Below are 115343 nucleotides of genomic sequence, written 5' to 3' on the forward strand. Positions count from 1 at the left end.
GGCCCCGGAGCCTTCGTTCTGGCCGTGCAGGAACCGGAGGATTTCGCGATCGCCATCCGCCGCAAGCTGATCATAGAGGTCAGCGGGCGCGATGCTCCCGCCCGGCTGCTTCGGGCCTCGGACCGGACGGACTGCCTGATCGGGGAAAAACTCCGCCCCGGCTTCTCGGAGCGCTACTATCCCGAACTCGATAAGTAACCTGATTCCCCCTGTTCCGCGCGAAACAGCGGTGCCTCTCCTTTCATGGGACATTCGGCACATGGGATGGACGTCTCCATCCTCGAAACGCCCCAGAGGAGAACACCGTGCGCAAGATCATCCTGTCCGCCGTCGTCGCCATCGCCGCAGCCACATCCTTTGCCGCTCCCTCGCAGGCGGCCCGCATCTACATCGGCTACGGCGGCGGCGGTCATCATCATCATCATCACCACCCTCGTCACCATCACCACGGCGGATACATCCAGATCTACGACAGCTACAGCAGCTGCCTCTGGAAGAAGGTCCGCCGCTACGACGCCTGGGGCAACCTCGTGATCAAGCGCGTGCGCATCTGCGCCTAGTTTCCTGCCAACGCACCATGGAGCCTCTCGGACCCGGTCGCCCTGCGGCCGGGTTTTTCTTTGCGTTCGCGGCATCCGTACGCGCTGCTTCAATTGCCCGTCTCAAGCGTCCGTATCCGTTGGGGAATTTGCCGAATTCCCTTCCCTGCAACTCTTTGCCGGCAGGAAGGCAGAACGCCTCTTAGACGCAACCTATTCCTTTTTAATGGAAAATGTGCTTTAATTGAATGAACGTTCAGCAAAATATGGGGTTACCTATGAACGAAATGGCCCGCGATATCAGCATCCCGAACGACTGGGATCGCAGCGGACTGCCAGGCTGGTGCTATCACAGCGCAGCCCTGCTCGATCTCGAGAAGCAGCACCTGTTCCGCGAACACTGGCAGATTGCATGCCATGTCTCCGACGTGCCCGAACCCGGAAACTACATCACGATGGATTTCGTCGGCGATCGCGCGCTGATCCTGCGCGGACAGGACGGCGAGGTGCGCGCATTCCACAACATCTGCCGGCACCGCGGATCACGTCTCGTCGCCGACGCCAGCGGGAAGTGCCGGAACGCCCTCGTCTGTCCGTTCCATGGCTGGGTCTACAATCTCGACGGCACCCTTCGCGGCGCCGCCCGGCCGCGCTCCTTCCCGCCGCTCGACAAGAACGAATTCGCGCTGAAGCCCATCGAGTGCGAGGTCTGGCAGGGCCTCGTGTTCATCCGGCTGGCGCCCGGCCCGCAGCCGTCCGTTGCCGAACTGATGAAACCGTTCGAGGAGGAACTGTCGTTCTACAGCCCGACCGAGATGGTGCCCACCGCCGACATCTGGACTCACGAGACGCCGGTCAACTGGAAGTCCGTGCGCGACGTCGACAACGAGGGCTACCATGTTGCGATGGCTCATCCGGCGCTGCAGGACCTCTATGGCTCGACCTACTACGACGAACCCTTCGTCAACGGCCTCTGCCGTTCCTTCGCCACCTACAATCCTCATGCCGGGCGGCGGTGGAGCGTGCGCCAGTACGTAAAGATAGCGCCCGAGAACAAGGCCCTTCCCGAACATCTGAGGAAGGCGTGGATCTACTACGGGATATTCCCCAACGCGGTCATCGCCGTAACCCCGGAGACGATGCAGTTCTATCAGGAGTTCCCCCTCTCCGTCGGACGGACGATGCTGCGCGGGGCGATCTACCGTCACCGTGACGAGAGCCGGGAGCAGCGCGCGGCACGCTACCTCGCCTTCCGCATCGACCGCGATACGCAGGCAGAAGACGTGCAGCTGACCGTCTGGTCGAACGAGGCCATGACGTCGAATGCCTTCGCCGGATTCTACCTGTCGGACCTCGAATATGGCGTGCGCACCCATCACGACCACCTTCGCGACGTTCTGCCCGTCGTGAACGAGGAGAAGGCACCCGAAGAGAAGGACATGGCCGCGCGCAACGATCAGATGCGCCGGGAAAGACAACCAGAAGCCTGAGCCGTCGACAAGGGTGCGGAGCCGCTTACGAAGTTGCTTCGCCCCCAGGCCGGCCCTGGTCACCGGATCGGGAGAATCCCAAGAGCCCCGACCACTCCCCCAGAACGAAAAGCACCACAAAGACAGACGAGGCCGGAACATCATGACAATGTTCCGGCCTCTCAACGTACAAGGGCGGCCGTCCCGTACCGAACGACCGCCCGGAATTCGCCCTGCCCTCGTCGGCTCACCCCTTCCAGAGCCCCTCGCGGGTAAGATCGTCCATGGTGAGCTCTATGCCCTTGCGCAGGATGCGCGCCATGTCGTCGATCTGCTCGGCGGAAATCGTCAGAGGCGGAGACATCACGCACATGTTGATAAGGGGACGGACGAGCAGTCCCAGTTCCTGGCAATGCTTGTCGATCCGCTTGCCCACTTCCAGATCCAGCGTCAGTGGATTGTTGCTGACACGGTCCGCAACGCATTCGATGCAGGCCATCAGGCCGAGGCCCCTGACTTCTCCGACCAACGGGAGATCCTCCAGCGCCTTGAGGCTGGCCTGGAAATGATCCGAGACAGAACGGGCGCGATCGAGGAGCCCGTCCTCGAGAATTTCGAGGTTCTTCAGGGCGACAGCGCATCCGATCGGATGGCTGGAATAGGTCAGGCCATGGGCGAACATCGCGTCGCTGTGGTTCGACCGGCGCAGTTCCTCGAACAGCCGGCCCGCGATCATCACGCCGCCGAGGGGGAAATAGCCTGACGTGACGCCCTTTGCGAAGGTGATCATGTCCGGCTCGATGCCGAACACATCCTTCGAGGCAAAGACATGGCCGAGCCGGCCGAAAGCGGTGACGACTTCATCCGAGATGTAGAGAATGTCGTTCTGCCGGCAAAGCTCGTGCATCCGCTGGAGATAGCCCTCGGGCGGAACGATCACGCCGCCGGACGCCATGATCGGTTCGGCGACGAATGCACCGATGGTCTCCGCCCCCTTCTCGGCGATCACCCGCCTGAATTCGTCGACGAGAAAATCCGTGAAGGCCGCAACGCTCATTCCCTCGGGCCTGCGAAACGGGTTCGGGCAGGTCAGCTTGATCACCAGCTCCCCGGCGCCATCCATCCAGTCCTGATCGCGGGGCCGACCGTTGAGCGACGCTGAAAGATAGGTGGAGCCATGGTAGGCGCCCTGACGCGACACGATCAGCTTCTTCTCCGGCCTGCCCTTAACATTGTTGGCAAACTGCATGAACCGCAGAGCCGTCTCGACGGCCGACGAGCCGCCGGTGGTATAGAACACGTGGTCGACGCCTTCGGGAGCGTAGGCGGCAAGCCGTGCCGAAAGGTGCGCGGACGGAGCGTTGGTGGTGTACCAGGGCGAATTGTAGGAAAGCTCCATCGCCTGCTGCGTCATCACCTCGGCAAGTGCCTTGTTGCGATGACCGGCATTGACGCACCACATGCCGGCAGGACCGTCGATGAGCTTCCGGCCGCTCCCGTCGGTCACATAGATACCGTCTCCGGCCTCAAGTCGTCCGCGCGCCTCCGCGCCGATCGAACCGGATACAGGCCAGGGCTGGACGAGATGCCGTTCCGCAAGCAGCGTCACTTCATCGACCGCCGCCGGTTCGTTCACCAACACATCGCCCGCGGGCTTCGGAATCGCAGCCATAACCACCCTCTCCTCTGACGATTAAACTAGAATATCACTCTGAATCCCTATCAACACCATGAAAAAACATCATTTTTTCATGCATATTGAATGTTCGTTCAATCAATATTGCAGAAATAGTGCTTGATTTCAATGGTGGTTTGCGCTCATTCTTGCTGCAGGGAACACCAACAGCCGAAAAGGCGGACCGCATGAAACGGGAAACACGAGAATTGCGTCACTGTCGGCGAACCGAAGGCCTCCGGCGATGACGAGCCTGGCGGTCAGCGCTGCGGCCAACGCGCCGTCCCCGCCCGCTCGAAGCCGGTGGCTGAGGAGCGAAGAGGCCAGAGGCCTCGCCATGATCTCGCCGACCTTCCTCTATGCACTGGCCCTGCTGCTCCTGCCGATCCTGATCGTGATCACCTACAGTTTCTGGAGCCAGCACTACCTTGATATCGACCACACCTTCACGCTCGAGAACTACCGGCAGGCACTGACGGAACCGATCTACCGCGACCTGTTCGTCCGCTCGCTGTGGATCTCCCTGACGGTGAGTATCGCGACCGTCGTCTTCTCCTATCCCGTCGCCTGGTTCATCTCGTTCCACGGTGGCGTGCACAAGAACCTCTGGCTCTTTCTCGTCACTGTTCCGTGCTGGACGAGCTACCTTCTGCGCGTCATGTCCTGGAAGGTGATCCTCGGCTATGGCGGCGTCCTCAACACCGGCCTGATGGGGCTCGGCATTATCGATCAGCCGATGACGTCCCTGCTCTACAACGCCAATGCGGTGGTGATCACGCTGGTCCACAGCTGGGCGGCCTTCGCCATCCTGCCGATCTACGTCTCGCTCCAGAAGATCGACCGCACGCTGATCGAGGCTGCCCGCGATCTCGGCGACAGCCGGATGCGGGCGTTTCTGCGGGTGACCCTGCCACTGTCGTTACCGGGCGTCGTCTCAGCCTTCCTGATCGTGATGATCCCGACCGTCGGAGACTACGTTACGCCGCGGCTCGTCGGCGGCAAGGACGGCGTGATGATCGCGACGGCCATCCAGGCGCAGTTCGGAAAGGGTGCGAACTGGCCCCTTGGCGCCGCCCTTTCCGTAACGACTATGGTGCTCGTCTCGCTCGTCGCCGCAGTCGTCGTGCTGGCGCTCAGGTTCTGCATCAGGAGGATCCGCTGATGCTTCTGCAAAGATTGCGTTTCCTGCCCTGGCTGCCGGCCTACGTCGTGATCTATTTCCTGTTCCTCTATCTGCCGATCCTGCTGCTGCCGATCTTTTCGTTCAACAATGCGGCGACCACCACCTTCCCGCTCGCCGGTTTCACGACGAAGTGGTACGGCTCGCTCGTCGGCAACAAGGTCATGCTGCAGGCGGCATGGAACAGCCTAATCGTCGGCGTCTCCGTGTCGCTGCTTTCGACGACGCTCGGCATCTGCGCTGCCCGTGCGATCACCCGCTACCGCTTCCGGGGAGAGAAGGCCGCCGCCGGCCTGATCATGGCGCCCCTTTTCCTGCCCGAGATCATCGTTGCGGTTTCCCTGCTGATGATCGTACTGCAGCTCGGCACCGAACTCTCTCTGATCACGGTCATACTTGGACAGACCGTCTTCTGCGTACCCTATGCCATGTCGGTGCTGGTCTCCGGTTTCGAGGGCTTCGATCGCAGCCTGGAAGAGGCATCCTACGACCTTGGCGAAACCGCGCTCGGGACATTCCGGCGCGTGACCCTTCCCGTCGTGGCTCCGGCGATCGTTTCAAGCCTGCTGGTGACCTTCACCATTTCGCTCGACGAATTCATCCTTGCCTTCTTCCTGTCCGGCACGGAGCCGACCCTGCCCGTCTACATCTGGGGGCAGCTGCGCTTCGCGGCAAAGCTCCCGGGCGTGCTGGCTCTCGGGACAATCATGATCGTCGCATCCGTGGTCCTGCTGACCACTGCCGAGATGCTCCGCCGGCGCGCCGAGAAGCGTGCCCAGGCGACCCTGACGTAGGAGATGAAATGTCCGACCGCCCGATGATTTCGATTGAACACGTTTCCAAGTTCTACGGCGCCTACAAAGCCCTCGACGACGTTTCGCTGGAGATTGGCGAAGGAGAATTCTTCTCGCTCCTCGGACCGTCCGGCTGCGGAAAGACGACTTTGCTGCGCTCGATTGCCGGCTTCGACGTGCCGTCGAATGGCGAAATCCGGATAGACGGAGTCCCCTCAGTTCTTGTGCCCGCCAACAGGCGCCCGACCAACATGGTCTTCCAGAACTATGCGATCTTTCCGCATCTCGACGTCGGCGAGAACGTCGCGTACGGGCTGAAGCGGATGAACCTCGGCGCGCAGGAGGAACGCAGACGCGTGAGCGATGCACTGGACCAGGTCCGCCTCTCCGGTCTCGACAAGCGCAAGGCGCACGAACTGTCGGGCGGCCAGCGCCAGCGCGTGGCACTGGCGCGCGCCCTCGTCATGCGGCCGAAAGTGCTGCTCCTGGACGAACCGCTCTCCGCACTCGACAAGAAGCTGCGCGAACAGATGCAGGTGGAGCTTCGCACCTTGCAGAAGGCCGTCGGTATCACCTTCATTCTCGTCACCCACGATCAGTACGAGGCACTGGCGCTATCGGACCGGATCGCGGTCATGTTCGGCGGCAGGATCGCACAGGTCGCCACGCCCAAGGAGATCTACCAGCGTCCGCGCACCCGCAAGGTCGCAGATTTCCTCGGCGGGATGAACTTCCTGCACGGCAGAGTCCTCGACGAGCAGTCCGCCTCGGTCTCCGTGGATGCGGCACGTTTCGGCCGGATAGACCTCGCAAAACCGCAGGGGTTCGTTGCAAATGGTGGCGATGTCACCCTCGGCATCCGCCCCGAGCGCCTGAGACTTCTTTGGGACAACGACCGCGCGCCCAACGAACTCTCCGGACGCGTAGAGAACCGCGCCTATTTCGGTGAGGTGACCCATCTGACGATCGGCGTCGACGGGCTGGAGCAGCCGCTCTCTATGATCGAGACGAACGACTACGGCGCGGACGATCTGCCGGTCGGAGCGGAAATCCGCCTTGCCTACGATCCGGAAGCGTTCGTGCTGCTGGCGGAAGACCCACCCGTTGCGAGGATGTAAGAGAGACCCGCGGCCGGTGCCCTGATGATCGGCAGGCATCGTCAATGCCTGCTTACGCGTCCTCCAAAACACGCCGCGCCGCTTCGCGGCCTGCGATGATGGCGCCTTCGACATAACCCGGAAAGGACGGAGATATCTCGGAGCAGGCGAATGCCAGCCTGGGCGCGCCGCGGCGTATGACTTCCTCGGCATCGACCGCCGCCATGTCGACGATGGAATCGCTGTATCCGCCTCCGCTCCACGGATCATGCGCCCAATTGCGGATGGTGATCTCGACAGGATCGCCTGCGTCGTCGCCGAGCGCGGCAGCAAGCTTCTCCCGGATCCGCTTGCGCACAGTATCCAAGCCTGCAGTCTGCCCCACCTCGGCGAGCTCTCCGACGGCGAAGACCACGAGAGCTGCCGGTAACCCCTCGTGGCTGACGTCGCAGGCAAAAAGCCCGGGCGGGTCGCGCCACATCACGCCGCTGATGCCGCCGTCCCGCCAGAACGGCCGGCGGTATCGCACCAGGGCCTTGATCACCCTGCCGCTCTTCCAGACCGAAAGCGCACGCGCCAGTGCGGGCGGCAGTGCCGGAGCGTAGGCAAGCCTTGACGCCGTGACTGGCGGCAGCGCAACGACCACCTGCTCAGCCGACCTGCTGTTGTCGTCGAGTTCCACCTGCAGGGTCTCTCCGACGCGCGCGACGCGGCGCACCGCGCTGTTGAGGACCAGGCGATCACCGAGGTCGCGAGCCATGTCCTCGGCGAGCGAATGCATGGTTTCTCCAAGAAAGTACTGGAGTTCCGTCCGCGTGTTGGTGATCCGCCGGTCGTTCGAAACGAGATACCACAGGGGCATTTCGGCGATGGGCAGGCACCAGAGCCCCTCCATCGCCGACCGGAAGGCCCGCTTGCCCTCAACGCTTGCCTCTTCGCGCACGAGCCAGTCGGCCACCGTCATGCCGGCGATGTCGGGGGATGCCGGATCGATTTCGTTCATGCGGTCGCGCAGGCGCACGGATTCGGCGTAGATCGCGACACCCGGCGCCTCCCCCACCGGCGGCTGCAACAGGAACCTCCCGTTGATTGGAGGCTCCACCAGCGTCTTGCCATGGCGGCGCGCAAGCGCCATGACTTCCGGCATGTCCTCGCAGAGGAACTGCCCGCCCGTATCGATACGGGCTCCGCCCTCGAGTACTCGAGATTCGACACGGCCGCCGACATGGCTCTGTGCTTCCAGGACGAGGACGCGGGCGCCACGCTCGATCAGATGCCGGGCGGCTGAGAGGCCGGAGAACCCGGCCCCGATGACGATGACGTCATACATGTGCGCCATCAATAGCCGGATTTGATCTTCTCGAACTCGGCGATCATCTTCTGGCGCAGTTCCGTCGGCATGGGCGCCTGGAACAGCGTGTTGTGCGTGAATTTGTCGACGTCCGCGTAGCCCTTTTCCTCCAGAATCTTCGGGTCCACGGAAGCCATGCCCTTGGCGTTCGAATGGCCATAGCCCCAGGATTCCACCATGTAGGAGGCGACCGCCGGATCGGTGATGGCGTTCAGGTAGTCATAGGTCTTGTCTTCGCTCCCCTCGCCGCCCTTGAGACGAACATAGCCGCAGACCCACGTCGAAAGGCCTTCCGTTGTATCCCGCTTCATGTCGACGGGAACGTTGTCCGCCTGCAGCGTCACGGCAGTCTCGTTCCAGGCCCAGGCGAGGTCGACCTCGCCGCTCGCCATCGCCTGGCTGAGATCGGTATTGTCCGTCCAGTAGAGCCGGACGTTCTTGTGGACGTCGCGCAGGAACGCCGAGGCTTCCTGGAACTGGGCATCGGTCATGGTCGTCCAGTCCTTGACGCCGATCGCGAGGCTGGCCAGCGCATAGGCGTCGTCGACATTGTCGCCAATCGACACCCTGTCCTTGAACTTGGGATCCGCAAAGGCCTTGAGGGACGCCACCTCCTCCGGCTTCACCTTGTCCGTGCGGTAGGTCAGCACCGTATTGCCCCAGTCGAACGGGATCATCCATGCCGTCCCGTCCGCGGACGTCATCAGGTCCTTCATGGACTTGAAGCCGGGCAGGATGTCGTTCCAGTTCGTAAGCCTCGAGGTGTCGAGCGGCTCGAGCAGGCCGGCCTCCCGCCACTTCACCACGCTCTGGGAACAGGGATGGCCGACATCCGCCTTGAAACCGGAGCGCAGCTTCTGGAAGGCCTCCTCTTCGTCTCCGAAGAAGCTGAAATCCGGTGAACTGCCGTACTTCTCCACATAGGCGGGATGGAACGCCGGATCCTCGTAACCGGACCAGTCGAAGACGGTGAGCGTGTCGTCGGCTCGCGCCGGGAGGGTCGTGGTCAGGGCAAGCAGGGCCGTAAATGCCGCGGTGATGAAAGGTCGTGTGGTGTATGAAACTGCCATTGCCTGTCCTTCCCTGTCTTGGAGCGATTGACGCTCACGTTCCCTGTTTTGGTCCTTGAAGAGTCATGTGGGCCGGAAAGACCGATGAGAGATAGGAAATCGCGGCCTCGTGCGCCGTTTCCCGCGCAAGCCCGTCCCCCATCATCAGCCGCAACCACAGCCCTTCCATCATTGCGCACAGACCGAGTGCGGTCGATTCCGGCTCGTAGACATATCCACCCTCGTCCTTGAGCGCGGCGCAGAGCGAAACGAAGATTTCCTGGTACTTGACGTCGCGTGCGCCGCAGAGCGCCTGGTAGGTCGGCCGCGATTTCGCCTCGCCCCAGAAGGCACACCAGGCGGCAAGCTTCCGCTTGGTGCAGATGCGACGATCGAAATCCGCCGCGACCAGCGCCCACAACTGGTCGGATGCACGAGGCCCGGCCTTTTCCAGCGCCGCCCCCCAATGGTTGGCATATTCGTCGGCCATGTACTGCAGCGTGGCGACGAGCAGGTTTTCCTTGCTCTCGAAGTGAAAGTTGACGATGCCGCGCGAAAGCCCCGCGCCGTCGGCGACATCCGCCATCGTCGTCTCCGAGTAGCCGCGCTTGGCGAGCGAATCGATCGTTGCCTCGATCAGCTGCTGCCGCCTCGTTTCCTTGGAGGCCTTGCGGCCCTTCCTGTCGCCGTCCGTCACAATCTGCTCAGCCGCGTTTGCCCGCATCTTCACCGTCACCTTGTCCTTGGGATCGCGCAGCGGCACGGTCACGGGCGCTCCCCGGCCGGCCGACTGCCGCGCAGATGAGTGGGACAATGCTCTCCACTGTCAAGAACCTTCTGCATCGCGGTCCATGTGCGGATGTTCTTGCGCACATATTCCTCGCCCACCGCGGCAACCGCTTCGGCGTAGAGCGGCCCGTTCAGACGCTCGAGTTCGCTGCGCGCGACCTCGCAGTACCACGCGTTGCGGCTCTCCGCCGTCGTATCCTCGAAGCCGGCGGCCCGCATCGCATCGAGATAGCGCCGCGGCGAAGCCATGCCGAAGCTGAGCCCCTCGGCCGCGATGTAGTCCTTCATCTCGTCGCTGAGCTCGCCGTCGTGAGAGACCAGCCAGTCGGAAGCGGCAAGCACTCCTCCCGGCTTCAGCACCCGGAAGAGCTCGGAAAAGAGCCACTCCTTGTCCGGGACATGGACCATCGCATCCTTGGAGAAGACGACGTCGAACTCCTCATCGTCGAACGGAAGACGACCCGGCGGGCTTGCGATGAAGCGCACTTTCGACGAGAGCCCCGCGACCGCCGCCGCCATCCGCGCCTTGTCGATCACCGGCTGCTCCACGTCATAGCCGACAACTTCCACCGGATCGTAAGTTCTGGCGATGTGCAGGGAGATGCCGCCAGCGCCGCAGCCGAAATCCAGCACGGTTCGGCCGGTAAGCTCGACGCCCGCGAGCACCCGATCGACCTCCGCGGACCCGCCAGGTGAAAGAAACCCCTCGCCCCAGAGGATGCCGAGAAAACGGACCGCCGCGTCGTCATATTCCGGCTCGTGAGCCGGCCCACCCTCGTCCGCCATAACCATGGCTCTCCTTGCGAAAACGGTCTTTCCCTGCCGCCTTATGGATCGAAATTGTAGCGCATTATCAGATGATTGCAATATACTTGCTGAATATTCATTCAAAATCTCTGGACAGAATTCCCCTTTTGATGCAGCCTTTTTGCCAGAGGGAGTACAAACATGCCCAAATACGATGTGTTGATCGTCGGCGGTGGACACAACGGTCTCGTGACCGCGTGTTACCTCCAGCGTGCCGGCCTCAACGTGGCCGTCCTGGAAAAGAACGGCTGGGTCGGAGGAGCGGCGACGAGCCGAGAGCTTTCGCCGGGCTATCTCTATTCCAACTGTTCCTATGTCTGTTCGCTGTTCCGGCCCGAAATCATGCGCGATCTCGAGCTGCCGAAGCACGGGCTTCAGGTAATCTCCTACGAAGGCGGGGCTGTGTTCACCCGCGACGGCGACTACCTCGCCTCCTATCGCGACCACGATTCCCACCGTCGCGAATTCGCGCGCTATTCGAAGCGTGACGCGGAAGCCTACGATCGCTACGCACGGGATGTCACACGCCAGTGCCGCTTCATCCAGCCGCTCCTGATGCGCACGGCCCCGGACCCTTTCGGATTTCGCCCGCGCGACATATCCGAACTGCTCTACCTGGCCAGAAAGTTTGGCGAGTTCAGCCCTCATGAGATGGCATCGACGCTGCGCTTCTGGACCATGTCCATCTCCGACTTCCTGGACGAGTATTTCGAGACGGACGTGATCAAGTCCTATCTGGCACTGTCGGGCATCATCGGCACCGCGCTCGGCCCCATGTCGCCCGGCACCGCCTATGTCCTCCTCCACCACTACATGGGCGAGGTCGACGGTTCCGTCGGCGCCTGGGGCTATGCCCGCGGCGGGATGGGCGCGATCACGCAGGCACTGGCCCGCTCGTTCGAGGCGAGCGGCGGCACGATCCGCACCGATGCCGAGGTCGAGAAGATCCTGACGCGGGGCGGACGCACGAGCGGTGTGGTTCTGGTCAACGGCGACGAAATCCGGGCCAATCTCGTCGTCTCCAACGCCGACGTAAAGCGCACCTTCCTGAAGCTCGTGGACGAGGACGCGCTGCCGCAGGACTTCGTTCACCGGGTCAAGCATTTCAAGATGCGCGGGTCGTCCGGCAAGGTGAACATCGCCCTCGACAGCCTTCCCGAGTTCCCTGCCCTTCCGGCGGGGTCGACCTGCATCCGCGGAGACATGCACTTCACGGATTCGATCGAGCGAATGGAACGCGCCTATGACGACTGGAAGGACGGACGCTGGTCGGCCGATCCGTTCCTCGACATGATGATCCCGACACTGCTCGATCCGACGATGACCTCGCCCGGCAAGCATTTCATGAGCTGTTTCGTGCAGTATTGCCCGCCCAAGGTCGAAGGCCGCGACTGGACCAATGCCGACCGTGACGCCTTCGCCGAGACCGTCGTCAACCAGATCGCCCAGTACTCGCCCGGGTTCCGCGACCGCATCGTCCACATGGAAGTGCGCACGCCCCGGGAGATCGAAAACGAAGTCGGCCTTACTGAGGGCAACATCTTCCAGGGCGAACTGACGTTCGACCAGTTGCTCTTCAACCGGCCGGTGCCCGGCTATGCGCAGTATCGCAGTCCAATTGCCGGGCTCTACATGTGCGGCTCGTCCACTCATCCGGGCGGAGGCGTGATGGGAGCGCCCGGGCGCAACGCCGCCGCCGAGATCCTGCGCGACCTCAAGCGCCCCTCCGAACAGATGAGCAAAGCCCATGACGTCATATGATGCGCAAAGATCCTACGATGCCATCGTGATCGGCGCCGGACACAACGGACTTGCCGCCGCCGCCAAGCTCGGCGCCACCGGCCGCAAGGTCCTTGTCCTGGAAGCCGCCAACGCACCCGGCGGCGCGGTCCGTGGACGAGAGTTCGCGCCGGGTTTCCGTTCCGCGGGCCTCGCCCACCTCGTCAACCGGCTCGATCCGGAGGTGGTCCGAGACCTGGGCCTCGAGCTGAAGCCAAGAACGGAAGGGACCATGCCCACGGCCGTGCTGGACGGGACGAACGAGCCAGTCATCCTGCGCGGCGCCTACGGCCAGACGATCGACGGCGTCACCAGCGCCGAGGCAGAGGCTTTCGGGAGGCTGCGCGACAAGCTGGTCTTCCAGGCCGGCATCCTCAAGCGCTTCCTGCGCCGTCCGCCGCCGCAGCTCGGCGCGATCAGCATGACGGATCTTTCGACTCTCCTTTCGGCGGGCTTCAACGTCATCCGGAAGGGACGCAGCGAGGGACGCGATTTCCTGCGCATGCTGTTGATGAATGTCGCCGACATCGCCGACGAGTATCTCGACGACGACCGGCTGAAGGCGCTCCTCGCGTTCGACGCGACACTCGGCGTCCACCTCGGCCCGCGCTCTCCGACCTCCCTCCTCGGCCTTTACTACCGCCTGACCGGAGAAGTCGAGGGCAAGGCCGGCGGACAGTTTATCCCAGAAGGAGGGATGGCCGCGGTTGCCCCCGCTTTCGTGCGCGCGGCCGAGAAGGCCGGTGTCACCATCCGTTGCGGCACCTCCGTCGGACGGATCCTCGCGGATCGGGGAAGAGCAAGCGGCGTCCAGCTTCACGATGGAGCGGAGATCTCCGCGCCGGTGATCGTAGCCGCGATCCACCCCCAGACGACCTTCCTGCGCCTGGTCGATCCGGCAGAGAGCGACACGGGCTTCATCCGGTCGGTGAAGAACGTGCGCAGCGCGGGCAATGTCGCCAAGCTCGACCTTGCGCTTGAGCGGATGCCCAACTTCGAGGGACTTACCGGCCGCGACCACGCCGGGCGCATCGTACTCGCCCGATCCATGACGCATGTGGAAAGAGCCTTCAACCCCGCGAAATATGGCGAGTTCTCGCCGGATCCGGTCATGGAGATCGTGCTGCCGAGCCTCGGCGACGGATCGCTCGCTCCGTCCGGTGCGTGCACGCTCTCCGCATTGATCCAGTATGCGCCCTACAATCTGAAGGGCGGATGGGAAGCGGGAAAACCAGCCTTCCAGAAGCTTGTTCTGGATGCTCTCGAACGCCATGCACCCGGGATCGGAAGGCTCGTCGTTGCGGCGGAATTGAGCACGCCCGCCGACATCGAGGCCGAGTACCACATCCCCGGAGGACACTGGCATCACGGCGAACTACAGGCAGACCAGCTGCTTATCAACCGTCCGGTTGGTGCAGCCTCGGGCTATAGATGCCCCATCGAGGGCCTGTATCTGGCAAGCGCCGGTGCCCACCCCGGCGGCGGCATTTCGGGCCTGCCCGGCTGGAACGCCGCGCGCCACATCATTTCCGGAGGCAAGCGATGAACGCGCTGACCAAGCCCATCAATCCGGCTTATGTGCGCCGCGCCGCACGCGACCACATCCTCACGCCAAGGCTCGAAACGCCGTTCCATCCGAGGCTTGCCGCCCTCAGCACCCAGAACGACTGGTACAGCTGGGCGGGCTACAAGGCGCCGCATTCGCTTTATGACGAGGAACTCGAGTATTTCGCGATACGATCGACCGCGGCCCTCTTCGACATCTCGCCAATGGTGAAGTATCGCATCGCGGGCCCGGACGCGGAGCGCTACCTCAATCGGCTGACGCTGCGCGACGTGCGCAAGCTCGGCGTCAATCGTGTCCACTACACGGCCTGGTGCGACGACCACGGCCACGTGCTCGACGATGGCACGTTGTTCCGGCTGGGTGAGCAGGAGTTCCGCCTGTGCTGCCAGGAGCGCCACCTGCCCTGGCTGATCGACAGCGCGTTCGGCTTCTCAGTCGAGATCCGCGAGGAGACGGAGGAAGTTGCCGGCGTCGCCCTCCAGGGACCCACGAGCTATGCCGTGCTGGCGGCTGCAGGCTTTGACGGCGTCGAACGACTGAAGCCCTTCGATATCGCGACATTTGCGCATGACGGGGGCACCGCCACGATCTCTCGCACCGGCTTTACCGGGGACCTAGGCTACGAACTCTTCGTGCCCCGTGCCGCAGCCCTCTCGCTATGGGACCGCCTCTGGGCGGCCGGGCAGTTGCATGGCATCCAGGCGATAGGTTATGGCGCGCTCAACAACACGCGGATCGAGGCCGGCTTCATCGTGGCGAACACGGACTTCGTGACGGCTGAGGGCGCGCTTCGCGCCGACCGCGTCCGCATGCCAGACGAAATCGGTCTCGACTGGCTTGTCGATCCGGACAAACCCCACTTCAACGGGCGCAGCGCTATCCTTGCTGCCCGGCGGAATCAATCTCTCAAGCACATCCTTGTAGGCCTTGAAATCGAAGGAAATATTCCGGCCGAGCACGCTCTCGTCTATCACCGGGGAAAACGCGAAGCGGGCCTCGTCACCGCGGCGATCTGGTCGCCGACTGCCAAGCGCAACATCGCGATCGCCAGCCTTGACCGCCCCTACGGATCAAGGATCGTCGACGACCTATGGGTCGAGATCTACGCCCTGCGGGAGCTTCGCTACCAGAAAATGATGAAGCGGGCGAAGATCGTGCCCAGGCCATTCGTCAAGCTTGCAAGGCGAACCGCGACACCGCCGGGGCTGAAATGACAGGCCATCCCCTCTCATGAGCGGCTTGGGTGCTGCGACCGGCATAAAGACGATACGCACAACACGAAGAGATCGAGGGGCGGAGCAACGAGACGCTATGGATGACGAGACCCGCCATCACTGGTCCCTGATAACCACGCCGACGGGCATCGAATGGTCGGGGCGCACGCGCTATGCGGCCGCCATGTACTTCTTTCAGCAGGGCGAGATGAGCGCCGAGGTGCTGGAGGTCTATCGCATCAGCTCTCGCCTCGATGCCGAAGATCCGCTGGACGTGCTCAGACGATGGAAGATGGGCAGCGAATGGATTGCGCGTGTGGAAGCCTGGCGGGCCCACGACGGGAATGCCGGGGACGGCAGCGCATAGCAAGGAGCGGCAATGACGGTCGCCGCCCGCCCTCAAGAACTTCAGGCTGGCGGCGCAAAGGCACTCATCGCACCCGTGTAGACCTTTGCAAGCGGCGCTGCGTAGGAGCCGCGCTTGCTGGTCGTCAGGCCTTGCGCCACCAGCGCCTCTGCCTGCTTCACTGCCGCGGACACGCCGTCCACGACGGGCACGCCGTAATGGTCCTGCAGCGCGCGGGCGAGGTCCGCCATGCCGGCGCAGCCAAGCACGATCGCCTCGGCGCCGTCATCCTCGAGCGCGCGCTCGATCTGGTGGCGGAGTTTGCCGAGGGCACCGGTTCCCTTTTCTTCGAGCTCGAGCACAGGAATGTCGGCTGCCCGGACCTTCGCCCGGTGCGCCATGCCGTAGCGAGTGGCGAGATCCTCGATCAGGACGCGTGACCGTTCCAGCGTGGTGACGACCGTGAAGCGTTGGGCGAGAAAACCTGCGGTCGCGAGCGCGCTTTCGCAAAGCCCGACCACCGGGATTGAGGCCAGCGCCCGCGCCGCATCGAGCCCGGTGTCGTCGAAGCAGGAGATTACCGCGGCCCTGGCTCCCGCCGCCTCCCCTTTTCGTATTTCGTCGAGCAACCCCGGCAGGGCCAGGGCACCATCGTAGTGCCCTTCGATGGAAGCCGGCCCCATGAGGGACGTCGCTGCCATGATCTCCGTCGTGGGACCGGCGACCGCACGCGCTGCGGCGGCGGCTTTTTCGGTCATGGAGCGGGTCGTATTCGGATTGACGAGAAGAATGCGCATGGAGTCTCTAGAGGGCTCGAGCCTGTCGCCGGCGCAGGTAGAAGATCGCGCCGAGCGTGCCGAGAATGATGGTGAAGGAGAAGAGCGTAGTAACGGTACCGAGCGCATAGAGCACGGGCGTCGTGACGTTGGTGGTCATGCCATAGATTTCGAGCGGCAGCGTGTTGTAGGTGCCTGAGGTCATCAGGGTTCTTGCGAACTCGTCGTAGGAAAGCGTGAAGCCGAACAGGCCCACGCCGATGAGGCTTGGCGCGATCATCGGCAAGAGCACGTGACGGAAAGTCTGCCAGGAGGAGGCCCCGAGATCGCGCGCGGCTTCTTCGTAGGAGGGCGAGAAGCGGTTGAAGACGGCGAACATGATCAGCACGCCGAACGGCAGCGTCCAGGTCAGGTGCGCGCCGAAGGCGGACGAATACCAGGCCGGCTTCAGGCCGAACTGCTGGAAAACCACGCCGATGCCCAGCGAGATGATGATCGACGGCACCACGAGGCTGGCGACAGCCAGATAGAAGAGCGCGGTGGCACCCTTGAAACGCCTGCGGAAGGCGAGGCCCGCGAGCAGCGAGACCAGCACCGTCACGACCATCACCATGAAGCCCAGCGTGAACGAGCGCTTGAACGAGGCACCGAAATCGCCGACCGCCTGCTTCTCGAAGAGATTGCCGAACCAGTGCAGCGAAACACCGTTCAGCGGAAAGGTCAGCCCGCCGTCCGGTCCCTGGAAGGACAGGATCAAAATGGCCGAAAGTGGTCCGTAGAGGAACAGCACGAAGAGCGTGAAGAAGGCGGCGAGCACGTAAAAGCCGAGGGTGCGTTTCTCGTGACCCATGTCAAAGCTCCTTGCGGATGTCGACGACGCGGAGAATTCCCGCGACCATCAGGAGAACGAGGACCAGCAGCACGACGGCGTTGGCGGCGGCCGCGGGATACTGCAGCAGCGACATCTGGTTCTTCATCATCAGCGCCACCGAAGCACTCTGACCGCCGGACATCACCTGCACGGTGGAGAAATCGGCCATCACGAGCGTCACGACGAAGATCGATCCGATCGCCATGCCGGGCTTTGCGAGCGGTATGATGACATTCCAGAGGATCTGCCAGTCCGATGCCCCGGCATCCCGGGCCGCCTCGACGAGAGACCTGTCGATGCGCATCAGCGTATTGAAGATCGGCGTCACCATGAACAGCGTGTAGAGATGCACCATGGCGAGAACGACCGCGAAATCGGAATAGAGCAACCATTCGATCGGTTGCGGGACGATGCCCAGTTCGACCAGCGTCGTATTGACCAGCCCGTTGCGGCCAAGCACCGGAATCCACGATATCATGCGGATGATGTTGGAGGTCAGGAACGGGACAGTGCAGACGAGGAACAGCACCATCTGCATGGTCGTCGTGCGGATGTGGAACGCCAGGAAATAGGCTGCCCAGAAGCCGATCAACAGGGTCAGCACCCAGACGATGCCGGTGAACTTCAGCGTGTTGAGATAGGTCTTCCACGTGACCCAGGAACCGAGCGTCTCGGTGTAGTTCATCGTCAGGAAGTCGGGATAGAGGCCGGCGAAGTCGTAGTCCCAGAAGCTGACGACGACGATCGTCAGGATCGGCAGGACGAAGAAGAAGCCGAGAATGAGAAGGAGCGGCAGCGCCTGGAGATAGGAGGCGGCGCGGGACGCGAGGCGCCCGAGGCGTTCCATGCCGGCCGGTTTTTCCGCCATGCCCATTGCGGCTTTTTCCTCAGCGATGGCTGCGTTCATGCCTTGGCCTCCAGTTCGACTTGCAGTGTCGGCTACCTACTCTTGCCAGCACTACGCTGGCGGCCCACACCGTCCCTTGCGGGACGGCGGGCGCGAAGGACCGGGAGGCCGTGGATGGGAATGGCCTCCCGAAGCTCCCCGCGAAGGAGAGCGGTTCGCCGCTTATGCCGCGATGAACTCGTTCCAGCGACGGACCATGTAGCGGTCTTCGTCCATGACGGAGTTCCAGCATGCGACTGCGCCCATGCGCGCTTCGAAGGATCCGCCATCGCGCACGGCGCCGGCCTTCTCCATGACCTTGCCTTCGGGAGACAGAATGTCGCCCTTGGCGGGCTTACCTTCGACCCAATAGCCCCACTCGTCTTCGGACATGAAGCCCTTGGCGGTTTCCATGGCCGCGGAATAGTAACCCTGGCGGTTGAGGTAGGCGCCGACCCAGCCGGAGAGATACCAGTTGATGTACTCGTAGGCTGCGTCGAGCTGGGCACCCTGCAGGTGGGATGCGAGGCCGAGACCACCGCCCCATGCGCGGTAGCCTTCCTTGAGCGGCTGGTACTTGCAGGCGATGCCCTTGGAGCGGACGGCGGCGACGGCCGGAGACCACATGGACTGGATCACGACTTCGCCCGAGGCCATCAGGTTGACGCTCTCGTCGAAGGACTTCCAGAAGGCACGGAACTGGCCGTCCTGCTTGGCCTTGATGAGGAAGTCGATCGTCTTGTCGATCTCTTCGGTGGTCATGTTGCCCTTGTCGGCATACTTGATGTTGCCCATGGCTTCCATGATCATCGCGGCATCCATGATGCCGATCGAGGGGATGTTGAGGATCGAGGTCTTGCCCTTGAAGGCCGGATCCATGATGTCGGCCCAGGTGGTGATGTCGCGGCCGACGAGGTCGGGACGAATGCCGAGCGTATCAGCATTGTAGATCGTCGGGATCAGCGTCATCCACTGGGTCGGTTCCTTGGCGAAGGTCTTGGAATCCTGCGCGTCGACGAAGCCGACGGTGTGGGGCGCCGTACCCTGCGCGATGACGCTCTCCGGCTTCAGTTTGCCGTCGATGAAGAGGGGCACGATCTTGTCGTAAAACTTGATCTTCTTGACATCCATCGGCTGCATGACGCCCGTCGGAAAGACCTTCTTGGCGATCCAGTATTCGATGTCGGCTATGTCGTAGCTGTCGGGCTGGGTAACGGCGCGCTGTGCAGCCGCATCGGAGTCCGTGGCGGTCATCTCGAGCGTGATGCCGAGGTCTTCCTTGCACTTTTCGGCGATCGCATTGATGTTCGACACGCCCGTGCCGAATTGGCGCAGCGTGATCGGGTTCTGCGCCCAGATCGTCGGGAAGCCGGTAATCGCTCCCGATCCGACGACGGCGCCCGCGGCGGCGGCACCCGTCTTCAAAAGCGAGCGGCGGGTAATACCCGTCTTCTTCGTCTTGGTTTCATTCGTCATAGAAGTTCCCCTTTTTTGGTGGTTGGATTTGATGAATGATCGATCAGGAGGCCACGCGGCCGAGGAGGACTGCGTCCTCGATCGCCCAGCTGAGTGCCACCGCATCCCCGACTGCGACGGGTTTGTCGAAATAGTCGGCATCGGAAAGAATGACCGTGAAGTCGTCGCTGCCGGCGCCCATGACGGTGAGCTTGACCGAGGAGCCGCGGTATTCGAGATTCGAGACGACGCCGTTGAATCCCAGGCTGCGCTCGACCGGCTCCTCGATGCGGACCTTGTCCGTGCGCACGCCGATGTCCACCGACGAGCCGATTTCCGGGCCTTTTCCGGCCACCGAGAACACCTGCCCCTCGACCGCTTCAAACACGACCCGCCCCCCCTCGTTCGAGACCACCCGTCCCGAAAGCACGTTGTGATCGCCCATGAACCGGGCGACGAAGGCGGTCGCCGGACGCTCGAAGACCTCGCGGGGCGAAGCTGCCTGCTCGATACGACCGTCGTTCATCACGACGATGATGTCGGCGAGCGCCATCGCCTCTTCCTGGCTGTGCGTCACATGAATGAAGGAGATGCCGAGGCTTTTCTGGAGCTTCTTGAGCTCCGCCCGCATGCGTATCTTGAGGAACGGGTCGAGCGCCGAAAGCGGCTCGTCCAGCAACAGGGCATCCGGCCCGGTGATCAGGGCTCGGGCCAGCGCCACGCGCTGCTGCTGGCCGCCCGAAAGCTGCTGTGGACGGCGCGCCGCATAGGCTTCCATCTGCATCAGTTTCAGCATGTCGAGCGCCTTTGCCCGGCGCTCCTCCTTCTCGACCCCCTTCATCTTCAGGCTGAAGGCGACGTTGTCGACGAGATCGAGGTGGGGAAATAGCGCATAGGACTGGAACATCATCGAGGTTCCGCGCTTGGCCGGCGGAAGGTCGGTGATCACGGCATTGCCGAGACGGATATCTCCTGACGAAATGCTCTCGTGCCCGGCAATCATCCTGAGCGTGGACGACTTGCCGCAACCGGAAGGCCCGAGCAAGCAGCAATAACTCCCTCCGGGGATCTTCAGGCTGATGGCGTGAACAGCCGTGGTGTTGCCGTAGATTTTGGAGACGGAGACGATATCGATCTCGGATGCTTTGGACATTCGGCGCTCCCTATTGCTGCAATAGGATCATGCAGGTGCCGTGCCAACTAGTCCGGCAGGAAGCAAGAAATTGGATTCGTTCAGAAAAATTGAAAGCGCGCGTTTGAGGCAGGATTTTGCACTGCACACAATTTGTGCTTTCGTCACCAATTTCGTGCAATTATTGTATACGATCGTACATATAAATTGCAGACAAAAAAGCGTTTCTCTTTCGCTCCGAACCACTGTAACGTGTCCCGGAACATGGATTGCGAACGAATGGATACGAACGTTTCCGCCGACAACGGAGAGGTGGCCGAGCCCGCCACCCAGCAGATTCGCGACTCGCTGCGCGAAGCGATCGTCGAGCGGCGCCTGGCGCCGGGAACGAAGCTGTCCGAGGCCGACGTCGGTAAGCTCTTCAAGGTCAGCCGCACGCTCGTGAGGGGCGCATTGCAGGCCCTCGCCTATGAAGGGCTCGTCAGGGTCGAGCGCAATCGCGGCGCTTTCGTTGCCTATCCTTCGCCCGAGGAGGCGCGCGAAATCTTCCAGGCCCGCCGCCAGATCGAGCCGGGCATTGTCACCGCGGCCGCCCGTCGCATCACCAAGGCCGATCTGAAAAGGTTGCGTGAGCTTCTCGCCGAGGAACAGCGCCTTACCGGACAGCGCGGAAGAGACGCGCGCCGTGCCGAAATCAAGGCGTCGGGCGATTTCCACCTCACGCTCGCCGGAATGGCCGGCAACAGCATCATGGAACGGTTCATGGACGAACTCGTCGCCCGTTCGTCTCTGGTCATCGCGCTCTACGGTCAGTCAACCGTTTCGAGCTGCGGCCACAGGGAGCATGAGGAAATTGCCGATGCGCTGGAACGGGGCGACGTGGACACCGCCTGCAGGCTGATGATCCATCACATCGACCATATAGAGGCCGATCTGGACCTCAGGCTCAACAAGGGCATCGACCTCAAGGAAGCGCTCTCGATCTGACGTGCAGGACGCGAGAGCGGGAGATCCGGTCATGGCGCCTGGAAGCTCAGGAAGAGGCGCCGGAGACTTTCCTTGCCCTGCTCTGCCAGGTCGAAGCGCCTGCCGAAGAGCAGCCACTCCGTGCATACCCCCTTGATCATCCACCGAAGCGCCGCGGTCGCGGAATTCGGCGTCCAGTGCGCGGAAAGACGTCCAGTCGCGTCGGCATGTGCGAAGGCGCGCTCGAGGAACAGCAAGTACTTGCCGTCGACTTCCCTCTGCTTTTCCAGCGCGGCGGCCAGATCGCCGCTGTAGTCGCAGCGCAAGATGATCGCGAACATTCTCTGCCGCCGCGCATCCGTGGAGATCAGATCGAGCCATTCCCCGACGGTCTTTTCAAGAAGCGCCAGGATGTCCGCGTTTTCGGCGCGCATCCAGTTTTCGAGGAGATCCTCCTCCGGAAGCGGAGCGGAATTGTAGAGTTCCATGAAGAGGTCGGTCTTGTTGGCGAAATGCCAGTATATCGCGCCCCGCGTGACGCCGGCGGCATGGGCCACGTCTTCCATCGTCGCGTTGGAGACGCCCTTCTCGAAGAATACGCGCTCCGCCGCGCAAATGATCTGCTGACGGGTTTCTTCAGCTTCGGCCTTGGTCCTGCGCATCGATCCACCTGTTACGGCGGGGGCCGCCAAAGGGCGCCCCCCGGAACATTCAAACCAGAGCAACACTCCGCCAGCGGGCATGCGCCCGATGGCGGGGTTTCACCCGTTGCTCACTCGGCTGGCTGGGCCTGGGTCTCCCCTGCAGCCTTCTCTTTTTTGCCGCCGAAGATCTTCATGATGAACACGAAGAAGACCGGGACGAAGAAGATCGCAAGGACCGTCGCCGAGATCATGCCGCCCATCACACCGGTGCCGATCGCGTTCTGGCTCGCAGCACTTGCGCCCTTGGCAATTGCCATCGGGAGAACGCCGAGCGTGAAGGCCAGAGACGTCATCAGGATCGGACGGAAGCGCAGGCGCGCGGCCTCGACGGTGGCCTCGAGCAACGGCTTGCCTTCTGCGCGAAGATCCTTGGCGAACTCGATGATTAGAATCGCATTTTTCGCCGAAAGACCGATGATGGTGATCAGGCCGACGAGGAAGTAGACGTCATTGGGCATATCGCGCCACATGACGGCCAGCACCGAGCCGATGACACCGAGTGGCACGACCAGCATGACCGACAACGGGATCGACCAGCTCTCGTAGAGCGCCGACAGGAGCAGGAAGACGAACAGGATCGAGAGCGCGATCAGTGCCGGCGCCTGCGAGCCCGACTGGATCTCCTGCAGCGACTGGCCGGTCCATTCGTAGCCGAAGCCGGTTGGAAGTTCGCCGGCAAGGCGCTCCATCTCGGCGATCGCATCACCCGAGGAATAGCCGGGTGCGGCCTGGCCGCTGATGCGTACGGACGGGTAGCCGTTGTAGCCGACGATCTGCTGCGGCCCGCGGAGCCATTCGACGGTGGCAAAGGAAGACAGCGGAACCATGCCGCCGCTGGCGTTGCGAACGTTCAGGTTCAGGAGGTCCGCCGTCTGCATGCGCTTCTCCGCATCCGCCTGCACCGTCACGCGCTGCATCCGGCCGGAATTGGGGAAGTCGTTGATGTAGGACGAGCCGAGGTTGGCCGAGATCGTCGAGTTGATGTCCGCGAAGGTCACCCCGAAGGTGTTCGCCTTCTCGCGGTCGATCACGAGGTTGACCTGGGCCGCATCCGGCATGCCTTCGATGCGCAGTCCGGTGACGACCGAGCTTTGCTGGGCTGCGGCCATCAGCTGGTCGCGTGCGGCCGACAGCGCCGCCTGCCCCAGACCGCCGCGATCCTGCAGGCGGAAGGTGAAGCCGGTGGAATTGCCGAGGCCCTGGATCGGCGGCGGCGACAGCGAGAACGTCATCGCATCCTTGATGCCGAACAGCTGCATGTTGGCCCGGCCCGCGATCGCGTCCGCCGAGTTCTCTGGTCCGCGCTCGGACCAGTCCTTCAGCGGAACGAAGGCGAGGCCGGCGTTCTGGCCGGTACCGGAGAAGCTGTAACCGGAGATTGCAACGATGTCGGCGACGGCTTCTTCGCCTAGGAAGATCTTCTCGACCTGTTGGATGACATCGGCAGTGCGCGTTCCGCTGGCCTCGGACGGAGCCTGCATGTCGACGATCAGGTAGCCCTGGTCCTCGTTCGGCAGGAACGACGTCGGAAGCTGCATGTAGGCGTAGCCGAGACCCGCCAGCAGCGCCAGATAGACGACCATCAGCCGGCCGGACCGCTTCACGATACCGCCCACCACGCCGGAATAGCTGTGCGCCGTCTTGTCGAAGCCGCGGTTGAACCAGCCGAAGAAGCCGCGCTTCTCATGGTGGCCGCGCGTGATCGGCTTCAGGAAGGTGGCGCAAAGAGCCGGCGTCAGCGACAGTGCCAGGAAGCCTGAGAACAGGATCGACACCACCATGGTCAGGCTGAACTGCTGATAGATGATGCCGACGGCGCCTGGGAAGAAGGCCATCGGGATGAACACCGCCGACAACACGAGCGTGATGCCGATGATGGCGCCCGTGATCTGGCCCATCGCCTTCTTCGTCGCCTCCTTCGGCGACAGCCCCTCTTCGGCCATGATGCGCTCGACGTTCTCCACAACCACGATGGCGTCGTCGACGAGAATGCCGATCGCCAACACCATGGCGAACATGGTGAGCACGTTGATCGAGAACCCGGAGACAAACATGGCCGCGCAGGTTCCAAGCAGCGCCACCGGCACCACCAGCGTCGGGATGATCGTGTAGCGGATGTTCTGCAGGAACAGGAACATCACGATGAAGACGAGGCCGATCGCCTCGATCAGCGTGTGGATCACCTTCTCGATCGACACTTCGACGAAGGGCGTCGTGTCGTAGGGGATGCTGTACTCGAGCCCGGCCGGGAAGAACCGGGACAGCTCGTCCATCTTCGCGCGAACGCCCGCCGCAGTCGACATGGCGTTGCCCGTCGGAGACAGCTGCACGCCGATGGCGGCCGTCGGGTTTCCGCTGAGGCGCGTGGAGAAGTTGTAGCTCTCGCCGCCGATCTCGATGCGGGCGACGTCACGCAGCCGCACCGACGAACCGTCCGGGTTGGCGCGCAGCACGATCGAGCCGAACTCCTCCGGCGAGGCAAGCTGGCCCCGCACAAGCACAGTTGCCGAGATCTGTTGGCCGATGGGGTTCGGCTGCGCGCCGATCTGGCCGGCCGAGACCTGCGCGTTCTGTGCCGAGATCGCGTTGTTGATGTCGTCGACCGTGAGGTTGAGGCCGACCATCTTGTCCGGGTCCACCCAGATGCGCATGGAGCGCTGGGTGGAGAACAGCGTTGCGCTGCCGACGCCGGGCACGCGCCGGATCTCGCCCAGCACGTTGCGGCTCAGATAATCGCCGAGCCCGATCGCGTCGGTGTTTCCGTCGGTCGAAGACAACGCCACCACCATGAGGAACGAGGTGCTCGCCTGCTCGACGCGCATGCCCTGCTGGGTCACGGCCTGAGGCAGGCGCGGCTCGACGCGGGCAATGCGGTTCTGCACCTCGACCTGCGCCTCGCCGATATCCGTGCCCGGCGCGAACGTCACGTCGATGGAAATGCTGCCAGACGATTCAGAGGTGGATTCGAAGTAGAGCAGTCCGGGAACGCCGTTCAGCTCTTCCTCGATCGGCCGCGTTACCGACTGGTAGATGTCCTCCGGCGACGCGCCGGGGTAGTTGGTCGAGATCGAGATCTGCGGCGGCGCCACGTTCGGGTACTGAGCGACCGGCAGCATCGGGATCGCGATGACGCCTGCGAGCATGATGAAGATCGCGACGACCCACGCAAAGATGGGCCTGTCGATGAAAAATCTCGGCATCGTTCAGATCCTCACTTCGTCTCTGCAGACGCTTCGGTCTGTGCGGCGGCCTGCTTCTGGGCCTCGGGGGCAGCACTCTCGGGCTTCCATTCGCTCGGGACGACTTCGGCACCCGGACGAACCTTCTGGAAGCCTTCGACGACAACCTGCTCGCCGGGCTTCAAGCCCTCGGTGATGACCCAGCGCGTGCCGTTGGCACGGCCGACGGTCACCTGACGCAGGTCAACCTTCTTCTCGGCATTGACCACGTAGAGCTGCGCCTTGCCGGACGTGTCGCGCTGGACCGCCTGTTGCGGCACCAGGATCGCGTTCTTCTCGACGCCCTGTTCGATCTGCACGCGCACGTACATGCCGGGCAGGAGATCGTTGTTAGGATTGGGAAACTCGCCGCGAAGCGTGATCTGCCCCGTCGTCTCGTCGACGGCAGCCTCGGAGAACAGGAGCTTGCCCGATTGCGGATAGATCGTTCCGTCGTCGAGCATGAGCTTCACGTCGGCAGAGTTCTGCTCGCTCATCAAGGCACCATCCTTGAGAGCATTGCGCAGACGGATCAGATCCGTGGCGGACTGGGTGAAGTCGGCGTAGACGGGATCGAGCTGCTGGATCGTTGCAAGGTTCTCGGTGCCGTTGGCGCTGACCAGCGCACCCTCGGTGATCAGGGCGCGGCCGATGCGGCCGCTGATCGGGGCCTTGACCTCGGCATATTCGAAATTGAGCTGCGCGGAGGCAAGGCCCGCCTGGGCGACGGCAACGTCCGCGTTCGCCTGCGCGAGCTGCGCAACGGCATCGTCCAGCTGCTGGGCCGAGCCGACGTTGGACTTGCGAAGCTGTTCCTGGCGGTCGGCAGCCTGCCGCGCCTGCATCTGCACGGCTTCGGCGCGCCGGAGCGTCGCCTCGGCGCTGTCGACCTGGACCTTGAAGGGCGCGGGATCGATCCGGTAGAGGACGTCGCCCTCCTTGACGATCGAGCCCTGCTCGAAGACGCGTTCGACGACGATGCCCGATACGCGCGGGCGAACCTCGGCAATGCGGGTCGCCGCGATACGGCCCGGCAGTTCGTTGGTGATAGGAACCTGCTCGACGGCGGTCGTGATCACGCCGACCTGCGAGGGCGGCATTCCGCCCCCTGCAGCCTGCTGTTCCTCTTTCTGGCAGCCCGCTAGAACAAGCAGGCTTCCCATCGTTGCAATGGCAATCGGTCTGATCAGACGCATCGTATCTTCCACGAGAATAGCGACAGGCATTGCCATCGGGAACAGGCAGCCCACCTTAAAGCCTTGAAATGATTCGAAGCGAAAGCCCTCAGGACCTCCGCTTCGCACTTTTACAAACATTCATGTATGTTAAATGGGATCGATGTTCAACGCACTACTGCGCCGCACAAATCACAAATCCGGCACTATCACGTTTTTGTGATGAGGGCCCTCACCGGATCGCCCGCCCCTCTGCATCAAATCGGTGCAGTTGCCCGCTGTTCGGGCTTGCATAGACAATATCGTCCGGAGCGTAGTGATGCTCGCCGAAAAGACGGACGGTCAGAAGGCCGGTTTTCTCGATGTCGAGGTAGAGGATCGTGTCGGCGCCGAGATGCTCGACATGGACAACCTTTCCCTTCCACTCGCCGCTCTCCCGCGAGAGGGAGATGTGCTCGGGGCGGATGCCGATGGTCTTGGCGTCTCCGTGGCCTAGCCTGGCCGCCTCGATGAAGTTCATGGCGGGCGACCCGATGAAGCCAGCAACGAAGAGGTTGGCCGGCCGATTGTAGAGTTCCATCGGGGAGCCGACCTGCTGGATGACGCCGGCATCGAGCACGACGATCTTGTCGGCGAGCGTCATTGCCTCCACCTGATCGTGCGTCACGTAGATCATGGTCGCCTTCAGTTCGCGATGCAGTCTCGCGATCTCGAGGCGCGTGTTGACGCGCAGCGCCGCGTCGAGGTTCGAAAGTGGCTCGTCGAACAGGAAGAGCTTGGGCTGGCGCACGATCGCACGGCCGATCGCTACGCGCTGGCGCTGTCCGCCGGAAAGCTCGGCGGGGCGACGGGCGAGGAAGCGGTCGAGCGAAAGCATTGCGGAGGCCTTGCCTACGCGTTCGTCGATTTCCGCCTTGGGGGCACCTGCCTGCTTGAGGCCAAGCCCCATGTTGTCCTTGACGCTCAGATGCGGATAGAGCGCGTAGGACTGGAACACCATCGCGATGCCGCGCTTGGCCGGAGGAACAGTGCTCACCTCGGCACCGTCGATGAGGATATTGCCGGAGGTCGAATCCTCCAGGCCCGCAATGATCCTCAAAAGCGTCGACTTTCCGCATCCGGAAGGACCGACGAAGATGACGAACTCGCCGTCCTTCACATCGAGGTCGATGCCCTTCAGGACGTCGACCGGACCGAAGGACTTGCGTACGGATTTCAGTAGAAGAGAGCCCACCAATCGTCCCCTTTATAGCTTGACCGGCTGGCCGGTTCTCACACTTTCGTCGGCGGCAAGGCAGATGCGCAGCGACTGCACCGCATCGTCCATATGGCGCGACAGATCGATGTCCTCGCGGATGGCCTTGAGGACATAGGCCTGCTCCAGGTCGCAGAGCTCCTGGTGGCCGGGTTCCCCCGCCATTCTCAGATCCTCATCCGGCTTCAGGAAGCGGCCGTTCGGCCCCGTCTCGGCATTGTGCAGCCGGATGACGGCGGTCTTCGTGTGCGTATCGATGTCGTCGGACTTCGCGTTCGGGTCCATGACGATCGATACGGACCCCTTCGGCGACATCACGTCCTTCACGAAGAAGGCGGTCTCGGAAATCATCGGGCCCCAGCCGGCCTCGTACCAGCCGAGCGAACCATCCTCGAACAGCACCTGCAGGTGGCCGTAGTTGTACATTTCCGGAGCAATTTCGTCGGAAAGGCGCAGTCCCATGCCGCGCACCTCGACCGGCCTGGCATCGGTGATCTGGCACATGACGTCGACATAGTGCACGCCGCAATCGACGATCGGCGGCGTTGTCTGCATGAGGGACTTGTGGGTCTCCCACGTCGGACCGCTCGACTGCTGGTTCAGGTTCATGCGGAACACGTATGGCCCGCCGAGCTTGCGCGCTTCTGCGATCAGCCGCATCCACGAGGGATGGTGGCGCAGGATATATCCGACCACCAGCTTGCGGCCGTTGGCGCGCGCGCAGGCAACCACGCGCTCCGCATCCGCCACCGTCGTTGCGAGCGGCTTTTCCACGAACACATGCGCACCCGCCTCCATGGCCATCACCGCATAGTCGGCATGGCTGTCGGAATAGGTGTTGATCGAGCAGAGCTCCGGCTTGAGCTCCTTCAGCGCCTCCGGGAAGGACGGCAGGATGCCGTAGCCTCTCAGGCCCTCAGGCAAATCCACCTTCGACCGGTTGACGAGGCCGACGATCTCGAAGCCCGGGTGTTCGTGGTAGGCGAGCGCATGACTGCGCCCCATGTTGCCGAGACCCGCGGAAAGCACGCGGACCGGCGCGGAAACGGACGTCATTTCACTGCTCCTGAAGTAATGCCGCGGATCAGTTGCCGCGAGAAAGCGAGGTAGAGGACCAGCACCGGCAGGATCGCGAGCGACAGCGCCGCAAGAACCGCGTTCCAGTTGGTGACGAACTGGCCGATGAAGATCTGCGAGCCGAGCGTCACGGTCTTCGTCTCCTCGCTGGGCGCCAGGATCAGCGGGAACCACAGGTCGTTCCAGATCGGGATCATCGTGAAGACGGCAACCGTCGCCATGGCAGGACGCACCAGCGGCAGCACGAGACGGAAGAAGATCGAATACTCCGAAAGCCCGTCGATCCGGCCTGCATTCTTCAGGTCGTCGGAGACGGTGCGCATGAACTCGGAGAGAATGAAGACGGCAAGTGGCAGGCCCTGCGCGGTATAGACGAGGACCAGGGCCGTCAGCGTGTTGACCAGACCCGTGGCAACCATACCCTGCAGGATGGCGACCGTCCCAAGGCGGATGGGGATCATGATGCCGAGGGCAAGATAGAGCCCCATCATGGTGTTGCCGCGGAACCGGTACTCGGACAGCGCGAAGGCCGACATCGCACCGAAGAGAAGCACGAAGAAGATCGATGCGACGGTGACTATAAGGCTGTTCTGGAAATAGAGCGTGAAATCGCCCTGCCCCAGCACTGTCTGGTAGCCCACGAGATCGAAGGTTTCGGCCGTCGGCACGCGCAACGGATTGCGGAAGATCGCATTGCGGTTCTTGAACGAGTTGATGATCGTCAGGAAGACCGGAAAGACCGCGATAACCGTGTAGGAAATCAGGGCGATGTGAACGATCGCGCTCCGGCTGAGTGATGTTCTTGCCTTTGACATGATCGGCCTCCGCTCAGAACTGGTAGCGGCGGATGCGCCGCTGGATGACGAAGAGGTAGAGCGAGACGCCCGCGAGGATGATCAGGAACATCACGGTCGCAATCGTTGCGCCCATCGAACGGTCTCCAAGCTGCAGCTGGAAGCCGAAGAAGGTACGGTAGAGCAAGGTTCCGAGGATGTCCGTGGAGCCGTCAGGCCCGGCGAGCGCGCCCTGCACCGTATAGACAAGGTCGAAGGCGTTGAAATTGCCGACGAAGGTCAGGATGGAGATGATCCCGATCGCCGGCAGAACCAGCGGCAGCTTGATCTTGAAGAACTGGCTCCAGCCGGTGATGCCGTCACATTCGGCAGCCTCGATAACTTCTTCGGGAATGTTGAGCAGCGCTGCGTAGATCAGCATCATCGGAATGCCGACATATTGCCAGACGGAGATGAGCGACACGGCGATCAGCGCGGAGTTCGGCCTGCCGAGCCAGGGCGCAAAGAGGGACTTCAACCCCACCAGGTCCATCAGATAGGGCGATACACCCCAGATCGGCGAAAGGATCAGCTTCCAGATGAAGCCCACGATGACGAAGGAGAGCAGTGTCGGCAGGAAGATCGCGGTGCGGTAGAAGGCTGCAAAACGCAGCTTCGGCAGCGAAAGAAGCGCTGCAAGCGCGACGCCGATCGGATTTTGGACCAGCATGTGGATGACGAAGAAGATGAAGTTGTTCTTCAGCGCATTCCAGAAATCCGCCGCCCAGCGTGCCTCCCCGAAGAGCTTCTTGAAGTTGGCCAATCCGACGAAGGTCGATTGCCCGTCGACCGTATTGAAGAACGACAGCCTCAGGGTTTCGAAGAGAGGCAGGATCATCACCGCCGTGTAGACGATCAGGGCCGGCAACAGGAATACCGCGATATGCCAGCGTCTCGGCCGCTTGGCGATCTCGAACTCGTCTTGCGAAGAAATGGCGTCGCTCATGGCCCCTGCCCGCTTGTCCGACCGTTCGTCCCATGGGGTTCCGCAATGGCGGACAGAGCACCGCACGGCCGGTCTCGCCGCGTGCCCCCACACCAGCCGCGCCACTCGCGCTGGTTTATGAATTTCAGCTTACACGAATTCAGAGGATGGCGCGGATCTCGGACCGCAATCAAGAGACTGCGGCAACGCCGCGCTCATCCGCCTGCCGAACCTTCCCCAAGAGGGGAAGGTCGCGCAAAACCGGGGCGAAAGGAAGCTTCTGAGATCGGTTGCCTCGCTTCACCCGGCCCGTTGAACTGGCCCTCCCCCGAAAGGGAGGGCAAGCTTCTTACTTCGCAGGCTTGTACCAGCTGTCGAGACCCTTCTGCAGCTTTTCGGCAGCCACTTCCGGGGTATCCGTGCCGTTGATCACGTTTGCCGATTCCGTCCACGTCTCGTTTTCCAGGCTCGGCGTGCCGCGTGCCAGGATCTGGTAGGTCGAGCGGATGGTCGGCTTGCACTTCTCGCGCCAGGAGACGAATTCCTGGGCCAGCGGGTCGGTCATCTTAACCGCGGTCGAGTTCAGGCTGAAGAAGCCCGGCAGCGAATTGGCGTAGATGTCGGCGAACTCCGGCGAAGCGACGAAGGACAGGAAGGCCTTTGCCGCGTCGGCGTTTGCGCTCTTGGCGTTCAGGCCGATGCCGATGTCGTTGTGGTCGGAGATGTAGCAGGTGTCACCCGCGGTCTTCACCGGCGGCGGGAAGGCGCCCATCTTGAACTGGGCCTGCGTGTTGAACAGGCCGATTTCCCAGGAGCCCGCCGGATAGATGGCGGCGCGGCCGAGCGTGAAGAGGTTCTGGCTGTCCGGGTAGGTCTGCGCCTCGAAACCGTCGCCGAGATAGTCCTTCCACTTGGCGAGCGTCTTGAAAGGCTCGACCCACTGCGGATCGGTCAGCTTCTGCTCGCCCTTGATCAGCGCCAGGCGACCTTCCTCGCCCTTCCAGTAGTTCGGGCCGATGTTCTGGTAGCCCATCGTCGCGGCTTCCCAGAGGTCCTTCGTGCCCATCGCCATCGGAATGTAGTTGCCGTCGGCCTTGATCTTGTCGAGGGCGGCGAAGAATTCGGCTTCGGTCGCCGGAACGGCAATGCCGAGCTGGTCGAAGGCATCCTTGTTGTAGATGAAGCCGTGGATGACCGAGGCCATCGGTACGCAGAAGGTTGCCGAACCGTCATCCGTGGTCCAGGCGGACTTCGCCACGTCGGAGAAGTTCTCCATCCCGGCCAGCTTGGTCAGGTCGGAAAGATGACCCTTGTTGTAGAGCTCGAGCGAGACGTCGAACGGACGGCAGGTGATGAGGTCGCCGGCAGAACCCGCATCGAGCTTGGCATTGAGCGCCGCGTTGTATTCCGTCGGCGCGGTCGGAGAGAACACGACCTTGATGCCCGGGTTCTTTGCCTCGAAAGCGGGAATGATCTTTTCCTGCCAGATCGGAAGGTCGTCGTTGCGCCAGCTCTCGATGGTCAGCGTCACGTCCGCTGCGTGAGCAATCCCGGCGGTGCCGAGAATGCTCGAGGCAAGGAGCAGCCCCTTGAGTGTGTTGCGAGTCATGTCATTCTCCCCTTTTATGCGCCGTTGCGGCGCGGTTTTAGAACTCGTTGTCAGCGAAGGCTTTTCAGCGCGCGGCGAAGGCTCTGCCCCGATCGTTCGAGAACAGCCTCGGCCGCCGCAGCGTCAGGCGCGCCGGCAGCCAGAAGAACCGCGGCCTTGACCGAACCGGAAGATTTCGCGAGCAGCCGCTCGGCCTCGCCCGGCTCCACGCCCGAGATTTCGGCGACCATGCGGCAGGCTCTTCCCCTGAGCTTGATGTTGTCGGCCTTGAGATTGACCATGTAGCCGTCATGGACATGGCCGAGCTTGATTCCGACCAATGTGGAAAACATGTTGAAAGCGATCTTCTGCGCCGTCCCCGCGCCCATGCGCGTCGACCCGGCGACGACCTCGGGAGGCGTCTGCAGGAGTATGGAGACGTCGGCGTTTTCGAAGAGCCTTGCGCCGGCATTGTTGGCGACGGCCACGACCTTCGCCCCGGCGGCCCTGGCATAAGTGGCGATCGCCAGCGCATAGGGCGTCGAACCGCTGGCGGAAACGCAGATGACGCAATCCGAGGGCTCGATCCCGGCACCGCGCGCATCGCTTTCGGCAAGACCCGTGTCGTCCTCGTACCCGCCCGCCAGATCCTCCAGGCTCGCGGCACCGCCCGCAAGCAGTACGACGATGCGGTCGCGGGAAATACCATAGGTTCCGGGAAGTTCGAGCGCGTCGGACATGGCCATCAGGCCGGAACTGCCGGCGCCCACATAGACGAGGCGACCACCGGCCGACAGCGCATCGGCGGCGAAACCTGCGGCCACGGCAATATCTTCAATTGCCTGGTCGACAACGGCGGCGGCAGCCTGCTGGGCGCGCGCAAGCACGGTCAGGGCGTCAAATGGCCGGAGTTCATCCAGCCCTTGCGCCTGTTCATGCCTGGCTTCGGTTTTTCCTGTGGCCATTGCCGTTTCTCCCTCTTCCGGAATTAATGCCAAAAAAATACCAATTGTCCATAGCAAATTAACTTTTGGAACCAGAAAAACCCGGCCCAATAATTTATCTATTTATTTTCAATTATTTATTTTGACATCACTGACCGCACCACGTTTTCCTCTTGGTTAATGGTATTTTTTTGGTATTGTTTTCGTGGAGGTTTCCATGACTGATCTTATCATCGGCATAGACGGTGGCGGCACTAGCTGCCGCGCGGCGGTCGCAGACCCCGAGGGGAACATCCTCGGGCGCGGCAAGAGCGGCGCCGCCAATATCCTGACCGACCCGAACAGCGCGATCGCCAGCATCACCGACGCAGCCAAGGCGGCGTTGCGCGATGCCGGATTGGACGAGACGGCCGTAGCCACGGCATCGGCCTTTCTCGGCCTTGCGGGAACCAATGTCGGCGACCTGGCCCGCTACGTGCACGACCGGCTGCCGTTTCGGCATACGGATATTGACTCAGACGGCCTGATCGCGCTTCAGGGCGCGCTTGGCGACGGCGACGGCGCAGTGGCGATCCTCGGCACGGGCACCATCTACATGGCGCGGCAGGCAGGCGAGATTCGCTACATCGGCGGCTGGGGCTTCACGATCGGCGATCTCGGCGGCGGCGCGCGCATCGGCCATGCGCTGCTGCAGGAGGCACTGCTCTCCTATGACGGCATCCACGCCAGCACGCCGGTGACCGAAGCCGTTCTTGCCGAGTTCAAGAACGACCCGCGTGGCATCGTGGAGTTCGCGCGTCTTTCCAAGCCCGGCGATTTCGGACGCTTCGCACCGCTGGTCTTCGAACACGCGGCAAAGGGCGACACGTGCGCGCTTGCGCTGATCGAGGCCGCGGCGACCACCGTCAACGAAGCACTCGACGCCATCGTTCGCATCAGCGGCAAGGACAGGCTTTGCCTGCTCGGCGGCCTCGCTCCCCTCTATCCGCAATGGCTTTCGAAGAAGCACAAGGATATTCTCGTGGAACCGCAGGCCGACGCCCTCACCGGCGCCGTGTCGCTCGCGGCCAAGCGCTTCCGGGCGCGCAAGGGAGAGCCGGCATGACCGAGAGCCTTGCGGCCATCCTGTCACCCGAGAGCCTGCAGTCGGGCGGGTCCGGCCCGCTCTACCTCAAGCTCCGCCAGTCCCTCGAAGAGGCAATCAATTCCGGCAAGCTGAACCATGGGGATGCACTGCCGCCCGAGCGCGATCTTGCCGACTATGCCAACATCAGCCGCGTGACCGTCAGGAAGGCGGTGGATGATCTCGTGAAGGACGGGCTGCTGGTGCGCCGCCACGGCTCCGGTACTTTCGTGGTCAAGCCCGTGTCGAAAGTACAGCAGTCCCTGTCTCGCCTGACCTCCTTCACCGAGGACATGGCACGGCGCGGCCTCACGACCCGGGCACAATGGCTCGACCGCGGCCTCGTCCACCCCTCCCCGGACGAAATGATGATCCTGGGCCTGCCCGCGGATGCGCTGGTGGCCCGCCTCGGACGCCTGCGCATCGCCGACGACATGCCGCTTGCGATCGAACGGGCGTCGATTTCCTCCGAGTTCCTGCCGGATCCCGCGAGCGTGACCGGCTCGCTCTACGCGGAGCTCGAAAAACAGGGCCTGCGGCCCGTCCGTGCCGTGCAGCGCATATCCGCCTGCAACATCAAGGACCCCGAGGCGGCGATGCTCGGCGTGGGTACCGGGGCTGCCGGCCTTTCGATCGAACGAATTTCCTACCTGCGTTCCGGCAGGGTCATAGAATTCACCCGCTCGCTCTATCGCGGTGATGCCTACGATTTCGTGGCGGAACTGACGCTCTCCGATCAGTGAGCGCACGAACAAGAAGAAAGACAGACCTATGCAAACCAATATGCGTCGCGAAATAAACGAAATACCCGAAGCCGCCGCCCGCTTTCTCGACCAGTCTGCGGACGCGGTTCGCGATGCTGGCCAGGCGCTTCGTGCGCGCGATCCGCAGTTTTTCGTCACCGTCGCGCGCGGCTCCTCCGATCACGCCGCCCTGTTCCTGAAATACGCAATCGAACTCACTGCAGGACGCCCGGTCGCTTCGCTCGGGCCTTCCCTTGCCTCGATCTACGGAGCAAAGCTGCAACTGCGCGGCGGAGCGGCGATCGCAATCTCGCAGTCGGGCAAGAGCCCCGACATCGTCGCCATGGCGGATTCCGCGACCAGGGCCGGCGCGATCTCGCTCGCGCTCACCAACACGCCTGCCTCCCCCCTCGCCGATGCCTGCAACCACGCTATCGATATAGGCGCAGGCCCGGAGATCAGCGTCGCGGCGACCAAATCCTACGTGAACTCCATCGTCGCGGGGCTCGCGGTGCTTGCCGAATGGACAGGTGATGCCGCGCTCGGGAAAGCCGTGCGGGATCTTCCGCAACAGCTTTCAAAGGCCGTTGGGCTCGACTGGAGCAACCTTGCAGCCGACCTCGCCGAAGCGCAGTCGGTCTATGTCCTCGGACGGGGTCCTGCCCTGGCAATCGCAAGCGAGGCGGCACTGAAGTTCAAGGAGACATCGGGCATGCATGCGGAGGCCTACTCGTCGGCGGAAGTGCTGCACGGCCCCGTGGCACTCGTCGGCCCGGCCTTTCCCGTTATCGCCCTTGCAGCCCGCGATGCGGCGGAGACATCCGTTGCGGGCATGGCCGACGGGCTTGCCGACAAGGGTGCCTATGCCTGCATAACCTCCGCCACGGCCAGGAGCGCGAAGCAACTTCCCTTCATTGCCACCGGCCACCCGATCACCGATGCGCTGGCGCTGATCGTCCCCTTCTATGGGTTCGTCGAAGCTTGGTCGCGCGGACTGGGCCTCGATCCCGACAAACCGGTCAACCTCAAGAAAGTCACGGAGACGAGATGAGCGGCGCAACGGCAATCACAGGTGCGCAGATCTTCGACGGCGACCTCTGGCACGACGAGGCGTCACTTCTCATGGAAGACGGCAAGATTGTCGGGATCGTTCACGAACGAGACATTCCCCTGTCGGCCACCATGATCAGCATGGATGGCGCCCGGATCGTCCCCGGCTTTGTCGACCTTCAGGTCAACGGCGGCGGCGGGGTGCTGCTCAACGAAAAGCCGGATGTCGATGGCATCCGAACGATCTGCGCGGCACATGCGCGCTACGGCACCACCGCGCTGCTGCCAACCCTGATTACCGACACGCCCGAAATGACGCGCCGTACGATCGACGCCGGTATCGCCGCGCACAGGGCAGCGGTCCCGGGCTTCCTCGGTCTCCACCTTGAAGGTCCACATCTGTCGATCGCCCGCAAGGGTGCGCACGACCCGGCCCTCATCCGCCCCATGGAACCCGCCGATCTCGAACAGACCGTCGCGGCACGGGCGGATCTCGATGCGCTGATGATGACGGTTGCCCCCGAGAACGTGACGAATGAGCAGATCTCGGCGCTTGCGGGTGCCGGCGTAACGGTGAGCCTCGGCCACTCGGACAGCGGCTATGCAACGGTCGCCGGTGCGGTTGCAGCCGGCGCGCGCCTGGTCACGCATCTCTACAATGCCATGAGCCCGCTGGGACATCGCGAGCCGGGAATGGTTGGAGCAGCACTGGATATCGGCATGCTGCACCCCGGTCTCATCGCGGACGGGTTTCACGTCAACCCGGTCTCCATCCGCGTGGCGCTGCGGGCGAAGAAGGGCCCGGGCAGGATCTTCCTCGTCACCGATGCCATGTCGCCGCTCGGAACGCAGATGACCCACTTCCACCTGAACGGCCGCACGATCTATCGCAGGGACGGGAAGCTCACGCTTGCCGACGGCACCTTGGCGGGAGCCGATATCGACATGCTGTCCTGCGTGCGCGTGATGCACGAAAAGGTCGGCGTCGATCTGGAAGAGGCCTTGCGCATGGCATCGCTCTACCCGGCCGAAGCGATCGGGATGACCGGCCGCAAGGGCAGGCTCACCCATGGCCACGACGCAGACTTCGTCATTCTCGACAACGACCTCTCGATCATCCAGACCTGGATCGCCGGCAACGAGGCCTACCGCGCGGGAACCGACGATTGAATGCCGTCGCGTCGGCCGCGTCCCTTGCAGCATGACGGGAATCAGCACTACAACCGTGCTGCCCCGCCACCCGGCCGGGAATTCACAAGAGAAAGCGCGGTTGATGCAGACGATCTTCGACGGTCACAACGATGTCTTGCTTCGCCTCTGGGAACAGGCGGCAAGCGGCGCCGATCCGGTGGCCGAATTCGTGAACGGTACGGATGCGGGGCACATAGACGGCCCGCGCGCCAGGGCAGGCGGTCTCGCAGGTGGGTTCTGCGCGGTCTACATCCCCTCGCCCGGCCAGTTTCCGCCCAGGGTGCTCGACGAGAACGGCCACTACAGCATTCCGCTGACAGACCCCCTGGATCATCCACGCGCGCTCAATATCGCGCTGGAACTCTTGGCGATCGCCTTCCGCCTCGACCGGGCCAGGGCGTGGACGATCTGCCGCTCGACAGCGGAGATCCGCAGCGCCATGGCGGCGGGAAGCTTCGCGGCCGTCCTCCACATGGAAGGCTGCGAACCGATCGGCGCCGATCTTGCCGCGCTCGAGACCTTCTACGCCGCCGGCCTGCGCTCCCTCGGCCCGGTATGGAGCCGGCACAACATCTTCGGGCACGGCGTGCCCTTCGCCTTCCCGACGAGCCCCGATACCGGCCCCGGTCTCACCGAGGCGGGCTTCGAGCTCGTGAAGACCTGCGACCGCCTCGGCATCATGATCGACCTGTCGCACATCACCGAACAGGGCTTCTGGGACGTGGCGCGCACCAGCACCCAGCCGTTGGTCGCAACGCATTCGAACGCACATGCGCTGACGCCGATTTCGCGAAACCTTACCGACCGCCAGCTCGACGCCATTCGCGAACGCAAGGGCATTGCCGGCCTCAACTACGCGACGACGATGCTGCGGGCGAACGGACAGGAAGACGCGGATACGTCGCTTTCCGACATGGTCCGCCATATCGACCACATGGTCGAACGCATGGGGATAGACTGTGTCGCCATCGGATCGGATTTCGACGGGGCGACCATACCACGCGCGATCGGCGACGCCTCCGGAAACCAGAACCTCGTGGAGGCACTGCGTCTGGCGGGCTACAGCGAGGAAGAACTCGCACTGATCTGCCGCGAAAACTGGCTTCGCGTCCTGCAACAGGCGTGGCACGAAACCGCCACTTGAAAACTGTTCGATGCGCGGGCGCATCGACACACAGACAGAGGGTACGATGGGCGCTCCGTTGATCGAAATTTGCGTTGAAGGCATAGACGGTTTCCTGGCGGCCCAGGAAGCAGGTGCCGACCGCGTGGAGCTGTGCGCCAGCCTGATGGAGGGCGGCCTCACCCCGAGCTTGGCGACGATCCGGGCAGCCGTTGCGGCGGCAAGGATCCCCGTCCATGTGATCATCCGGCCCCGGGGCGGCGACTTTCTCTATTCGGACGCCGAATTCGACACGATGCTTGCGGACGTTGCGGCATTGCGCGACGAGGGCGTGGCCGGTGTGGTCATCGGCTGCCTGACACCGGACGGACGCATTGACGAGGCCCGTACGGGCGCTCTCGCTCAAGCCGCACGGCCGATGTCGGTGACCTGCCACCGTGCCTTCGACATGACGGACGATCCGCGCGAAGCGCTCGAGGCATTGATCCGTTGCGGCATAGACAGGGTCCTGACTTCGGGCCAGCGCGACACCGCGATCGAAGGACTCGCCATCCTCAAGCAGGCCAATGACCAGGCCGGCGGACGCATCGTCGTGATGGGATGCGGCGCGCTTGACCGGCACAACATACGCGAGGTCCGCGATGGCACGGGCCTGCAGGAACTGCACTTCGCAGCCCTGGCCACGGTTCCGAGTGCCATGGCCTTCCGCAATCCGCACGTCGGCATGGGCGGGACGGAGAAAGATCGCGAATACCAGCTGACCGTGACCGATCCCGACGCGGTAAGGGCAACGATCGAGGCTGCGAAAAGCTGATCCCGCCCACCTTGCGGAACCTCGTCGGCGCATTACGTGAATGCCGTAGGGATGCAAACAAAACCGGAGACCGCGAAGATGCATAAACGGACAATCGCTGCGCTGATCGCGACCGCGACGCTGGCACTATCGATCCTTCCACTTCGCGCAGAGACGGTTGGGGAGGTCGGAGTGGACTGGATGGGCAACGATATCCTAATCGACGCCGTCCGTGACCCGAAGATCAAGGGCATCACCTGCCACGTCACCTATTTCGACCGCGGCGTGCTCGACCGTCTTCAAAAGGGCAACTGGTTCGAGGATCCGTCGAACAATGCCATCGCCTGCCGCCAGACCGGCCCTCTCTCCATCGGCGATATCGACCTTTCCGAGGAAGGCGAGGAAGTGTTCAAGTCCGGGCTTTCGCTCGTCTGGAAGAAGCTGGTGGTCACGCGGATCTACGACAAGAAGAACGATACGCTGATCTACCTCGCCCACTCGCGCGAACTGACGGAGGGTTCCGCCAAGATGTCGATCTCGACCGTACCGCTCTATGGTGAAGAGGTGACCTGGGAAAAGGGAAAGCCGCAATAACCTGAGCGGCAGGGCCGATGACGAGAAAGACGACGGGATCCACGGGCGTTTTGCCGATGCCTCAGCGGCCCACCTCTTCCAGCAGTTCCGCTGTCCGTACGATTTCGACGCCGGCTGCCTTCATCGCCGCCTCTGCGGCAGCAACGGTCTCGGGGGCAATGCCTCGGCTCGCGTCCTCGATGTACCGGACGGTCACGCCCGGCAGCATGTTCACCGCATCGATCGCCGACGCGCTGACGCAGTAGTCGGTCGCAAGTCCGCAGACGTCGAGCGTGGTGACGCCCCTGGCCTGCAGGAAGTCCGCAAGCCCCGTGGTTGCCCTGTGGTCGTTGTCCCGGAAGGCGGAGTAGCTGTCGACGTTGCGGTCCATACCCTTGCGCTGCACGTAGTCGATCCGGCTGGTGTCCAGGACCGGATGAAAGGCCGCGTCCTCGCTTTCCTCGACGCAATGATCCGGCCACAGAACCTGCGGCTTGCCGGCAAGCTCTCCCATCTCGAACGGCTGGCGGCCGGGATGGCTGGAAGCGAAGCTGCCGTGCCCCTCGGGATGCCAGTCCTGGGAGGCGACGACCAGGTCATATCCGCCGTCCTTCGTCAGGCGGTTTGCCACGTCGATCACTTCATCGCCCCCAGGCACCGGCAGGTTTCCACCCGGGCAGAAGCCGTTCTGCAGGTCGACAAGGAGCAGGCATTTCATCGCAGTTCGCCTCCGGAACATTCTCACGCTGGAACAATCGGTTCGGCAGCTATTCTACTAGCCCGCATGAAGCCTTGCCACCGAAAACGCAAAAAGCTCCGGCCAGTTCGCCGGAGCTTTTGCTGATTGGCGCTAGCGCCAAGATCTGATCAGGCGGCCTGCGCCAGTTCGTCGGCGATGACCGTATCCAGGTTGAGGAAGCAGACCATGTTCTTCTCCAGTGCGACGATGCCGCGGCAGAAGGCACGCTGGGCTTCCGGGATGATTTCCGGTGCAGCCTGCAGGTCTTCGCTCTTGATCGTCATCATGTCGGAAACCTGCTCCACGAGCAGGCCGACGAGCTTGCCGGCGATGTCGGTCACGATGATCGCGGAACGCTCGGAGGGCTCGGTCATCTTCATTCCGAGACGGCAGGCCATGTCGATAACCGGAATGACGGCGCCGCGCAGGTTGATGAGGCCAAGTACATAGGGAGGCGTATGCGGCATCGGCGTCACGGGTGCCCAGCCGCGGATTTCACGGATGGCCATGATATCGATACAGAATTCCTGGTCCCCCAGATGGAAGGACACGATCTCGAGATAGGCGCCGGACTGCTTGATGGCGTTGGACATTAGAGTGTTTCCCAATTCTCGGCAGCAAGACCACGTGTCCAGGGGACCGCTCTGCTGCCTGCTCGTGCCATCGCAAACCGGTGGCCGTCGTTTCCGGAAGGTGTTCTCAATGCGTTGGCGGGGGAGTTGGAACTGGCCGGCGGACATCATGCCCGGCAGGCCGAATCCGGCCTTTGTACGCAAATCGAGCCTTGCAAAGAGACATTAAGCAAACCCTAAGAAACCGCTCCGCAAACTTGCATTTTAACCAAATAAGATTGATCGGCGCGCATTCGGAAGGTGCAGCGGACCAGTCCATCCCTGTTTGCGCCGGAGCGCTTTGCCGCTATCATGGAGGCATGAACCACAGCAACGCCCCATGGCGCACCATGCTCCTGACCGCCCTCGTCGCAGGTGGGGTGACCGCCCTTACCGCGATCGCCTTTGCCGGTTGGCTCGGCCACGGGGCTGCGATTTTCCTGAGCATGGCCGAATCGGGCCTCGCCTGGTGCTTCTGAGCCCTGCCCTCGGTAACGGCCGACACGACTTCGATCACTTTCACGAGAGAATGCCCCGGCAGCCGGTCTGAGACAATTGGCGCGTTTGCTACCCGCGGCACGAGCAGCTAGATCAATGGATGCTCAAGGAAGCAATCATCAACTGCCCCAACCCTTCCGGATCGCCCGCATGAAAACACTACGCATCGTCATATGGATCGCTATCGCACTTTTTGCGGGACTTCTGGGCTGGCTGACGCTGGAAATGAACCGCTCGCGCGAGCAGGCGACTGAAGGCCCATTCGGCGTCCCCTTCCGTCTCGTTTCGCAGGATGGCGCAGAAATTACCGAGAAGGCATTCGTCGGCAAGCCGACAGCCTTGTTCTTCGGCTTCACCCATTGCCCCGAAGTCTGCCCGACGACCCTCTTTGAACTCGACGGCTGGATGGCAAAGGTGGATCCGGATGGCTCGAAGCTGCAGGCCTATTTCGTGACCGTCGATCCGGAACGCGATACGCCGGAGTTGGTAAAAGGCTATGTTTCCAACGTTTCCAAGCGCATCACCGGGATCTCCGGCCCACCTGATGCGGTCATGGAAATGGTGAAGGGCTTCCGGGTCTACGCCAAAAAGGTGCCGGTCGACGAGAAGAAGCCGGACGGTGACTACACCATGGACCACACCGCGTCTGTGTTCCTGCTCGACAAGGCCGGCAGCTTCACCGGTACGATCGCCTATGGCGAAAACCCCGAGGTTGCCGTAAAGAAATTGGAGAACCTGACCACGCGCTAGGATGTCCGAAAATGGTTTCACGCGCTGACGATTCAATTCTGATTGCCGGCGCGGGGCCGGCGGGTCTGACTCTGGCGCTGGAACTGGCGCGCCGTGGCATCAAGGTGCGGATCGTCGAACGCGACGAAGGCGTGGTGCCGATCTCCGAGAGCCGGGCACTCGGCGTCAATGCGCGCACGCTTGCCCTTCTCGAACCTTCGGGCGTAACCGAGCCGCTGCTGGCCGAAGCAATTCCGCTCGAGGAATTTCGCGTGCAGTCCGCGGACAAGCAGCTTCTAAAGATACGCCCCGCGGATCTGGGCGGCCGGTTTCCTGCGCTCTGCATCCTGCCGCAGGGCCTGACCGAGCGTCTGTTGCTCGAGCGCCTTCGCAGCTACGATATCGAGCCGGAATGGCAAACCAGCATCACGACCATCGAAGGCGGCGTGGAAGCCCCGCTCGCGACGCTGCTCAGCGGCGACGGCAGCGGCGAAATGGTCAGGCCGAACATGCTCGTCGGCGCGGACGGCGCCCATTCGCTCGTCAGGAAATCCTGCGGATTCGACTTCCCCGGAGAGGCGCTCGAGAGCCGGTTCTTCCTTGCCGACTTTCGCTACGCGGAAACGGTGGATACCGGTTTTGCCGAGATCAACCTGCAGAATCCCGGTGTGCTTGGACGGCTGCCGGTGCGCCCCGACGTTCTCCGATATATTTCGACGCTGCCCGACTTCGAGCGACGGATCATCCATCCCTCCCATCCGCTGGAGGAGACGTGGCGATCCGACTTCCGCGTGAGCTTCCGCCATGTCGAGCCGATGTCCCGGGGAAAGGTCTACCTGCTCGGCGATGCGGCCCACGTCCATTCTCCGATCGGAGCGCGCGGGATGAACCTTGGCATCGAGGACGCCTGCTGGCTGGCCTGGCTGATCTCGCAGGGCCGCGAGGCGGAGTTCTCCCAGCTGCGGCTGCCATCCGTCAGGAAGGTGCTCGCGCAGACGCGACGCCTGACAGGGCTCATCACGATCGAGAACCCGCTGGCGCTGGCCCTTCGCAACAACCTGTTCGCGCTCGTCGGCACCATGCCGCCGATCGCACGGCTGGCCCTGCGCAACATCTCCGGCCTGGACACACCGGCCCCCACCTGGATCGACAGTGCGACCTGAGGGTCCGTTAGGCTTTGCCGTCAGCCGACGGACGTGATAGGCGGAGCGAAACTTTCAGGGACCGCATATCGTGAGCGAACTCCGCCTTTTCATCACCACAACCGAAAAAGAATCCGAAACCGTTCTCGCCGCCATGACCGATGCCTTCGAGGAAGAAGGCTACGCGATCGCGACGATGGAGATGGATGAGAAGCGGGACATCTGGGAAGCATCCATCTACCTCGATTTCGATCAGGAAGAAGAGATGACCCCTCGTTTTACCGCACTGGTGGAAGAGGTCCTGCCCGGCAGGACCGTGCAGCGTGAGGTCATTCCCGACGTCGACTGGATCGCGAAGTCTCTCGAAGGCCTCCAGCCCGTGCGGGCGGGACGTTTCATCGTACACGGCTCGCACGACCGCGGAACTGCGCGTGCGGGCGAAATCGCGATCGAAATCGATGCCGGCCAGGCCTTCGGCACGGGTCATCACGGCACGACAGCGGGCTGCCTCGAAATAATCGAGCGGGCGTTCCAGTCGCGTCCACCGAGGACTGTGCTCGATCTCGGGACAGGAAGCGGCGTGCTTGCCATCGCCGCGCGAAAACTCGTACCCGCTCGCGTTCTGGCAACGGACATCGATCCGGTGGCGATCAGGGTTGCGCGCGAAAACGTCCGTAAGAACGGCATCGCCTCGGGTATCGCGCTGGAAACGGCGCCGGGCTTCCACTCGACGGCCTTCCGGCGACACGGTCCGTTCGACGTGATCATCGCGAACATCCTCGCCCGCCCGCTGATGCGGATGGCGCCGCAGCTCGTCGCTCACCTCAATCCCGGCGGCCAGGTGATCCTGTCTGGCATATTGGCGAACCAGCGCTGGAAGGTGCTTGCCGCCTACAACGGCGCCGGCATGCGCCACCTGCGAACGATCTGGCGCAACGGCTGGGTCACCCTGCACCTCGACCGGCCTTGAGCCGGTCGTCTTCAACGCGAAACAGTACCCCAGAAACGATAAAGGCGGTGCCAGTGGCACCGCCTATCGACCGGCGAACCGGCCTGTCCGCGAGCGTGAGGAGGAGGAGAGCTCGAGCGGACCTATGCATCCCGAACGCCTGCCCGGAGGAGGGAGGAGGAGTGACCGGACAAACGTCTGATCGGAATGCGTAGCTATGATGCCTTTCGGCGAATTCTTTGCAAAGCCGGAATATTCGATTTCCGATTTCGCTTTCTTTCGAATTGAGCGCGCTTTGCGTTCGCTTCGATGCGCGCTTTATACAGGAACAAAAATAATCAGGCAGAGGGCTTGGCACATGGGAGCCATGCGCAAACTGCATATGTCAGGAGCGACCTCGAGGCGAGCCCAGGGCGTTTGCATGAGGCGAACGCCCGACGATGCCCATGTGTTGTCGATGCGATCAGGACGGCCATGTCCAGCCAACAGAACGGTTTCATTTGAGCATCCGTCGATCTAGATTGCGTGCCAGACGAATCCGCCCGCGCTTGCGGGCAAGCCAGCAGGAAGCCCGCCATGTTCCAGAGTTTCGATGTCACCTCTACGCCGCAGTTCGGTCGTGAGCGCGTATCTTCGCTGCGCGCAGCCTTCGACGGCCTGGAAATCGATGGCTTCCTCGTACCCCGCGCAGACGAATATCAGGGCGAATATGTTCCGGCCTCTGCGGAACGGCTGTCGTGGCTGACTGGATTCACCGGTTCGGCGGGCATCGCCCTCGTCACGCGTGACAAGGCCATCGTTTTCGTCGACGGGCGCTATGTGACCCAGGTCGGCGAACAGGTCGACCGTTCGGTGTTCGAACCCGGCGACCTCGTGGGCGAGCCCCCGCATCTCTGGCTGCCGAAACAGGCTGCGAAGGGATTTCGTCTCGGCATAGATCCCTGGCTGCACACCGGGGCGGAAGTGCGCAAGCTGGAAAAGGCGCTCGAGGCGCTAGGCGGAAAACTGGTTCTCCTTGACCACAATCCCCTTGACCGCATCTGGACCGACCGCCCGCCCGCGCCGCTCGGAAGGGTGAAGATCCAGTCTCTCGAGAATGCCGGTCAGCTCGCGAAGGAAAAGCTCGCCCAGATGGCGGAACAGGTCCAGAAGGCCGGTGCTGACGCCGTAGCGATCACCGACCCTTCATCCATCGCCTGGGTGTTCAATATTCGCGGCAGCGACGTCCCGCACACACCGCATCCGCTGGCCCGCGCCATTCTTTCGGCCAACGGAAAGGCCGAGCTCTTCATCGACAAGCGCAAGACCGGCATCGAGGAGGAGGCCTACCTGACACAGCTGGCGGATTTCCTCCCGCCGACGCAGTTCGCCGAGCGCATCGCTGCCCTTTCATCTGAGGGCGCGACCATCCTCATCGATCCGGACCAGGCCCCGTTCGCACTTGCCAAACTCATCCGCGACAAGGGCGGCAAGGTTGCCGAGGCGGCAGACCCCGCGCGCATTCCCCGCGCGACCAAGAACAAGGTGGAACTCGATGGCTCGGCCCGTGCCCATCTGCAGGATGGCGCGGCAATGGTCGAGTTCCTTGCCGGGCTGGACGCGAAGGCACCCGGCACGGTCACCGAGATCGACGTTACGAAGATGCTTGAAGAGGCCCGCCGAAGGGTCGGCGACCGCATGCAGAATCCGTTGAAGGATATATCCTTCGATACGATCGCCGGTGCTGGCGCCCATGCCGCGATCATGCACTACCGAGTGACGACGGCGACAGACGCGAAGATCGAGGACGGGACGATGTTTCTGATCGACTCCGGCGCGCAATACATCAACGGCACCACGGACATCACCCGAACCGTCGCGATCGGCGCCGTGCCGGAGGAGCAGAAGCGCTTCTTCACCCTCGTCCTGAAGGGCATGATCGCGATCAGCGTCGCACGCTTCCCAAAGGGTTCGCGGGGTTGCGATCTCGACCCCCTCGCCCGCATCGCGCTGTGGAAGGCCGGCGCCGATTTCGCCCACGGCACCGGTCATGGCGTCGGATCCTACCTTTCGGTGCACGAAGGGCCGCAGCGCATTTCCCGCCTGTCGACGCAAGAGCTGCTGCCCGGAATGATCCTCTCCAACGAGCCCGGCTACTATCGTCCGGGGTCCTTCGGCATCCGGATCGAGAACCTCATCCATGTCACGCCCGCGGCAGCGGTCAAGGGCGGCGATATCGAGATGCTGGGCTTCGAGACCCTCACCTTCTGCCCGATCGATCGCAGGCTGATCGTCGCTGAACTCCTGACGGAGGAAGAGCTTTCCTGGCTCGACTCATACCACGCATCGACCCGCGAAAAGCTGCTTCCGCTCATCGAGGGTGACAGTGTGCGGGATTGGCTGATTGCCGCGACAGCCCCTATAGGCCGATGAGATAGCGCAGTCCCATCACGACGATCCATCCGCCCGCCAGCATGGGCATGACCGAGAACCGCATGCCGATGGCGAGCGCAGCAAGGACTGCGAGCGCCACTTCCACGCCGCCAGTGACGGCCGCGGGTGCCACCAGGGTCGTGAGCACTGCCGCGGGAACGGCGTTCAGCGCCGCCTCGAGGCGCGGCGGGATACGCTTCAGCCGCGTTACGAGGACGTAGCCGCCGACGCGCGTGAGATAGGTCGCGATGGCGCCGAACAGGATGATGACGAGCGTCTGGGTGTGAAAGAACTGTTCCACTGTCACGCCTCCGCTACGGCGTTACTGGCAACAGCATCTTCCTCACGGTCGTCGTCCACCGGCATCAGCGCCGCGACCACGATCCCGGCGAGCGCTCCGAGGCTGACATGCCAGGGCGAACCGACGAAGTGGACTGCAAGCACCGATCCGACAGCGGATGCCGCCACGACCGGCAGCCAGTTGGCCCGGTTGCGGAAACCGAGGACGAGCCCCATGAAGTAGATCGGCAGAAGCACGTCGATGCCGATATCCCTCGGATTGCCGATCAGATTGCCGAGAAAGCCGCCGACAACGGTGAGAAGCACCCAGGGGATGTAGACCGCAAGACCGAGGACAAGGAACCAGACATAGCTTACGCGGATCCCTGCGTCGCCACGCCTTTCACTCTCCGCGAATTGTGGGTCTGTCAGCAGGAAGAGCCCCGTTGCCTTTTCCCATAGCGAGAAATGGTTGATGTGGCGGGCGACAGCTGCTGAATAGAGGATGTGGCGAAAGTTCACCGCAAGTATAGACAGGATCACCAGCCAAGGCGCGACGTTGTGGCTGAACAGTTCCACGCCCACCAGTTGGCTCGCACCCGCATAGAGCGTCGCGCTCATCAGGGCTGCCTCGCTGATCGTCAACCCGTTGTCGACAGCCACCGCACCGAAGAGAATGCCGAAAGGCGCCGCGGAGATGACGATGGCCAGGCCGCGCCGGGCAGCGCTGCGGATTTCGGCAATAGTTTCGGATTTCATCGGTTTGCTCGCTGTTTCGGCAACCGACCCATAGAATTGGAGGGGCGGAACTGCAAACCAATATAGCTGATGATCCGATCAGCGGGATTGAACGTTCGTGCTCCCTGCCCCAATGGAATCCGTATTTCGCTCTCGCAAAGGCACGGAAACTCAGGAAGAAGGCGCACGACGTCCGGGCAGAGTTCCCCGTACCCCGGGAAACCCTCAGCCCCCTACGCCGTCTTGTTCTTGACCTGGAACGTGTGTTCGGCGCTCGGGAACGTGCGCGCCTTCACCTCGGCCGCATAGTTGGCGAAGGCTTCGGACATCAAGGGCGCAAGGTTCGCAAAATGCTTGACGAAGCGCGGCTTGAAATCATTGAAGGTACCGATGATGTCGTCAGTCACGAGGATCTGTCCATCGCAGGCGGGCGACGCGCCGATGCCGATGGTCGGAGCACGCAATCCGGTGCTGATCTCTCGGGCGACCGGCTCGACCGTTCCCTCGATGACGATCGCAAAGGCGCCTGCGTCATCGATCGCTTTGGCGTCCCGACGGATCTTGTTGGCTTCCTTGTCATTGCGCCCGAGCGAGCGATAGCCGCCCGTCGTATTGACGAGCTGCGGCATCAGGCCGACGTGACCGAGCACCGGGATGCCGCGTTGCGTCAGGAAGTCGACTGTCTCGGCCATTTCCGCCCCGCCCTCGAGCTTGACGGCACTGCAGCCGGTCTCCTTGAGGATACGTGCGGCACTTCGGAAGGCCTGCTCCTTCGACTCCTGGTAGGAGCCGAACGGCAGATCGACGACGACGCATGCATCACGCGAGCCGCGCATGACCGCCTGACCGTGCGCAATCATCATGTCCATCGTGACGCCCACGGTCGAATCGAGCCCGTAGAGCACCATGCCGAGGGAATCTCCGACAAGCATGAAATCGACGTGCGGATCGAGCAGCTTGGCAATCGGCGTCGTATAGGCCGTAAGACTGACGATCGGGCGAACGCCCTTGAATGCCGCGATGTCCGAAGGGGCCAGGCGACGCTTCACTGACTGCACACTCATAGTTACGCTACCTTTGCCATTTCGAGTTTTCTGCTGTCTATCACGCGGTTGTCGAGTAGTTTCGTGCTCCCAAAGCGGACGAAAAGCAACAGCAGAACCGGCGTGTCGCCGATCGTGGCGATGTCCTGGAGAGTGTCGGGATCACGAAGCGCGACGATTTCCGGCCGTGCAAGCGGTTCGCTTTGGAGAAACTCGACGATCGCGCTTTCGAGCTTGCGGGGATCGGTTTCGCCGGCGGAGATAAGCCTCTCGGCCTCTTCGAGCGCCCGCGGCACGATTCTGGCGGCCTCGCGCTCTTCCTTCGAGAGATAGACGTTGCGTGACGAACAGGCGAGGCCGTCGTCCTCGCGCACGGTCGCCACACCGACGACTTCCACGGGTTGCGCCAGATCCTCGACCATCCTGCGGATGATCGCGAGCTGTTGGAAATCCTTCTCGCCGAAATAGGCGCGGTCAGGGCCGGCAATATTGAAGAGCTTGGTGACGACGGTGCACACGCCCGCAAAATGCCCGGGGCGGGCCGCTCCCTCGAGCTCGTCTCCGAGCGTGGGAACGTCGACGACGGCTTCCATCGCTCTCGGATACATGTCGGAGACACCTGGGGCGAACACTAAGTGCGCTCCGCATTCTTCAAGAATTTTCTGGTCGCGCGCGAGATCCCGCGGATATTTCGCGAGGTCCTCGTTTGCGCCGAACTGAAGCGGGTTGACGAAGATGGACACCACGACGATGTCATTCTCGGCGCGCGCGCGGCGCACCAGCTCCATGTGACCCGTATGAAGGTAGCCCATGGTAGGAACAAGGCCGATCGAGCGGCCTTCCCGCCGATGGGGCAAGAGTGCCGCGCGCAGGTCCGCGATACTGGTGAACGTCTGCATTGGTTACCTCCAGTCCTTGGGGTCGCCCTCTCCCGTGAGCGATTGCTACCGATGCGGCGTCTGGGGCCAGCTTTCGGCGGCGCCGTCTTCTATCTTGTGCGGCGCAAAATGACAATGCAGTAACGGGGCTTTGCCTTTGCAGGCCGCACGTCAGATATCTGCAATGCGCTCTGTACATTTCGGCACTGCCGAAGTAGGAGAGGCGCAATAGATAGCCCGCGCAGTGCAGGCTGCGGCGACCCGTGCATCCCGTTTGTCGAGGATGCAAAGATATCCGAATTCCGAAAGAAACCCTATGGCACAGTTCGAAGGCCTCGTTCCGGCGATGGCAAACGCGTTGGCAAACCGCGGTTACACGACCCTCACTCCTGTTCAGCAGGCGGTCGTCGATCCCGCGCTCAGCGGAGCCGATGCTCTCGTTTCCGCGCAGACAGGCTCTGGCAAGACCGTGGCCTTCGGGCTTGCGATCGCCCCCACCCTCCTCGACGGCTCCGATCGTCTCGACGTGGCCGAGGCGCCTCTTGCGCTTGCGATTGCCCCGACCCGCGAGCTTGCCATGCAGGTCAAGCGCGAGCTGGAATGGCTCTATGAACTGACAGGAGCTTCGATTGCCTCCTGCGTCGGCGGCATGGACATGCGCAATGAACGCCGGGCTCTCGACCGCGGCGCGCACATCGTCGTCGGAACGCCCGGGCGACTGCGCGACCACATCGCGCGCGGCTCGCTCGACCTTTCGGCGATCCGGGCAGTCGTTCTCGACGAGGCCGACGAGATGCTCGACCTCGGTTTCCGCGAAGATCTCGAGTTCATCCTCGAGGCAGCGCCGGAGGACCGCCGTACGCTGATGTTCTCCGCGACCGTCCCTCGCGAAATCGCGACGCTTGCGAAGAACTACCAGCGTGACGCCGTGCGAATCTCCACGGCCGGCGAGCAGCGCCAGCATGCGGACATCGAATATCGTTCGCTCGTCGTCGTCCCCTCTGACCGCGAGAATGCGATCATTAACGTCCTGCGTTTCTACGATGCGCAGAACGCTATCGTCTTCTGTTCGACCCGTGCGGCCGTGAACCACCTGACATCGCGGTTCAACAACCGCGGCTTCTCGGTCGTCGCACTTTCCGGTGAACTGAGCCAGAACGAGCGCACCCATGCGCTCCAGGCCATGCGCGACGGTCGCGCCCGCGTCTGCATTGCCACCGATGTCGCCGCGCGCGGCATCGACCTGCCGAACCTTGAACTGGTCATCCATGCGGATTTGCCGACAAATCCGGAGACGCTGCTCCACCGCAGCGGCCGTACCGGTCGTGCCGGACGCAAGGGCGTCAGCGCACTGATCGTGCCGGTGCCGGCGCGGCGTCGCGCAGAGCGGCTGCTCCAGAACGCCAACCTGAAGGCGACCTGGGCATCGGCTCCGTCCGCTGAAGAGATCATCCAGCGCGACGACGAGCGCCTGCTCGCGGATACCACGCTTTCCGACAGCATTTCCGATGACGAAAGCGCAATCGTCGACCGGCTCCTGGAGACGCATGGCGCGCGTCAGATCGCGGCCGCCTTTGCTCGCCTCTACCGCGGAAACCGTTCTGCGCCCGAGGACCTCATCGAGGTCACGGTCCAGGACTCCCGCAAGGGCCGCGAGCGCCAGGGCGACTTCCCGGTCACGCCGAAGCGTCCGCGCGACGAGTTCGGCCCGAGCCGCTGGTTCTCGCTGTCTGTCGGACGCAAGCAGAATGCCGAACCGCGTTGGCTCATCCCGATGCTGTGTCGTGCCGGCGATTTCACGAAGAACGAGATCGGCGCCATCAAGATGCAGCAGGAGGAAACCTACGTAGAGATTTCCGCCGACAGCGCTGACGCCTTCCTGGCGAAGATCGGACCGAACAAGACGCTGGAGAAGGGCATTCGCGTCGTTCCTCTCAATGGACAGCCGGACCTTTCGGGTGGCGGCGGGCGCAAGGCCGGCCCGGCTCGCGGGTTCGGAAAGGACCGCCGGGATGGCGGCGACCAGCGCCCTGCCCGCTCGGAAGAGCGCACATGGGAGAAGAAGCCCGGCGGAAAGAAGCCGAAAGGGGACGGCGGGCCGAAGCAGACATGGGAAGGCAAGCCGAAGCGCGCCAAGGCTGCAGCCGGGGATTCCCCCTATGCTCAGAAGGACGGCGGTGCGCCCGGAAAGAAGAAATTCAAGAAATCGAAGGGGTGAGACCATGGGCGGCTGCGCGGTTCCGCGCCCGCCCCTGCCCTCCGGTTCGCCAAGTTCTTGGTGAAAATACTTGCCGGAATTTTACCAATATTCGTGAAACCGCCGAAGGCCCGCTTCACAACTAGTTGTCCGTACGTATAATTGTGGAAATTCGACCATTTGAGCCGGTATCCGGCAGGCGGCATCCATGGATATTTTCGAGGGACGTGGGAATTCGCGGGACGAGGAAAGCCCGACGAATGCAACGGAACGACTGACCGCGACCTTCTGGAAGCGCTACAACCAGCTTCGCGAGGCCGTCCGGTCGACCGACGACCTCCTGGTGGGCCGCCTGGATCGGGAAGTCACGACGGCACTCTCGGCATTGCTCAACCACAGGGCCGCCACCAGCAAGGAACGCCAGGTACAGTTTGGCGCGTTGCTGCGGCTGCTTCGCGAGGAAGCCGACGACAGTTCCTGCGTCATGAACAATGCCACCCGCATCGAGAACCTGCTTCGGCGCTACCTGCCGCAGGACGAGAAGGCGGACAGCTTCCCACCGCTCCCGTCGCTCGCCTCCACGGTCAATGACGGCCTGCTCGACGTTCCGATGATGGATAACCTGCCGGAACGCGTATCGATCGTCACGACCGACTATCGCTACCTTTACACCAATGCCGTCGACGCCAGCCGACTCGGCCGCAAGCCGCATGAACTGGTCGGCCGGCATGTCAGCGAGGTGCTGGGCGCGGACCAATTCGAGGCGAGCGTGAAGTCCGATCTCGACCGCTGCTTCGGCGGCGAAACCGTGGAAGAGACCACGGTTCGACAGGGAGACGGCGGCACGATCGTGGTGCGCCGGCGCCTGACGCCCTGCTATGCCGACAAGAACATCCTGCTGGGAGCGCTCGTTGTCACCCAGGAAGGCCCCGACCGGCGCAAGCGCACCAACGCTTGACGGCTATTTGATCCGTTCGAACCACTGGTCCTCGTCGATGACCTCGACGCCGAATTCCCGTGCCTTGTCGAGCTTCGATCCGGCACCCGGCCCGGCGACGACGAGGTCGGTCTTCTTGGACACGGATCCCGCCACCTTCGCACCCAGCCTTTCGGCCATCGCCTTCGCCTCATCGCGGGTCATCTTCTCGAGTGAACCCGTGAAAACCACGGTCTTGCCCGCCACGGGGCTGTCCGTGGCCACCGGTGCCTCGGCCGCCTCAGGCGTCACCTGCTCGAGCAGGCGCGACACCACTTCGAGGTTCCGCGGTTCCTTGTAGAACTCGACGATCGCCCGCGCGACCACCTCTCCGATGCCGTCGATGCTGTTGAGCTCGTTCCAGGCCTCACCCGAAAGCGGCGCGGCCGACGCCATTGCCTCTCCGAACGCCTCATAGGTTGCGTAAGCGCGCGCAAGCAGTTTCGCGGTCGTCTCGCCGACATGGCGGATGCCGAGCGCGTAGATGAAGCGGTGAAGCGCGATCGTACGGCGGGCATTGATCGCGTCATAGAGCTTGCGGACACTTACCCGCCCGAAACCCTCGATGTTCTCCAGCTTGGTCAGCGAGGCGGACTGGCGCTGCTCCAGCGTGAAGATATCGGGGGCGGTGCGGATCGAAAGCGAAGGATCCTCCGCCTCGAAGAAGAAATCGATCTGCTTGGCTCCGAGCCCTTCTATGTCGAAGGCATTGCGGGAAACGAAGTGCTTCAGATGCTCGACCGCCTGCGCGCGACAAACGAAGCCACCCGTGCATCGGCGCACGGCGTCGATCTTGCCGGACTTCTCATTGATATCGCGCACGGCATGGCTGCCGCAGACCGGGCAGGTCTTCGGGAACTCGTACTCAACGGAGCCGGCGGGGCGCTTCTCCATGACCACGTCGACGATCTGGGGAATCACATCCCCTGCCCGCTGGACGATCACAGTATCGCCTTCGCGGATGTCACGGCCCTCCCGGATCGCCTCGCCCGAATTGCCGAGGCCACGGATGTAGTCCTCGTTGTGCAGTGTCGCATTGGTGACGACGACGCCGCCGACGGTAACCGGCTCGAGGCGGGCGACGGGCGTGAGCGCACCGGTGCGTCCCACCTGGATGTCGATGCGCTCCAGCTTCGTGAAGGCCTGTTCGGCCGGAAACTTGTGGGCGGTCGCCCAGCGCGGGGAGCGCGACCGGAAACCGAGCCGGGCCTGCAGGTCGAGCCGGTCCACCTTGTAGACGACCCCGTCGATGTCGTAGTCGAGATCGGGACGCGCAAGCCCGATCTCACGGTAGTGACCGATGATATCCTCCAGCCCGAAGAGCCTTTCAGTCAGCGGATTGACCGGGAACCCCCAGGACTTGAAGGTCTGTACCATACCGAACTGGGTGTCCGCCGGCATTTCCGACATCTCGCCCCATGCATAGGCGAAGAAACGCAGGTTCCGGCTGGCCGTGACGCTGGCGTCAAGCTGGCGAAGCGACCCGGCTGCCGTGTTGCGGGGATTGACGTAGGTCTGCTTGCCTTCGGCGGCCATCTTCTCGTTGAGCGCCAGGAAATCGCTCTTGGCCATGTAGACTTCGCCGCGAACCTCGACCACACCAGGCACACCCGCGGGCAACCGGCTTGGGATTTCGCTGATCGTCAGGATATTGGCAGTGACGTTCTCCCCCGTCGTGCCGTCGCCGCGCGTCGCCGCATTGACGAGACGACCGTTCTCATAACGGATCGACATCGAAAGCCCGTCGATCTTGGGCTCGGCAGTGAACGCGATGGAATTGTCCGGCAGCTGGCCGAGGAAGCGATAGACCGAACTTACGAAATCGCGCACGTCCTCATCGGAAAACGTGTTGTCGAGCGACAGCATTGGCCGTGCATGGGTGACAGGCGCGAACGTGGGCAGCGGCGCTGCTCCGACCGTCTTCGACGGGCTGTCGTCTCTCACGAGCGACGGAAACCGTGTTTCGACGGCTTCGTTGCGCCTCTTCAGGGCATCGTATTCGGCGTCGGAGATCTCCGGCTGGTCCTTGCCGTGATAGAGCTCGTCGTGATGTGCGATCTCGGCCGCGAGAAAGGCGAGCTCGGCTGCAGCCTGCTCCTCGGTTAGCGCTTCGACGGGGATTTTCTCAAGTGCCATGGCCAACTCCACGATTCCGCGTGATGTTTTAGAGCAACTGGCATGAAAGGAAAGATTGAATCCGGGCCAATCGAAGCGTGATCACCGGTTCTGACTGCGGCCACCTGAAGTGCCTCGCGATCCTTCAGGTTCGAATGTTGGCCTTCAGGGGACCTTAGCCCCCGCCCGAGAGCAACCGTGCTGCCGCGGCCCTCGCCTCGTCGGTCACGGAGGCACCGGCAAGCATGCGCGCTATTTCTTCCGTCCGCGCGCCTTCGTCCATCTGGGCGACCCGGGTAGCAACAGATTCGCTGCCCTCTATGGGCCCCTTGGAGATCAGCAGATGCGTCGCCGCACGCGCCGCGACCTGCGGTGCGTGCGTGACGGAGAGGACCTGTACGGTCGAGGACAGCCTTTTCAGCCGCTGGCCGATGGCATCCGCGACGGCGCCACCGACGCCGGTGTCGATTTCGTCGAAGACGAGCGTCGGCGCCGATCCGCGATCAGCGAGCGCCACCTTCAGCGCGAGCAGGAAGCGCGAGAGCTCGCCGCCGGACGCGACCTTCATGATGGAACCAGGCCGCGTCCCCGGGTTGGTCTGCACATGGAATTCGACGGTGTCGATCCCCTGCTCGCCACCGCCTTCTGGATCGCTGTCGATCTGCACCATGAAGCGGGCACGTTCGAGCCTGAGCGCCGGGAGCTCCGCCATGACCGCGGCTGCGAGCGCCTCTCCGGCGTGATGACGCTTTTCCGAAAGGGAACGGGAAGCAGCGGCATAGGCGCCGCGCGCTTCCCCGAGCTGTTTTTCGAGTTTGACCAGACGCTCCTCGCCCGCATCGAGGTCCGCGAGATCGGCGATCATGCGGGCGGCAAGGGCCGGAAGCCCGGTGACGGGAACGGAGTACTTGCGCGATGCGGCTCTCAGAGCGAACAATCGCTCCTCCGTGCGCTCAAGCTCCTTCGGGTCGTACTCGGTCTTGCGCAGCGCGGCTTCCACGGCCATCTGGGCGTCGGAAAGCTGGTTCAAAGCCTGATCCAGAAGCTCTACGGTCTCTTCGAGAAGACCCGGTGCCTCATGGCTCTTGCGCTCCAGCCGGCGCATCATCGAGGCGATGAGCGGCACAGGCGATGCGTTGCCGTTGAGAAAGTCGTTTGCCTCTCCGATATCGACCGCAATTCGCTCGGCCTTCATCATCCGCGCGCGCTTTTCGGCGAGCTCTTCCTCCTCGCCCTCCTGGGGGGCAAGCACCTCAAGCTCCTCGACCGAGGATCTCAGATAATCCGCCTCGCGGGCCGATGCCTCGACCTTCTCACGATGCTTCTTGAGGGCACGCTCGGCATCCTTCCAGTGCTGATACAGTCCGGTCACTTCGGAAGCAGCCTCAGACAGGCCGCCGAAGGCGTCGAGAAGAATGCGGTGCGCGTCGGTATCGACCAGCGCACGGTCATCATGCTGGCCGTGGATTTCAACGAGAAGCTGGCCCGCCTGGCGCATCAGCTGGACGGAAACGGGCTGGTCGTTCACATAGGCCTTGGTGCGGCCGTCGCCGGACTGCTGACGCCGAAAGATCAGGTCGCCGTCGTCATCTATGCCGTTTTCGCGCAGAAGCAGGCGGGCGGCATGGCTCGACGGAACGTCGAAGACCGCAGTCACCTGCCCCCGATCGGTGCCATGGCGGACGAGCGAGCCGTCTCCACGTCCGCCAAGCGCAAGCGAAAGACTGTCGAGCAGGATGGATTTTCCGGCGCCGGTTTCGCCGGTCAAGACGGACAGGCCAGCCTCGAAGGCCAGATCAAGCCGTTCGATCAGGACGATATCGCGGATCGAAAGCTGCGCCAGCATCGCGTTTCATATCTCTTCGATCAGGCGCCGATAAGCTTCTTGCCCGCACGCGATATCCAGGAACCATTGTTCTCGCGCGGCTCGAGCCCCTTCGACTGAAGCAGCTTGTAGGAGTCGGAGTACCACTGGCTGTCCGGATAGTTGTGGCCGAGAACGGCCGCAGCCGTCTGTGCTTCAGCCACGATACCCATGGCATAATAGGATTCGACCAGACGCGCCAGCGCCTCTTCGACCTGGTTCGTGTTCGAGAACTGTTCGACGACCGTACGGAAACGCGTCACCGCAGCCAGATACTCCTTGCGTTCCAGGTAGTAGCGGCCGATCTGCATTTCCTTGCCCGCGAGCTGGTCACGGGCGAAGCGGATCTTGATCTGCGCATCCTCGACGTATTCCGAGTCCGGATACTTGTCGATCACGGCCTGCATGGCCTCGATGGTCTTCTGCGAAGCGCGCTGGTCCTGCGTCACGCTCGGGATCTGCTTGGAATATGCAAGGCCGACGATGTACTGGGCGTAAGCGGCGTCTTCCGACTGCGGATAGAGCGCGAGATAACGGGAGCCCGCCGCGATCGCTTCATCGTTGCGGCCCTGGCGGTAGTTGACGAAGGCGTTCATCACCAGCGCCTTACGGGCATATTCGGAGAAGGGATGCTGGCGATCGATCGCCTCGAACTTGCGCGAGGCCTCGGTCACCTTACCGGCGTTGAGGTTGGCCAATCCTTGATTGTAGAGCACATCCGGCGGGTCGGTCTCTGCGCTCAGCTTCGTGATGTCGATGTCGGGATCGCTTTGGCAAGCCGTCAACAGCGAGGCGGAGGCCACGCCAACAAGCGTTACGCACACGATGCGCGCCGCCTTACCTACTCTAGCAGACCCTGCAAGTATCATCTGACAATCCCAAAACTGCGCTCCGCCCATCAAGACGGAGCTCACGAACGGCGTTTCTAGCCTCAAAAGCGTAATGACCGCAACGCCATGGAGCCGCATTAACGCATTTTTGTGGCAACAGACGGACCCGACTTGCGATGATCACAGGAAATCACCAAACGGTGGCCGGTTTCGCACGCTCGTCAGAGCGAAACTCCGGCCCGCATCATCATGCGGACCAGGGAGCGAACTCCGGAGCGGTGACCGCAATCAGCTCACGCTGGCCGGGGCGTGCCCGCGGCGAAGACGTTTCGACGACCTCATAGGCCGAACGATCGCTGAGAAGCGCCTTGAGGGCGTTGGCGTTCATCTTGTGTCCGCCGCGATAGGAACGGTAGCAGCCAATGAACGGCGCACCGGCAAGCGACAGGTCGCCGACGGCATCGAGTGTCTTGTGGCGAACGAATTCGTCCTTAAACCGCAGGCCCTCGACGTTGATCACGGTATTGTCGTCGGAGATGACGACCGAGTTCTCGAGAGACGAGCCGAGCGCGTAACCGGCGGCCCAGAGGCGCTCGACGTCGCGCATGAAGCCGAACGTCCTGGCGCGGGCGAGCTCCGTCCGGAAGGTCGCTGGCGTCAGGTCGCCCTTCCAGGCCTGGCGGCCGATGAGCGGGCAATCGAAATCGATCTCCACTTCGAAGCGGGTTCCGTCATAGGGAGAGAACTCGGCCCAGGAGGCCCCCGATTCGACGCGCACGCGCTTGGTGACGCGGATGTAGCGGCGCTTGACGGCAAGCGGCGTCAGGCCGACCTGATCGATCGCATCAATGAAAACGGACGAGCTGCCGTCCATGATCGGCATCTCGGCGCCGTGAACCTCGATCAGAACATTGTCCAGTCCGAGCGCATAGAGCGCCGCCATGACATGCTCGATGGTCGCGATCGAAGTCGCTGCGGAAAAGCCGAGGACCGTGCAGAGGTCCGTATTGCCGACCTGGGAGGAAACGGCGCGATATTCGCTGATTACCCTGCGATCATGCACGCGCTGGAAGACGATGCCACTGTCGGCCTCTGCAGGGTGGAAGGTGATGGAAACGGCTGCCCCGGAATGAACCCCCGTCCCCGCGATGGTGATCGCGTCGGAGATCGTCGTTTGATAGCCAAGCAGTCCGATAGTCATTCTCAATTGCCTTGTCTCGCACCGGCGCAAGTCGCCGGCTTTATCTCTTTATGCGGCGCGAAACCCCACCCGCCCGATATGCGGCATTTCATTGCCACAGATCCGGTTGACAAATTTCCACGGGCGCTTGCACGCCGCCGTTTAGAATCCCCTGACCCCATGGCGAATGTAGTAGGTCCCTCAGCGCCATACAAATCACTGTTTCTTTCCGTTTGTTACGAGTGACACAATCCAATAAGACCTTGAAATCACTCCCGAAACTCAAATGCCCGGACCAATGGCCCGGGCATTTAATCACACTATTCGACGCGCCTCAGTTCGACTGCCGGCGGAGAAAAGCCGGAATCTCCAGCTGATCGTCCTCGCTCAGAGCCCGCGGCTGGGGGCTTGCCCGGCCATGGTCATCGAGCTGGCCGCGGCGGGGAGCGTAGAGGCTCGCTTCCGGGGACAGCGGACGGCGCTGCTGCGATGCAGCCGAGGGTGCTCCGGCCGTCATGTCGGAAGCGGCGGAATGATCCTCCTCTTCCCTTCTGCCGAGTGAAGACGTGATTCGCTTGAGCAAGCCCATCGGACCGCGCTCCTCGGCGTGAGTCTGGACCGGTGCCTGGGCGCGGTGGTCGATTTCCGCCTTAACGACCTGGGGGAAGTCCTCGATCTTCGGCATGCGGGTAGCCTGGGCTTCCTGGCGGATGATCGGAGCGGAAGGCTCCATCCGCGGAGCGGCCGGGGCAGCGTGCATCGGCTGCATGGCCTGCGGAGCCTGCTGAACGGGCTGCTGCATGTGGACCGGGCGCTGTGCTACCGGCATTTCTGCAGCAGGCGAACCTGCAAAGAGACGGCTCTGCGGACGGAACTCTTCCTGCTGGGCCATGACCGGAGCAGCTGCGACCGGCTTGGAAAGCGGGATCGAGAGCTCACGCTCCAGGCCTTCCTCGGCTGCCCGGATCGTCTCAGCGACCGGATCAGCCATCCGTGCAGGCTGCTGGGCGACCGGCTGGGGAGCCGGTGCTGCCTGGACCTGCGGCTGGACCGGAACTGCGGCGGACGGACGAACTATAGGCTTCGCAGACCCGCGAAAGTCAACAGAACGACCAGCCACCTCCGAGGCCGTGCGATCGATACCGGTTGCAACGACGGAGACGCGGATGATGCCTTCGAGTTCCTCGTCGAACGTCGCGCCGAGTATAATGTTGGCATCCGGATCGACTTCCTCGCGAATACGCGTAGCGGCCTCGTCGACTTCGAAGAGCGTCATGTCGCGGCCACCCGTGATCGAGATCAGCAGGCCCTGCGCACCCTTCATCGAGGTTTCGTCGAGCAGCGGGTTCGCGATCGCTGCCTCGGCAGCAGCCATTGCGCGGCCGTCGCCCGAAGCTTCGCCGGTGCCCATCATCGCGCGGCCCATTTCGCGCATCACCGAGCGGACGTCGGCGAAGTCGAGGTTGATGAGGCCTTCCTTGACCATCAGGTCGGTGATGCAGGCAACGCCGGAGTAGAGGACCTGGTCAGCCATTGCGAACGCATCGGCGAAGGTCGTCTTGTCGTTGGCGATGCGGAACAGGTTCTGGTTCGGAATGACGATCAGGGTATCGACCGACTTCTGAAGCTCCTGGATCCCCTGCTCGGCGAGCCGCATGCGGCGTCCGCCTTCGAAGTGGAACGGCTTGGTAACGACGCCGACGGTCAGTATACCCTTGTTACGGGCCGCCTGTGCGACGATCGGGGCTGCGCCCGTGCCTGTGCCACCGCCCATGCCGGCGGTAACGAAGCACATGTGCGTGCCGTTGAGGTGATCGATGATCTCATCGATGCACTCCTCGGCGGCAGCCCGTCCGACTTCCGGCTGCGAGCCGGCGCCCAGACCCTCGGTCACCTGGACACCCATCTGGATGATCCGGTCCGCCTTGGTCATGGTCAGCGCCTGGGCGTCCGTGTTGGCGACGACGAAATCGACGCCATCAAGGCCCGCGGTGATCATGTTGTTGACGGCATTGCCGCCGCCGCCGCCGACACCGAACACGGTGATGCGGGGTTTGAGCTCGGTAATGTCCGGCTTCTGCAGCTTGATAGTCATGATGTCCGTTCCTTTCGTTGCCGGCCCGCATCGCCACGCCGGCCAATTCCTAAACCCGTTGTCGGTCTTCCCCGAAGCACGCCGTACCTTCGCCCGGGGAACCCGTCAGAAACTTTCCTTCAGCCACTGCCCTACCCGGGCAATGCGGCCATTCCCTCCCGCAAGCTGCGAGAGCACTCCGCCCTGCGCCGCATGCGCCTCCAGTTCCGCAACCTGCGGATAGATCATCAATCCGACTGCGGTCGAAAAGGCTGGTCCCTTCGCCGCCGCCGGCAGGCCCGAGACGCCCAGCGGGCGCCCGATCCGAACGTTCCTTGCGAGAATCCGTCGCGCCACTTCAGGCAATCCCGTCAGCTGACTCGCGCCGCCCGTCAAGACGATTCGCTTGCCGACGATCGGCGAGAAGCCCGATCGCTGGATACGATCGCGAATGAGTTCAAGCGTCTCCTCGATGCGCGCCCGCACGATGCGCGACAGCAGCGCCCGCGGCACATGCGTCGGCTGATCCCGGTCGTCCTCGCCGATCGGCGGAACGGAAACGATGTCGCGTTCGTCGGAGGCATTCGGCAGCGCAGAGCCATGCACCACCTTCAGCCGCTCGGCATCTTCGATCCGCGTCGAGAGCCCGCGGGCGAGATCGGTGGTGACGTGGTGGCCGCCAAGCGACACCGCGTCGGCATGCACGAGCTTGCCTTCGGCAAAGACGGAGATGGTGGTGGTCCCGCCACCCATGTCGATGCAGGCGCAGCCGAGCTCGACTTCGTCGTCCACCAGGGCCGAGAGACCGCTGGCATAGGGGGTCGCAACGATCCCCTCGACCGAAAGATGGGCGCGGTTCACGCAGAGCTCCAGGTTCTTGAGGCCACTGCGTTCGGCGGTCAGCACATGCATGTCGACGCCGAGAGTATCCCCGAACATGGCCAGCGGATCGCGGATGCCGCGCTCGCCGTCGAGCGAGAAACCCGTGGGCAGCGAATGGAGGATCGCGCGATCCTGGCGGCGGAGCGACTGCTGGCCGGCAGCCGCGAGCACCTTGCGAAGGTCGTTCGCATCGACTTCCTGGCCGCCGAGATCGATCGTTGCCGTGTAGATGTCGCTCTGAAGGCGTCCGGCCGACAGGTTGACGATGAGGCTGTCGATGGTAAGGCCAGCCATACGCTCGGCAGCGTCTACCGCGAGCCTCACGACGCTTTCGGCGGCATCCAGATCGGCGATGACACCATTCTTGACGCCGCGCGATCTCTGGTGGCCGATGCCGATGATTTCGATGCTGTGGGTCCGTCCCGGCAGAATCTCGCTCTCGGCGCGCGGCGTCAGCCGCCCGATCATGCACACGATCTTGGTCGAGCCGATGTCGAGGACCGAAACGACGTGCGTCCGCTTGGAGGAAAGCGGCTTCAGGCGGGGCAGCCCGATATGGGAAGAACCGAAAATGCTCATGTGCGCTCCGCCGCCTTCTTCAGTTCCTTGGTTCGTTTCTCCAGCACGGCATTGCGCCGCTCGAGGGCGCCCTCCGTGAGCCGGATCGTCGTGCGGTCCTCCAGGCGGAGGTCGACAGCGGCGATATCGCGCTCGAGCAACCCCTGCTCCGCCTCCAGCGTCGAAAGGACGTTCATGGCGCGCGGCACGTTGTGCTCGGGCAGCTTGATGATGACGCCGTTGTCGAGACGCAGGTCCCAGCGACGGCCGGCCACGCGGACATAAGCCTTTACGCGCGACTTGATCTCCGGCCAGCTTTCGAACTCTTCCGCAAAGCCGGCGGCAGCCGTTTCGGCATCGCGGCCAACGAAGAGCGGCAGTGTCGAGAACTTGTTGTCACGAAGGGGCGCAATCACGCTGCCGCTTCGCTCGATCAGCGAAAGATCCGATCCATGCTGCCAGATCGCGAAGGCTTCGCGCTCCTCCAGGTGAACCTCGATCGTACCGGGATAGACCTTGCGTACGGAAACCGACTGGACCCAGGGGAGCTTCGCGAGCTTCTCGCGTGCATCCGCAATGTCGAGCGCCAAGAGCGACGTCGTTCCGTCGAGCCCAAGCTGCTCGAGGATATCGATCTCGGAGGTCTGGCTGTTGCCGGACACCTTGACGTCCTCGATGGCAAAGCCCGCGGCCGTCGTCGACAGCTGCGCGAACTCCTGTGAGTGCCCACCGAGCGACATGCCATAGAAACCGGTTGCCGCAAGGAACGCGACCGCGCCGACTGAACCGGCATGGCGCGGGATCGGCACGCGGCCGACCGCAAGACTGACGACGAAACGGACAACCCTGCGCAACGGCCGGGCAAGACGCGACCGGCCTCGGCCTCGGGAACGCCGGCGGCAGCCCTGCGCCCCATTCTGTCCCTTCTCCTGCCGATCAACGCAAACACGACGCGTCCTCCACCATCCACCGCAAGAACTCACCAAAGGAATGACCGGCATGCGCGGCCATTTCGGGCACCAGTGATGTAGGGGTCATGCCGGGCTGGGTATTGATCTCCAGCCACACCAGTTCGCCGTTCTCGGAGAACCGGTCGTCGTAACGGAAGTCCGAACGACTCACGCCTCGGCACCCGATCGCTTGATGCGCCTTGAGTGCCAGTGTTTGTATTTTTTGGTAAATATTTGGTGAAATTTGCGCAGGAATGACGTGTTTTGAGCCGCCCGCCACGTATTTCGAGTCATAATCATAGAAACTGTGGCCCTGCGGCACGATCTCCGTAACACCAAGGGCAACATCGCCCATGACGCCGCAGGTCAGCTCACGACCGTAGACGTAGCGCTCGACCATGACCCGGTCGCCGTAGCGCCACTCGCCCGAAGTAATGATCTGGGGCGGATGCGACTGATCCTCCTTCACGATGACCACGCCGAACGAGGAGCCCTCGTTGACCGGCTTGACCACATAGGGCGGCTTGATCGGATGGGCGGACGTGAAATCGAAGCGATTCATGACGCGCGCTTCAGCGACGGGGATACCAGCCGCCTTGGCGACGATCTTGGCCTGCCCCTTGTCCATGGCGAGCGCAGAGGCGAGCACGCCGGAGTGGGTGTAGGGGATCTGCAGGTATTCAAGAATGCCCTGGATCGTTCCGTCTTCGCCGAACGGCCCATGAAGCGCATTAAAGGCGACATCCGGCTTGCAGGCGGCAAGAACGCTGGCAACGTCGTGATCAACATCCACGCGGGTGACGCGATAGCCTTCGGCCTCCAGTGCATCCGCGCAGGCATTGCCGGAAGAAAGGCTTACCGGCCTCTCCGACGAAAACCCACCCATTAGCACCGCCACATGCTTGTCGCTCATAAAAACCCCCGAGAATTCCGCACATTGCCCGTACTCGCTTGCGTGGACCTGATCCCCAGGTCCCGACTCGTCGAAGCGAGATGGAACCACTAGAGCGGAATTATGGTTAATGAAGCGTTTACTTTCGTTAACCAGACCGATCGAAGAGGTTAATTTTTCAAACCCTCGAATCAAATCACGACGCGATTCCCTTCTTGGAATCAGAGAGTTGCGGCTTGCGCAAGTAGTCGTGAGCGGAAGGACAAAAAACGAAGGACCCGCCGCGGATTGCGCGACGGGTCCTTGCTTGCGAGAAGTGCTGGCAGGTTCAGCTCCCCTCGCCGACCGCCTTCCAGGCCACCCCGCCAAGCGCCCCGCCGACGATCGGGGCGAGCCAGAACAGCCAGAGCTGCCCCAGCGCCCAGTCCCCCACGAAGAGGGCCACGCCCGTGGAACGCGCGGGATTGACGGAGGTGTTTGTGACCGGAATGGAGACCAGATGGATAAGTGTCAGCGCAAGCCCGATCGCGATCGGGGCGAATCCCGCAGGCACACGGCCGCTCGTCGCCCCGAGAATGATGAAGATGAACATGAAGGTCATCACGACCTCCGTCACCAGCGCCGACGTCAGGGCATAGCCGCCCGGCGAATGTTCCCCGTAACCGTTCGAAGCAAAACCACCGAGCTCGAACCCCGGCTTGCCGGTGGCGATCCCGTAGAGGACGGCTGCGGCGACGATCGCGCCGGCCACCTGCACGACGATGTAGGGCAAGAGGCTGGAAGCGGGAAACTTCCCGGCAACCGTCAGTCCGACCGAGACGGCCGGGTTGAAATGTCCGCCGGATATGCCGCCGACAGCATAGGCCATGGTCAGCACCGTAAGGCCGAAGGCCAGCGCAACGCCGACGAATCCGATACCGAGACCGGGAAAGCCCGCGGCAAGCACCGCACTGCCGCACCCGCCGAACACAAGCCAGAATGTACCGAGAAATTCCGCAGAAAGCTTCTTGAGCATGCCACTCGCTCCCTCATGCGTTGATCGCGAAATCAAGTTCCCGTTGAGAGCGAGTCGCGTCAAGTGAATTGGAGTTCCGGTACGCGCAATAAGTGTCGACGGTAGTGGATCGGTCAATTCAGGCGACCATGCCAGCCATCGCGCTTGAGGACATTTTTGCGCAACAAACGATCAAAACTATCCAGCATGCGCAATTCCGAGAATTATAATTTCGATTTCGTCCGATTTTCGATGCTTTTATTGTTTTCCTTTGCGCTCGTCTGCTCTATGACGCGCATGCTGCCTCCCAAGACGGCAAAAACCAACAACAAGGCCAAGAACCATGAGTGACGCTACTTCCACGGTGTCACCGACCGCAAAGCATTTGAATGTTCCCGCCAGTAACTCGCCGGCGCGTGTCCTCTTCGCAAGCTTGGTCGGTACGACCATCGAATTCTTTGATTTCTACGTCTATGCAACGGCCGCGGTGATCATCTTCCCGCACCTGTTCTTCCCGGCATCCGACCCGACCTCGGCAATGCTGCAGTCCTTCGCAACCTTCTCCATCGCCTTCTTCGCCCGACCGATCGGCGCCGTGCTTTTCGGCCATTTCGGCGACAAGGTCGGCCGCAAGGCAACACTGGTCGCGGCCCTGGTGACTATGGGACTGTCGACGGTGGTGATCGGTCTCCTGCCGACTTACGAAAGCATCGGCGTCGCCGCTCCGCTCCTCCTCGCACTGTGCCGCTTCGGCCAGGGCCTCGGGCTTGGCGGCGAATGGGGCGGCGCGGTGCTGCTCGCGACCGAGAACGCACCGCCCGGCAAGCGTACCTGGTACGCCATGTTCCCGCAGCTCGGCGCGCCGATCGGCTTCATCCTGTCCGCCGGCACGTTCCTCATTCTCGGGGAAGTGATGGCGAACGAGGCGTTCCTCTCCTGGGGATGGCGCATTCCGTTCGTCGCAAGCATCCTTCTCGTGATCATCGGCCTTTATGTCCGACTCAAGATCACCGAGACGCCGGAGTTCCAGAAGGCCATCGACAAGCACGAGCGCGTGCAGGTTCCGGTCACGACGATCTTCAAGTCCTACAAGCGCAACCTGCTCCTCGGCACGTTCACCGCGCTGGCGACCTTCGTGCTCTTCTATCTGATGACCGTCTTCTCGCTGTCGTGGGGCACCACGAAACTCGGCTACACGCGCGAGCAGTTCCTGGTGATCCAGATGACCGGTGTCGTCTTCTTCGGGCTGATGATTCCGGTTTCGGGCCTCCTCTCGGATCGCTACGGCCGCCGCCTCATGCTGATCCTGACCTCGATCGGCATCGCAGTTTTCGGCGCCTTCATGGGACCGCTGCTGGCCGCCGGCACCCTCGGAGCCATCGCCTGCTCGATCATCGGTTTCGGCCTGATGGGCATGACCTATGGTCCGATCGGCGCAGCCCTTGCCTCGCCCTTCCCGACATCGGTGCGCTACACGGGAGCGTCGATGACCTTCAACCTCGCAAGCATCTTCGGAGCGTCGCTCGCTCCCTACATCGCCACCTGGCTTGCCACGACCTACAGCCTGAACTTCGTCGGCTACTACCTGCTGGCGGCGGCGGTCCTCACGCTGGTCTGCCTCCTGCTGTCGCGCGAGAGCGAAGTCTCGGCCTGACGGATCGGGAACCATGCAATCGGGCAAGGGCCGCGGAGCAATCCGCGGCCCTTGTCGTTTCGGGGCACCGGCAGCCGTGGTTGCCGATAGCCCCGGTTGCCTGTGTTCGAAGCCCCCTCTACAATCGTCACGGGAATAACGGACGTGGAGGAAGACTTGCTGTCGAGACGTACCGTCCTGAGGCGCGGAATTGGGTTCACGCTTGCCCTGTCGCTTCCGGCGACAACCGGACGCTCTGCCCAGCGCGCGGCAACGGATGTGACATTCCTGTTCATCAATGACGTCCACGCCTGCCGCATGGGAGATGGGCTCAGCCCGAACTGCGCGGATGAAGGCAAGACGGACGCAAATCTCCTTCGCCATGTCTCGGCACTGAACGGCATTCGGGCGCACCGCTGGCCGAGTGAAATCGGCGGCAAGCCAACGGGACTTGCAAGCGCCGGCGAAGCGATCGATCGCCCAAGGGGGGTCGTGATCTGCGGCGACGTTACCGATGACGGCGGCGGCCAGACGGCCGAACCCGAGGAAGGCGCGCAGCTGTTGCAGTTCTCCCATCGCTACCAGCAAGGGACCGGCCCCGACCGCATCCACTATCCGGTTTATGTGGGGCTCGGAAATCATGATCTGGACCAGGATGGCAGACCGCCCCAAATCGACTGGTATCGCGACGAGCTGCGCGACTACGTTCGGCTGAACCACAAGCCGAGCGCGTTCTTCAAGGCAGTGGCGCCGGCCGACAACTACGACGCCGTATCGGACAGCTATTCCTGGAACTGGGGAAACCTGCACCTCGTCCAGCTACACCGCTATGCCGGCGATACCAACAAGGGTGCGGCGAGCAGTCTTGATTGGCTCCACAGGGATCTGGCCGCATACGCAAGCGACGGCCGCCCGGTGGTGATGTTCCAGCACTACGGCTGGGATCCCTTCTCTCTCGAGCGCTGGAACCCCGCCCGCACCACTTTCGACGATGACGGCACGGGAACGCCCCACTGGTGGGACGAGGCCGAGAGGCAGGCGCTCTGGAAGGCGATTGATGGGTACAACGTCGTCGGCATTTTCCATGGGCACGAGCACGACACGGCCATGGCCTACAAGGTCAACGACGTCGACATATTCAAGGCGAAGGCGGCATACATGGGTGGCTTCGGCGTCTGCCGGGTCACGGACCACGCGATGGACGTCGCCCTTGGAGAGATCGGCCCTACGCGCGGCAGCGTCGTTTTCTCCACCGCTTTCAGCAAGAAGATCGGATGAGGCAAAGGCGCTGGCCAAGGGGGACCTTCGGCCACCCCTGGCTCAAATCCGGGATCCTAGTGCGCGTTGCGGCCTATTCGCTTGTAACGCCGAGGAACGGGCGAACTTCGCGTCCCGGCATGAAGACGCCGATGCGCTTGATTTCCCAGTGCAGCTTGATCCCTGAGTTCTCGAAGACCTCGCGGCGGACGTGCTCGCCCAGATACTCCAGATCATAGCCGGTCGCCTGCCCGATGTTGATCATGAAGTTGCAGTGGAGCGACGACATCTGCGCACCGCCGATCACCAGCCCGCGGCATCCGGCCTCGTCGATCACCTTCCAGGCCGAATGACCCTCGGGGTTCTTGAAGGTTGAACCGCCGGTCTTCTCGCGTATAGGCTGAACGGTCTCCCGGTGGTGCCGCACGGCGTCCATGCGGGCACGGATTTCCGTCTTTTCACCCGCATAGCCTTCGAAGACGGCGTGCGTGAAGATCAGGCCCTCGGGCGCTGACGAATGACGGTAGCTGTAGCCCATTTCGGCATTGGTCAGGACGTGCTTCGTGCCCGTGCGATCGACCGCATGGACCTCTACGACGCGGTCCTTGGTCTCGTCGCCGTTTGCGCCAGCATTCATGCGGAGCGCGCCGCCGATCGACCCGGGAATGCCGTAGTAGAACTCGAGGCCACCGATGCCGTTGTCGAGCGCCATTGCGGCAAGGTTCTTGTCCGGGCAGATCGCGCCCGCCTTGATGCGGTTCTCGCCAACGATTTCGAGGTCCCCGAAGCCCTTCGCCGAAAGGCGTATGACCACGCCCGGAATGCCGCCATCGCGCACGAGAAGGTTGGAGCCGACACCCACCACCATAAGTGGCACGCTCTCCGGCACGAGCTTCAGAAACGTCACAAGATCGTCGACGTCATGGGGATGAAACATGAGCTCGGCAAGCCCACCGGCCTGGAACCAGGTGACGCGGTCCATGGGTGCATCCGGCGTCAGGCGTCCGCGAACGTCCTTGATACCGTCGCCGAGCGACGCCAGAAGCTTTGCACCATCCACCTGTTTCATGCCGTTGTTCCCGAAATGCCTGCAAGTTCCTTCGGCAGCGCGTGTGCCCAGTATGTAATGCTGCCAGCCCCCAAGAGAACCACAAAGTCGCCAGGCTTTGCAATGGATGCAACCAGCGGTGCGAGCGCTTCGGGCCCTTCGAGGAAGCGTGCATCACGGTGGCCACCGGATTTTATGCGTGAAACCAACGCCTCGGAAGTCACGCCGTCGATCGCATCTTCGCCCGCCGCATAGATCGGCGCGAGCAATACCGTATCCGCGTCGTTGAAGCAGCCGGCAAACTCCTCGAAGAGGCTGTGAACGCGGCTGTAGCGGTGCGGCTGATGAATGGCGATGATCCTGCCGTTGCAGGCTTCGCGCGCCGCTCTCAGCACCGCCTTGATCTCGACCGGATGGTGGCCGTAGTCGTCATAGATGCTGACGCCCTGCCATTCGCCTGTGAGCGTGAAGCGACGCTTCACGCCGCCGAAGGATGCGAGCCCGCGCGCAATGTCTTCCGGCTTGATTCCGAGACGCTGTGCGACCGCGATGGCCGCGGTGGCGTTCGACACATTGTGACGGCCAGGCATCGGCAGGCGCAGGTCCTTGAGCGAAATCACCTGGCCCGTGCGGCGGCGACGGATTTCGACGTCGAAAACCGAGGTCGCGCCATCCATGCGGATGTTGCCGAAGCGCACGTCGGCCTGCGGGTTTTCGCCATAGGTGATGACCTTGCGGTCCTCGATCCGGCTGACCATCGACTGGACTTCGGGGTGGTCGAGGCACATCACGCCGAAGCCGTAGAAAGGAACGTTTTCGACGAACTGGCGGAAAGCGGCGCGCACGGCGTCGAAGTTGCCATAGTGGTCGAGATGCTCGGGATCGATGTTGGTCACAACCGCGACTTCGGCCGGAAGCTTGAGGAAGGTTCCATCAGACTCGTCTGCCTCTACGACCATCCACTCGCCCTCGCCCATGCGGGCGTTGGTTCCATAGGCATTGATGATCCCCCGTTGATGACGGTAGGATCGAGACCACCGGCATCGAGGAGGGTAGCGACCATGGAGGTCGTCGTCGTCTTGCCGTGCGTACCGCCGATAGCGATCGCGTTGCGGAACCGCATGAGTTCGGCCAGCATCTCCGCGCGGCGAACGACTGGCAGCAGCTTCTCGCGCGCGGCGACCAGCTCGGGATTGCTCTTTTTGATGGCCGTCGACACTACGACCACTTCGGCGTCACCGAGATTCTCGGCAACATGCCCCACGAACACCTGGATGCCCTTTTCGCGCAGCCGCTGCACATTGGCGCTGTCGGACTGGTCGGAGCCCTGAACGCGATGGCCGAGATTGTGCAGCACCTCCGCGATGCCGCTCATGCCGATCCCGCCGATCCCGATGAAATGAACGAGCCCTATGCTCTGCGGCATCTTCATGGCCGTTCTCCCTTGAACTCTGCAATCGTTTTGCCGCCCGCAATAGCCTCTACCATGTCGGCGAGCAAGCTTGTCGCTTCCGGCTTTCCGGCTTTCCGGGCATTTGCGGCCATTTCTGCCATCTTCCCGGGCGTCTTCATTGATTCGACAAGTATAGCGCTCAGACGCTCCACAGTCAGTTCGGCCTGAGGGATGACCTGCGCACCACCTTCGGCGGCAAGAGCAGCCGCATTCGCCGCCTGGTCATGGTCGAGCGCGTATGGGTAGGGAACGAGGATCGCGGGACGCCCGATGACGGAGAGTTCGGACACGGTCGAGGCGCCAGACCGGCAAATGACGAGATGCGCCCTCGCGATCCTTTCGGCCATGTCGGAGAAGAACGGAGAGACCTCGGCGGGAACGTCGAGCTTGTCGTAGATCGACACCACACCTTCCCTGTCTTCCGGCCGTGCCTGCTGGGTGATGCGCAGACGTGCCCGCTTTGCCTCCGGCAGGCGCGAGACGGCCTGCGGGACGGCGGTGGAGAAGAACTGCGCCCCCTGGCTGCCGCCGAACACGACCAGCCGGAACTCGGCGCCGGCTTCCGAAGGCTCGTAGGGAATGGTGGCGGCGGCATGCACGGCCGGGCGGACCGGATTGCCGGTGGCCACGGTCTTCGCCGCATAGGTGCCACCCGTCTCGGGGAGGAAACCACCGGCGATCGCCTGGACGCGCGAGGCAAGCGCCTTGTTGGCGCGCCCCATCACCGCATTCTGCTCGTGGATCATCGACGGAATGCCGAGCCCGGTCGCCGCGAGAAGCGGTGGAACGGTGGGATAGCCGCCGAACCCGACAACGACCCGCGGCTTGATCCGCGACAGCAGGCGCCGCGCCACGCGGATCCCGCGCCAGAGCGTCAGCAGCGAGCGCGCCACCTTCAACGGGTTCTTCGACCCGATGGTGGCCGAAGGGACGACATGGATCTGGTCGGCCGGGAACTTGCCCGCAAACCGCTCGGCACGGCTGTCCGTCACGAGATGGACGGACCAGCCCTTGGCTTTGAGCGCGTGGGCCAGTGCCTCGGCAGGAAACAGGTGTCCGCCGGTGCCCCCGGCGGCGAGCAGAATTATGCCCTTTGTCATCAGATCTGCTCCATGAACTCCGCGCCGCTCATTCAGCTGGCGCGATGATACCACCACGGAAAAGGCTGCGTTCGGAGGCGCGCTTCTCCGGCCGATGGCGTGTGAGTGCCAGAATGAACCCGGCCGTCACGCAGATTGCGGTCATCGAAGAGCCCCCGTAGGAGATCAGCGGCAGGGTCATGCCCTTGGCGGGCAGCAGTTCGAGGTTCACGCCGACGTTGATCATCGACTGGATGCCGATCTGCAGCACGAGACCCGCGACCGCGAAGCGGGTGAAATCGTTGCGCTCCCGGAAGGCGTGGTTCAGGCCGCGAAGCACCACGAAGGCGAAGATGGCGACCAGCACCATGCAGAAGACGATGCCGAACTCCTCGGCTGCGACCGAGAAGATGAAGTCGGTGTGGCTGTCCGGGATGATCCGCTTGACGATCCCTTCCCCGGGTCCCTGTCCGAACCAGTCGCCGCGGATGATCGCCTCGCGTGCGGTGTCCACCTGGAACGTATCGCCCTCGCCGGTGAGGAAGCGGTCGATACGGCCGGCAACGTGCGGGAACAGGAAGTAGGCCGAAACGAAGCCACCGACGGCAAGACCGCCGAGAAGCACGATCCAGATCCAGGGCATGCCGGCCATGAAGAACATTCCGCCCCACACTGCGGTGGTGAGGATCGTCTGTCCAAGGTCGGGCTGTGCCACCAGCAGGGCCGCGACGATACCGAATAGTATGATCGCAAAGAGGTTGCCCGGGATTTCCGGCTGGCGCGCATGCTCGGAGAACAGCCAGGCGCAGATCACCACGAAGGCGGGCTTCATGAACTCGGAAGGCTGGATCGAAAGTCCGGCGATCGTGATCCAGCGCCGGGAGCCCTTCACCTCGACGCCGAAGAACAGGGCCAGCACCATCATCGCAAGAGAGACGATGAGCAGGATCATCGCCGTTCGCCGCACCTGGCGTGGCGACAGGAATGAGATGCCGATCATCACGGCGATCGCCGGGATCAGGAACATCGCGTGCCGCTTGACGAAGTGGAAGCTGTCGAGGCCGAGGCGCTCCGCGACGGCGGGGCTCGCGGCGAAGGACAGCATGAAGCCGATCCCCATCAACAGGATGAAGGCCGCAAGGAAGAACCTGTCTATCGTCCAGAACCAATCGGCGACTGGACCACGCTCGGCACGGCTAACCATGACTGTCCCCTTTTATCCTTTTTCCCCGACAAGCATCGTCACCCCCGGCAGAGCCGCAACGTGACCAACGAAGGCATCACCCCTGACTTCGAAGTTCTTGTACTGGTCGAAGCTTGCGCAGGCCGGTGATAGCATCACCGCCGACGGGCCTTTTTCATCCCGCTCCGCGTCGGCCGCCGCATGCGCGACGGCGCGCTCGAGCGTGCCCGAAATTTCGTAGGACGTGTCGTCGCCCAGCGTGGCAGCGAAGGCGGGCGCCGCCTCCCCGATCAGATAGGCCTTCACGATCCGCGGGAAGAACCCACGAAGGGACGTGATGCCGCCCTCCTTCGGGAGCCCTCCGGCGATCCAGTAGATGCGCTCATAGCTCGAAAGAGCCGGCGCCGCCGCATCGGCATTCGTCGCCTTGCTGTCGTTCACGAAGACGACGTCGCCCTTGCGAGCGACCGGCTGCATGCGATGCTTCAGGCCGGGGAAGGAGGAAAGCCCCTTCAAGATTTCAGCCTCGCTGATTCCGACCGCCAGGCAGGCCGCAATCGCCGCTGCTGCGTTCTGGGCGTTGTGGCTGCCCCGAAGGGTCTGGATCGCGGACAGGTCGGCGATTTCGCGCGACGTTCCGCCGCGAGCGAACAGAAGACGCGCGCCTTCGGCATAGATCCCGTCAGCCACCACGTTTCGGCGAGAAATTCGCACTACGCGGCGTCCGGCCCGCTCAACCCGATCGGCGATCAGCGTCGAAAATGTATCGTCGACACCGACGATCGCCGTTTGGCTACCGGCCGCGAGCCGTTCCTTGATGTCGGCATAGTGCTGCATCGTTCCGTGGCGATCGAGGTGGTCGGGCGTGAGGTTGAGCAGTATCCCCGCGGTCGGATCGAGCGAGGGAGCAAGGTCGATCTGGTAGGAGGAGCACTCGACCACGTAGAAGCGGCCGGCCTTCGGCGGCTCAAGAGTCAGGATCGCCGTACCGATGTTTCCACCCAGCTGCGTGTCGCGGCCTGCTTCCCTCAGGATATGGGCGATGAGCGCCGTCGTCGTGGACTTGCCGTTGGTGCCCGTGATCGCGATGAAAGGGCAATCGGGCGCATAGGCCCGCCGTTCGCGAACGAAAAGCTCGACGTCCCCGATGATCTCGACACCCGCAGCATGGGCGAGATCGACGGTCCAGTGGGGCTTCGGATGGGTCAGCGGAACGCCGGGAGAAAGCACGAACGCGGAAACCCGTGACCACTCCACCTGTCGGAGGTCCTGTGTAGCGATACCCGAGGCGAGTGCTTTTTCCACGCTGTCCGGGTTGTCATCCCAGGCAATGACATTGGCCCCGCCGGCCGAAAGCGCCATTGCGGTGGCGAGCCCGGAGCCGCCGAGGCCGAAGAGTGCGACCGTCCTGCCCTTGAAGGTGGTGACCGGGATCATCGCGTCACCGCAGCTTGAGGGTCGAAAGGCCGATCATGGCGAGAATGACCGCAATGATCCAGAAACGGATCACGACCTGGCTTTCCGTCCAGCCCTTCTTTTCGAAATGGTGGTGGATGGGTGCCATCAGGAAGACGCGCTTGCCCGTCAGCTTGAACGACGCCACCTGGATGATCACCGACATGGTTTCCATGACGAAGAGGCCGCCGATGATGGCCATCACGATCTCATGCTTGGTGGCGACGGCGACCGTTCCGATGAGACCGCCCAGCGCGAGAGATCCCGTGTCGCCCATGAAGATGGCGGCCGGCGGTGCATTGAACCAGAGGAAGCCCAGACCGGCGCCGATGACGGCGCCCATGATGACGGCGAGCTCGCCCGTGCCCGGCACGAAATGGATCTGGAGGTAGTTGGAGAAGACCGCGTTACCGGCGAGATAGGCGATGACGCCGAAGGAAGCCGCGGAGATCATGACCGGAACGGTGGCGAGACCGTCGAGGCCGTCCGTGAGGTTTACCGCGTTACCGGCGGCGACGATCACGAAGCCGCCGAACAGCACGAAGAAGATGCCGAGATTGAGCAGCAGGTCCTTGAAGAACGGGAACGCGACCGACGAACCGAATGTCGAGCCTGCGGTTCCCGCGGAAAGCGCGGCCCGCATGATGAAGAAGGTGGCGATGCCCGCGATCAGGAACTCGAGACCGAGGCGCGCCTTGCCCGAAAATCCCTTGTCGGTCTGCTTGGTGACCTTGAGATAGTCGTCATAAAAGCCGATCGCGCCGAAGCCGAGGGTCACGAGCAGCGTCGCAACCACGTAGACGTTCGACAGGTCGGCCCAAAGCAATGCGCTTCCGACGATCCCGGCGAGGATCATGAGACCGCCCATGGTCGGGGTGCCGGCCTTCTTGAAGTGCGTCTGGGGGCCGTCGGCCCTGATCGGCTGCCCTTTGCCCTGGCGCACGCGCAGGGACGAAATGATCGTCGGTCCGAACAGAAACACGATAAGTGCGGAGGTGAAGAGCGCCGCGCCGGTGCGAAAGGTAATGTACCGAAACAGGTTGAACACCTGGATAGTGTCCGCCAGTTCGACGAGCCAGAGCAGCATTCTTACCCTTTCCCCAAAGGTTCCCGGCAGTCCCGGCCGCCGGAATCACCGGATCAAAGGATAGCCGCATCAATCTTACATGTGTGAGGTTCGGCGGGATCTCGCCCGGCCGGTCCCCCGTTAATTCGCCGGCCCCGTGTCGGAGAATGGCTGATACTTGTCAAGCAACGCCGCAACGATGCTGCTGAAACCCGTGCCCTTCGAGGATTTAACCACAAGAACATCGCCCGCCCGGACGGCGCCGACGACAAATGGCACCAGCTGGTCTGTGTTCTCGCGATACTCGCCTCGCACGGATTCGGGCAATACGTCCTTGAGTGCCTTCATCTCGGGCCCGCCGAGCCAGACATCCTCGATGCCCGCATCTGCAAGAGGCCCTGCGAGCTCACCGTGGACCGCCGACGAAAACTCGCCCATTTCGAGCATATCGCCGAGCACGGCAATCCGCCGCCCCTCGCCCTGCGGAATGCTGTCGCGCAGCAGCGCGATCGCCGCCCGCATCGAAGCAGGATTGGCGTTGTAGCTCTCATCGATGAGCGTGAAGGAACCGTCGCCCACGGCCAGCTTGTAGCGACGTCCCCGTCCCTTTTCCGGCTTCATGGTCGAAAGACCGATCATGACCTTCTCGATGTCGGCGCCGACGAGGCTCGCCGCCCCGAGCACAGCCACGGCATTCTCCGCGATGTGTCTGCCCGGAGCGCCCATGGGTATCTCGAGCGTCTGGCCCGCCACCGCAGCCCACAGAACACTGCCCTCAGGACCGTTGGTATATTCAATGAGCCTGAATTCAGCCTGCGGATGAGCGCCGAATGTGTGAATGTTCTTCACACCTGACGCCTGCGCCGCCGCCTCCAGCTGCTGGAACTGTTCGCTGTCGCGGGTGATCAGCGCGTGACCGCCGGGCGCGACGCCTTCGAATATCTCCGATTTCGCGGCCGCGATCTCCGAAAGGTCCTTGAAATTGCCGAGGTGAGCAGCCGCGATCGACGTAACGACGGCCACATGCGGGCGCACCATCTTGACCAGCGGCCTGATTTCATCGGGATGGTTCATGCCGATCTCGAAAACGCCATAGCTGGTGTTTTCCGGCATGCGGGCGAGCGTCAGCGGCACGCCCCAGTGATTGTTGAACGAAGCGACCGACGCGTGGACGCTGCCACAATCGGACAGCGCGTGGCGCAGCATTTCCTTGGTGGTGGTCTTGCCGACCGACCCCGTGACGGCGATGACCTTTGCAGCACTTCTGTCGCGTGCGGCGCAGCCGAGATCCACCAGCGCCTGCAGCACGTCCGGCACGACGATCATCGGTACCGTGAGGCGCCCGAGCGCGGGAAGCTTACCCTCGCTGACGACCAGCAGGCCCGCGCCGTTCGCCATCGCGAAACTGGCGAAGTCGTGGCCGTCGACCCTGTCGCCCTTGATGGCGAAGAAGGCCTCGCCCTCTGCGACCGATCGGCTGTCGATCGAGATGCCCGTTATGCCGGGCGGCGGGTTTCCGAACGGGCGGCCATGCATTGCCGCGATGAGATCTTCGCTTGTCCAGAGCCAGTTCACGGGTTGGCCTCCTCCAGAGCTTTGCGGAGTTCCGCATGGTCGGAGAACGGCAACGTGACAGACCCTATGGTCTGCCCCTCCTCATGGCCCTTCCCCGCAACGATGAGCGTGTCGCCCGACTTCAGGAGAGAGACGGCAGCTCGAATTGCCTCGGCGCGGTCGCCGATTTCGGTGGCGCCACGTGCGCCCATCATGATTTCCGCGCGAATGGCTTCCGGAATCTCCGAACGCGGATTGTCGTCAGTCACGATCACCACGTCTGCAAGGCGGGTGGCGATTTCACCCATGATCGGGCGCTTGCCCTTGTCCCGGTCGCCGCCGCAACCAAACACCACGACCACCCGGCCGGTGGTGAACGGGCGAACGGAGCTCAGCACGTTTTCCAGGGCGTCGGGCTTGTGGGCATAGTCCACATAGGCGAGAGCGCCGTTTCGCGCGTGCCCCACCAACTCGAGGCGACCGGAAGCACCGATCAGCTTCTCGAGCGCGGCCATCGCCTCGGCCGCCGGTACGCCCGTCGACATGGCAAGGCCAGCGGCAACCAGTGCGTTTGCGACCTGGAAATCGCCCGCGAGCGGTATGTGTACCTCGAAAATGTCATCGCCGAAGTGGATCTCGGCCGTCTGCTTGTGGCGGAAATGCTCCACCCGCTTCAGGGAAAGATAGCTTCCCTTGCGTCCGACCGTGCGCACGTCGGCGCCCGCCTTGCGCGCGGCGTCGATAGCCGGACCCGACCATTCGTCGTCAGCGAAAATAACAGCAGGCGCGCCCTGCGGCAGCAGCGTATCGAACAGCCGCATCTTTGCGGCCATGTAGTGCTCGACCGTTGGATGGTAGTCCATGTGGTCGCGGCCAAGGTTGGTGAAGCCGGCGGCCGAAAGGTGGACGCCATCGAGCCGCGACTGGTCGAGCCCGTGGCTCGAGGCCTCCATGGCAGCATGGGTGACGCCGCTGTCTGCGAGTTCGGCGAGAAGGCGGTGAAGCGACACCGGATCAGGCGTCGTCAGCGAACCGTAGTCATTACGCCCGGGTGCAACCACGCCGGTGGTGCCGATCATCGCGGCCGGATGTCCGGCGTACTGCCAGATCTGGCGCGTGAAGGAGGCGACGGAAGTCTTCCCGGCCGTTCCTGTCACGGCAACCATCGTCCGCGGCTGCCGGCCGAAGAGGCGTGCTGCGGCGATCGCCAGGAACCGGCGCGGTTCCGCGACCTCGAAGACCGGGACATCGGCCATGATCCGCGCGCCGCGTGCGGTGACGACGGCAGCAGCACCACGCGCCACGGCATCCTCGATGAACGCAGCACCGTCTGTCTTGGTGCCGTGAAGCGCCACGAACAGATCGCCCGGCACGACCTTGCGGCTATCCGAGGCAATGCCGCCGACTTCGACGGGAGCCGCGGCGGCAAGGTCTGGAAAATCGCTACCGGCAAGATCTCTGGTGTTCATGGTCTGCTCTGTTCTGTTTTCGGTTCGGCCCTCGCATCCGAGTCGCCCGACTCGTTCATTCACCGCTCAATAAGACACGAGCAAGGCAGACCCGTCTTCTCCGAATTTCGGCTTTACACCGAGAAGCGCAGCCGAGCGCCGGATGATTTCGCGAACCATCGGCGCGGCGTTCGAACCTGCCGTGCGACCGCCACCCTCGCCCGTCTTCGGCGCGTCGATGAAGGTCAGCACGACATATTGCGGATTGTCGATCGGGAATGCCGCCAGGAAGGCATTGAAGTTCAGTCCCTGCGCATAGCGGCCATTCACCACCTTGTCGGCCGTCCCGGTCTTTCCGCCGACGTTGAAGCCGGGAACCAGGGCGTGCTTGCCGGACCCGTGTGTGGCGTTCCAGCGCATCAGGAACCGCATGTCGTCGCTCGTGCTCTGCTTGATGACGGGCTGGGCAACGGCGTCCGCCTCTTCGCGCGTCCGCGGCAGGAACGTCGGCTCGATGAGCTTTCCGCCGTTCATCAGGGCCGCACCCGCAACCGCGGTCTGGAGCGGCGTCGTGGAAACACCGTGGCCGAAGGAGATCGTGATCGAGTTGATCTTCTTCCATTCGCGCGGCTGGCTCGGCATCTTCACTTCCGGCAACTCGGTCTCAAGCTTCGAGAGCAGGCCGAGACGGGTGAGGAACTCCTTGTGCCCCTCGATGCCGATGATGTCGGCCATCTTGGCCGTGCCGATGTTCGACGAATACTGGAAGATCTCCGGCACGGTCAGCACGCGGTGCTTGCCGTGGAAGTCCTTGATGGTGAAGCCGCCGATTCGGATCGGGAAGCGCGCGTCGAAACTGTCCCGGAGCGTCACCTTGCCGGAATCGAGCGCCATCGCCGTGGTAAAGCTCTTGAAGGTCGAGCCCATCTCGAAGGTGCCGTTGGACATGCGGTTCAGCCAGCCGTCCTTGGCGCCTTCGGCCGGATTGTTCGGATCGTAGTCCGGCACGGATGCCATCGCCAGGACTTCGCCCGTGTGAACGTCGAGCACGACAGCACCGGCGGCAATGGCCTCGTACTTCTTGATGCCATCCGCGATTACGTCGCGTACGATCGCCTGGACCCTGAGGTCGATCGAAAGGCGCACCGGTTCCAGCTTCGCGTCGCTCGTCATGCCGATGGCTGCGAGATCCGCGAGCCCCTGCCCGTCGATGTAGCGTTCCATGCCCGCGATGCCGCGGTTGTCGATGTTGACGTGGCCGACGATATGGGAAGCCGTGGCGCCGCCCGGATAGAAGCGGCGCTTTTCCGGCCGGAACCCGATGCCGGGAATGCCGAGCGCCAGGATGCTGCTCTGCTGCTTCGGCGTGAGTTGCCGGCTGAGCCACTGGAACCGGGAATTGGACACGAGCTTCTTGTACGTCGCGCGGCTGTCGAGGTCCGGCAGGACGGTCCGCAGAAGTTCGATCGCCTCGTCGGCATCGACGATCTTGTGGGGTTCCGCATAAAGGGAGACGGTGCGGATATCGGTCGCAAGGATCTCGCCGTTGCGATCGACGATATCCGGGCGCGACGCCATGAGGTGGTCGGCAGGCCCTATGCTGGAAACCGCTTCCGGCGCGGCCATGCCGTATTGCACGAGGCGTCCGCCGATGACGCAGTAGACCAGGCCGAAGCAGGTGATGATCACGGCGACGCGGCTGCGCGCCTGGGCGCCGGTCTTCTTGCGCGTTCCGACGAACGTACCCTCGTGGCGCCCGCCATGCGGACGGTTGTTACCGCCCGATGAGATGTGCGCCTTGGCCTTGATCACCATGATTCTCGAGAGAAACGACATCAGTCAGCCACCGAGCCTGTTGAGATATTGTCCGTATCGGAAGAGTTGTCCGTCTTGGCGATTTTCGCCGTGTTCTTTCCACCCTTCCCGCCCTTTCCGCCATCCTCTTCCGGCGGAGGCAGGTCAGCGACGCGCATTGGCAGTTCACTCGGCTGGGCAAGTTGCGTCGATTCGGTCGGGACCAGCTTGAGGTCCTCCGAGAATGAACCCACCAGGCGGTTCAGCCGATTGGGCTGCGTGAGAAGGGCCCAGTCCGCCTTCAGGAGATCGATCGTGTCTTCCTCGAGCTTGATTTCCGCATCGAGCTTGCGGACTTCCTCGAGCTTGTTCTCGGCCTGGTGCTTGATGGAATAGGTCACGGTCGCTGCCGTGGTCATCACGGCGATGAGTATGATGTCGAGTGTTCGCAGCATCCGTCAGCCTCCAATCTTTTCAAGGCTAGCAAGGTTCGGCAGATCGAATATCGAAAGGTCGTCCTTCCCCGCTGGCGCGGCCGTGCGCTCGCCGGCCCTCAGCTTCGCGGATCGGGCACGCGGATTAGCGGTGCATTCCTCCTCACTGGCGACCACCATAGACTTGCCGACTGGTGCGAAGATTACCAATCGCTCATGGACTTGCGGTAGATGGCGGGAGCCGGCCGTCTTGCCGGACCGATCGAGGAAGAACTTCTTGACGATACGATCTTCCAGCGAATGAAAGCTGACGACGACAAGCCGTCCGCCGGGCTTCAGAGCCTGCTCGGCTGCAAACAGCGCGCGGGAAAGTTCCCCCAGCTCGTCGTTGACGAAGATCCTGAGCGCCTGGAAGACGCGGGTCGCCGGATGGATCTTGTCCTTGGCCTTCCTCGGCGTAACGATCTCGATAAGTCCGGAAAGATCGCGCGTGGTGACGAAGGGCTCTTCGGCGCGGCGCTTCTCGATTGCTCGTGCGATGCGACCGGCCTGCTTTTCCTCGCCGAGGAAGCCGAAGATGCGGATGAGATCCGACACCTTTGCCCGGTTGACCACGTCGGCGGCGGAAACACCTTCGCCGGACATGCGCATGTCGAGCGGACCGCTCTTCTGAAACGAAAAGCCCCGCTCCGCCTCGTCGATCTGCATGGAGGAAACGCCGATGTCTAGGACGACACCGTCGAGGCCACCATGAGGAGCATGGCGCGCAAGATCGGAGAAACGGGAATGGATCAGCTTCAGGTGCCCTGCGGAGGCATCGACGAGAGCCTGGCCGCCGGCTATCGCGCTCGGATCCCGATCAAGCCCGATCACGTCCGCACCCGCGCTCAGGAGCGCCGAGCTGTAGCCACCGGCTCCGAACGTGCCATCGAGAATGAGCTTCCCGGGAGCAGGCGCCAGCGCCTCCACGACTTCGTTGAGAAGAACCGGAATGTGGCGAATCGATCCGCCATCGGCTTCAGTAGAACCTCCGCCAATCTCCGCCGTCATCCCGATTCTCCGCTTTACCCCGAGCCCAGAGCCTTTTGCCTGCGCTCTCCCCGGGCCGCCGCTTGCATAGCCTCGAATGTCTGCGGCGCCCACAACTGAAAATGATCCGCCCGCCCCACAAAGGTTACGTCCGTCGTGATGCCCGTGAAGTCGCGGATGAAATCCGTGACCATGAGCCGCCCTTCGGAGTCGAGCTTCATGAAGACGCCGCCCCCGTGAATGAGGAGCGACATCTGGTTCGCCGCCGGCGAGAAGGGATCCTCGCTGGAGATCTGCCTCTCGAATCGATCGAGCAGGTCCGGACCGCCGACGCTGATCGCCGGAAAAATGAAATCCTGGAAGCAATACAGCTCCCGGATGTCGCGCTGCGACAAAACCGACCGAAACGCCGAGGGGACGGAGACCCGCCCCTTGGCATCGATCCTGTTCGTTGCATTGGACAGGAACCGGTTCATGACAAGATACTGCCGTTTCCCCTGCCGAGACACTGTGCATCTGCCCCGGCGCTACAATCAAAAACCCGAACGCAAACTCGACCTTCAACACGACACGAGTTGCGCGTGAAGCCCCAGGTCGGAACTGACCGATACTTTGCGATGGCTGGGCGTTCATTCGCCCTTTTGAAGTATGGCTATGGGATAACATGGGACCATATGGGCGTCAATGGGAACAGACCGGAATCCGGGCATCGAAACTGTCGATCGTTTATAAGCTGTTAAGTTTAACAAATGGTTAGGAAATGCATCTCAACGCCTTGTTAAGGCGTCAGGAATCGGCGCGATGATCCCCTCGTCGCAGCACGCTCAAGGGAGCGCCGTTCCCGATAAATCAGTCACTTAGCGTGATGGAAGAATTTGGGGCCGAGTGTTTTTTGCCAGTTGGCCTGTAAGCCGGGTTCTGTATGGCTCCGGCCGAAACCGGAACGTGGCAGCCATTCATCTGGGACCGGATTTGCATCCGGCCTCTTGCAACCCACCCGGATGACCGGCCCGGAAACGGGCTGAAACACCGGAGTGCTTCGCGTCATCCCTATTCGGTCTTGCTCCCGGTGGGGTTTGCCGTGCCGCCCATGTTGCCATGCGCGCGGTGGGCTCTTACCCCACCCTTTCACCCTTACCTCCCGAAGGAGGCGGTTTGCTTTCTGTGGCACTTTCCCTAGGGTCACCCCCGCCGGACGTTATCCGGCACCGTGTTTCCGTGGAGCCCGGACTTTCCTCCCCCGCGGCCTTTCGGCACTTGCGGAGCGCGGCTGCCCGGCCAACTGGCCCGCGCTCCTTAGCCGAGGCGGACAGCAAACACCAGAGAGGTCTTGATTTTTGTCGTCGCGCAGAATGCGCGACAACGGCGGGCGCGGCCAGGAACGGCAGCGCCCACAGGCCCATCAGTTCAGGATGCTCTGAACCTTGCCGCAATAGGCCCGGGAAACCGGGTTCATGCGCTTGGCCGCATGGCCGGCATTGTACTTGAGAATCGTCCCGCAGGTCGTGCCGCCGCCGAGCTCGTGCGCCACGGACAGATATTTCATGCCGAACTTGATGTTCGTCTCGGGATCATAGAGCCCCTTTGCCGAACCGCTGTAGCCCATCATGCGGGCCGTCGCCGGCTTGATCTGCATGAGGCCGATTTCACCGGACGTGCCGCGGGCATTCGGATTGAAATTGCTCTCGACCCGGACAACGGCGTGGGCGAGCTCAACGGGAACCCCGTATTGGCGCGCATAGGTGTGGATGAGATCGGTGTAGCCGACCGGCGCTTCCGCCTTGGGATATCCCGTCGTGGACGATGCCGTCTTGAGCTTGGATGTGCCGATCACGTCACCCTCGCCGGCACTTTCCATACCCTGTTTTCCGCCCCGGTCCTTGACCTTCAGCGATACCTGGGTGCCCTTGCCCCCGGGGGAACCATCTGCGGCACTCGCCGCATCTACGTGGGCAGCAAACACACACAACCAGGCCGCACATGCGGCGGCGGAAATTCGTCTCATACAGCATTTTCTCCGAAAAAGCGCACGGCTTCGCCACGGCGAGCGGCTTGAGGAGGCCGAACACCTGCGCATGATCAATCTTATGGATTGGCCTTCTGTCCGAGTGGGACGTAAGGCCTTGGGATCGACGACACGAGCTATGCCCCGACGTCTAGAATCCCGGTGCCTGGTCGGAGCGAGAGCGCTGGCCGAAACCCCGCCGCACCCACCGACCGCGGGCCGGTGGAAATGACCCTCCCAATCGGGTCAGGATGTGGCAGAACGATAAACTTTCGTTAATTTTTGTAATATTTCGTGATCACAGGGTGTGCTCAGGCGCCGAAATTCGGAAGCGCGGAAAGAAGCCGGTGCAGGGTGTCGATTGTCGAAAAATCCGCGATTCCGTCGACCCGTTCCTGACGAAAATGCCGCTGGAACGCGGCCACGTCGCCCTCGGTCTTTTCCGAGTAAACACCATTGATTTCAGTGCCATAGCCATAGAGCGACAACATCGATTGCAACGCTTCCACCGGCTGGCCCTGATCGCCGCGCTGGAAGAAGCGGCCACCCTTGATGGGTGCCGGTTCGACCCAGTGGCCGACGCCTGCCGCATGCAGCGTTGACCACGGGAATTTTTCACCCGGATCGACCTTGCGCACGGGTGCCACATCACTGTGGGCCAGCACCAGCTCCGGCCGGATCCCCCACCTTTGGCCACAATCGAGACAAAGTTCGATGACTGCCGCAATCTGTTTTTCGGGATAGTCAGGCAGCCCCCCCGGATGGCCCGGGTTGACGATCTCGATGCCGATCGACCGTGAGTTGATGTCGGTTTCGCCCTGCCAGACGCTCTTGCCGGCATGCCACGCGCGACGCGTCTCTGGAACGAGCTGCAGAACGCTCCCATCCTCCTCCACGAAGTAGTGGCTGGAGACCTGGCTGTCCTCGCGACAGAGCCACGCGAGCGCACCCTCCCCCGTGTCCATGCCCGTATAGTGCAGGATGATCATGTCGGGTGCCCGTCCGCCGGCACGCTCGCCGTGATTGGGCGAAGGCGCTGCCGCCGCTCCCCGATAGTCGCATGCGAAGGCGATCATGCCGCCTGTCGTTCCTTCTCGATCGCCTCATAGGCGGCGTTGAGCGCTGCCATGCGATCGTTTGCGATCTGGCGGAATTCCGCCGGTACACCGCGCGCAACGAGCCGGTCCGGATGATGCTCGGATGCAAGCACACGGTAGCGCTTGCGAATCGTCGAGAAGTCGTCCGCCGGGGAAACGCCGAGAACCTTGTAGGGATCGCGGCCGCTCACATGCACATGGCGGGCGGTGATCTGTTCGAAGCGCTCATAGGCCATGCCGAAGATCTCGGCCACGCGCGAAAGGAAATCCATTTCCTTCTGGTGGATCAGGCCATCGGCCTTCGCAATGTGGAAGAGCCCGTCGATGATATCCTCGAGGATCGGGCAGTTGCGCTCGCAGGAAACGCAAAGCGCCGCCATCTTCTCCGCATAAGCCTCGAAACCCGCTACGTCCTGGCGCGCCAGATTGTAGAGCCGGGCGACGTTCGCAGCCTGGTCGTCAGGGAACTTGAAGATGTCCTTGAAGGCATCGACCTCGGCAACGGTCACGATGCCGTCCGCTTTGGCCATCTTGGCCGACAGGGCAATCATCGCCACGGAAAAAGAGACCTGCCTGCGGGTTTCCGGATCGCCTTCGAAAAGCGTGCGGACAGCTTCCACGACCCCGTGCAACGCATTGCTCGCCGCTTCGGTGACCATTGTTAGCAGGCGATCCCAGACAGAAGAAAGCATGCAATTGTCCGAGTTTGAAAACATGCGGCGATGTTGAGCAGACAATCGCGACGAAAGCAAGCCGAAGCCGGATTTTGAAGGGACGATGACAATATTGTGATGGCCCTCATCAAGCGGACGAATTCGACTCTGTGATCGAGCTATCAGGGTTTTGAATTTGACTGCGGCGGGCGTGGATGACAGCAGGAGGCCGATTTAGCAAAGAAATGGCGGGTTTACGTGCAACTTGTTACCAGAACGTCCCTCGGCATGCTGCTGGGCCTGATCGGAGTGACGATCTTCGGCGCCACCCTGCCGATGACCCGCATCGCACTTGACGGGTTCACTCCACTCTTCATCACGTTTTCCCGCGCCGTGATCGCCTCGCTTGCCGCCGGCACGGCGTTGCTCGTTCTCAGGAAGCCGTTCCCGAAGGCGCACCTGCCCGCGTTGATCGGCGTGGGGCTTGCCGCCGTGTTCGGCTTTCCGATCTTCTCCTCGATCGCATTGCAGACCATTCCGGCAAGTCACGGAGGCGTCGTCCTCGGCGTTCTGCCGCTGCTCACCTCCGCCTTCGGCGCGATCATCGACGGTGAACGGCCGGGTGCGCTTTTCTGGTTCTGCGGCCTGGCGGGTTCGGCACTGGTGGTGGCCTTCTCGATTGCTGGCAGCGGCTTCCATGTCGGCGAAGGCGATCTCTGGCTCTTCCTGTCCGCAATTGCCGCATCCTTCAGCTACGTCCTTTCCGGAAAACTGGCGCGTACCTTGCCGGGCTGGGAAGTCATCGCCTGGGCTCTGGTCATCACCTTCCCCGCCTCGCTTGCCGGTATGCTCTATCTCGGAGTTGATGGACTGCGGATGCCGGGGACCGGCGAATATGCGGCACTTGCCTACCTCGGGCTGATGTCCATGTTCGGCGGCTTCATCTTCTGGAACTCGGGCCTGGCGATCGGCGGCATTGCGCGCGTGGCCCAGGTGCAACTGGTCCAGACCTTCGTGACGCTGGCGATTTCGGCGGCCTTGCTGAAGGAGCAGATCGACCCTTCCACCATCCTGTTTGCAGTGGCCGTGGCTTTCGTCGTCTGGCTTGGGCGAAAAGCCAAGATCGACCGCAAGGTGGTGGAGCAGCCTGCGGGCAGTGCAGCAGCGGGGTGAAAATCAGTCACCCAATGCAACCGGCTGTCATGAAAATTGGATAAGTCCAGAGCGCGATTCCCCTTTCCGGGAATTTGCGATAGGGCATAACCTGTAAAGCCGAGCACGGCTTGAGACTAACGCGTCTGTGGCGTCGAAGCGGCCGGTACTCGCTCGAACGTGCAATGCCGCCGCAACCGCGCAACTGCCGTTGCCAAGGAGGAATCATGGCCAAGCAAAAAGTCGCAATGCTGACCGCGGGCGGGCTCGCACCCTGCCTTTCGTCCGCTGTCGGAGGGCTCATCGGGCGCTATACCGATATCGCGCCTGAAATTGAAATGGTCGCGTATCGGTCCGGCTATCAGGGCCTGTTGCTCGCCGACCGGATTGAAATCACCCCCGACATGCGCGCCAAGGCCCATTTGCTGCACCGTTACGGCGGTTCGCCGATCGGAAACAGCCGGGTGAAGCTCACCAATGCGGCCGACTGCGTGAAGCGTGGCCTTGTGAAGGAAGGCGAAAACCCGCTTCGCGTCGCCGCTGAAAGGCTGGCCTCGGACGGTGTCACCATCCTGCACACGATCGGCGGCGATGACACCAACACGACTGCGGCCGACCTTGCCGCCTATCTCGGAGCGAATGGCTACAACCTGACCGTCGTCGGACTGCCGAAGACCGTCGACAACGATGTCGTGCCGATCCGCCAGTCTCTCGGCGCCTGGACGGCTGCCGAGGTTGGCGCGAACTTCTTCGACAACGTGAGCAACGAGCAGAGTGCCGCACCGAAGACGCTGGTCATCCACGAAGTCATGGGCCGCCACTGCGGCTGGCTGACAGCGGCGACCGCGCGAGCCTACATCCAGAAGACCGCCGGGAACGAGTACATCGACGGCTTCATGATGAACAAGCAGCTGAAGAGCATCGACGGGCTGTACCTGCCCGAACTGGCCTTCGACCTCGCTGCGGAGGCCGAGCGGCTGAAGGCGGTCATGAACCGCACGGGCTTCGTCACGCTCTTCGTGTCCGAAGGCGCTTGCCTCGATGCCATCGTTGCGGAACGCGAGGCAGCCGGCGAGACCGTCAAGCGCGACGCTTTCGGTCACGTCAAGATCGACACGATCAATGTCGGCAACTGGTTCTCCAAGCAGTTCGCAGCCCTGCTCGGCGCCGAACGTTCCATGGTCCAGAAGTCGGGCTACTATGCCCGCTCGGCACCCGCCAACGCCGACGACCTTCGCCTCATCCAGAGCATGGTCGACCTCGCCGTGGAGAGCGCGCTCAACAAGGTATCGGGCGTGACCGGTCACGACGAGGCCCAGGGCGGCAAGCTCAGGACGATCGAATTCCCGCGCATCAAGGGCGGCAAGAAGTTCGACACCTCCGCCAAGTGGTTCGGCCAGGTGATGGACGTGATCGGCCAGAAGTGGAAGAACACCGACTGACGAGCGGTCGCTGAATAGCTCTTGACGGCCAGAAGCGCCGATGGCTTGCTCCCCGCAGATCTCAGTTTGCGGGGAGTTTTTCATGTCGTTCGAACACTGGCTTGCCTTCGCCGCCGCTTCGGCGGTCATGCTGGCGATCCCCGGCCCCACCATTCTGCTCGTCATATCGTATGCGCTCGGCCACGGGCGCAGGACCGCTGGAGCAACGGTCGCCGGTGTCGCCCTTGGCGATTTCACCGCAATGACCGCGTCCATGCTCGGCCTTGGCGCGCTGCTTGCCACATCGGCGGCGATCTTCACCGTCTTGAAATGGGTGGGTGCTGCCTATCTCGTCTGGCTCGGCATCAAGCTGTGGCGCGCGCCCGTCGCGGGAGATGCCGTGTCCGGTGCGAACCCGCCTGAGGAGAACCCTTACAAGATCTTCGCCCACGCCTACGTGGTGACCGCGCTCAATCCGAAGAGCATCGTCTTCTTCGTCGCCTTCCTGCCGCAGTTCCTGGACCTCTCGCGCCCCCTCTTTGCGCAGATGGTGATCTTCGAAGTGACGTTCCTCGTGCTTGCGACGCTCAACGCCTTGACCTACGCCCTCATGGCCTCCGCGGCCCGGCAAACCATTCGCAAACCGACCGTCCAGAAGATCGTGAACAGGACGGGCGGCACGCTGCTTATATGTGCCGGATTGCTGACGGCGGGCTTGCGGCGTGCGAGTGCCTGACCTCAAGTGAGCCGCCACGGGTTGCCGTCGGCGGCTCTATGCGTTAATGGACGTTACACGGTCGAAGCGCCGTTGATTTGCAGCCGCACCGGGGAACACCGCCCCGCCAAGAGCAAACCGAAAGCGAACGCATGGCAGACATCCTGTTCTTCAGCTCCAAACGTCTCGCTTCGGCGGCCTGCGCCACCGCGCTCCTTGGACTTGGCGGATGTGCCAGCGTAATTGAGACCCCTGTACAGGAAATGACCGCGGCACAGACCGTGATGCCGATCGCGAAACCCGGCACGGAGATGACCGCCTATGCGCTGCCGACGCCGCTGGGCTATTCGGCGACCGGCGAGAACGGCGGCATCGCAGCGATGGAAGCCGCGGTAGCCGGCACCGACACGTCGACAATCAACGCGAACGCACCAGCGACCGAACCGGTCACCACGCTTGCCAGCGCGGGTGCCTCGGCGGCCACAACGGCTGTTCCCGGTGAGGCCGGCCAGATCGCTGTTCCTGCAGCGGCACCGGCCGAAGGCGTCGAACAGCGCGCCGAACTCGCGGCAACGGCTGTCGAGATGGCAGTCGCCAACGGAGCCAACCCCGAGACGAAGGACGGCCAGCCCGCTGCCGTCGAGATGGCTTCAGTCAACACCGGTCTTCCCGCCGGGTTCATGAACGTCGCGGTCATGGAGCCCGGTTTCGATACGGGCGAACCGGAAGGACTCGAACAGCTCGTCGAGAATCTCAAGGTGGTACCGGTCGCAAAGCCAACGCTTCAGTCAGGTGCCATGGGAACCCAGCTTGCCATGGCGCAGATCTCGCAGCCGGTGCAGAAATCGGGAACGCCGCTCGATGCCCTGATCTCGAAATATGCGGCACTCTACGAAATTCCCGAATCTTTGCTGCATCGCGTCGTGAAGCGCGAAAGCAGGTACAATCCGAACGCCTACAGCAAGGGCAACTACGGCCTGATGCAGATCCGCTACAACACGGCCAGGGGACTCGGCTACGAGGGCACCCCGGACGGTCTGTTCGACGCCGAGACGAACCTGAAGTACGGCGCCAAGTATCTCCGTGGTGCGTGGCTCGTAGCGGACGACAAGAACGACGGCGCCGTGCGTCTCTACGCTTCCGGATACTACTTCCACGCCAAGCGCAAGGGTCTCCTCGAAGAGACCGGCCTGAAGTAGATTTACATCTCCTCGATAATTCTTCGTACGAGCGGCTGGGGCCGATAGCCGCGCTTTGACGGCGTAAGGCCGAGGCGAATGACCGCGAGCCTCTTCGAGGGAACGATCGCCGCCGACTGGCCATCATGTCCCAGCATCCAGAACGTATCCTCCGGTAGCCCTGCCTCCACATTGGACAGTTCCCCGGGCCCCTCGATCCAGGTTTGCGCCCTGCTGTAAACCCCGCCCGAGACGTTCGTCGGCGAGCCCATGTCCTTGACGAATCCTTCCGGCAGGAAGCGGTTGCCGCCCCATATCCCGTCATTCAGCAGGAACTGGGCGAAACGTGCCCAGTCGTGGGCCGTCGCATACATGAAGGAGGAGCCAACGAAGATGCCGGTCTCGTCCGTCTCGAGCACGGCACTGCGCATTCCGAGAGGTCCGAAGAGCGCACGTATCGGAAAGGTCAGTGCCTGCCACCGGTCATCGAGCGCGCTCATCCAGATTCGTGACAGCATCATTGCAGTGCCGCTCGAATAGTTGAACGTCTCGCCGGGATTGCCGTCGAGCGGAAACGAGATCGCAAAGCGCGACATGTCCGGCTCAAGGAACAGCATCCGTGTCACGTCCGTGACCGTTCCGTAGTCCTCGTTGAACGAAAGGCCGCTCTGCATCGCCAGCAGGTCCGCAAGAGTGATCCTGGCGCGAGCGTCACCTCGCCATTCGGGGAAGAGTTGCTCGGTCTGACCCGAAAGCCGCCCGCCACGTATCAAGATGCCGGCAAGCGCGGCGTTCACCGTTTTCGCCATGGACCAGCCGAGCAGCGGCGTCCCGGCGGAAAAACCTTCGCCATAGACCTCCCCGACAATCCGTCCGTCCCTGATCACCACGACGGCCCGCATGCCGGGACCGACGAGTTCAGGATCGGCGAGCAAGGAGGTAATCGCCGGATCCGGATTTGCCGCCTCCCCTCCGGCCAGGCAGCAGCCTGATCGGTCGGCGCGAAGCTTCCGGTCCCTACGTCCGAGACCGATTGGCGCGCGGCAAGGAAATCTCCGTCCGGCACGGTCGTACAGCCGAAGCCATCCCGATACGCGGAGTAGCCGGGCGCGAAGAGGCCGAGGAACCGGACGGTCACCGTTTTTTCGCTGCGATCGACAGATTCGCGGAGGAACTTGAGCAAGGGATGTCCCGGCGCCTGGACGTCGCTGTGCATTACGCTTTCAGGCGATCGTCCGGCAAGAAACACGTTGGAGCAAACGATCTTGGCGGCATAGCCCGCTCCGACCAGCAGCAGTGCGGGTGGGGATACGATCAGCCAGCTCGCGGTTACGGCCACCAGCAACACGGCGAGAAAGGAGCTCCATGCCGCCAGCTTGTAGAATCGTGCCATGCCGCTCCCCCTTGCTGTAGCCAGACAATCAGGATTTGAGCGGCAAGGGAAGTCCCTTGCCCGGCACTGACATGATCACGGCGTCTGCCATCAGGCGGACCGGACCTTGCCCTGCGGTGCAAGTATCGCAGGCACCATGCTCGCGGCGACCGGTCTGGAAATCAGAAATCCCTGCGCTTCGGAAGCACCGCGGGCGCGAATGAATTCGAACTGCTTCTCGCACTCTATACCCTCGACGGTCGTTGCGACCTGGAAGGTGTCACCAAGCTTGAGGATGATTTCCAGCAAATCGGCATCGCGCTTGTTGTTCAGCATCGATTGCGCGAAGGAGCGATCGATCTTGAGCTGGTCGAGCGGAAAACAGCGCAGATTGTGTATGGACGAGAAGCCGGCGCCGAAATCGTCGAGCGCCACACGCACGCCATGGGCGCGAAGTTCCGTCAGACTTTCACGGATGACGTCTTCGTCCACCGAGAACGTGGATTCCGTAACCTCGATCGTTAGCCGGCCCGGCGCAAGCTCGGCACTCTTAAGACAGCGCTTCACATGGCCGACGAATTCGCGGTCCTTGAACTGGTCGCCGACCACGTTGACTGCAACGCCGATAGGCCCGGGCCACTTGGCTGCCTCCTGGCAGGCCTTCTCCACCACCCAGTTTCCGAGCAGCCGGATGACGCCCGTGCGTTCGGCGGATGGAATGAAGCGATCCGGCAGAATGATGCCCTTCTCGGGGTGCCGCCAGCGAAGCAGCGCCTCGAACGATCGCACGCTGCGGGTTTCGACCCCAACGATCGGCTGGTATTCCAGATAGAACTCGCCGGCCGAAAAGGCACGCGCGAGGTCGTGCTCGATCTCCGCCTGCTCCTGCGCCTCGCGTGCGAGATCGGCATCGAAGAACCGGAACGCGCTGCCCGGGGCATCCTTTGCTTCGTAGAGGGCAAGATCAGCCCGCTTGAGCACGAACGACATGGATCGGTCGCTCGGTTCGAAAAAGGTCACGCCGATGCTGCATCCCGTTGTAATACGGTTGCGCGCAAGCTCGAAGGGAGCATCGAACAGGCCGCAGAGCGTTCGGCACACATCCTCGACCTTTCCGTAGGAAGGGCTCCCGGGAATGGTGACGACGAACTCATCCCCCCCGAGCCGGTAGATCCGACCGGCCGATTCCAGTGCGTCCCTCAGCCGCTTGCCGATCGCGATCAGCAATTCATCGCCGACGTCGTGGCCGAGGCTGTCATTGACGAACTTGAACCGGTCGAGGTCGAGAAGCAGCAGCGCTCCCCGCCCCTCGTCACGATCGCCGTCGGCGACAAGACGCTGGATATCGCGTTCCAGCGAGAAACGATTGGCAAGGCCGGTAAGGCGGTCGTGCAGGGCCTCGCGCATGAGGAGCGCCTCGGTCTGGCGCCGCTGCGCAAGCTCGAACATCAGCTGCGCCTTGGAGCGGCCGATCTGGTAGAAGCCGAAACCGAAGAACACCGGCATCAACGCAAGCGCGGTCGCCGTCGGCGTCGTGAACTGGAAGACGCTCCGGTTGGAGGCCTCGCGAAACAGAAAGTCGACGGTAACGCAAACGACGGGCAGAAATGCCCCGAAAACGGAACCCGTGAGGGCATAGCGCCGCTCGATCCTGGACCAAAAGTCATTAAACATCATGTAACCCTAATCCGTTGCTATCATGACAACAGGGTGCTCTTGGCCCGATATGCGGGCCGCGGCCTGTGATACCGGAGAAATGATTACGGAGTCTTAAGACAGACCCGGTTCCCAGGCCGTTCGGAACGGCCGCAATCCAGTCTTCCCCAGCCGAAGTCATGAAACTGTTGCGCGACGCAGCTATTGCCGCAGGAACGCCAACGGGATCACGTGACGACATGAAAGATCTGGCACCCGATGCAGGTTACCGAAAGAACCGGAAACTCAAGTCTGCACTGCTTCAACACAGGGCCTTGTCACTCGAAGGGCTCTCCGAGCGCTTCTTCGGCCTGCTCTTTTCCGGTCTCGTCTACCCTCAGATATGGGAAGACCCCGAGGTCGACATGGAGGCGATGGCACTTGCTCCAGGCCACCGGGTCGTCACCATCGGATCGGGCGGCTGCAACATGCTTGCCTATCTGTCCCGGTCGCCGGCCTCCATCGACGTGGTCGACCTCAATCCTCACCATATCGCGCTGAACCGCCTCAAGCTTTCGGTCTTCCGCCACATGCCTTCCCACGCGGACGTCGTTCGGTTTCTCGGCGGCAACGGCGAGGCTACGAACAGGCAGGCTTACGAACTCTTCATCGAACCGAGGCTCGATTCGCCGACCCGCCGCTACTGGGGCGGCCTGGACCTCCTGGGCCGGCGACGCGTAAGCGTATTCGGACGCAACATCTACCGCACCGGGCTGCTCGGGCGCTTCATCGGGCTCGGCCACCTGATTGCCCGCATCCACGGCGTCGATCTTCGCGATTTCGCCCGCGTCCGTTCGATGCGCGAACAGCGGCAGTTCTTCGAAACACGCATTGCGCCGCTTTTCGATCGTCCGCTCGTCCGCTGGATGACCGCCCGCAAGAGTTCGCTCTTCGGCCTCGGCATTCCGCCTCAGCAGTTCGACGAACTTGCAAGTCTCAGCACGGAGAAATCCCTCGCGCCGGTGCTCCGCCAGCGTCTGGAGAAGCTCAGCTGCCATTTCCCGCTCAAGGACAATTACTTCGCCTGGCAGGCCTTTGCCCGCCGCTATCCCCGACCGGAAGAAGGAAACCTTCCGGACTACCTTCGGGAAGAGAACTACAGGGCGATCCGCGACAACGCATCGAGGGCAACGATACACCATGCGAGCTTCACGGAGCTTCTCGCCGGAAAGGCCGCCGGTTCCGTCGATCGCTACGTCCTGCTCGATGCTCAGGACTGGATGAACGATACACAGATCAATGCGCTCTGGACCGAGATCTCCCGGACCGCCTCGAGCGACGCGGTTGTCATCTTCCGAACGGCTGCCGAGAAGAGCGTGATCGAAGGAAGGCTCTCGCCGGCGATTGCGGCGCTCTGGCAGCGGGACGACGAGACCTCGGACCGGCTCGGCAAGCGGGATCGGTCGGCCATCTACGGCGGCTTCCACATCTACAGGAAAGTCTCGTGACATCCCCTGCCCTCGAGACAGGACGCGCCGATCCGTCCGGGTCGGCGCATGCCCGCCGGATGGACGGCATCTACCGCTATCAACGGCATATCTACGACGCCACGCGCAAATACTACCTCATCGGGCGGGATCGCCTGATCCGGGAACTGAACGTACCGGATGGCGGCAGCGTGCTGGAGGTCGGCTGCGGAACCGGCCGCAATCTCAGGATGATCCGCCGGCTCTATCCGCACGCTCACCTGTACGGGCTCGACATATCGCAGGAAATGCTGGTCTCCGCCCGTGGCAAGTTCGCCAAGACATACGGCCGCCAGCCGGTTCTGCGGGTCGCCGACGCGACGACGTTCACGCCCGACGAGTTCGGGGTAACCGGCTTCGACAGGGTCGTCATCTCCTATGCGTTGTCCATGATACCCGACTGGGAGGGGGCAATCGCGCAGGCGCTCGCCGCGCTCAATCCCGGTGGCCAGCTGCACATCGTGGATTTCGGCCAGCAGGAGCGCCTGCCGGGCCCGTTCCGTTCGCTGCTGCATCGCTGGCTATCGCGATTTCATGTCACCCCGCGAAGCCTGATGCGGGCGGTCGCCGAACGCCTGGCTGAGCCTCATGGCGCCAAGCTCGAGTTCCGCGTCATCGGGGCCGGATACGCCTGGCACCTGGTTTTGGCAGTGCCCGCAAGGGAGAAATAGAACGCCCTCGCGCCGCGAGAGGACCATTTCTCCCGTCGTCGAAGGGTGGCCCAATTACGCAAATTTTACGAAATTATGGTGAAAGAAGAGTTCACGCATGTCGCGCGGGCTCTTTACGGACATCCGCGTCTCAGGCAGGATTGGTAAACGCGTAAAGACGGGACATCTATGCGTCGGTTTCTCCTGGCCCTCGTGCCGCTTGCCCTCCTCACGGCTTCTTGCTCGACGACAGACTACGATCTCGTGTCAACCGCGTCCGTTTCTCCGCGCTTCAAGGACAAGGATCCGCAGGATTTCGGCGCGAAGAATCCCCAACTCCACCAGATACACGGCATCGACGTGTCCAAGTGGAATGGCGACATCGACTGGCAGACGGCAAAGAAATCCGGCGTATCCTTCGTTTTCATCAAGGCGACCGAGGGCAAGGACAGGATCGACTCGCGGTTTCCCGAATACTGGCGCGGCGCGCGCCAGGCCGGCATCGCCCACGCCCCCTATCATTTCTACTATTTCTGCTCGACCGCGGACCAGCAGGCCGACTGGTTCATCCAGAACGTGCCGAAGGAAGCGATCCAGTTGCCGCCGGTGCTCGACGCCGAGTGGAACCCCGATTCGCCGACCTGCCGCACGCGCCCCTCGCCTGAGGTCGTCCGTGCCGGGATGAAGCGTTTCATGGATCGCCTTGAAGCCTACTATGGCAAGCGCCCGATCATCTACTCGACCGTCGATTTTCATCGGGACAACCTCGTCGGTCATTTCGAAGACTATCACTTCTGGCTGAGATCCGTCGCCGACCACCCGGCAAACATCTACTCGGAACGGCAATGGGCGTTCTGGCAATACACCTCCACGGGTGTCGTGCCGGGCATCAAGGGCGATACGGACATAAACGTGTTCGCCGGCACCGAGAAGAACTGGAACAAGTGGCTGGTCGCCGTTTCCAAGTAGTCCCCCAACAGCGCCTCCAACGGGCCTGCGAGAGCCTCGACAGCCCGGTTTCCGGACAATTTTGCAACGCAGGCTGGCACGGTGACATTGCGGGCAGCGGCGATGCGGTTTTCCGCTTGCTTCCGCCACATTCTTTTGAGACAGCGTTCGCAGAACAGCCATGGAGCCCGAAATGCACCCGAAATCGAGGATCAGCACCCTCACCGCCGCCTTGACACTTCTGTTGACGGGCGTGGCGCATGCGCAGGCTCCCGCCTGCGGTGGCGATCTCGGAGCGTTCCTCGCAGGCGTCAAGGCCGAGGCGGTTGCAACCGGTGTTCCTGCCGACGTCGCCGACAGGGCCCTTGCGGGTGCCGCTATAGACCCGAAGGTGCTCTCCCGGGACCGCGCCCAGGGTGTCTTCCGCCAGACATTCCTCGAATTCTCCAAGCGCACCGTAAGCCAGGCGCGGCTCGATATCGGCCGCAAGAAGCTCCAGGAGCTCGCACCGGTCTTCGCGCGTGCCGAACAGGAGTTCGGCGTTCCCGGTCCGGTCATCGCCGCCTTCTGGGCTATGGAAACGGACTTCGGTGCCGTTCAAGGCGACTTCAATACCAGGAACGCCCTCGTCACGCTTTCGCATGACTGCCGCCGCCCAGAACTGTTCCGTCCACAGCTGATCGCGCTGATCGAAATGGTGCAGCACGGCGACCTCGACCCTGCGACGAACACGGGCGCCTGGGCTGGCGAGATCGGCCAGGTCCAGATGCTGCCGGAAGACATCATCCGCTACGGCGTCGATGGCGACGGCGACGGCCACATCAACGTTAAGACGAGCGGCCCGGATGCGATCCTGACGGCTGCCAAGTTCATCCAGAGTCTCGGCTTCACCCGCGGACAGCCCTGGATCCAGGAAGTGTCGGTTCCCGAAAACCTGCCCTGGGAAAAGACCGGCCTGCAGCCTGGCATGACGGCCGGCGAATGGTTCGCCCTCGGCGTGACGCCGCGCGACGGCAATACGAATTTCTCCAAGCTCGGCGCCTCGCTCGTGCTGCCGCAGGGCCGCAAGGGTCCGGCCTTCATCACCTATCCGAACTTCAACATCTACCTCGAGTGGAACCAGTCGTTCATCTACACGACGTCGGCGGCCTATTTCGCCACCCGTCTCGGCGGCGCACCGCCTTACGAAAAGGGTAGCCCGGAGGCGGGTCTTGACGATGTCAACATGAAGGCGCTGCAGACGCGCATGGCCGAACTGGGCCACGACGTCGGCAAGATCGACGGGATTCTCGGTTCAGGCACGCGCGCGGCCATCCAGAAGGAACAGCTTCGCCTCGGCCTTCCCGCCGATGGCTGGGCGACCCCTGCACTGCTCGAGGCGCTGTAGTTCGTCAATTCCGCAGATGACGGCCTGCCTGCCGTCTGACGGAATCGGGTGGCGGAATTCGGATTGAGCGCTATGACGTGTCTGAAGTGCTTCTCTCTGATGGCAGGAACCCCATGACCGACAGCGCGCCCCGGGTGGCAAACCAGAACATGAACGCCACCACATGGGCGTTGCTCGGCTTCCTTGGATTGATCTGGGGCTGTTCCTTCTTCTTTGCCCGGGTCGCGGTTGGCCATGTGCCGCCCGCGACGCTGGTCCTTCTCCGGGTCTCGCTCGCTGCCGTTGCCCTTCACCTCTACGTCGCCGGACGTTTCGGGCTCTACAGGACACTTGCGCAGCGCTGGCGCGAGTTTCTGGTCCTGGGCCTCGTGAACAATGCCGTTCCGCACACTCTGATCTTTCTTGGCCAGACGCAGATCGGGGCGGGTCTTGCCGCCATCCTCAACGCGACGACGCCGATCTTCACCGTGTTGATTGCCAATCGCCTGACGGAGGACGAGAAGATGACGCCAGCGCGGGTGGGCGGATGCCTGCTCGGCCTGCTCGGCACCGCGGTGCTCATCGGTCCGGGTGCCCTCGCCCCCTTCACGGGTGAGACCGGCGCACCACCCCTGTGGGCGGTCATGGCACCGATAGGCGCCGCCGCTTGCTACGGGTTCGCCGCCACGTACGGCAAGCGCTTCAAGACCGTTGCACCTCCGGTGACGGCGGCCGGACAGCTGACAGCCTCGACGCTTCTCATGCTGCCGGTGTCTCTGGCGGTCGACCGTCCCTGGCATTTGCCGGTACCACCGATGAACGCCATTCTTGCGGTGCTCGCTCTCGCACTCGTCTCGACGGCCTTTGCCTACATCCTCTTTTTCCGGATCATGGCCAAGGCCGGGGCAACGAACACTTCGCTCGTCACGCTTCTGGTTCCGCCGAGCGCCATTCTCGCGGGAATGCTGTTCCTCGGGGAAGAGATGAGCATCAACGTCGCCCTCGGCATGCTTCTCATCCTTTCCGGCCTGCTCGTACTCGACGGGCGCCTGTTGGCAAGCCGCCCTGCCCGTTCCTGAGTGTGCGTGCAGAGTGTCGAATCGGGACGATTCTACCGCCCGAAAGAGTGTCAAAACCGGCCAGGCGCCGCCCTCCGGGGCGCCGGCCGTCAATCAACTTGGTAACACTCGTTAAAAATCTGTGAGTACTGATCTTGCGTTAAAAATCAGCATCTTGGCCTGTTGATGGAGCCGCCAGACACGTCAACTTGATGCGGCGCAGCATAGAATTGGCTTTTCAAGGGAAGATTTTCCGACGTACACTCTCATCCGCAACGCAAGGAGGTCAGCCATGGGACTCACACATTCCTTGAATGTTCTGATGATCAGTGCAGCGTTCCTCTTCATCGCAACAATGATTTTCATTTGATGCGACGGCGCAGTCCGATAGAAAAGACGAACCACAAGAACAATAGCTAACCCTTTCAGTGACGAACGTCACGAGAATGCATGGCCCCGGGGACGGTGCCGTGCATTTTGATTCAGGGACTGTGATGCAAATGCGACAGGCGGCCCTCAGGCCGCCGCCCCGGCGGAGCGAACCGCCTCCACCCTTTCGTTCTTGGCAAAGCCTGCGAGATCACAGACAGCGCTGACGAGCGGTGCACGGTTCATCGTGTAGAAATGCAATTCGTCGATGCCCCGGCGAATGAGGTCGGTGACCTGCTTGGTCGCAATCTCGATTGCCGCCGCCGCCCGTTCTTCCGGCTTGTCGTCGATTGGCCCCAGGCGCTCCGCCAGCCACTTCGGCACGCCGGCGCCACAGAGCGAAGCGAACTTCTGCACCTGGGCAAGATTGTGCACCGGCAGGATGCCGGGGACGATCGGAATATTGATCCCCCGTGCGCGCACGCGCTCCAGGTAGCGCTCAAAGTCATCGTTATCGAAGAAGAACTGGGTCAGCGCCCGCGTCGCACCGTTGTCGACCTTGCGCTTCAGCATGTCGATGTCGGCCGGAACATCGGGACTTTCCGGATGCTTCTCGGGATAGGCTGAAACCGAGATCTCGAAATCGTCGATCGAACGCAGCCCCGACACCAGGTCTGCCGCATTCTCGTAGCCACCCGGGTGCGGCTGGTAGGCGCTTCCGACGCCGCCCGCGCCGTCGCCCCTGAGGGCTACGAAATGGCGGACTCCAACGGAGCGAAATTCTTCGATGACGCTATTCACCTCCTCCTTCGTCGCATCGACGCAGGTCAGGTGCGCAGCAGTCGAAAGAGGTGTTTCCCGGATGAGGCGTGCCACCGTGTTGAGCGTCGGCGCCTTGGTAGAGCCGCCTGCCCCGTACGTCACCGACACGAAACCCGGCGCATAGCGCCCGAGCTTTGCGGCCGTTTCAAACAGCAGCGTCTCTGCCTCGGGTGTCTTGGGAGGGAAGAACTCGAAGGAAAGCTTGATTTCCGGGCTTGCGGACTTCGATAGCGCCGTTGTCATGTCAGTTTCTCCCGGCAATGGCAATCGGACTGTCCAGACTGCTTGTTACATCGTAGGTGGCATTGTCGTTACGAGCGAGCCAGATCGTCACGGTCAGACCGCCGCCATCGGCGATCGAAGGTTCGAGATCCACGGTCTTCTCCAGGACGAGCCCGGACTTCTTCAGCCATTCCGACATCGTCTGGTGGGGGAAGCCGAGACGGAGATGCGCATGCTCGGTGCGAAGATACTCGAGCCCGTGCGGCGCGAGGTCGATGATGACGAGACGACCGCCAGGGCGCAGCATCCGCGCCGCTTCCGCGATCGCCGCCTCCGGTTCTTCGAGGAAGTGAAGTACCTGGTGTATGGTCACGACATCGAATTCATCGCGCTCCAGCGGCAGGTTAAAGATGTCTCCATGGCGCACGGAGGCCTTGGTGATGCCCGCCCGGTCCAGGTTGGATCGAGCGACCGCCAGCATGTCCCGGCTGGCATCGACGCCGACACCGCGACGGTAGAGGCCTTCGAAGAGCTGGAGAATGCGGCCCGTGCCCGTGCCGAGGTCGAGGAACGTCTCCACCGGTTCGTCGCCGATGAGCGACTTCAGAGCAGCCTCGACTTCCGCCTCGCTGACATGCAGGCGGCGCAATTCGTCCCACTCCGCCGCGTTGCGGCTGAAATAGGCCTGCGCCTTCTCGGAGCGGATCTTCTTCAGCGCGGTCAGCCGCTCCCCATCGCGGGCGAGAACGGCGTCGCGCTGGTCGCAGGCGTCCAGCAGTTGCCGTACAACCGAAACGGCGCTACCCTCTTGGCGGAGCCGGAAATAGGCCCAGGCGCCCTCCTGATAGCGATCGATGAGCGAAGCCTCCGTCAGGAGCTTCAGGTGGCGCGATATGCGTGGCTGCGACTGGCCGAGAATATCCGTCAGGTCCGTCACGGTCAGGTCCCCGCGGGCAAGAAGCGCCAGGAGGCGCAGCCGCGTCGGCTCGCCGGCGGCCTTGAGAACCTCCACCATTTCATCGGGTTCGAGTTTGCGCTGGGTGATCATCTTCAATCCAATCAAGACATAAACATATCTTTATGTGATTGAGGCGAGCAGAGCAAGCGCAATTTTCGGCACCTGTGTACGAACATTTGCACGGCACGCAAACGCGAGCATCCCTCGACCAGCAGCGCCACATGCAGGGATGGGCTTGGGGCAGCGCGGTTCGTGCGCCTGAAGCGTCTTTCCAAATTTTGACGAGCGAATTCGTCGACCCCGGAACCGATCTAAGCCACGCTGTCCACGAGCTCACGCTTGCCGATCGCGACGATTTGCCGAGTGAGCTCCGCCAGATGGCCGGCGGACAGGCGGCTGACCTGCCAGAAGAGCGGAACATCGACCGGCGTGTTGCCAACCAGCTCCACCAGGCGGCCCGATTGCAGATGTTCGCGGGCCAGATGGACGGGGTTCAGAGCCCACCCCATCCCGAAGATCGCTGCATCGACGAAACCATGCGTAGAGGGCAGCCAGTGGGTGGGGTGCGCTATGTCCTGCCCGAAGACCTGGCGAATCCATCGCCCCTGCAGCCGGTCCTTCTGATTGAAGGTGATCGCCGGCGCCTTGGCGATCGCCTCTGGCGTCACGCCGTTCGGGAAGTAGCGGCTGATGAAGTCCGCACTCGCCGTCGCATGGTAACGCAGTGAGCCGAGCGCGTGGCGACGGCACCCCTGCACCGTCTTCTGTGAACTCGTGACCGCGGCAACCACCCTGCCCCGCTCCAGCCATTCAGCCGTGTGGTCCTCATCGTCCACCACGATGTCGAGCAAATATCCGGCGCTGCGGGCGAAGTTCGAAGCGGCTTCGAGGAACCAGGTCCCGAGACTGTCCGCGTTCGTCGCGATGTGCAGCGTTACCGTCTGCCGCGGTGCGCCGAGCCCGGCGATGGCGGGGAGATGTCCGAGCAGCTCGCCCTCGAGCATTCCGACACGCTCGACATGCCGGCACAACCACTCGCCCTTCTCTGTCGCCGTGCAAGGCTGACCGCGAACGATGAGGACGACACCGAGGCGCTCCTCGAGCTGCTTGACGCGCTGCGATACGGCAGAGGGCGTCACATTCAGGAGGCGCGCCGCCTTTTCGAAGCTGCCCGTCTGCGCAACGGACGCTACCGCCTGCAATGCGGCATAATCCATCATGAGATTAGTTCTCCTTAATCTAACTTACTATGATTAATTAGACTAAATCCCATCAAACGTATAGCTGCGGATGGCCCCACCCTCTGGAACCATCAGCATGGACTTCACAGCCTATTCGACCGGCCTGACGGTTGGTTTGAGCCTCATCCTCGCAATCGGTGCGCAGAACGCCTTCGTGCTCCGGCAGGGCCTGCGAGGCGAGCACGTTTTCGCCGTGTGCCTTGCCTGCGCGGTTTCCGATGGCTTGCTGATTGCGGCGGGCGTATCCGGTTTCGGCAAGGCCTCTGCCCTGATGCCGTGGATTACACCGGTCCTGCGCTATGGTGGAGCGGCCTTCCTTGCCTGGTACGGGATAAGAAGCCTCAAATCCGCGCTCCACTCGACCCAGGCCCTCCGCATCGAGGAGACGCGGGTGACAAGTCTTGCCGCCACGCTCGGGACATGCCTGGCGCTGACCTGGCTCAACCCGCACGTCTATCTCGACACGGTCGTGCTGCTCGGTACGATCTCGACGCAGTATCCAGGGAGGGAAACGGCTTTCGGCGCGGGTGCGCTCACCGCATCGTTTCTGTTCTTCTTCGCTCTCGGCTACGGAGCCGCGTGGTTGCGTCCGGTCTTCGCAAGGCCGGCCTCGTGGCGGATCCTCGAGGCCATGATCGCGCTCATGATGTGGATCATCGCGGCAAGGCTTGTCGTAGGAAGCTGAGCGAAAACTGGGCGACCGAACGTGGCCGACCGCCCTGGTCTCATCTCAGTCGACGAATTCGACGGTCACGCCCTGCTTCACCATCTTGGCAAGCTCCGTTGCGTCCCAGTTCGTCAGCCGGATGCAGCCATGGCTCTGGGTCTTGCCGATCTTCGAGGGTTCCGGCGTGCCGTGGATGCCGTAGGTGGGCTTGGAAAGCGCGATCCAGACCGTCCCTACCGGACCGTTCGGGCCGGGCGGCAGGGTCAGGATCTTGTCGTTCGTCCCCTGCTGGAAGTTGATCTTGGGATTGTAGGTGTATCCCGGATTGAGCGCGACGCGCTCGACCGACACCGTGCCCGACGGGGACGGCGTATCCGACGAACCGATACTGGCGGGATAGGCCGCGATGAGCGCACCGGCATCATCATAGGCAAGAACCTGCTTGCGTCCCTTGTCCGCCACGATCTTCGCCACCTTGCCGGTTTTGGTCGTGCCGACGTTGATGACCTTGATGATGGATCCCGGAAGCGTGAAGTCCACGCCCGGATTCATTTCCTTGAGATAGGCCTCATCCATGTGGAACTTCTCGGCCAGCATTTCGGTGGTCGAGGTATAGGAAAGGTGCGGCAGGGCCGCCTTATGGGCATAGTCCTCGGGAATGGCCGCGACATACGGTCCCGCGGCGTCCGCCGCCGTGATCTCGTAGGTGGTAAAGGGCAGTCCGCCGTTCATCTGCAGCCGCTGGAGAATGTCCTCGGTGTTGTTGGGATCCAGAGTTTCGCCGTAAGCCTGCTGCCAGGCCTCGATGGCTTTCACGACGTTGGAGCCCTTCTTCCCGTCGATGACGCCTGGAGAAAATCCGTCGCGGTCGAGCAGGACCTGGAGGGCAGTGATTTCACCCAAAGACTTCTTGCCGATGGCAATAGCCGGATCGAACTTCGGACCGGGAACAAACGTCTCCGAATCGCCCACATTTTCGCTCGGCAATGCCGCGACATCGTTTTCATCCGGCAGGGCGGGCAGCGCCTGCTCTTCCGCCGGATCGTTTGCAAAGGGATCAGGAAGAGTTCCGCGCTCCACGCCGCCCGGAACGGTCCCGGTGGTCAGGTCGTCTCGCGACGCCGGTGCGGGTGGAAAATAATCGGGCGAGGTTTCGGGATATCCCGTGACTTCCTGGTAGCGGTCACGACGCATCAGTCGGCGCTCCGCCCGATCGAAATACCGATCGGCCGACATGACCACGGCAACCACCTTGCCCCATCCGTCAACAAGGACCTGCCGTCCGCGGGAGTCCCGGGTAACCTGGACCGAACCGCGTTCCGGCACCTCGTCGAGGAGGTCGCCCTGCGGCGAAACGAGCACCATGTCCCGGTCGCTCCCGCCGTACACGCTCTGCGCGTGCACCGGCCCTGCGGCGACGGCGAGAATCGATGCCAAGGCAGCGATGGAAACACTTGTTTTCAAAAACGAATTCACGGAAAAACCTGTCATATGACACACTTCGCGCGGACACAGCACCTCAAATTCGACCTTAATATGGAAAACGTGAACTGATGGTAAAGGGTTTCATAACAAGAACTATAATTTGTTGCGGGCCGGCCACCCTGTAAAAGCTTGGGTGTGACCCCGCTGGATTCGATGGGAAGTCGAAGCTAGGGTCGGGAGACGCCATAAAGAGACAGAATCGGGAGCCACGAATGACATTTGCGCTGACCGCCGACAATGCGGCGCACGTATTCGACCTCGCGCTGGATCCGCAATCCGTGCTCGACATACGCGATGCGATCTTCCGCAACGTCAATCTCGCGCCGGGTTCCGCCATTCCCTCGGATGGCGACCCCCGCATCGACCGGGCGCTTCCCGGCTTTCTCTTCACCTGCGGCCCTGATCATATCCGCCATCCGGAACCGGTCGAGGGCGCGCCCGACGGGCGGCGCTATCCGCTGCATGGCTCCTACTCCTCCCATCCGGCGAAGGACATCCTGATCGAGGAGGACGAGAACGAGGCGGTCTGTTCCGCCCGGGTCCGGACGGACCTAGCAAACGGCGAGACGGCGGAATTGGCGCGCCGGTGGCATGCCGACCGGGTGACAGGCGACATCCGCCTCGACGACAGCGTCACCAACACGGGCAACGGACCGTGGCCGCCGGTCGCGATGTACCACATGAACATCAACACCCGCCTGTTTGACGATCGAACGAAATTGACCGGCGCGATGCTGCCCGGCGGCGAACTGCCGTGGCGATTTGCCGATGGAGACGTCTCGATCTTCTGCGTGCCGGCCGGCGACGCAGCGACAGATGGATGGGCGGAGATCGCCATCGGGCCGATCGCATCGCTTGGAGGGCGCAGCCTCCACGTGAAGTTCCGCGTCGACACGTTGCCCTATCTCCAGGTCTGGCGAAACCAGTCGCCCGGCTGCCACGTGATGGGGATAGAGCCCGTCAGCAACCGTCTTGCCTCACGGGCGGAACTGATCGCGGCCGGAGAGATGCCGGACTTCGCGCCCGGCGAATCGGTCGACTATGCGCTCGCCTTCTCGGTGCGTTGAACCGTGCTCAGCCGTTGACGCCTGCGGCCCGCGGGCTTAAATCGTCTGCGCATTGCTGTTGAAAGGTACGTTCATGGACATCCGGCAAATTAACGACGAGTACTCCGTCTCCGGCCAGATCACCGTCGAGGATCTCGACCAGATCAAGGCCCTGGGTTTCAAATCGATCGTGTGCCATCGTCCCGACCACGAGGCACCCGACCAGCCCGAATTCGCAGCGATCGCGGCCCGCGCCAACGAACTGGGCCTCGACATCACGCATATTCCGGTGGGTCCCATGGGCGTGACCGCCGATGCCGTGCGCGGCATGGTCGATGCGCTCGACGAGTTTCCGCGCCCGATGCTCGGCTATTGCCGCTCCGGCGCGCGCTCGACAAACATCTACCAGCAGACGCTCCACATCAGAGGCTGACACGCCTGCTTCCCGGCGAGGTCGCGTCAATTGCCCCGCAATAGATTGAGCAACGCCTGAACCATCGCGTCAGGCGCCTCCTGTGGTATGTTATGGCCTATCCCGGGCAGTATGCGGCGTTCATAGGTGCCCGCGAACTGTTCGCCATGATCGTCGGAAATGGACGGCGGATCGACGCCGTCATCTGCGCCGAAGAGTGCGATGGTTGGCACGCGGATGCGTGGCTGCGCCTCCAGCATCGTCTCGATGTCATCGAGATGAGGATCCCCGTCGGCATAGCCGAAGCGATGCCGATAGGAGTGGACGACGACGTTCACGAAGTCGGGGTTGTCGAAGGACGCCGCGCTGCGGGCGAACGTGAGAGAATCGAAGCTCCAGGTCGGTGACCAGAGCCGCCAGAGCAGCTGGCAGAGTTCCCGCCTGTTCGCGCTCAGTCCCTCGCGCCCGCGCGGCGAATGAAAATAGTACTGGTACCAGAAGCGGTGCTCCGCCTCCGGCGCGAGAGGGACGGTCGAGCCCGGAATGTCCTGAACGTTGTAGCCGCAGCCTGTGACCAGGCAACGAACCCGCTCCGGCCAGATCGCCGCCACGATGCAGGCCGCCCGCCCGCCCCAGTCGTAGCCGGCCAGGGCCGCGCGCCGGATAGACAGCGCATCGAGCAGATCGACGAGATCGCGCGCCAGCGCCGCCTGCTGGCCTGAACGCATGAGGTTTGCCGAAACAAAGCGGGTCTGCCCGTAGCCCCTCAGATACGGAACGATCACCCGGTAGCCCTGTGTCGCCAATCCCGGGGCAACGCCATCGTAGCAGCGCGGATCGTAGGGGAAACCGTGCAGCAGAACCACCGCCTCGCCTTCCGCCGGCCCATGCTCCTCATAGGCCAGATCGAGCATGGAGGTTCGGACGTGGCGAATGGGAGGAATGACGTCGGTCATGGTCGATCTCCGGCCTGGATATCGCACGATACGACGGAGGGCGCCAAAGGGATAGCACCGGAGCTCGCGTTCCTCAGTTCCGGCGGCGCCGCTTGCCCGCCTCCCCGCCGGCCGCATTGCGACCGGCGTTCCTCCTCACCCCTTGCTGCTCTGCCTGATCTCGGAAAGCGTGCGGCTGGGGGTGATCGCCTCCGGATCCAGCTTCACCTCTATGATCGCCGGCTTGCCACTCTCCCGCGCACGCAGGAAGGCGGGAGCGAACTCCTCCGTCTGCGTCACCGTCTCGCCATGGCCGCCATAGGCAATGGCAAGGGCCGCGAAATCCGGGTTCGTGAGATCAGTCGCGCTGACGCGGCCGGGGTACTCCCGCTCCTGATGCATGCGGATGGTGCCGTAGATACCGTTGTTGACCACGACGGTTATGATCGGCAGCGCGTAGCGAACGGCAGTCGCGAATTCCTGTCCGTGCATGAGGAAGCAGCCGTCGCCGGCAAAGCAGATCACCTCACGGTCCGGATGCAGCCGCTTGGCGGCAACAGCGGCCGGCAAGCCGTATCCCATAGATCCGGATGTCGGCGCCGCCTGCGTGTTGAACCGGCGAAACCGATGGAAGCGGTGCACCCAGGTCGCATAGTTGCCCGCACCATTGGTAAAGATCGCATCCGGCGCGGCATTTCTTTCGAGCCAGTTCATGATCGGCCCCATGTGCACGGCCCCCGGCCCGGTTTCGGGCGGCGTCGACCAGCCGAGATAGGCCGCATGCATCGCCGCTGTCCGATCCTTCCACGGCAACGGCCGCTCCGGGGAAATGTCGCCAATGGCCCCGATAAAATCGGCCGGGCTCGCACAGATCGCGAGATCCGGTCGGTAGACGCGGCCGAGTTCCGACGGATCCGGATAGACGTGGACGAGCGTCTGCTTCGGATAGGGACTGTCGATCAGGGTGTAGCCGGAGGATGGCATCTCGGAGAAGCGTCCACCGAGGAGCACGACGAGATCCGCTTCCCTGATTTCCCTGCCAAGGGCCGGGTTGATGCCTATCCCGACATCGCCTGCATAGTTCGGGTGGAGGTGGTCGAACAGCATCTGCCGGCGGAAGGAGCAGGTAACGGGCAGGTCCCAGCGCTCGGCGAAGGCTCGCATTCCCTCAACGCTTTCCTCGTCCCATCGGGTACCACCGAGAATGACGACAGGCCGCTGTGCGCGCTCGAGCCGTTCACGGAAGGCGGCGATCTGCGACGGGCCGGGATGGCTTGCCACCGGCGTGAACGGCAGCGCCCTTGGCGCTTCTGCGCTCTGGGTGAGCACGTCCTCGGGCAGGGCGAGCACGACCGGCCCCGGCCGGCCCGACGTTGCGATCGCAAAGGCCCTGGTCACGAACTCGGGGATGCGTGCCGGATCGTCGATTTCCGCCACCCATTTTGCAACCTCGGTGAAAGCCCGGCGGTACTCGATTTCCTGAAAGGCTTCCCGTTCGCGGGCGTCGCGCTGCACCTGTCCGATGAACAGGATCAGGGGAATGGAATCCTGCCGCGCGATGTGGAGGCCGGCTGATGCATTGGTCGCACCCGGCCCGCGCGTCACCATGCAGATGCCGGGTTCGCCGGTGAGGCGCCCCCAGCAATCCGCCATCATCGCCGCCCCGCCTTCCTGGCGGCAGACGAGCACGTCGATATCCGTATCGTGCAGTGCGTCGAGAACCGCGAGATAGCTCTCCCCCGGCACGCAGGCGACGCGTCTCACTCCATTGGCCACCAGGGCCTCAACGATCAGCTGTCCTCCCGTCTTCATGCGGTCCTCTTCGTCTTTTCGAGTGTGTCAAGCTCGGCAAGCACATCCTCCGTGTGCTCGCCGAGACGCGGGCTCGGCCGCTCATAGGAAAGGGGTGTCGCGGAAAACACGATCGGAGAGCGCACACCAGGGATCAGGTTGCCGTCGCCATCCGGCAGATCGATACGCAGCCCCCTCGCCTTGACCTGCGGGTCGGCGAACATTTCCTCGATGGAGTTGATCGGCCCCGCCGGGACCGCATTGGCTTCGCAGGCCGAAAGCAGGTCCCTCTTTTTCCACTTCACGGTCTCGGAGCAGACGATGCGACGGACCTCGACGCGATTGGCAACCCGCGCCCGATTGGTGGCGTAGCGCTCGTCGTCCGCCACCTCCCCGATGCCGAGGATGCCGCAAAGGCGCCGGAACTGCCCGTCGTTTCCGACCGCGAGGATCAGATAGCCGTCAGCGGTCTCCACCACTTCGTAGGGCGAGATGTTCGGGTGGGCGTTGCCGAGCCGCGCAGGCGCCATTCCGGAGACGAGATAGTTCATGTTCTGGTTGGCGAGCACTGCCGACTGCACGTCGAGCAGCGCCATGTCGATGTGCTGCCCCTCGCCTGTCTTCATCGCATGGATGAGCGCAGCCTGGATGCCCGCGACCGCATAGATGCCCGTGAAGATGTCGGCGATCGCCACGCCCGCCTTCATCGGCTGCCCATCCGGCTCGCCGGTGATCGACATGAAACCGGACATGCCCTGGACGATATAGTCGTAGCCCGCAAGGGCAGCATAGGGCCCGGTCTGGCCGAAGCCCGTGATCGAGCAGTAGACGAGCTTTGGATTTTCCCTGCGGAGGCTCTCGTAGTCGAGCCCGTACTTCACGAGCCCGCCCACCTTGAAATTCTCGATGAGGACGTCGGCACTGCGCGCAAGCCGGCGCACCGTCTGTTGCCCCTCTTCCGTCTTCAGGTCGACTGCGATCGAGCGTTTCCCGCGGTTGGTGGAGTGGTAGTAGGCGGCGGAAAGGTTCTCGCCCTCCTTGCCCTCGACGAAGGGAGGTCCCCAGGCGCGGGTATCGTCGCCGCCTTCGGGATTTTCGACCTTCACCACGTCGGCACCCATGTCGGCCAGCATCTGTCCCGCCCAGGGACCGGCCAGCACGCGTGCCAGCTCGACCACCCTGATGCCCGAAAGCGGCAGATTCTTGCGTTCCATCACTCGCTCCCAACTCGCGCGGCGCTCACGTCTGTCTTGCCTGCCGCCGCCCGCTTTTCATTGACTAACAAAAAGCTGGAACGGGCGATAGCAGCGCCGCGGCATGAGATCATGACGGCTCCGACTGACCTGATGCCGATGGCGAGCGTACCGGTCTTTCAGATCGCCGGAGAGACGGGAGGGATGCTGGCCGTTTTGTTCAGCTTGCGCTCGCGCCAGATGATGTAGAGGCCCGAGCTGATGATGATGGCGATGCCGAGCCATTTCAGCGGATCCGGCAGGTCGCCGAACACCCACCAGCCCAGGATGGTGGCCGAAACGATTTCCAGATACTGGAGCGGCGCCAGCGTGGAAGCGGGCGCTGCACGGTAGGCATAGACACTGAGAACGCCGGAAATGGTGGCTGCGGCCCCCACGCCAAGAAGGAAGAACCCGTTCAGCCGGTCCGGCATCACCGGCGTCAGCGCGGCAAGGCCGGTGGGACCGCCCGCGGCCAGCAGCGCGCCGGTGAAGATCGCTCCCCACAGGCCGGCATGTGTTTGCATCGACCACGGATCCTCGCTCTGCGAGGCGAAGCGGGTGATCAGCAGGAAGATCGCAAACGCAAAGGCAGCAACCACGGGCAGCAGCGCCACCGGCCCAACCTCCTGCAGGCTCGGCTGGATCACCAGCAGTGCTCCCACGAAACCCACGACGCAGGCGGTGTAGCGTCGCCAGCCGATCGTCTCCTTGAGCACGATCGAACCGAGAATTGTCAGAATGATCGGCTCTACGAAGAAGATCGCGATGGCATCGGCCAGCTCCATGACCGCAAGAGCCATGGTGAAACTGACCATCACGACGGTCGCGAGCAGCCCGCGAAGTGCGTGCAGTCCCGTCTTCTTCCAGGTGAGATCCCATAAGGTGCCGCGCATGAGCACGATCGGCAGCAGGAACACGACCTGCACGACGAAGCGGAAGAGTGTGACTTCTACTGCCGGCACATGGGCGACAGAGAGTTTTGAAAAGATATCGATGATCGGCGAGATCAGCACCGATATCACCATCAGGGTGAGGCCGACGCCGATGTCATGGCGGAGCGTGGAAAGAGAGGATGGAGGCATTGCCGTCATTTCGATCAAGAGTTTTTCCGGCAGGCATCGACAACCTCTAGACACCAAAGGGAAAATGTCTCGATTGCATCCTCGCGGAGCGGCCGGAGTTCGTTGAGCGTCTCGTGCCTTGCCTGCGGATAGATGATGCTCGTCACCTTCTCAAGCCCCGATTTCTTCATCCGCGCGGCAAGCCAGGAGACGGCCTTTCCATAGTCCGTTGCCGGATCGGCGCTGCCACCCACAAGGTGGATGGGCAATCGGCGCGGTAGGCGCGCAAGCGCCTGTATCTGCCCACCAGCATAGACGAGCGTGAAGACATCGATCCACAGCGACACGCTGCAATCGAAGCCGCACAGCGGATCGGCTATGTAGCGGGAGACCTCGTCTTCGTCGCGGGACAGCCAGTCGAACTCTGTCCGGCGGTTCGCGACAGCCCTCCCCCACGCCCGGAACGTCAGGTCCGGCAGGATCCGGCTCGGGACATCAGATCCCTTGAGCATACGTTCAAGCCGCAGCAATGCTTGCCCGAGGCGCCCTGCTGCTCCGCCGTGGAAGTTCGCGTTCCACACGGCAAGACCTTCGATCTTTCCTGGAAAGGTCTCCGCGAAGTTCAGCGCGATAAGTCCTCCCATGGAATGACCGAGGAGGATCACAGGCAGGCCGGGGTGGCTTGCGCTCGCATGTTCGCGAAGCGCCAGCAGGTCCTCCAGGACGCAACGTGCCCCTTCCCGCCCGGCGAACCGGCCCTGGGGACCGTCGGGCGCTTGCGTCTCCCCATGACCGCGGTGGTCGTGCGCATAGACATGAAAACCTCGGTCCGACAGCCTCTCGGCGAAGGCCCCGTAGCGGCCGGCATGTTCCGCCATACCATGGCTCAGCAGCACAAGGCCTGTCGGGGCACCGGCCGCCGGTAAATGGCGGCAAGCGAGAACGGCGCCGGTCGGGCTTTGCAGCGAGAAAATCTGTTCGAACTTGGACATCGGATCACGAAACTGAAGAAAGCCCATCAAATTGATTTGGCTGGCAAAAGCAATGGACATGCAGGAGCCGCCGACTGCCACGGCATGGCGCGTCACTCAAACTTTGCGATTAGGGGTTGCAATGTTCATGTTTATGTCCTTTTATATTCCCTATCCGTTCCAATTGAGGTTCTGTCATGAAGACAAAGACCGCAATAGCAGTGTTGTTCGGCATCCAAACCGCATTTCTCCCTCTCCTGGCCGCTGCGGCAGAGGAGACACATCCCGCCGCGGGCGGCACCGACGGGACCCGGCAGGTCCTTTCGATCACCTGGCAACCGGGCTTCTGCGAGACCCGCCGCAATCGCCCGGAATGCGCGGACAACTCCGCCGGGACATCCGAGTCGACCGGTTTTTCCCTTCATGGGCTCTGGCAGTTGAAGAAGGGGTATTGCGGCATCGATGCCGAATTGAAGAAGCGCGACAGCTCCGGCAAATGGACGGAGCTTCCGCCGCTCACGCTTTCGCACGCGACGGCGAAACGCCTGGAGGTCGCGATGCCCGGAGTGAAGTCTGGGCTGGACCGTCACCAGTGGCTGCGCAACGGCACGTGCAGCGCGACGACGGCAGAGGCCTATTACCTCCGCTCCCTGGACCTCCTCGATGCGGTGAACGCCTCTCCCGTGCGCTCGCTGTTCGAGCGAAAGGCAGGCGGCGAGGTCACGGCCACCGAGATACGCACTGCATTCGACGAGGCATTCGGCAGCGGTGCCGGCGAACGTGTCCGCATAACATGTCGAAAAGCCGGCGAGCGCCTGCTCGTGATCGGACTAACCATCGGCCTCTCCTCGGCAGACGATACGGAGACAGACCTTGCAGGCCTCATCCATGGCGCCTCCTCCACGGAGCCGAAATGCGGATCCGGCCATGTCATGGCCGCCGGTCTGGATTGACACCGCACATGAGCGATTTGTTAGGCCCGCCGGTATACCATCGCGCGGGCTTGGGGAAATGAACAATGTCTGGCAACCCGGACGCTCCAGCCTGAAGCCTTGGACTATTCGATGTTCGCCGCCGGTCGCACCCGACGTGCCGAACGACCCGGGAGGTGTGTCTTGAGCGTGGCAATGGCAGCATCCGAGACGCCGGTCTGGCGGCGGGCCAGACCCTGGTTCGTCCTGTTAGCGATCGGTCTCTTCGTCACCTTCGCCGACATCTCTAACGGCGTGCTTACGCTCGGCGACGTGGACGATCACCTGCGCAATCTGCAGATCCGTCACCTGCTGGATACCGGCGCGTGGTACGACATGTCGCTGCCCTTCGTTCAGACCCCGGACGTCTATGTGTCTCCCTGGTCGCGGCTGGTGGATCTGCCCTACTTCGTCCTGACGCGGATATTCGGACTCTTCGCCGCGCCGGACCTTGCATTTCGCCTGTCGACCTTCGTGTGGTCGATTGCGATGACCGTCCTCTTCTCATGGCTCGCCGCTTCCGCGATGCGCCTCATCAACGGCACGGGCCGAAAGATCGAACTCCTGCCGGTCGCGGCGGCCGGATTCGCGATGACGCTTTCCTTCCTGGAATTCACGCCGGGGCGAACGGACCATCACAACGTCCAAATCCTGTGCATGGTCGGCATGATCGTTGGCCTCGCGGCAGGAGGCAGACGTGGCGCTGCGGTCTCCGGGATAGCCGCGGCGCTCTCCATCGTCACCGGGCTTGAATGCCTGCCCTTCATCGTCGCGGCCTATGCCGTCCTCGTCGTCGCGCATATGCTGGGCAAGGCCGGCAGCGGACAGTTCCTGAGAGTGTCGGCGATCTCGATGCTCGCCACAGCGCTGGTGTCGGCGCTCGCCTTCCTGGGGCCGGAGGGAAGTCTTTCGGTTCAGTGCGATGCGTTTTCCGCTCCCTACATCGCAGCCATCGCCGGATCGTCAGCGCTACTGATCGGCGCGTCATTGTTCGAACGCCACGTCCCGCATCCCGCGGGCAGGCTGGCGCTCTACTCCTTCGGCGGAGCGGCGGTTCTGGCAGTGCTCGCCTATGCCTTTCCGGCGTGCCTCGCGGGGCCCTACCAGATGATCGACCCGGTCTCGAAGACCCTTTGGCTCGATCGCCTCTGGCAGGAGCACGGCATCCTGATGCACGCCCGAGAGGGATTGCGATGGCCGAGCGTCGTCCTCGCAATGCATGCGCTCGTTCTCATTTACGTGTCGCCGACCGTCATTCGCGCTTTTCGCGAGGGGCGTGCGGGTGTCGCAGCCGCCTATGCCATGGCCACCCTCGCGCTCCTCTTGAGCCTCGTGCTGATGCGATACGTCCGCTTTCCCACCGCCTTTGTTCCGCTTTTCATTCCGACCCTGTTCGCATCGCTTCAGGTCCCATCGACTGCCGCCCGATCGATCGCCAGGAGCAGGGCCGGAACTGTCCTGCTGATCGCGCCCGCCACGGCGGCCATCGTCGCGGTCGCCGCTCTCTTTCTGACCGTTCCCGTCGCACCAAGACCCTACGATGCGATTGACTATCTCGCCCGCGACGAATGTGTCGGTGAGGACATGTCCGCCCTTGCATCGATTCCGCCCGGGCGGATCATGACCCCGACGGGCCTTGGCCTGCCGGTCGCAGAGAACCGCATCCCGGGGATCAGCGTCGGCGCCATTCCCTTCCATCGCGCGTCGCCCGGAATCCGCAGGAGCATGCTTGCCTTCACCACTTCGGATCCTGCGGTGCGGCGCGACGTGCTCGCTCCCTTCGACTACCTCGCCGTATGCCGCCCGAGTCGACGTTTCGACGAGGCTTCCGCTCCGCTCTATGTCGGCCTCGCCAGAGATGGACGCTGGCCTGGGCTCGTTCCTGTGCCGAACCCCGTTCAGAGCAGATTTCAGCTCTACCGGATCGATCATTCGGCGCTCCAGTGACGGATCGCCGACGCGATGTGATCCGGCCGAGGGGAATCGGCTGCGGGCGGCAGGTCCCGATCCTCGTCGCCCGAAGCCGTTGGAGGCCTCCCCGCACCGGGCATGCGAAAATGCCACCTTCAGCCAGCATCCGATACCGCCGACACGCGACATGGCCACAACTCTCGTCCGCCAACATCACGACGCCTGCCCTGCCGCCGCATTGAACATTGCCGCCCGCGGAATATTCGCCTAAATAGCGGCAACCCCAGTTTCCCCCCGCGCGGAGCAACGCATTCATGGCACGTCAGTTCATTTATCACATGGCCGGGCTCAACAAGGCCTACGGCAACAAGAAAGTCCTCGAGAACATCCACCTCTCGTTCTATCCCGACGCCAAGATCGGTATCCTCGGCCCGAACGGCGCCGGTAAGT

Annotated in this window: 99 protein-coding genes, 1 other RNA gene and 3 pseudogenes (2 of these 103 cut by a window edge); 42 read left to right on the forward strand and 61 right to left on the reverse strand. The window is 62.8% G+C overall.

Annotation, left to right across the window (positions count from 1 at the left end; all coding sequences use genetic code 11):
- The 3 genes from F3Y30_RS16430 to F3Y30_RS16440 form a co-directional block, all read left to right on the forward strand.
- A protein-coding gene (locus tag F3Y30_RS16430; protein WP_203423782.1) for a DUF1194 domain-containing protein crosses the window boundary here: on the forward strand, window positions 1-198 show its 3' end. Its footprint begins 600 nt before the window's first position; the window shows 198 of its 798 coding nt (coding positions 601-798); the start codon falls outside the window, past its left edge; it ends in the stop codon at window positions 196-198.
- Window positions 199-305: 107 nt separating this feature from the next.
- Window positions 306-560 (forward strand): hypothetical protein, encoded by a 255-nt coding sequence (locus F3Y30_RS16435; RefSeq protein WP_246752766.1) that lies wholly within the window; start codon window positions 306-308, stop codon window positions 558-560.
- Window positions 561-817: 257 nt separating this feature from the next.
- The gene (locus F3Y30_RS16440) at window positions 818-2029 is read left to right on the forward strand and encodes an aromatic ring-hydroxylating dioxygenase subunit alpha (RefSeq protein WP_203423783.1); all 1212 of its coding nucleotides are present in this window, start codon (window positions 818-820) and stop codon (window positions 2027-2029) included.
- Window positions 2030-2255: 226 nt separating this feature from the next.
- Here F3Y30_RS16440 and F3Y30_RS16445 read toward each other — a convergent pair whose 3' ends face one another.
- Window positions 2256-3680, reverse strand: coding sequence for an aminotransferase (locus tag F3Y30_RS16445; protein ID WP_203423784.1), 1425 nt, complete (start codon window positions 3678-3680; stop codon window positions 2256-2258).
- Window positions 3681-3927: 247 nt separating this feature from the next.
- On the opposite strand from F3Y30_RS16445, the gene F3Y30_RS16450 reads away from it, so the two are divergent.
- Genes F3Y30_RS16450 through F3Y30_RS16460 form a run of 3 tightly spaced genes read left to right on the forward strand, consistent with a single transcriptional unit; the run spans window position 3928 to window position 6775 of the window.
- Window positions 3928-4845, forward strand: coding sequence for an ABC transporter permease (locus F3Y30_RS16450; protein WP_203423785.1), 918 nt, complete (start codon window positions 3928-3930; stop codon window positions 4843-4845).
- Window positions 4845-5657, forward strand: coding sequence for an ABC transporter permease (locus F3Y30_RS16455; protein WP_203423786.1), 813 nt, complete (start codon window positions 4845-4847; stop codon window positions 5655-5657). Before F3Y30_RS16450 ends, F3Y30_RS16455 begins: the two co-directional genes overlap by 1 nt.
- Before the next feature lie 23 nt (window positions 5658-5680).
- On the forward strand, window positions 5681-6775 hold the full coding sequence (locus tag F3Y30_RS16460) for an ABC transporter ATP-binding protein (RefSeq protein WP_203426650.1): 1095 nt from the start codon (window positions 5681-5683) through the stop codon (window positions 6773-6775).
- Between the two features lie 52 nt (window positions 6776-6827).
- Here F3Y30_RS16460 and F3Y30_RS16465 read toward each other — a convergent pair whose 3' ends face one another.
- The 4 genes from F3Y30_RS16465 to F3Y30_RS16480 are packed head-to-tail and all read right to left on the reverse strand — an operon-like array spanning window position 6828 to window position 10729.
- Entirely contained in the window at window positions 6828-8084 is a 1257-nt protein-coding gene (locus F3Y30_RS16465; protein WP_246752768.1) for an FAD-dependent oxidoreductase, read from the reverse strand.
- Between the two features lie 8 nt (window positions 8085-8092).
- Window positions 8093-9175: an extracellular solute-binding protein gene (locus tag F3Y30_RS16470; RefSeq protein ID WP_203423788.1), complete on the reverse strand. Its 1083-nt coding sequence runs from the start codon at window positions 9173-9175 to the stop codon at window positions 8093-8095.
- A 34-nt stretch (window positions 9176-9209) separates the two neighbouring features.
- Window positions 9210-9878 (reverse strand): TetR family transcriptional regulator C-terminal domain-containing protein, encoded by a 669-nt coding sequence (locus F3Y30_RS16475; RefSeq protein ID WP_203426651.1) that lies wholly within the window; start codon window positions 9876-9878, stop codon window positions 9210-9212.
- 41 nt (window positions 9879-9919) lie between these two features.
- On the reverse strand, window positions 9920-10729 hold the full coding sequence (locus F3Y30_RS16480; RefSeq protein WP_203423789.1) for a methyltransferase domain-containing protein: 810 nt from the start codon (window positions 10727-10729) through the stop codon (window positions 9920-9922).
- A gap of 162 nt (window positions 10730-10891) precedes the next feature.
- Between F3Y30_RS16480 and F3Y30_RS16485 the strand changes: the two genes are divergently transcribed.
- The 4 genes from F3Y30_RS16485 to F3Y30_RS16500 all read left to right on the forward strand — a co-directional run bounded on the left by F3Y30_RS16485 (window position 10892) and on the right by F3Y30_RS16500 (window position 15677).
- A complete protein-coding gene (locus tag F3Y30_RS16485; RefSeq protein WP_203423790.1) occupies window positions 10892-12511 on the forward strand; it encodes an NAD(P)/FAD-dependent oxidoreductase in 1620 nt (539 codons plus the stop codon).
- Window positions 12498-14075, forward strand: a complete 1578-nt coding sequence (locus tag F3Y30_RS16490) for an NAD(P)/FAD-dependent oxidoreductase (protein WP_203423791.1) — start codon at window positions 12498-12500, stop codon at window positions 14073-14075. Before F3Y30_RS16485 ends, F3Y30_RS16490 begins: the two co-directional genes overlap by 14 nt.
- Window positions 14072-15310, forward strand: a complete 1239-nt coding sequence (locus F3Y30_RS16495) for an aminomethyltransferase family protein (RefSeq protein WP_203423792.1) — start codon at window positions 14072-14074, stop codon at window positions 15308-15310. Before F3Y30_RS16490 ends, F3Y30_RS16495 begins: the two co-directional genes overlap by 4 nt.
- Before the next feature lie 97 nt (window positions 15311-15407).
- Complete coding sequence (locus F3Y30_RS16500; protein WP_203423793.1) at window positions 15408-15677, forward strand: hypothetical protein; 270 nt, start codon at window positions 15408-15410, stop codon at window positions 15675-15677.
- A gap of 41 nt (window positions 15678-15718) precedes the next feature.
- Here the strand turns inward: F3Y30_RS16500 and F3Y30_RS16505 are convergent, their stop codons facing one another.
- From F3Y30_RS16505 to F3Y30_RS16525, 5 genes are all read right to left on the reverse strand, one after another.
- Window positions 15719-16453: an aspartate/glutamate racemase family protein gene (locus tag F3Y30_RS16505; protein WP_203423794.1), complete on the reverse strand. Its 735-nt coding sequence runs from the start codon at window positions 16451-16453 to the stop codon at window positions 15719-15721.
- A gap of 7 nt (window positions 16454-16460) precedes the next feature.
- A complete protein-coding gene (locus tag F3Y30_RS16510) occupies window positions 16461-17282 on the reverse strand; it encodes an ABC transporter permease (RefSeq protein WP_203423795.1) in 822 nt (273 codons plus the stop codon).
- Window position 17283: 1 nt separating this feature from the next.
- Window positions 17284-18171 (reverse strand): ABC transporter permease, encoded by an 888-nt coding sequence (locus F3Y30_RS16515; protein ID WP_246752992.1) that lies wholly within the window; start codon window positions 18169-18171, stop codon window positions 17284-17286.
- Window positions 18172-18372: 201 nt separating this feature from the next.
- Window positions 18373-19665, reverse strand: coding sequence for a PotD/PotF family extracellular solute-binding protein (locus tag F3Y30_RS16520; protein ID WP_203423796.1), 1293 nt, complete (start codon window positions 19663-19665; stop codon window positions 18373-18375).
- Window positions 19666-19708: 43 nt separating this feature from the next.
- On the reverse strand, window positions 19709-20797 hold the full coding sequence (locus tag F3Y30_RS16525; protein ID WP_203423797.1) for an ABC transporter ATP-binding protein: 1089 nt from the start codon (window positions 20795-20797) through the stop codon (window positions 19709-19711).
- A gap of 258 nt (window positions 20798-21055) precedes the next feature.
- Here F3Y30_RS16525 and F3Y30_RS16530 point away from each other — a divergent pair, with 258 nt between their 5' ends.
- Window positions 21056-21763, forward strand: a complete 708-nt coding sequence (locus F3Y30_RS16530; RefSeq protein WP_203423798.1) for a GntR family transcriptional regulator — start codon at window positions 21056-21058, stop codon at window positions 21761-21763.
- 29 nt (window positions 21764-21792) lie between these two features.
- Here the strand turns inward: F3Y30_RS16530 and F3Y30_RS16535 are convergent, their stop codons facing one another.
- The 9 genes from F3Y30_RS16535 to F3Y30_RS16575 all read right to left on the reverse strand — a co-directional run bounded on the left by F3Y30_RS16535 (window position 21793) and on the right by F3Y30_RS16575 (window position 33482).
- Window positions 21793-22404: a TetR family transcriptional regulator gene (locus F3Y30_RS16535; RefSeq protein WP_203423799.1), complete on the reverse strand. Its 612-nt coding sequence runs from the start codon at window positions 22402-22404 to the stop codon at window positions 21793-21795.
- Between the two features lie 110 nt (window positions 22405-22514).
- Window positions 22515-25646 carry an efflux RND transporter permease subunit gene (locus tag F3Y30_RS16540; protein ID WP_203423800.1) on the reverse strand — a complete coding sequence of 1044 codons (3132 nt, stop codon included), beginning with the start codon at window positions 25644-25646 and terminating at the stop codon, window positions 22515-22517.
- Window positions 25647-25657: 11 nt separating this feature from the next.
- Window positions 25658-26860 carry an efflux RND transporter periplasmic adaptor subunit gene (locus tag F3Y30_RS16545; protein WP_203423801.1) on the reverse strand — a complete coding sequence of 401 codons (1203 nt, stop codon included), beginning with the start codon at window positions 26858-26860 and terminating at the stop codon, window positions 25658-25660.
- A 211-nt stretch (window positions 26861-27071) separates the two neighbouring features.
- On the reverse strand, window positions 27072-28073 hold the full coding sequence (locus F3Y30_RS16550; RefSeq protein ID WP_203423802.1) for an ABC transporter ATP-binding protein: 1002 nt from the start codon (window positions 28071-28073) through the stop codon (window positions 27072-27074).
- Between the two features lie 12 nt (window positions 28074-28085).
- Window positions 28086-29150, reverse strand: a complete 1065-nt coding sequence (locus tag F3Y30_RS16555) for a Gfo/Idh/MocA family oxidoreductase (RefSeq protein WP_203423803.1) — start codon at window positions 29148-29150, stop codon at window positions 28086-28088.
- Window positions 29147-29986 (reverse strand): carbohydrate ABC transporter permease, encoded by an 840-nt coding sequence (locus F3Y30_RS16560; protein WP_203423804.1) that lies wholly within the window; start codon window positions 29984-29986, stop codon window positions 29147-29149. Before F3Y30_RS16560 ends, F3Y30_RS16555 begins: the two co-directional genes overlap by 4 nt.
- 13 nt (window positions 29987-29999) lie before the next feature.
- On the reverse strand, window positions 30000-30950 hold the full coding sequence (locus F3Y30_RS16565; protein WP_203423805.1) for a sugar ABC transporter permease: 951 nt from the start codon (window positions 30948-30950) through the stop codon (window positions 30000-30002).
- A 328-nt stretch (window positions 30951-31278) separates the two neighbouring features.
- Window positions 31279-32538: an ABC transporter substrate-binding protein gene (locus F3Y30_RS16570; RefSeq protein WP_203423806.1), complete on the reverse strand. Its 1260-nt coding sequence runs from the start codon at window positions 32536-32538 to the stop codon at window positions 31279-31281.
- 50 nt (window positions 32539-32588) lie between these two features.
- The gene (locus F3Y30_RS16575) at window positions 32589-33482 is read right to left on the reverse strand and encodes an N-acetylmuramic acid 6-phosphate etherase (RefSeq protein WP_203423807.1); all 894 of its coding nucleotides are present in this window, start codon (window positions 33480-33482) and stop codon (window positions 32589-32591) included.
- Window positions 33483-33678: 196 nt separating this feature from the next.
- On the opposite strand from F3Y30_RS16575, the gene F3Y30_RS16580 reads away from it, so the two are divergent.
- The 7 genes from F3Y30_RS16580 (at window position 33679) to F3Y30_RS16610 (ending at window position 40078) form a co-directional block, all read left to right on the forward strand.
- A complete protein-coding gene (locus F3Y30_RS16580; protein WP_203423808.1) occupies window positions 33679-34566 on the forward strand; it encodes an N-acetylglucosamine kinase in 888 nt (295 codons plus the stop codon).
- Entirely contained in the window at window positions 34563-35327 is a 765-nt protein-coding gene (locus F3Y30_RS16585) for a GntR family transcriptional regulator (RefSeq protein WP_203423809.1), read from the forward strand. The genes F3Y30_RS16580 and F3Y30_RS16585 overlap by 4 nt, the downstream gene beginning before the upstream one ends.
- Window positions 35328-35355: 28 nt before the next feature.
- On the forward strand, window positions 35356-36378 hold the full coding sequence (locus tag F3Y30_RS16590) for an SIS domain-containing protein (protein WP_203423810.1): 1023 nt from the start codon (window positions 35356-35358) through the stop codon (window positions 36376-36378).
- Window positions 36375-37547: an N-acetylglucosamine-6-phosphate deacetylase gene (nagA, locus tag F3Y30_RS16595; RefSeq protein WP_203423811.1), complete on the forward strand. Its 1173-nt coding sequence runs from the start codon at window positions 36375-36377 to the stop codon at window positions 37545-37547. The genes F3Y30_RS16590 and nagA overlap by 4 nt, the downstream gene beginning before the upstream one ends.
- 103 nt (window positions 37548-37650) lie before the next feature.
- Window positions 37651-38712: a dipeptidase gene (locus F3Y30_RS16600; RefSeq protein WP_203423812.1), complete on the forward strand. Its 1062-nt coding sequence runs from the start codon at window positions 37651-37653 to the stop codon at window positions 38710-38712.
- A gap of 10 nt (window positions 38713-38722) precedes the next feature.
- Window positions 38723-39505, forward strand: coding sequence for a copper homeostasis protein CutC (locus F3Y30_RS16605; protein ID WP_246752769.1), 783 nt, complete (start codon window positions 38723-38725; stop codon window positions 39503-39505).
- 78 nt (window positions 39506-39583) lie between these two features.
- The gene (locus F3Y30_RS16610; protein ID WP_203423813.1) at window positions 39584-40078 is read left to right on the forward strand and encodes a CreA family protein; all 495 of its coding nucleotides are present in this window, start codon (window positions 39584-39586) and stop codon (window positions 40076-40078) included.
- 61 nt (window positions 40079-40139) lie between these two features.
- Here the strand turns inward: F3Y30_RS16610 and pncA are convergent, their stop codons facing one another.
- Both pncA and F3Y30_RS16620 read right to left on the reverse strand, forming a co-directional pair.
- Window positions 40140-40775, reverse strand: coding sequence for a bifunctional nicotinamidase/pyrazinamidase (gene pncA / locus F3Y30_RS16615; RefSeq protein WP_203423814.1), 636 nt, complete (start codon window positions 40773-40775; stop codon window positions 40140-40142).
- Window positions 40776-40924: 149 nt separating this feature from the next.
- A complete protein-coding gene (locus F3Y30_RS16620; RefSeq protein WP_203423815.1) occupies window positions 40925-41389 on the reverse strand; it encodes a chemotaxis protein CheW in 465 nt (154 codons plus the stop codon).
- Between the two features lie 338 nt (window positions 41390-41727).
- Here F3Y30_RS16620 and F3Y30_RS16625 point away from each other — a divergent pair, with 338 nt between their 5' ends.
- The 5 genes from F3Y30_RS16625 to F3Y30_RS16645 all read left to right on the forward strand — a co-directional run bounded on the left by F3Y30_RS16625 (window position 41728) and on the right by F3Y30_RS16645 (window position 47137).
- On the forward strand, window positions 41728-41886 hold the full coding sequence (locus F3Y30_RS16625; RefSeq protein ID WP_203426721.1) for a hypothetical protein: 159 nt from the start codon (window positions 41728-41730) through the stop codon (window positions 41884-41886).
- A gap of 169 nt (window positions 41887-42055) precedes the next feature.
- Complete coding sequence (locus F3Y30_RS16630; protein ID WP_203423816.1) at window positions 42056-42655, forward strand: SCO family protein; 600 nt, start codon at window positions 42056-42058, stop codon at window positions 42653-42655.
- Window positions 42656-42666: 11 nt separating this feature from the next.
- On the forward strand, window positions 42667-43797 hold the full coding sequence (locus F3Y30_RS16635) for an NAD(P)/FAD-dependent oxidoreductase (protein ID WP_203423817.1): 1131 nt from the start codon (window positions 42667-42669) through the stop codon (window positions 43795-43797).
- 70 nt (window positions 43798-43867) lie between these two features.
- Window positions 43868-44746, forward strand: coding sequence for a 50S ribosomal protein L11 methyltransferase (locus F3Y30_RS16640; protein WP_203423818.1), 879 nt, complete (start codon window positions 43868-43870; stop codon window positions 44744-44746).
- A 555-nt stretch (window positions 44747-45301) separates the two neighbouring features.
- Entirely contained in the window at window positions 45302-47137 is a 1836-nt protein-coding gene (locus F3Y30_RS16645) for an aminopeptidase P family protein (protein WP_203423819.1), read from the forward strand.
- On the opposite strand, the gene F3Y30_RS16650 is transcribed toward F3Y30_RS16645, so the two are convergent.
- From F3Y30_RS16650 to panC, 4 genes are all read right to left on the reverse strand, one after another.
- Window positions 47124-47438 (reverse strand): AzlD family protein, encoded by a 315-nt coding sequence (locus F3Y30_RS16650; protein ID WP_203423820.1) that lies wholly within the window; start codon window positions 47436-47438, stop codon window positions 47124-47126. The two genes, F3Y30_RS16645 and F3Y30_RS16650, sit on opposite strands and share 14 nt — an antisense overlap.
- 2 nt (window positions 47439-47440) lie before the next feature.
- Window positions 47441-48175 carry an AzlC family ABC transporter permease gene (locus tag F3Y30_RS16655; protein ID WP_203423821.1) on the reverse strand — a complete coding sequence of 245 codons (735 nt, stop codon included), beginning with the start codon at window positions 48173-48175 and terminating at the stop codon, window positions 47441-47443.
- 212 nt (window positions 48176-48387) lie between these two features.
- Window positions 48388-49218, reverse strand: a complete 831-nt coding sequence (gene panB, locus F3Y30_RS16660) for a 3-methyl-2-oxobutanoate hydroxymethyltransferase (RefSeq protein WP_203423822.1) — start codon at window positions 49216-49218, stop codon at window positions 48388-48390.
- A 2-nt stretch (window positions 49219-49220) separates the two neighbouring features.
- The gene (gene panC, locus F3Y30_RS16665) at window positions 49221-50096 is read right to left on the reverse strand and encodes a pantoate--beta-alanine ligase (RefSeq protein ID WP_203423823.1); all 876 of its coding nucleotides are present in this window, start codon (window positions 50094-50096) and stop codon (window positions 49221-49223) included.
- A 295-nt stretch (window positions 50097-50391) separates the two neighbouring features.
- Here panC and F3Y30_RS16670 point away from each other — a divergent pair, with 295 nt between their 5' ends.
- Entirely contained in the window at window positions 50392-52293 is a 1902-nt protein-coding gene (locus F3Y30_RS16670) for a DEAD/DEAH box helicase (RefSeq protein ID WP_203423824.1), read from the forward strand.
- 187 nt (window positions 52294-52480) lie between these two features.
- The gene (locus F3Y30_RS16675; protein ID WP_203423825.1) at window positions 52481-53230 is read left to right on the forward strand and encodes a PAS domain-containing protein; all 750 of its coding nucleotides are present in this window, start codon (window positions 52481-52483) and stop codon (window positions 53228-53230) included.
- 3 nt (window positions 53231-53233) lie between these two features.
- On the opposite strand, the gene ligA is transcribed toward F3Y30_RS16675, so the two are convergent.
- From ligA to aqpZ, 9 genes and pseudogenes are all read right to left on the reverse strand, one after another.
- Window positions 53234-55384, reverse strand: coding sequence for an NAD-dependent DNA ligase LigA (gene ligA, locus F3Y30_RS16680; protein WP_203423826.1), 2151 nt, complete (start codon window positions 55382-55384; stop codon window positions 53234-53236).
- Window positions 55385-55538: 154 nt separating this feature from the next.
- Entirely contained in the window at window positions 55539-57209 is a 1671-nt protein-coding gene (gene recN / locus F3Y30_RS16685; protein ID WP_203423827.1) for a DNA repair protein RecN, read from the reverse strand.
- 20 nt (window positions 57210-57229) lie between these two features.
- Window positions 57230-58096, reverse strand: a complete 867-nt coding sequence (locus tag F3Y30_RS16690) for an outer membrane protein assembly factor BamD (protein WP_203423828.1) — start codon at window positions 58094-58096, stop codon at window positions 57230-57232.
- 208 nt (window positions 58097-58304) lie between these two features.
- Window positions 58305-59258: a UDP-3-O-acyl-N-acetylglucosamine deacetylase gene (gene lpxC / locus F3Y30_RS16695; protein WP_203423829.1), complete on the reverse strand. Its 954-nt coding sequence runs from the start codon at window positions 59256-59258 to the stop codon at window positions 58305-58307.
- 313 nt (window positions 59259-59571) lie between these two features.
- Window positions 59572-61332, reverse strand: a complete 1761-nt coding sequence (gene ftsZ, locus F3Y30_RS16700) for a cell division protein FtsZ (protein WP_203423830.1) — start codon at window positions 61330-61332, stop codon at window positions 59572-59574.
- Window positions 61333-61437: 105 nt separating this feature from the next.
- Complete coding sequence (gene ftsA / locus F3Y30_RS16705; protein ID WP_203423831.1) at window positions 61438-62772, reverse strand: cell division protein FtsA; 1335 nt, start codon at window positions 62770-62772, stop codon at window positions 61438-61440.
- Window positions 62769-63667, reverse strand: a pseudogene (locus F3Y30_RS16710) (cell division protein FtsQ/DivIB). Before F3Y30_RS16710 ends, ftsA begins: the two are co-directional and overlap by 4 nt.
- 20 nt (window positions 63668-63687) lie before the next feature.
- Complete coding sequence (locus F3Y30_RS16715; RefSeq protein ID WP_203423832.1) at window positions 63688-64614, reverse strand: D-alanine--D-alanine ligase; 927 nt, start codon at window positions 64612-64614, stop codon at window positions 63688-63690.
- Window positions 64615-64921: 307 nt separating this feature from the next.
- Window positions 64922-65608, reverse strand: a complete 687-nt coding sequence (gene aqpZ, locus F3Y30_RS16720; protein ID WP_203423833.1) for an aquaporin Z — start codon at window positions 65606-65608, stop codon at window positions 64922-64924.
- Between the two features lie 322 nt (window positions 65609-65930).
- On the opposite strand from aqpZ, the gene F3Y30_RS16725 reads away from it, so the two are divergent.
- Window positions 65931-67241 carry an MFS transporter gene (locus F3Y30_RS16725; protein WP_203423834.1) on the forward strand — a complete coding sequence of 437 codons (1311 nt, stop codon included), beginning with the start codon at window positions 65931-65933 and terminating at the stop codon, window positions 67239-67241.
- A 156-nt stretch (window positions 67242-67397) separates the two neighbouring features.
- Window positions 67398-68498 carry a metallophosphoesterase gene (locus tag F3Y30_RS16730; protein WP_203423835.1) on the forward strand — a complete coding sequence of 367 codons (1101 nt, stop codon included), beginning with the start codon at window positions 67398-67400 and terminating at the stop codon, window positions 68496-68498.
- 73 nt (window positions 68499-68571) lie between these two features.
- Here F3Y30_RS16730 and murB read toward each other — a convergent pair whose 3' ends face one another.
- The 16 genes and pseudogenes from murB to F3Y30_RS16810 form a co-directional block, all read right to left on the reverse strand.
- A complete protein-coding gene (gene murB, locus F3Y30_RS16735) occupies window positions 68572-69546 on the reverse strand; it encodes a UDP-N-acetylmuramate dehydrogenase (protein ID WP_203423836.1) in 975 nt (324 codons plus the stop codon).
- Window positions 69543-70957 (reverse strand): annotated as a pseudogene (gene murC, locus F3Y30_RS16740) (UDP-N-acetylmuramate--L-alanine ligase). The gene murB and the pseudogene murC overlap by 4 nt, the downstream one beginning before the upstream one ends.
- A complete protein-coding gene (gene murG / locus F3Y30_RS16745; RefSeq protein ID WP_203423837.1) occupies window positions 70954-72078 on the reverse strand; it encodes an undecaprenyldiphospho-muramoylpentapeptide beta-N-acetylglucosaminyltransferase in 1125 nt (374 codons plus the stop codon). Before murG ends, murC begins: the two are co-directional and overlap by 4 nt.
- Before the next feature lie 28 nt (window positions 72079-72106).
- A complete protein-coding gene (ftsW, locus tag F3Y30_RS16750; protein ID WP_203423838.1) occupies window positions 72107-73261 on the reverse strand; it encodes a putative lipid II flippase FtsW in 1155 nt (384 codons plus the stop codon).
- Window positions 73262-73273: 12 nt separating this feature from the next.
- Window positions 73274-74677 carry a UDP-N-acetylmuramoyl-L-alanine--D-glutamate ligase gene (gene murD / locus F3Y30_RS16755; RefSeq protein ID WP_203423839.1) on the reverse strand — a complete coding sequence of 468 codons (1404 nt, stop codon included), beginning with the start codon at window positions 74675-74677 and terminating at the stop codon, window positions 73274-73276.
- A gap of 4 nt (window positions 74678-74681) precedes the next feature.
- Window positions 74682-75782, reverse strand: coding sequence for a phospho-N-acetylmuramoyl-pentapeptide-transferase (gene mraY, locus F3Y30_RS16760; RefSeq protein ID WP_203423840.1), 1101 nt, complete (start codon window positions 75780-75782; stop codon window positions 74682-74684).
- Between the two features lie 120 nt (window positions 75783-75902).
- Window positions 75903-77336 carry a UDP-N-acetylmuramoylalanyl-D-glutamyl-2,6-diaminopimelate--D-alanyl-D-alanine ligase gene (locus F3Y30_RS16765; RefSeq protein ID WP_203423841.1) on the reverse strand — a complete coding sequence of 478 codons (1434 nt, stop codon included), beginning with the start codon at window positions 77334-77336 and terminating at the stop codon, window positions 75903-75905.
- Entirely contained in the window at window positions 77333-78784 is a 1452-nt protein-coding gene (locus tag F3Y30_RS16770) for a UDP-N-acetylmuramoyl-L-alanyl-D-glutamate--2,6-diaminopimelate ligase (RefSeq protein ID WP_203423842.1), read from the reverse strand. Before F3Y30_RS16770 ends, F3Y30_RS16765 begins: the two co-directional genes overlap by 4 nt.
- 66 nt (window positions 78785-78850) lie before the next feature.
- Complete coding sequence (locus tag F3Y30_RS16775; protein ID WP_203423843.1) at window positions 78851-80599, reverse strand: penicillin-binding protein 2; 1749 nt, start codon at window positions 80597-80599, stop codon at window positions 78851-78853.
- Entirely contained in the window at window positions 80599-81012 is a 414-nt protein-coding gene (locus F3Y30_RS16780; protein WP_203423844.1) for a hypothetical protein, read from the reverse strand. Before F3Y30_RS16780 ends, F3Y30_RS16775 begins: the two co-directional genes overlap by 1 nt.
- A gap of 3 nt (window positions 81013-81015) precedes the next feature.
- Window positions 81016-82041, reverse strand: coding sequence for a 16S rRNA (cytosine(1402)-N(4))-methyltransferase RsmH (rsmH, locus tag F3Y30_RS16785; protein ID WP_203423845.1), 1026 nt, complete (start codon window positions 82039-82041; stop codon window positions 81016-81018).
- Between the two features lie 14 nt (window positions 82042-82055).
- Window positions 82056-82496: a division/cell wall cluster transcriptional repressor MraZ gene (mraZ, locus tag F3Y30_RS16790; RefSeq protein ID WP_203423846.1), complete on the reverse strand. Its 441-nt coding sequence runs from the start codon at window positions 82494-82496 to the stop codon at window positions 82056-82058.
- 415 nt (window positions 82497-82911) lie between these two features.
- Window positions 82912-83306, reverse strand: an RNA gene (gene rnpB, locus F3Y30_RS16795) — RNase P RNA component class A.
- Window positions 83307-83422: 116 nt separating this feature from the next.
- Window positions 83423-83878, reverse strand: coding sequence for a lytic transglycosylase domain-containing protein (locus tag F3Y30_RS16800; RefSeq protein ID WP_203426654.1), 456 nt, complete (start codon window positions 83876-83878; stop codon window positions 83423-83425).
- A gap of 458 nt (window positions 83879-84336) precedes the next feature.
- Entirely contained in the window at window positions 84337-85101 is a 765-nt protein-coding gene (locus F3Y30_RS16805; protein WP_203423847.1) for an N-acetylmuramoyl-L-alanine amidase, read from the reverse strand.
- A complete protein-coding gene (locus tag F3Y30_RS16810; protein ID WP_246752770.1) occupies window positions 85098-85814 on the reverse strand; it encodes a DnaJ family molecular chaperone in 717 nt (238 codons plus the stop codon). The genes F3Y30_RS16805 and F3Y30_RS16810 overlap by 4 nt, the downstream gene beginning before the upstream one ends.
- 219 nt (window positions 85815-86033) lie before the next feature.
- Between F3Y30_RS16810 and F3Y30_RS16815 the strand changes: the two genes are divergently transcribed.
- The 4 genes from F3Y30_RS16815 to F3Y30_RS16830 all read left to right on the forward strand — a co-directional run bounded on the left by F3Y30_RS16815 (window position 86034) and on the right by F3Y30_RS16830 (window position 90262).
- Window positions 86034-86948: a DMT family transporter gene (locus F3Y30_RS16815; RefSeq protein WP_246752771.1), complete on the forward strand. Its 915-nt coding sequence runs from the start codon at window positions 86034-86036 to the stop codon at window positions 86946-86948.
- Between the two features lie 206 nt (window positions 86949-87154).
- A complete protein-coding gene (locus F3Y30_RS16820) occupies window positions 87155-88369 on the forward strand; it encodes a pyrophosphate--fructose-6-phosphate 1-phosphotransferase (RefSeq protein ID WP_203423849.1) in 1215 nt (404 codons plus the stop codon).
- A gap of 82 nt (window positions 88370-88451) precedes the next feature.
- On the forward strand, window positions 88452-89084 hold the full coding sequence (locus F3Y30_RS16825; RefSeq protein WP_203423850.1) for a LysE family translocator: 633 nt from the start codon (window positions 88452-88454) through the stop codon (window positions 89082-89084).
- A gap of 131 nt (window positions 89085-89215) precedes the next feature.
- Window positions 89216-90262: a transglycosylase SLT domain-containing protein gene (locus F3Y30_RS16830; RefSeq protein ID WP_203423851.1), complete on the forward strand. Its 1047-nt coding sequence runs from the start codon at window positions 89216-89218 to the stop codon at window positions 90260-90262.
- A gap of 2 nt (window positions 90263-90264) precedes the next feature.
- Here the strand turns inward: F3Y30_RS16830 and F3Y30_RS16835 are convergent.
- Window positions 90265-91634 (reverse strand): annotated as a pseudogene (locus F3Y30_RS16835) (serine hydrolase).
- A gap of 90 nt (window positions 91635-91724) precedes the next feature.
- The gene (locus tag F3Y30_RS16840; protein WP_203423852.1) at window positions 91725-93290 is read right to left on the reverse strand and encodes an EAL domain-containing protein; all 1566 of its coding nucleotides are present in this window, start codon (window positions 93288-93290) and stop codon (window positions 91725-91727) included.
- Between the two features lie 218 nt (window positions 93291-93508).
- On the opposite strand from F3Y30_RS16840, the gene F3Y30_RS16845 reads away from it, so the two are divergent.
- From F3Y30_RS16845 to F3Y30_RS16865, 5 genes are all read left to right on the forward strand, one after another.
- Complete coding sequence (locus F3Y30_RS16845) at window positions 93509-94756, forward strand: DUF3419 family protein (protein ID WP_203423853.1); 1248 nt, start codon at window positions 93509-93511, stop codon at window positions 94754-94756.
- Window positions 94757-94815: 59 nt separating this feature from the next.
- Window positions 94816-95445 carry a methyltransferase gene (locus tag F3Y30_RS16850; RefSeq protein ID WP_203426656.1) on the forward strand — a complete coding sequence of 210 codons (630 nt, stop codon included), beginning with the start codon at window positions 94816-94818 and terminating at the stop codon, window positions 95443-95445.
- A 168-nt stretch (window positions 95446-95613) separates the two neighbouring features.
- Window positions 95614-96393 carry a GH25 family lysozyme gene (locus F3Y30_RS16855; RefSeq protein ID WP_203423854.1) on the forward strand — a complete coding sequence of 260 codons (780 nt, stop codon included), beginning with the start codon at window positions 95614-95616 and terminating at the stop codon, window positions 96391-96393.
- 172 nt (window positions 96394-96565) lie between these two features.
- A complete protein-coding gene (locus F3Y30_RS16860) occupies window positions 96566-97759 on the forward strand; it encodes a lytic murein transglycosylase (RefSeq protein WP_203423855.1) in 1194 nt (397 codons plus the stop codon).
- Between the two features lie 113 nt (window positions 97760-97872).
- Window positions 97873-98817, forward strand: coding sequence for a DMT family transporter (locus F3Y30_RS16865; protein WP_203423856.1), 945 nt, complete (start codon window positions 97873-97875; stop codon window positions 98815-98817).
- A gap of 495 nt (window positions 98818-99312) precedes the next feature.
- On the opposite strand, the gene metF is transcribed toward F3Y30_RS16865, so the two are convergent.
- The 3 genes from metF to F3Y30_RS16880 all read right to left on the reverse strand — a co-directional run bounded on the left by metF (window position 99313) and on the right by F3Y30_RS16880 (window position 102387).
- Window positions 99313-100230 (reverse strand): methylenetetrahydrofolate reductase [NAD(P)H], encoded by a 918-nt coding sequence (gene metF, locus F3Y30_RS16870; RefSeq protein ID WP_203423857.1) that lies wholly within the window; start codon window positions 100228-100230, stop codon window positions 99313-99315.
- Between the two features lies 1 nt (window position 100231).
- Complete coding sequence (locus F3Y30_RS16875; RefSeq protein WP_246752772.1) at window positions 100232-101257, reverse strand: metalloregulator ArsR/SmtB family transcription factor; 1026 nt, start codon at window positions 101255-101257, stop codon at window positions 100232-100234.
- Between the two features lie 221 nt (window positions 101258-101478).
- The gene (locus F3Y30_RS16880) at window positions 101479-102387 is read right to left on the reverse strand and encodes a LysR family transcriptional regulator ArgP (protein WP_203423858.1); all 909 of its coding nucleotides are present in this window, start codon (window positions 102385-102387) and stop codon (window positions 101479-101481) included.
- A 97-nt stretch (window positions 102388-102484) separates the two neighbouring features.
- On the opposite strand from F3Y30_RS16880, the gene F3Y30_RS16885 reads away from it, so the two are divergent.
- The gene (locus tag F3Y30_RS16885) at window positions 102485-103093 is read left to right on the forward strand and encodes a LysE/ArgO family amino acid transporter (RefSeq protein ID WP_203423859.1); all 609 of its coding nucleotides are present in this window, start codon (window positions 102485-102487) and stop codon (window positions 103091-103093) included.
- A 45-nt stretch (window positions 103094-103138) separates the two neighbouring features.
- Here F3Y30_RS16885 and F3Y30_RS16890 read toward each other — a convergent pair whose 3' ends face one another.
- Window positions 103139-104566 carry a L,D-transpeptidase gene (locus F3Y30_RS16890; protein ID WP_203423860.1) on the reverse strand — a complete coding sequence of 476 codons (1428 nt, stop codon included), beginning with the start codon at window positions 104564-104566 and terminating at the stop codon, window positions 103139-103141.
- Window positions 104567-104772: 206 nt separating this feature from the next.
- On the opposite strand from F3Y30_RS16890, the gene F3Y30_RS16895 reads away from it, so the two are divergent.
- Window positions 104773-105627, forward strand: a complete 855-nt coding sequence (locus F3Y30_RS16895) for a DUF4432 family protein (RefSeq protein ID WP_203423861.1) — start codon at window positions 104773-104775, stop codon at window positions 105625-105627.
- A 73-nt stretch (window positions 105628-105700) separates the two neighbouring features.
- Entirely contained in the window at window positions 105701-106039 is a 339-nt protein-coding gene (locus tag F3Y30_RS16900) for a TIGR01244 family sulfur transferase (RefSeq protein ID WP_203423862.1), read from the forward strand.
- Between the two features lie 26 nt (window positions 106040-106065).
- Here the strand turns inward: F3Y30_RS16900 and F3Y30_RS16905 are convergent, their stop codons facing one another.
- From F3Y30_RS16905 to F3Y30_RS16925, 5 genes are all read right to left on the reverse strand, one after another.
- Complete coding sequence (locus F3Y30_RS16905; RefSeq protein ID WP_203423863.1) at window positions 106066-106974, reverse strand: alpha/beta hydrolase; 909 nt, start codon at window positions 106972-106974, stop codon at window positions 106066-106068.
- Window positions 106975-107109: 135 nt separating this feature from the next.
- Window positions 107110-108765, reverse strand: a complete 1656-nt coding sequence (locus F3Y30_RS16910) for a thiamine pyrophosphate-binding protein (RefSeq protein ID WP_203423864.1) — start codon at window positions 108763-108765, stop codon at window positions 107110-107112.
- Window positions 108762-109958, reverse strand: coding sequence for a CaiB/BaiF CoA-transferase family protein (locus F3Y30_RS16915; RefSeq protein WP_203423865.1), 1197 nt, complete (start codon window positions 109956-109958; stop codon window positions 108762-108764). Before F3Y30_RS16915 ends, F3Y30_RS16910 begins: the two co-directional genes overlap by 4 nt.
- A gap of 158 nt (window positions 109959-110116) precedes the next feature.
- Window positions 110117-111070: a DMT family transporter gene (locus F3Y30_RS16920; protein WP_203426658.1), complete on the reverse strand. Its 954-nt coding sequence runs from the start codon at window positions 111068-111070 to the stop codon at window positions 110117-110119.
- 5 nt (window positions 111071-111075) lie between these two features.
- Window positions 111076-112032 carry an alpha/beta hydrolase gene (locus F3Y30_RS16925; protein ID WP_203423866.1) on the reverse strand — a complete coding sequence of 319 codons (957 nt, stop codon included), beginning with the start codon at window positions 112030-112032 and terminating at the stop codon, window positions 111076-111078.
- Between the two features lie 176 nt (window positions 112033-112208).
- On the opposite strand from F3Y30_RS16925, the gene F3Y30_RS16930 reads away from it, so the two are divergent.
- The 3 genes from F3Y30_RS16930 to ettA all read left to right on the forward strand — a co-directional run.
- On the forward strand, window positions 112209-112964 hold the full coding sequence (locus F3Y30_RS16930) for a ribonuclease (protein ID WP_203423867.1): 756 nt from the start codon (window positions 112209-112211) through the stop codon (window positions 112962-112964).
- 162 nt (window positions 112965-113126) lie between these two features.
- Window positions 113127-114929, forward strand: a complete 1803-nt coding sequence (locus tag F3Y30_RS16935) for a hypothetical protein (RefSeq protein WP_203423868.1) — start codon at window positions 113127-113129, stop codon at window positions 114927-114929.
- A gap of 278 nt (window positions 114930-115207) precedes the next feature.
- Window positions 115208-115343 carry the beginning of an energy-dependent translational throttle protein EttA gene (gene ettA, locus F3Y30_RS16940; protein WP_203423869.1) on the forward strand. The gene runs 1514 nt beyond the window's last position, so the window shows 136 of its 1650 coding nt (coding positions 1-136); the start codon lies at window positions 115208-115210; its stop codon lies beyond the right edge, outside the window.

The sequence above is a fragment of the Sinorhizobium sp. BG8 genome (assembly GCF_016864555.1).
Lineage (GTDB): Bacteria > Pseudomonadota > Alphaproteobacteria > Rhizobiales > Rhizobiaceae > BG8.

Excerpts from the sequence above, each read along its gene's own strand:
- F3Y30_RS16440 (WP_203423783.1), top strand. The coding sequence starts at position 818 with ATGAACGAAATGGCCCGCGATATCAGCATCCCGAACGACTGGGATCGC.
- F3Y30_RS16445 (WP_203423784.1), bottom strand. The coding sequence starts at position 3,680 with ATGGCTGCGATTCCGAAGCCCGCGGGCGATGTGTTGGTGAACGAACCG.
- F3Y30_RS16450 (WP_203423785.1), top strand. The coding sequence starts at position 3,928 with ATGACGAGCCTGGCGGTCAGCGCTGCGGCCAACGCGCCGTCCCCGCCC.
- F3Y30_RS16455 (WP_203423786.1), top strand. The coding sequence starts at position 4,845 with ATGCTTCTGCAAAGATTGCGTTTCCTGCCCTGGCTGCCGGCCTACGTC.
- F3Y30_RS16460 (WP_203426650.1), top strand. The coding sequence starts at position 5,681 with ATGATTTCGATTGAACACGTTTCCAAGTTCTACGGCGCCTACAAAGCC.
- F3Y30_RS16465 (WP_246752768.1), bottom strand. The coding sequence starts at position 8,084 with ATGTATGACGTCATCGTCATCGGGGCCGGGTTCTCCGGCCTCTCAGCC.
- F3Y30_RS16470 (WP_203423788.1), bottom strand. The coding sequence starts at position 9,175 with ATGGCAGTTTCATACACCACACGACCTTTCATCACCGCGGCATTTACG.
- F3Y30_RS16475 (WP_203426651.1), bottom strand. The coding sequence starts at position 9,878 with ATGCGGGCAAACGCGGCTGAGCAGATTGTGACGGACGGCGACAGGAAG.
- F3Y30_RS16480 (WP_203423789.1), bottom strand. The coding sequence starts at position 10,729 with ATGGCGGACGAGGGTGGGCCGGCTCACGAGCCGGAATATGACGACGCG.
- F3Y30_RS16485 (WP_203423790.1), top strand. The coding sequence starts at position 10,892 with ATGCCCAAATACGATGTGTTGATCGTCGGCGGTGGACACAACGGTCTC.
- F3Y30_RS16490 (WP_203423791.1), top strand. The coding sequence starts at position 12,498 with ATGACGTCATATGATGCGCAAAGATCCTACGATGCCATCGTGATCGGC.
- F3Y30_RS16495 (WP_203423792.1), top strand. The coding sequence starts at position 14,072 with ATGAACGCGCTGACCAAGCCCATCAATCCGGCTTATGTGCGCCGCGCC.
- F3Y30_RS16500 (WP_203423793.1), top strand. The coding sequence starts at position 15,408 with ATGGATGACGAGACCCGCCATCACTGGTCCCTGATAACCACGCCGACG.
- F3Y30_RS16505 (WP_203423794.1), bottom strand. The coding sequence starts at position 16,453 with ATGCGCATTCTTCTCGTCAATCCGAATACGACCCGCTCCATGACCGAA.
- F3Y30_RS16510 (WP_203423795.1), bottom strand. The coding sequence starts at position 17,282 with ATGGGTCACGAGAAACGCACCCTCGGCTTTTACGTGCTCGCCGCCTTC.
- F3Y30_RS16515 (WP_246752992.1), bottom strand. The coding sequence starts at position 18,171 with ATGGCGGAAAAACCGGCCGGCATGGAACGCCTCGGGCGCCTCGCGTCC.
- F3Y30_RS16520 (WP_203423796.1), bottom strand. The coding sequence starts at position 19,665 with ATGACGAATGAAACCAAGACGAAGAAGACGGGTATTACCCGCCGCTCG.
- F3Y30_RS16525 (WP_203423797.1), bottom strand. The coding sequence starts at position 20,797 with ATGTCCAAAGCATCCGAGATCGATATCGTCTCCGTCTCCAAAATCTAC.
- F3Y30_RS16530 (WP_203423798.1), top strand. The coding sequence starts at position 21,056 with ATGGATACGAACGTTTCCGCCGACAACGGAGAGGTGGCCGAGCCCGCC.
- F3Y30_RS16535 (WP_203423799.1), bottom strand. The coding sequence starts at position 22,404 with ATGCGCAGGACCAAGGCCGAAGCTGAAGAAACCCGTCAGCAGATCATT.
- F3Y30_RS16540 (WP_203423800.1), bottom strand. The coding sequence starts at position 25,646 with ATGCCGAGATTTTTCATCGACAGGCCCATCTTTGCGTGGGTCGTCGCG.
- F3Y30_RS16545 (WP_203423801.1), bottom strand. The coding sequence starts at position 26,860 with ATGCGTCTGATCAGACCGATTGCCATTGCAACGATGGGAAGCCTGCTT.
- F3Y30_RS16555 (WP_203423803.1), bottom strand. The coding sequence starts at position 29,150 with ATGACGTCCGTTTCCGCGCCGGTCCGCGTGCTTTCCGCGGGTCTCGGC.
- F3Y30_RS16560 (WP_203423804.1), bottom strand. The coding sequence starts at position 29,986 with ATGTCAAAGGCAAGAACATCACTCAGCCGGAGCGCGATCGTTCACATC.
- F3Y30_RS16565 (WP_203423805.1), bottom strand. The coding sequence starts at position 30,950 with ATGAGCGACGCCATTTCTTCGCAAGACGAGTTCGAGATCGCCAAGCGG.
- F3Y30_RS16570 (WP_203423806.1), bottom strand. The coding sequence starts at position 32,538 with ATGACTCGCAACACACTCAAGGGGCTGCTCCTTGCCTCGAGCATTCTC.
- F3Y30_RS16575 (WP_203423807.1), bottom strand. The coding sequence starts at position 33,482 with ATGGCCACAGGAAAAACCGAAGCCAGGCATGAACAGGCGCAAGGGCTG.
- F3Y30_RS16580 (WP_203423808.1), top strand. The coding sequence starts at position 33,679 with ATGACTGATCTTATCATCGGCATAGACGGTGGCGGCACTAGCTGCCGC.
- F3Y30_RS16585 (WP_203423809.1), top strand. The coding sequence starts at position 34,563 with ATGACCGAGAGCCTTGCGGCCATCCTGTCACCCGAGAGCCTGCAGTCG.
- F3Y30_RS16590 (WP_203423810.1), top strand. The coding sequence starts at position 35,356 with ATGCAAACCAATATGCGTCGCGAAATAAACGAAATACCCGAAGCCGCC.
- nagA (WP_203423811.1), top strand. The coding sequence starts at position 36,375 with ATGAGCGGCGCAACGGCAATCACAGGTGCGCAGATCTTCGACGGCGAC.
- F3Y30_RS16600 (WP_203423812.1), top strand. The coding sequence starts at position 37,651 with ATGCAGACGATCTTCGACGGTCACAACGATGTCTTGCTTCGCCTCTGG.
- F3Y30_RS16605 (WP_246752769.1), top strand. The coding sequence starts at position 38,723 with ATGCGCGGGCGCATCGACACACAGACAGAGGGTACGATGGGCGCTCCG.
- F3Y30_RS16610 (WP_203423813.1), top strand. The coding sequence starts at position 39,584 with ATGCATAAACGGACAATCGCTGCGCTGATCGCGACCGCGACGCTGGCA.
- pncA (WP_203423814.1), bottom strand. The coding sequence starts at position 40,775 with ATGAAATGCCTGCTCCTTGTCGACCTGCAGAACGGCTTCTGCCCGGGT.
- F3Y30_RS16620 (WP_203423815.1), bottom strand. The coding sequence starts at position 41,389 with ATGTCCAACGCCATCAAGCAGTCCGGCGCCTATCTCGAGATCGTGTCC.
- F3Y30_RS16625 (WP_203426721.1), top strand. The coding sequence starts at position 41,728 with ATGAACCACAGCAACGCCCCATGGCGCACCATGCTCCTGACCGCCCTC.
- F3Y30_RS16630 (WP_203423816.1), top strand. The coding sequence starts at position 42,056 with ATGAAAACACTACGCATCGTCATATGGATCGCTATCGCACTTTTTGCG.
- F3Y30_RS16635 (WP_203423817.1), top strand. The coding sequence starts at position 42,667 with ATGGTTTCACGCGCTGACGATTCAATTCTGATTGCCGGCGCGGGGCCG.
- F3Y30_RS16645 (WP_203423819.1), top strand. The coding sequence starts at position 45,302 with ATGTTCCAGAGTTTCGATGTCACCTCTACGCCGCAGTTCGGTCGTGAG.
- F3Y30_RS16655 (WP_203423821.1), bottom strand. The coding sequence starts at position 48,175 with ATGAAATCCGAAACTATTGCCGAAATCCGCAGCGCTGCCCGGCGCGGC.
- panB (WP_203423822.1), bottom strand. The coding sequence starts at position 49,218 with ATGAGTGTGCAGTCAGTGAAGCGTCGCCTGGCCCCTTCGGACATCGCG.
- panC (WP_203423823.1), bottom strand. The coding sequence starts at position 50,096 with ATGCAGACGTTCACCAGTATCGCGGACCTGCGCGCGGCACTCTTGCCC.
- F3Y30_RS16670 (WP_203423824.1), top strand. The coding sequence starts at position 50,392 with ATGGCACAGTTCGAAGGCCTCGTTCCGGCGATGGCAAACGCGTTGGCA.
- F3Y30_RS16675 (WP_203423825.1), top strand. The coding sequence starts at position 52,481 with ATGGATATTTTCGAGGGACGTGGGAATTCGCGGGACGAGGAAAGCCCG.
- ligA (WP_203423826.1), bottom strand. The coding sequence starts at position 55,384 with ATGGCACTTGAGAAAATCCCCGTCGAAGCGCTAACCGAGGAGCAGGCT.
- recN (WP_203423827.1), bottom strand. The coding sequence starts at position 57,209 with ATGCTGGCGCAGCTTTCGATCCGCGATATCGTCCTGATCGAACGGCTT.
- F3Y30_RS16690 (WP_203423828.1), bottom strand. The coding sequence starts at position 58,096 with ATGATACTTGCAGGGTCTGCTAGAGTAGGTAAGGCGGCGCGCATCGTG.
- lpxC (WP_203423829.1), bottom strand. The coding sequence starts at position 59,258 with ATGACTATCGGACTGCTTGGCTATCAAACGACGATCTCCGACGCGATC.
- ftsZ (WP_203423830.1), bottom strand. The coding sequence starts at position 61,332 with ATGACTATCAAGCTGCAGAAGCCGGACATTACCGAGCTCAAACCCCGC.
- ftsA (WP_203423831.1), bottom strand. The coding sequence starts at position 62,772 with ATGAGCATTTTCGGTTCTTCCCATATCGGGCTGCCCCGCCTGAAGCCG.
- F3Y30_RS16715 (WP_203423832.1), bottom strand. The coding sequence starts at position 64,614 with ATGAGCGACAAGCATGTGGCGGTGCTAATGGGTGGGTTTTCGTCGGAG.
- aqpZ (WP_203423833.1), bottom strand. The coding sequence starts at position 65,608 with ATGCTCAAGAAGCTTTCTGCGGAATTTCTCGGTACATTCTGGCTTGTG.
- F3Y30_RS16725 (WP_203423834.1), top strand. The coding sequence starts at position 65,931 with ATGAGTGACGCTACTTCCACGGTGTCACCGACCGCAAAGCATTTGAAT.
- murB (WP_203423836.1), bottom strand. The coding sequence starts at position 69,546 with ATGAAACAGGTGGATGGTGCAAAGCTTCTGGCGTCGCTCGGCGACGGT.
- murG (WP_203423837.1), bottom strand. The coding sequence starts at position 72,078 with ATGACAAAGGGCATAATTCTGCTCGCCGCCGGGGGCACCGGCGGACAC.
- ftsW (WP_203423838.1), bottom strand. The coding sequence starts at position 73,261 with ATGGTTAGCCGTGCCGAGCGTGGTCCAGTCGCCGATTGGTTCTGGACG.
- murD (WP_203423839.1), bottom strand. The coding sequence starts at position 74,677 with ATGATCCCGGTCACCACCTTCAAGGGCAGGACGGTCGCACTCTTCGGC.
- mraY (WP_203423840.1), bottom strand. The coding sequence starts at position 75,782 with ATGCTGCTCTGGCTCGTCGAACTGGCGGACACTATCCAGGTGTTCAAC.
- F3Y30_RS16770 (WP_203423842.1), bottom strand. The coding sequence starts at position 78,784 with ATGAACACCAGAGATCTTGCCGGTAGCGATTTTCCAGACCTTGCCGCC.
- F3Y30_RS16775 (WP_203423843.1), bottom strand. The coding sequence starts at position 80,599 with ATGTCGTTTCTCTCGAGAATCATGGTGATCAAGGCCAAGGCGCACATC.
- F3Y30_RS16780 (WP_203423844.1), bottom strand. The coding sequence starts at position 81,012 with ATGCTGCGAACACTCGACATCATACTCATCGCCGTGATGACCACGGCA.
- rsmH (WP_203423845.1), bottom strand. The coding sequence starts at position 82,041 with ATGACGGCGGAGATTGGCGGAGGTTCTACTGAAGCCGATGGCGGATCG.
- mraZ (WP_203423846.1), bottom strand. The coding sequence starts at position 82,496 with ATGAACCGGTTCCTGTCCAATGCAACGAACAGGATCGATGCCAAGGGG.
- F3Y30_RS16800 (WP_203426654.1), bottom strand. The coding sequence starts at position 83,878 with ATGGAAAGTGCCGGCGAGGGTGACGTGATCGGCACATCCAAGCTCAAG.
- F3Y30_RS16805 (WP_203423847.1), bottom strand. The coding sequence starts at position 85,101 with ATGATCGCCTTCGCATGCGACTATCGGGGAGCGGCGGCAGCGCCTTCG.
- F3Y30_RS16810 (WP_246752770.1), bottom strand. The coding sequence starts at position 85,814 with ATGCTTTCTTCTGTCTGGGATCGCCTGCTAACAATGGTCACCGAAGCG.
- F3Y30_RS16820 (WP_203423849.1), top strand. The coding sequence starts at position 87,155 with ATGGCCAAGCAAAAAGTCGCAATGCTGACCGCGGGCGGGCTCGCACCC.
- F3Y30_RS16825 (WP_203423850.1), top strand. The coding sequence starts at position 88,452 with ATGTCGTTCGAACACTGGCTTGCCTTCGCCGCCGCTTCGGCGGTCATG.
- F3Y30_RS16830 (WP_203423851.1), top strand. The coding sequence starts at position 89,216 with ATGGCAGACATCCTGTTCTTCAGCTCCAAACGTCTCGCTTCGGCGGCC.
- F3Y30_RS16840 (WP_203423852.1), bottom strand. The coding sequence starts at position 93,290 with ATGATGTTTAATGACTTTTGGTCCAGGATCGAGCGGCGCTATGCCCTC.
- F3Y30_RS16845 (WP_203423853.1), top strand. The coding sequence starts at position 93,509 with ATGAAAGATCTGGCACCCGATGCAGGTTACCGAAAGAACCGGAAACTC.
- F3Y30_RS16850 (WP_203426656.1), top strand. The coding sequence starts at position 94,816 with ATGGACGGCATCTACCGCTATCAACGGCATATCTACGACGCCACGCGC.
- F3Y30_RS16855 (WP_203423854.1), top strand. The coding sequence starts at position 95,614 with ATGCGTCGGTTTCTCCTGGCCCTCGTGCCGCTTGCCCTCCTCACGGCT.
- F3Y30_RS16860 (WP_203423855.1), top strand. The coding sequence starts at position 96,566 with ATGCACCCGAAATCGAGGATCAGCACCCTCACCGCCGCCTTGACACTT.
- F3Y30_RS16865 (WP_203423856.1), top strand. The coding sequence starts at position 97,873 with ATGACCGACAGCGCGCCCCGGGTGGCAAACCAGAACATGAACGCCACC.
- metF (WP_203423857.1), bottom strand. The coding sequence starts at position 100,230 with ATGACAACGGCGCTATCGAAGTCCGCAAGCCCGGAAATCAAGCTTTCC.
- F3Y30_RS16875 (WP_246752772.1), bottom strand. The coding sequence starts at position 101,257 with ATGATCACCCAGCGCAAACTCGAACCCGATGAAATGGTGGAGGTTCTC.
- F3Y30_RS16880 (WP_203423858.1), bottom strand. The coding sequence starts at position 102,387 with ATGATGGATTATGCCGCATTGCAGGCGGTAGCGTCCGTTGCGCAGACG.
- F3Y30_RS16885 (WP_203423859.1), top strand. The coding sequence starts at position 102,485 with ATGGACTTCACAGCCTATTCGACCGGCCTGACGGTTGGTTTGAGCCTC.
- F3Y30_RS16890 (WP_203423860.1), bottom strand. The coding sequence starts at position 104,566 with ATGACAGGTTTTTCCGTGAATTCGTTTTTGAAAACAAGTGTTTCCATC.
- F3Y30_RS16895 (WP_203423861.1), top strand. The coding sequence starts at position 104,773 with ATGACATTTGCGCTGACCGCCGACAATGCGGCGCACGTATTCGACCTC.
- F3Y30_RS16900 (WP_203423862.1), top strand. The coding sequence starts at position 105,701 with ATGGACATCCGGCAAATTAACGACGAGTACTCCGTCTCCGGCCAGATC.
- F3Y30_RS16905 (WP_203423863.1), bottom strand. The coding sequence starts at position 106,974 with ATGACCGACGTCATTCCTCCCATTCGCCACGTCCGAACCTCCATGCTC.
- F3Y30_RS16910 (WP_203423864.1), bottom strand. The coding sequence starts at position 108,765 with ATGAAGACGGGAGGACAGCTGATCGTTGAGGCCCTGGTGGCCAATGGA.
- F3Y30_RS16915 (WP_203423865.1), bottom strand. The coding sequence starts at position 109,958 with ATGGAACGCAAGAATCTGCCGCTTTCGGGCATCAGGGTGGTCGAGCTG.
- F3Y30_RS16920 (WP_203426658.1), bottom strand. The coding sequence starts at position 111,070 with ATGACGGCAATGCCTCCATCCTCTCTTTCCACGCTCCGCCATGACATC.
- F3Y30_RS16925 (WP_203423866.1), bottom strand. The coding sequence starts at position 112,032 with ATGTCCAAGTTCGAACAGATTTTCTCGCTGCAAAGCCCGACCGGCGCC.
- F3Y30_RS16930 (WP_203423867.1), top strand. The coding sequence starts at position 112,209 with ATGAAGACAAAGACCGCAATAGCAGTGTTGTTCGGCATCCAAACCGCA.